This window comes from Paenibacillus sp. JL3B1040, from assembly GCF_057063165.1.
Genome location: NZ_CM169317.1, coordinates 1,555,589 through 1,670,931 on the forward strand (window position 1 = coordinate 1,555,589; position 115,343 = coordinate 1,670,931).

General features: G+C 55.3%; 104 protein-coding genes, 2 tRNA genes and 1 riboswitch (2 of these 107 running past the window's edge). Of the genes, 81 read left to right on the top strand and 25 right to left on the bottom strand.

The window, feature by feature from the left end; genetic code table 11:
- Window positions 1-140, bottom strand: partial view of a GNAT family N-acetyltransferase gene (locus ACZF99_RS06870; RefSeq protein ID WP_483610223.1) — the beginning only. It extends 316 nt beyond the left edge of the window; only the first 140 of its 456 coding nucleotides appear in the window; it begins with the start codon at window positions 138-140; its stop codon lies off the left edge, out of view.
- A gap of 697 nt (window positions 141-837) precedes the next feature.
- Between ACZF99_RS06870 and ilvB the strand changes: the two genes are divergently transcribed.
- From ilvB to ACZF99_RS06905, 7 genes are all read left to right on the top strand, one after another.
- On the top strand, window positions 838-2,583 hold the full coding sequence (gene ilvB, locus ACZF99_RS06875) for a biosynthetic-type acetolactate synthase large subunit (protein ID WP_483610225.1): 1,746 nt from the start codon (window positions 838-840) through the stop codon (window positions 2,581-2,583).
- Window positions 2,580-3,068: an acetolactate synthase small subunit gene (gene ilvN / locus ACZF99_RS06880; protein WP_240271188.1), complete on the top strand. Its 489-nt coding sequence runs from the start codon at window positions 2,580-2,582 to the stop codon at window positions 3,066-3,068. The genes ilvB and ilvN overlap by 4 nt, the downstream gene beginning before the upstream one ends.
- Window positions 3,069-3,286: 218 nt before the next feature.
- The gene (gene ilvC, locus ACZF99_RS06885) at window positions 3,287-4,279 is read left to right on the top strand and encodes a ketol-acid reductoisomerase (protein WP_483610228.1); all 993 of its coding nucleotides are present in this window, start codon (window positions 3,287-3,289) and stop codon (window positions 4,277-4,279) included.
- Window positions 4,280-4,390: 111 nt separating this feature from the next.
- Window positions 4,391-5,923 carry a 2-isopropylmalate synthase gene (locus ACZF99_RS06890; protein WP_483610230.1) on the top strand — a complete coding sequence of 511 codons (1,533 nt, stop codon included), beginning with the start codon at window positions 4,391-4,393 and terminating at the stop codon, window positions 5,921-5,923.
- 164 nt (window positions 5,924-6,087) lie between these two features.
- Window positions 6,088-7,167: a 3-isopropylmalate dehydrogenase gene (gene leuB, locus ACZF99_RS06895; protein WP_483610232.1), complete on the top strand. Its 1,080-nt coding sequence runs from the start codon at window positions 6,088-6,090 to the stop codon at window positions 7,165-7,167.
- A gap of 274 nt (window positions 7,168-7,441) precedes the next feature.
- Window positions 7,442-7,852 carry a hypothetical protein gene (locus ACZF99_RS06900; RefSeq protein WP_483610234.1) on the top strand — a complete coding sequence of 137 codons (411 nt, stop codon included), beginning with the start codon at window positions 7,442-7,444 and terminating at the stop codon, window positions 7,850-7,852.
- 317 nt (window positions 7,853-8,169) lie between these two features.
- The gene (locus ACZF99_RS06905) at window positions 8,170-9,276 is read left to right on the top strand and encodes an ATP-binding protein (RefSeq protein ID WP_483610236.1); all 1,107 of its coding nucleotides are present in this window, start codon (window positions 8,170-8,172) and stop codon (window positions 9,274-9,276) included.
- Between the two features lie 3 nt (window positions 9,277-9,279).
- On the opposite strand, the gene ACZF99_RS06910 is transcribed toward ACZF99_RS06905, so the two are convergent.
- The 3 genes from ACZF99_RS06910 to ACZF99_RS06920 are packed head-to-tail and all read right to left on the bottom strand — an operon-like array spanning window position 9,280 to window position 11,766.
- Window positions 9,280-9,462 carry a FeoB-associated Cys-rich membrane protein gene (locus ACZF99_RS06910; RefSeq protein WP_483610238.1) on the bottom strand — a complete coding sequence of 61 codons (183 nt, stop codon included), beginning with the start codon at window positions 9,460-9,462 and terminating at the stop codon, window positions 9,280-9,282.
- 34 nt (window positions 9,463-9,496) lie between these two features.
- Complete coding sequence (feoB, locus tag ACZF99_RS06915) at window positions 9,497-11,527, bottom strand: ferrous iron transport protein B (protein ID WP_483610240.1); 2,031 nt, start codon at window positions 11,525-11,527, stop codon at window positions 9,497-9,499.
- Complete coding sequence (locus ACZF99_RS06920) at window positions 11,524-11,766, bottom strand: FeoA family protein (RefSeq protein ID WP_483610242.1); 243 nt, start codon at window positions 11,764-11,766, stop codon at window positions 11,524-11,526. Before ACZF99_RS06920 ends, feoB begins: the two co-directional genes overlap by 4 nt.
- Window positions 11,767-12,214: 448 nt before the next feature.
- Between ACZF99_RS06920 and ACZF99_RS06925 the strand changes: the two genes are divergently transcribed.
- From ACZF99_RS06925 to ACZF99_RS06960, 8 genes are all read left to right on the top strand, one after another.
- Window positions 12,215-13,180: an aldolase catalytic domain-containing protein gene (locus ACZF99_RS06925; protein WP_483610244.1), complete on the top strand. Its 966-nt coding sequence runs from the start codon at window positions 12,215-12,217 to the stop codon at window positions 13,178-13,180.
- A 138-nt stretch (window positions 13,181-13,318) separates the two neighbouring features.
- A complete protein-coding gene (locus ACZF99_RS06930) occupies window positions 13,319-15,421 on the top strand; it encodes a putative bifunctional diguanylate cyclase/phosphodiesterase (RefSeq protein ID WP_483610246.1) in 2,103 nt (700 codons plus the stop codon).
- A gap of 93 nt (window positions 15,422-15,514) precedes the next feature.
- Window positions 15,515-15,588, top strand: a tRNA-Pro gene (locus ACZF99_RS06935).
- 32 nt (window positions 15,589-15,620) lie between these two features.
- A tRNA-Gly gene (locus ACZF99_RS06940) sits at window positions 15,621-15,694 on the top strand.
- Between the two features lie 195 nt (window positions 15,695-15,889).
- The gene (locus ACZF99_RS06945; protein ID WP_483610248.1) at window positions 15,890-16,429 is read left to right on the top strand and encodes a DoxX family protein; all 540 of its coding nucleotides are present in this window, start codon (window positions 15,890-15,892) and stop codon (window positions 16,427-16,429) included.
- A gap of 86 nt (window positions 16,430-16,515) precedes the next feature.
- The gene (locus ACZF99_RS06950; protein WP_483610250.1) at window positions 16,516-17,427 is read left to right on the top strand and encodes a helix-turn-helix transcriptional regulator; all 912 of its coding nucleotides are present in this window, start codon (window positions 16,516-16,518) and stop codon (window positions 17,425-17,427) included.
- 71 nt (window positions 17,428-17,498) lie between these two features.
- Window positions 17,499-18,236 carry a zinc ribbon domain-containing protein gene (locus ACZF99_RS06955; RefSeq protein ID WP_483610252.1) on the top strand — a complete coding sequence of 246 codons (738 nt, stop codon included), beginning with the start codon at window positions 17,499-17,501 and terminating at the stop codon, window positions 18,234-18,236.
- A gap of 16 nt (window positions 18,237-18,252) precedes the next feature.
- The gene (locus ACZF99_RS06960; RefSeq protein WP_483610254.1) at window positions 18,253-18,882 is read left to right on the top strand and encodes a GyrI-like domain-containing protein; all 630 of its coding nucleotides are present in this window, start codon (window positions 18,253-18,255) and stop codon (window positions 18,880-18,882) included.
- A gap of 10 nt (window positions 18,883-18,892) precedes the next feature.
- Here ACZF99_RS06960 and ACZF99_RS06965 read toward each other — a convergent pair whose 3' ends face one another.
- A complete protein-coding gene (locus ACZF99_RS06965; protein WP_483610256.1) occupies window positions 18,893-19,099 on the bottom strand; it encodes a YwbE family protein in 207 nt (68 codons plus the stop codon).
- A gap of 483 nt (window positions 19,100-19,582) precedes the next feature.
- Between ACZF99_RS06965 and pheS the strand changes: the two genes are divergently transcribed.
- The 3 genes from pheS (at window position 19,583) to zapA (ending at window position 24,750) form a co-directional block, all read left to right on the top strand.
- Window positions 19,583-20,617 (top strand): phenylalanine--tRNA ligase subunit alpha, encoded by a 1,035-nt coding sequence (gene pheS / locus ACZF99_RS06970; RefSeq protein WP_483610258.1) that lies wholly within the window; start codon window positions 19,583-19,585, stop codon window positions 20,615-20,617.
- Window positions 20,618-20,646: 29 nt separating this feature from the next.
- Window positions 20,647-23,088, top strand: coding sequence for a phenylalanine--tRNA ligase subunit beta (pheT, locus tag ACZF99_RS06975; RefSeq protein ID WP_483610260.1), 2,442 nt, complete (start codon window positions 20,647-20,649; stop codon window positions 23,086-23,088).
- 114 nt (window positions 23,089-23,202) lie between these two features.
- The gene (gene zapA / locus ACZF99_RS06980) at window positions 23,203-24,750 is read left to right on the top strand and encodes a cell division protein ZapA (RefSeq protein WP_483610262.1); all 1,548 of its coding nucleotides are present in this window, start codon (window positions 23,203-23,205) and stop codon (window positions 24,748-24,750) included.
- A 75-nt stretch (window positions 24,751-24,825) separates the two neighbouring features.
- Here the strand turns inward: zapA and ACZF99_RS06985 are convergent, their stop codons facing one another.
- Together ACZF99_RS06985 and ACZF99_RS06990 are read right to left on the bottom strand one after the other, a co-directional pair.
- Window positions 24,826-25,206, bottom strand: coding sequence for a cupredoxin domain-containing protein (locus tag ACZF99_RS06985; RefSeq protein WP_483610264.1), 381 nt, complete (start codon window positions 25,204-25,206; stop codon window positions 24,826-24,828).
- A gap of 240 nt (window positions 25,207-25,446) precedes the next feature.
- Window positions 25,447-25,809 carry a phage holin family protein gene (locus tag ACZF99_RS06990; protein ID WP_483610266.1) on the bottom strand — a complete coding sequence of 121 codons (363 nt, stop codon included), beginning with the start codon at window positions 25,807-25,809 and terminating at the stop codon, window positions 25,447-25,449.
- Window positions 25,810-25,963: 154 nt separating this feature from the next.
- Between ACZF99_RS06990 and ACZF99_RS06995 the strand changes: the two genes are divergently transcribed.
- From ACZF99_RS06995 to ACZF99_RS07060, 14 genes are all read left to right on the top strand, one after another.
- On the top strand, window positions 25,964-28,333 hold the full coding sequence (locus tag ACZF99_RS06995; protein ID WP_483610268.1) for an endonuclease MutS2: 2,370 nt from the start codon (window positions 25,964-25,966) through the stop codon (window positions 28,331-28,333).
- A 37-nt stretch (window positions 28,334-28,370) separates the two neighbouring features.
- Window positions 28,371-28,787 carry a DUF350 domain-containing protein gene (locus ACZF99_RS07000; RefSeq protein WP_483610270.1) on the top strand — a complete coding sequence of 139 codons (417 nt, stop codon included), beginning with the start codon at window positions 28,371-28,373 and terminating at the stop codon, window positions 28,785-28,787.
- 138 nt (window positions 28,788-28,925) lie between these two features.
- Entirely contained in the window at window positions 28,926-29,528 is a 603-nt protein-coding gene (locus ACZF99_RS07005; RefSeq protein WP_483610272.1) for a hypothetical protein, read from the top strand.
- Window positions 29,529-29,880: 352 nt separating this feature from the next.
- Window positions 29,881-31,083 (top strand): MFS transporter, encoded by a 1,203-nt coding sequence (locus tag ACZF99_RS07010; RefSeq protein ID WP_483610274.1) that lies wholly within the window; start codon window positions 29,881-29,883, stop codon window positions 31,081-31,083.
- A 160-nt stretch (window positions 31,084-31,243) separates the two neighbouring features.
- Window positions 31,244-31,477 (top strand): hypothetical protein, encoded by a 234-nt coding sequence (locus ACZF99_RS07015; RefSeq protein ID WP_483610276.1) that lies wholly within the window; start codon window positions 31,244-31,246, stop codon window positions 31,475-31,477.
- Window positions 31,478-31,504: 27 nt separating this feature from the next.
- Window positions 31,505-31,891, top strand: coding sequence for a spore coat protein (locus ACZF99_RS07020; RefSeq protein WP_483610278.1), 387 nt, complete (start codon window positions 31,505-31,507; stop codon window positions 31,889-31,891).
- Between the two features lie 149 nt (window positions 31,892-32,040).
- Complete coding sequence (locus tag ACZF99_RS07025; protein ID WP_483610280.1) at window positions 32,041-32,541, top strand: Lrp/AsnC family transcriptional regulator; 501 nt, start codon at window positions 32,041-32,043, stop codon at window positions 32,539-32,541.
- A gap of 13 nt (window positions 32,542-32,554) precedes the next feature.
- Window positions 32,555-33,763 (top strand): aminotransferase class I/II-fold pyridoxal phosphate-dependent enzyme, encoded by a 1,209-nt coding sequence (locus ACZF99_RS07030; RefSeq protein WP_483610282.1) that lies wholly within the window; start codon window positions 32,555-32,557, stop codon window positions 33,761-33,763.
- A 209-nt stretch (window positions 33,764-33,972) separates the two neighbouring features.
- Window positions 33,973-34,179: an aspartyl-phosphate phosphatase Spo0E family protein gene (locus ACZF99_RS07035; RefSeq protein ID WP_483612588.1), complete on the top strand. Its 207-nt coding sequence runs from the start codon at window positions 33,973-33,975 to the stop codon at window positions 34,177-34,179.
- Window positions 34,180-34,316: 137 nt separating this feature from the next.
- Complete coding sequence (locus ACZF99_RS07040) at window positions 34,317-34,883, top strand: cob(I)yrinic acid a,c-diamide adenosyltransferase (protein ID WP_483610284.1); 567 nt, start codon at window positions 34,317-34,319, stop codon at window positions 34,881-34,883.
- Window positions 34,880-35,848, top strand: coding sequence for an RluA family pseudouridine synthase (locus ACZF99_RS07045; RefSeq protein WP_483610286.1), 969 nt, complete (start codon window positions 34,880-34,882; stop codon window positions 35,846-35,848). Before ACZF99_RS07040 ends, ACZF99_RS07045 begins: the two co-directional genes overlap by 4 nt.
- Window position 35,849: 1 nt before the next feature.
- On the top strand, window positions 35,850-36,008 hold the full coding sequence (locus tag ACZF99_RS07050) for a hypothetical protein (protein ID WP_483610288.1): 159 nt from the start codon (window positions 35,850-35,852) through the stop codon (window positions 36,006-36,008).
- Window positions 36,009-36,056: 48 nt separating this feature from the next.
- Window positions 36,057-36,419: an arsenate reductase family protein gene (locus ACZF99_RS07055; RefSeq protein WP_483610290.1), complete on the top strand. Its 363-nt coding sequence runs from the start codon at window positions 36,057-36,059 to the stop codon at window positions 36,417-36,419.
- A 39-nt stretch (window positions 36,420-36,458) separates the two neighbouring features.
- Window positions 36,459-37,340 carry a 5'-3' exonuclease gene (locus ACZF99_RS07060; RefSeq protein WP_483612590.1) on the top strand — a complete coding sequence of 294 codons (882 nt, stop codon included), beginning with the start codon at window positions 36,459-36,461 and terminating at the stop codon, window positions 37,338-37,340.
- Between the two features lie 131 nt (window positions 37,341-37,471).
- On the opposite strand, the gene ACZF99_RS07065 is transcribed toward ACZF99_RS07060, so the two are convergent.
- Both ACZF99_RS07065 and ACZF99_RS07070 read right to left on the bottom strand, forming a co-directional pair.
- Entirely contained in the window at window positions 37,472-38,248 is a 777-nt protein-coding gene (locus ACZF99_RS07065) for a beta-galactosidase trimerization domain-containing protein (RefSeq protein WP_483610292.1), read from the bottom strand.
- Complete coding sequence (locus ACZF99_RS07070) at window positions 38,223-39,524, bottom strand: beta-galactosidase (protein ID WP_483610294.1); 1,302 nt, start codon at window positions 39,522-39,524, stop codon at window positions 38,223-38,225. Before ACZF99_RS07070 ends, ACZF99_RS07065 begins: the two co-directional genes overlap by 26 nt.
- A gap of 146 nt (window positions 39,525-39,670) precedes the next feature.
- Between ACZF99_RS07070 and ACZF99_RS07075 the strand changes: the two genes are divergently transcribed.
- Window positions 39,671-40,504: a helix-turn-helix transcriptional regulator gene (locus tag ACZF99_RS07075; protein ID WP_178021962.1), complete on the top strand. Its 834-nt coding sequence runs from the start codon at window positions 39,671-39,673 to the stop codon at window positions 40,502-40,504.
- Window positions 40,505-40,526: 22 nt separating this feature from the next.
- Here the strand turns inward: ACZF99_RS07075 and ACZF99_RS07080 are convergent, their stop codons facing one another.
- Window positions 40,527-40,829: a DUF3055 domain-containing protein gene (locus tag ACZF99_RS07080; protein WP_178021963.1), complete on the bottom strand. Its 303-nt coding sequence runs from the start codon at window positions 40,827-40,829 to the stop codon at window positions 40,527-40,529.
- A 237-nt stretch (window positions 40,830-41,066) separates the two neighbouring features.
- On the opposite strand from ACZF99_RS07080, the gene ACZF99_RS07085 reads away from it, so the two are divergent.
- On the top strand, window positions 41,067-42,071 hold the full coding sequence (locus ACZF99_RS07085; RefSeq protein ID WP_483610296.1) for an HRDC domain-containing protein: 1,005 nt from the start codon (window positions 41,067-41,069) through the stop codon (window positions 42,069-42,071).
- A 1,059-nt stretch (window positions 42,072-43,130) separates the two neighbouring features.
- Here ACZF99_RS07085 and corA read toward each other — a convergent pair.
- The gene (gene corA / locus ACZF99_RS07090) at window positions 43,131-44,066 is read right to left on the bottom strand and encodes a magnesium/cobalt transporter CorA (RefSeq protein ID WP_483610297.1); all 936 of its coding nucleotides are present in this window, start codon (window positions 44,064-44,066) and stop codon (window positions 43,131-43,133) included.
- A gap of 486 nt (window positions 44,067-44,552) precedes the next feature.
- Window positions 44,553-44,683, top strand: a riboswitch (SAM riboswitch).
- A 114-nt stretch (window positions 44,684-44,797) separates the two neighbouring features.
- Here corA and metA point away from each other — a divergent pair.
- The 20 genes from metA to glnA all read left to right on the top strand — a co-directional run bounded on the left by metA (window position 44,798) and on the right by glnA (window position 69,427).
- Complete coding sequence (gene metA, locus ACZF99_RS07095; RefSeq protein WP_483610299.1) at window positions 44,798-45,733, top strand: homoserine O-acetyltransferase MetA; 936 nt, start codon at window positions 44,798-44,800, stop codon at window positions 45,731-45,733.
- On the top strand, window positions 45,723-46,940 hold the full coding sequence (locus tag ACZF99_RS07100) for an aminotransferase class I/II-fold pyridoxal phosphate-dependent enzyme (protein WP_483610301.1): 1,218 nt from the start codon (window positions 45,723-45,725) through the stop codon (window positions 46,938-46,940). Before metA ends, ACZF99_RS07100 begins: the two co-directional genes overlap by 11 nt.
- Entirely contained in the window at window positions 46,937-48,100 is a 1,164-nt protein-coding gene (locus ACZF99_RS07105) for a trans-sulfuration enzyme family protein (RefSeq protein ID WP_483610303.1), read from the top strand. Before ACZF99_RS07100 ends, ACZF99_RS07105 begins: the two co-directional genes overlap by 4 nt.
- Window positions 48,101-48,271: 171 nt before the next feature.
- Complete coding sequence (locus tag ACZF99_RS07110) at window positions 48,272-49,018, top strand: DeoR/GlpR family DNA-binding transcription regulator (RefSeq protein WP_483610305.1); 747 nt, start codon at window positions 48,272-48,274, stop codon at window positions 49,016-49,018.
- Between the two features lie 27 nt (window positions 49,019-49,045).
- Window positions 49,046-50,995, top strand: coding sequence for a PTS fructose transporter subunit IIABC (locus ACZF99_RS07115; RefSeq protein WP_483610307.1), 1,950 nt, complete (start codon window positions 49,046-49,048; stop codon window positions 50,993-50,995).
- Window positions 50,996-51,656: 661 nt separating this feature from the next.
- Window positions 51,657-52,793, top strand: coding sequence for a cyclic dehypoxanthinyl futalosine synthase (gene mqnC / locus ACZF99_RS07120; RefSeq protein ID WP_483610309.1), 1,137 nt, complete (start codon window positions 51,657-51,659; stop codon window positions 52,791-52,793).
- A gap of 116 nt (window positions 52,794-52,909) precedes the next feature.
- Window positions 52,910-53,818: a putative sporulation protein YtxC gene (locus tag ACZF99_RS07125; RefSeq protein WP_483610311.1), complete on the top strand. Its 909-nt coding sequence runs from the start codon at window positions 52,910-52,912 to the stop codon at window positions 53,816-53,818.
- A gap of 416 nt (window positions 53,819-54,234) precedes the next feature.
- A complete protein-coding gene (thrS, locus tag ACZF99_RS07130) occupies window positions 54,235-56,172 on the top strand; it encodes a threonine--tRNA ligase (protein ID WP_483610312.1) in 1,938 nt (645 codons plus the stop codon).
- 331 nt (window positions 56,173-56,503) lie between these two features.
- Window positions 56,504-57,196 (top strand): 3D domain-containing protein, encoded by a 693-nt coding sequence (locus tag ACZF99_RS07135; protein ID WP_483610314.1) that lies wholly within the window; start codon window positions 56,504-56,506, stop codon window positions 57,194-57,196.
- Window positions 57,197-57,328: 132 nt separating this feature from the next.
- Window positions 57,329-57,478, top strand: coding sequence for a hypothetical protein (locus ACZF99_RS07140; RefSeq protein WP_198136242.1), 150 nt, complete (start codon window positions 57,329-57,331; stop codon window positions 57,476-57,478).
- A 169-nt stretch (window positions 57,479-57,647) separates the two neighbouring features.
- Window positions 57,648-58,604, top strand: coding sequence for a cell wall-active antibiotics response protein LiaF (liaF, locus tag ACZF99_RS07145; protein ID WP_483610316.1), 957 nt, complete (start codon window positions 57,648-57,650; stop codon window positions 58,602-58,604).
- Window positions 58,605-58,608: 4 nt separating this feature from the next.
- Window positions 58,609-59,685 (top strand): sensor histidine kinase, encoded by a 1,077-nt coding sequence (locus tag ACZF99_RS07150; RefSeq protein WP_483610318.1) that lies wholly within the window; start codon window positions 58,609-58,611, stop codon window positions 59,683-59,685.
- Window positions 59,648-60,304: a response regulator gene (locus ACZF99_RS07155; protein WP_483610320.1), complete on the top strand. Its 657-nt coding sequence runs from the start codon at window positions 59,648-59,650 to the stop codon at window positions 60,302-60,304. The genes ACZF99_RS07150 and ACZF99_RS07155 overlap by 38 nt, the downstream gene beginning before the upstream one ends.
- Before the next feature lie 133 nt (window positions 60,305-60,437).
- Entirely contained in the window at window positions 60,438-62,057 is a 1,620-nt protein-coding gene (locus ACZF99_RS07160; RefSeq protein WP_483610322.1) for a S1C family serine protease, read from the top strand.
- Between the two features lie 151 nt (window positions 62,058-62,208).
- A complete protein-coding gene (locus ACZF99_RS07165) occupies window positions 62,209-62,898 on the top strand; it encodes a response regulator transcription factor (protein ID WP_483610324.1) in 690 nt (229 codons plus the stop codon).
- A 2-nt stretch (window positions 62,899-62,900) separates the two neighbouring features.
- Window positions 62,901-64,358: a sensor histidine kinase gene (locus ACZF99_RS07170; RefSeq protein WP_483610326.1), complete on the top strand. Its 1,458-nt coding sequence runs from the start codon at window positions 62,901-62,903 to the stop codon at window positions 64,356-64,358.
- A gap of 64 nt (window positions 64,359-64,422) precedes the next feature.
- Window positions 64,423-65,382 carry a 4-hydroxy-3-methylbut-2-enyl diphosphate reductase gene (locus ACZF99_RS07175; protein ID WP_483610328.1) on the top strand — a complete coding sequence of 320 codons (960 nt, stop codon included), beginning with the start codon at window positions 64,423-64,425 and terminating at the stop codon, window positions 65,380-65,382.
- Between the two features lie 108 nt (window positions 65,383-65,490).
- Window positions 65,491-66,198, top strand: coding sequence for a CAP domain-containing protein (locus tag ACZF99_RS07180; RefSeq protein WP_483610330.1), 708 nt, complete (start codon window positions 65,491-65,493; stop codon window positions 66,196-66,198).
- Window positions 66,199-66,730: 532 nt separating this feature from the next.
- The gene (aroF, locus tag ACZF99_RS07185; protein ID WP_483610332.1) at window positions 66,731-67,774 is read left to right on the top strand and encodes a 3-deoxy-7-phosphoheptulonate synthase; all 1,044 of its coding nucleotides are present in this window, start codon (window positions 66,731-66,733) and stop codon (window positions 67,772-67,774) included.
- A 228-nt stretch (window positions 67,775-68,002) separates the two neighbouring features.
- Entirely contained in the window at window positions 68,003-69,427 is a 1,425-nt protein-coding gene (gene glnA / locus ACZF99_RS07190; RefSeq protein WP_483610334.1) for a type I glutamate--ammonia ligase, read from the top strand.
- Between the two features lie 63 nt (window positions 69,428-69,490).
- Here the strand turns inward: glnA and ACZF99_RS07195 are convergent, their stop codons facing one another.
- On the bottom strand, window positions 69,491-70,507 hold the full coding sequence (locus ACZF99_RS07195; protein ID WP_483610336.1) for a LacI family DNA-binding transcriptional regulator: 1,017 nt from the start codon (window positions 70,505-70,507) through the stop codon (window positions 69,491-69,493).
- Window positions 70,508-70,753: 246 nt separating this feature from the next.
- Between ACZF99_RS07195 and ACZF99_RS07200 the strand changes: the two genes are divergently transcribed.
- From ACZF99_RS07200 to ACZF99_RS07225, 6 genes are all read left to right on the top strand, one after another.
- Window positions 70,754-73,483 carry a GH36-type glycosyl hydrolase domain-containing protein gene (locus ACZF99_RS07200; protein ID WP_483610338.1) on the top strand — a complete coding sequence of 910 codons (2,730 nt, stop codon included), beginning with the start codon at window positions 70,754-70,756 and terminating at the stop codon, window positions 73,481-73,483.
- A gap of 21 nt (window positions 73,484-73,504) precedes the next feature.
- Entirely contained in the window at window positions 73,505-74,407 is a 903-nt protein-coding gene (locus tag ACZF99_RS07205; RefSeq protein WP_483610340.1) for a hypothetical protein, read from the top strand.
- A 162-nt stretch (window positions 74,408-74,569) separates the two neighbouring features.
- On the top strand, window positions 74,570-75,658 hold the full coding sequence (gene serC / locus ACZF99_RS07210) for a 3-phosphoserine/phosphohydroxythreonine transaminase (RefSeq protein WP_483610342.1): 1,089 nt from the start codon (window positions 74,570-74,572) through the stop codon (window positions 75,656-75,658).
- Between the two features lie 170 nt (window positions 75,659-75,828).
- Window positions 75,829-76,293, top strand: coding sequence for a tRNA (uridine(34)/cytosine(34)/5-carboxymethylaminomethyluridine(34)-2'-O)-methyltransferase TrmL (gene trmL, locus ACZF99_RS07215; RefSeq protein ID WP_483610344.1), 465 nt, complete (start codon window positions 75,829-75,831; stop codon window positions 76,291-76,293).
- Window positions 76,294-76,413: 120 nt separating this feature from the next.
- Complete coding sequence (locus ACZF99_RS07220) at window positions 76,414-76,983, top strand: maltose acetyltransferase domain-containing protein (protein ID WP_483610346.1); 570 nt, start codon at window positions 76,414-76,416, stop codon at window positions 76,981-76,983.
- Window positions 76,984-77,075: 92 nt separating this feature from the next.
- Window positions 77,076-77,321: an AbrB/MazE/SpoVT family DNA-binding domain-containing protein gene (locus ACZF99_RS07225; RefSeq protein ID WP_155607094.1), complete on the top strand. Its 246-nt coding sequence runs from the start codon at window positions 77,076-77,078 to the stop codon at window positions 77,319-77,321.
- A gap of 886 nt (window positions 77,322-78,207) precedes the next feature.
- Here ACZF99_RS07225 and ACZF99_RS07230 read toward each other — a convergent pair.
- Window positions 78,208-79,275 (bottom strand): phosphodiester glycosidase family protein, encoded by a 1,068-nt coding sequence (locus ACZF99_RS07230; protein ID WP_483610348.1) that lies wholly within the window; start codon window positions 79,273-79,275, stop codon window positions 78,208-78,210.
- Window positions 79,272-79,682: a hypothetical protein gene (locus ACZF99_RS07235; RefSeq protein WP_483610350.1), complete on the bottom strand. Its 411-nt coding sequence runs from the start codon at window positions 79,680-79,682 to the stop codon at window positions 79,272-79,274. Before ACZF99_RS07235 ends, ACZF99_RS07230 begins: the two co-directional genes overlap by 4 nt.
- Window positions 79,683-79,899: 217 nt before the next feature.
- On the opposite strand from ACZF99_RS07235, the gene ACZF99_RS07240 reads away from it, so the two are divergent.
- Window positions 79,900-81,237 carry an aminotransferase class I/II-fold pyridoxal phosphate-dependent enzyme gene (locus ACZF99_RS07240; protein ID WP_483612592.1) on the top strand — a complete coding sequence of 446 codons (1,338 nt, stop codon included), beginning with the start codon at window positions 79,900-79,902 and terminating at the stop codon, window positions 81,235-81,237.
- A gap of 186 nt (window positions 81,238-81,423) precedes the next feature.
- Here ACZF99_RS07240 and ACZF99_RS07245 read toward each other — a convergent pair whose 3' ends face one another.
- On the bottom strand, window positions 81,424-82,194 hold the full coding sequence (locus ACZF99_RS07245) for a DUF2161 family putative PD-(D/E)XK-type phosphodiesterase (protein WP_483610352.1): 771 nt from the start codon (window positions 82,192-82,194) through the stop codon (window positions 81,424-81,426).
- Window positions 82,195-82,423: 229 nt separating this feature from the next.
- Here ACZF99_RS07245 and ACZF99_RS07250 point away from each other — a divergent pair, with 229 nt between their 5' ends.
- Together ACZF99_RS07250 and ACZF99_RS07255 are read left to right on the top strand one after the other, a co-directional pair.
- Window positions 82,424-84,319 (top strand): PrkA family serine protein kinase, encoded by a 1,896-nt coding sequence (locus tag ACZF99_RS07250; protein WP_483610353.1) that lies wholly within the window; start codon window positions 82,424-82,426, stop codon window positions 84,317-84,319.
- A gap of 174 nt (window positions 84,320-84,493) precedes the next feature.
- The gene (locus ACZF99_RS07255) at window positions 84,494-84,820 is read left to right on the top strand and encodes a hypothetical protein (protein WP_483610355.1); all 327 of its coding nucleotides are present in this window, start codon (window positions 84,494-84,496) and stop codon (window positions 84,818-84,820) included.
- Between the two features lie 102 nt (window positions 84,821-84,922).
- Here ACZF99_RS07255 and ACZF99_RS07260 read toward each other — a convergent pair whose 3' ends face one another.
- Entirely contained in the window at window positions 84,923-85,816 is an 894-nt protein-coding gene (locus tag ACZF99_RS07260) for a TetR/AcrR family transcriptional regulator (protein ID WP_483610357.1), read from the bottom strand.
- A gap of 238 nt (window positions 85,817-86,054) precedes the next feature.
- On the opposite strand from ACZF99_RS07260, the gene ACZF99_RS07265 reads away from it, so the two are divergent.
- Together ACZF99_RS07265 and ACZF99_RS07270 are read left to right on the top strand one after the other, a co-directional pair.
- Window positions 86,055-87,080: an efflux RND transporter periplasmic adaptor subunit gene (locus ACZF99_RS07265; RefSeq protein ID WP_483610359.1), complete on the top strand. Its 1,026-nt coding sequence runs from the start codon at window positions 86,055-86,057 to the stop codon at window positions 87,078-87,080.
- A 1-nt stretch (window position 87,081) separates the two neighbouring features.
- The gene (locus tag ACZF99_RS07270; RefSeq protein ID WP_483610361.1) at window positions 87,082-90,195 is read left to right on the top strand and encodes an efflux RND transporter permease subunit; all 3,114 of its coding nucleotides are present in this window, start codon (window positions 87,082-87,084) and stop codon (window positions 90,193-90,195) included.
- 52 nt (window positions 90,196-90,247) lie between these two features.
- On the opposite strand, the gene ACZF99_RS07275 is transcribed toward ACZF99_RS07270, so the two are convergent.
- On the bottom strand, window positions 90,248-91,675 hold the full coding sequence (locus ACZF99_RS07275; RefSeq protein ID WP_483612594.1) for a SpoVR family protein: 1,428 nt from the start codon (window positions 91,673-91,675) through the stop codon (window positions 90,248-90,250).
- An 8-nt stretch (window positions 91,676-91,683) separates the two neighbouring features.
- Window positions 91,684-92,853: a sporulation protein YhbH gene (gene yhbH, locus ACZF99_RS07280; RefSeq protein ID WP_483610363.1), complete on the bottom strand. Its 1,170-nt coding sequence runs from the start codon at window positions 92,851-92,853 to the stop codon at window positions 91,684-91,686.
- 186 nt (window positions 92,854-93,039) lie between these two features.
- On the opposite strand from yhbH, the gene ACZF99_RS07285 reads away from it, so the two are divergent.
- The 8 genes from ACZF99_RS07285 to narI all read left to right on the top strand — a co-directional run bounded on the left by ACZF99_RS07285 (window position 93,040) and on the right by narI (window position 101,820).
- Window positions 93,040-94,062 (top strand): DUF7309 domain-containing protein, encoded by a 1,023-nt coding sequence (locus ACZF99_RS07285; protein WP_483610364.1) that lies wholly within the window; start codon window positions 93,040-93,042, stop codon window positions 94,060-94,062.
- 137 nt (window positions 94,063-94,199) lie between these two features.
- Entirely contained in the window at window positions 94,200-94,679 is a 480-nt protein-coding gene (locus tag ACZF99_RS07290) for a hemerythrin domain-containing protein (protein WP_483610366.1), read from the top strand.
- Window positions 94,633-94,950, top strand: a complete 318-nt coding sequence (locus ACZF99_RS07295; protein WP_483610368.1) for a hypothetical protein — start codon at window positions 94,633-94,635, stop codon at window positions 94,948-94,950. The genes ACZF99_RS07290 and ACZF99_RS07295 overlap by 47 nt, the downstream gene beginning before the upstream one ends.
- A gap of 37 nt (window positions 94,951-94,987) precedes the next feature.
- Window positions 94,988-95,269, top strand: a complete 282-nt coding sequence (locus ACZF99_RS07300) for a hypothetical protein (protein ID WP_483610370.1) — start codon at window positions 94,988-94,990, stop codon at window positions 95,267-95,269.
- On the top strand, window positions 95,270-98,953 hold the full coding sequence (locus ACZF99_RS07305; protein ID WP_483610372.1) for a nitrate reductase subunit alpha: 3,684 nt from the start codon (window positions 95,270-95,272) through the stop codon (window positions 98,951-98,953).
- Window positions 98,943-100,442, top strand: a complete 1,500-nt coding sequence (gene narH, locus ACZF99_RS07310; RefSeq protein ID WP_483610374.1) for a nitrate reductase subunit beta — start codon at window positions 98,943-98,945, stop codon at window positions 100,440-100,442. Before ACZF99_RS07305 ends, narH begins: the two co-directional genes overlap by 11 nt.
- 6 nt (window positions 100,443-100,448) lie before the next feature.
- The gene (gene narJ / locus ACZF99_RS07315) at window positions 100,449-101,111 is read left to right on the top strand and encodes a nitrate reductase molybdenum cofactor assembly chaperone (RefSeq protein WP_483610376.1); all 663 of its coding nucleotides are present in this window, start codon (window positions 100,449-100,451) and stop codon (window positions 101,109-101,111) included.
- 19 nt (window positions 101,112-101,130) lie between these two features.
- Window positions 101,131-101,820: a respiratory nitrate reductase subunit gamma gene (narI, locus tag ACZF99_RS07320; RefSeq protein ID WP_483610378.1), complete on the top strand. Its 690-nt coding sequence runs from the start codon at window positions 101,131-101,133 to the stop codon at window positions 101,818-101,820.
- A 79-nt stretch (window positions 101,821-101,899) separates the two neighbouring features.
- Here narI and ACZF99_RS07325 read toward each other — a convergent pair whose 3' ends face one another.
- The 3 genes from ACZF99_RS07325 to ACZF99_RS07335 form a co-directional block, all read right to left on the bottom strand.
- The gene (locus ACZF99_RS07325; RefSeq protein WP_483610380.1) at window positions 101,900-102,754 is read right to left on the bottom strand and encodes a DegV family protein; all 855 of its coding nucleotides are present in this window, start codon (window positions 102,752-102,754) and stop codon (window positions 101,900-101,902) included.
- A gap of 38 nt (window positions 102,755-102,792) precedes the next feature.
- Window positions 102,793-103,653, bottom strand: a complete 861-nt coding sequence (locus ACZF99_RS07330; protein WP_483610382.1) for a DegV family protein — start codon at window positions 103,651-103,653, stop codon at window positions 102,793-102,795.
- 188 nt (window positions 103,654-103,841) lie between these two features.
- Window positions 103,842-104,255 (bottom strand): hypothetical protein, encoded by a 414-nt coding sequence (locus ACZF99_RS07335; protein WP_483610384.1) that lies wholly within the window; start codon window positions 104,253-104,255, stop codon window positions 103,842-103,844.
- A 171-nt stretch (window positions 104,256-104,426) separates the two neighbouring features.
- Here ACZF99_RS07335 and ACZF99_RS07340 point away from each other — a divergent pair, with 171 nt between their 5' ends.
- Window positions 104,427-104,816, top strand: coding sequence for a DUF423 domain-containing protein (locus tag ACZF99_RS07340; RefSeq protein ID WP_483610386.1), 390 nt, complete (start codon window positions 104,427-104,429; stop codon window positions 104,814-104,816).
- Window positions 104,817-104,895: 79 nt separating this feature from the next.
- Here ACZF99_RS07340 and ACZF99_RS07345 read toward each other — a convergent pair whose 3' ends face one another.
- Window positions 104,896-105,438: a hypothetical protein gene (locus ACZF99_RS07345; RefSeq protein WP_483610388.1), complete on the bottom strand. Its 543-nt coding sequence runs from the start codon at window positions 105,436-105,438 to the stop codon at window positions 104,896-104,898.
- Window positions 105,439-105,694: 256 nt separating this feature from the next.
- On the opposite strand from ACZF99_RS07345, the gene ACZF99_RS07350 reads away from it, so the two are divergent.
- From ACZF99_RS07350 to sufB, 6 genes are all read left to right on the top strand, one after another.
- Window positions 105,695-106,168: a Dps family protein gene (locus tag ACZF99_RS07350; RefSeq protein WP_483610390.1), complete on the top strand. Its 474-nt coding sequence runs from the start codon at window positions 105,695-105,697 to the stop codon at window positions 106,166-106,168.
- A gap of 307 nt (window positions 106,169-106,475) precedes the next feature.
- Entirely contained in the window at window positions 106,476-107,258 is a 783-nt protein-coding gene (gene sufC / locus ACZF99_RS07355; RefSeq protein ID WP_483610392.1) for a Fe-S cluster assembly ATPase SufC, read from the top strand.
- A gap of 19 nt (window positions 107,259-107,277) precedes the next feature.
- A complete protein-coding gene (gene sufD / locus ACZF99_RS07360) occupies window positions 107,278-108,579 on the top strand; it encodes a Fe-S cluster assembly protein SufD (RefSeq protein WP_483610394.1) in 1,302 nt (433 codons plus the stop codon).
- Entirely contained in the window at window positions 108,576-109,796 is a 1,221-nt protein-coding gene (locus tag ACZF99_RS07365) for a cysteine desulfurase (protein WP_483610396.1), read from the top strand. Before sufD ends, ACZF99_RS07365 begins: the two co-directional genes overlap by 4 nt.
- Window positions 109,796-110,218 carry a Fe-S cluster assembly sulfur transfer protein SufU gene (sufU, locus tag ACZF99_RS07370; RefSeq protein WP_483612596.1) on the top strand — a complete coding sequence of 141 codons (423 nt, stop codon included), beginning with the start codon at window positions 109,796-109,798 and terminating at the stop codon, window positions 110,216-110,218. The genes ACZF99_RS07365 and sufU overlap by 1 nt, the downstream gene beginning before the upstream one ends.
- A gap of 22 nt (window positions 110,219-110,240) precedes the next feature.
- Window positions 110,241-111,638 carry a Fe-S cluster assembly protein SufB gene (sufB, locus tag ACZF99_RS07375; protein ID WP_483610398.1) on the top strand — a complete coding sequence of 466 codons (1,398 nt, stop codon included), beginning with the start codon at window positions 110,241-110,243 and terminating at the stop codon, window positions 111,636-111,638.
- Between the two features lie 135 nt (window positions 111,639-111,773).
- On the opposite strand, the gene ACZF99_RS07380 is transcribed toward sufB, so the two are convergent.
- The 3 genes from ACZF99_RS07380 to ACZF99_RS07390 form a co-directional block, all read right to left on the bottom strand.
- Window positions 111,774-112,112 (bottom strand): L,D-transpeptidase, encoded by a 339-nt coding sequence (locus tag ACZF99_RS07380; protein WP_483610400.1) that lies wholly within the window; start codon window positions 112,110-112,112, stop codon window positions 111,774-111,776.
- Between the two features lie 69 nt (window positions 112,113-112,181).
- Entirely contained in the window at window positions 112,182-113,213 is a 1,032-nt protein-coding gene (locus tag ACZF99_RS07385; protein ID WP_483610402.1) for an HD-GYP domain-containing protein, read from the bottom strand.
- Window positions 113,214-113,294: 81 nt separating this feature from the next.
- A complete protein-coding gene (locus ACZF99_RS07390) occupies window positions 113,295-114,047 on the bottom strand; it encodes a molybdenum cofactor biosynthesis protein (protein WP_483610404.1) in 753 nt (250 codons plus the stop codon).
- 137 nt (window positions 114,048-114,184) lie between these two features.
- On the opposite strand from ACZF99_RS07390, the gene ACZF99_RS07395 reads away from it, so the two are divergent.
- On the top strand, window positions 114,185-115,343 hold the 5' portion of the coding sequence (locus ACZF99_RS07395; protein ID WP_483610406.1) for a bifunctional metallophosphatase/5'-nucleotidase. The gene runs 275 nt beyond the window's last position; only the first 1,159 of its 1,434 coding nucleotides appear in the window; it begins with the start codon at window positions 114,185-114,187; the stop codon falls past the right edge of the window.

Genomic DNA, 115,343 nt, shown 5'->3' on the forward strand with positions numbered 1-115,343 from the left:
CCGCGCGCCAGCCGCCCCGGGAGATCCTTGAAGACGGCCTCGATGTCCTGAGGAGGCATATGGGAGAAGGGGACAAGCTCCATGCGGACCAGATTGTGTATGACGGGATCGTCCTGTTTCGGCCTTCTGTATCGAATCATGCGCGCATCTCCTCCTAACCGTGCATAATTTTGGGCGATATCTTTTATCATATGAGAGGAGGGAGGGGAAGGGTTCCTGACGGAAACTTTAATTCTTTAGGGTATTGACTCGTGGTGTAAACTAATCATATAATGTTTCTAAACATTTTAAGACATATCTTGCAAACGGCAATGATGAGGACGAAGCTTTAAGGGCTCTTTGCTCAGAGAGTGGATGGATTTGCTGAGACCACCACCAAAATCCCTTAACTGCGAGCTCACCTCGGAGCTGTTTCCCTGAAAAGCTGCAAGCCATCCGCGGTGGCGCTTGCGTCCAAGGCTTAGTAGGGGGAATCGTATGGTCCGCGTTACGGATCACGAGTAAGGCGACTTTCGCTTTTACTCGTCAAGGCTTGGCACTGCGAGGTGCCGGGTAAAAATGGGTGGTACCACGAAGGATCAAACCTTTCGTCCCTCGGAGCAGGAAACTGTTCCGGCGGGCGGAAGGTTTTTTTAGTTTAATAAGAGTTTCAAAAGTCAGCTTTTCAGCACCGAGAAGGTTGGATGAAGTTAGGGAGTGAGTAGCGGAGCGTAGCTGGAAGCTACGTGAGCAACGGAAGGACCGGCTGAATTCAAGATTCGATGCCGAATCCACTTCAAGAGTTACTTCGTGATCAAAAGTTGACTTTTAAACAACCTATGATAAGGAGGATGACTGATGAGTACGCAAATTCCAGAAGTACGCTCTACAGAACAATTACGAGAGAAATGGATGAAACCGGAAGTCATTACGGGTTCCGAAATCCTGCTTCGCAGCTTGCTTTTGGAAGGTGTCGAGTGCGTCTTCGGGTATCCGGGCGGAGCGGTGTTGTACATTTACGACGCGTTGTACGGATTTACCGATTTCCACCACCTGCTGACGAGACATGAGCAGGGCGCCATCCATGCGGCGGACGGGTACGCCCGGGCCACCGGTAAAGTCGGCGTATGCATCGCCACCTCCGGTCCGGGAGCGACCAACACGGTGACGGGAATTGCCACCGCGTTCATGGACTCCGTCCCGCTTGTGGTCATTACGGGGAATGTCGTCTCCAGCCTGATCGGCACGGATGCGTTCCAAGAAGCGGATATTACCGGCATTACGATGCCGATTACGAAACACAGCTATCTCGTCCGGCGCGTCGAGGATTTGCCGCGCGTTATCCACGAAGCGTTCCACATTGCGAACACCGGACGGAAAGGGCCGGTCCTGATCGACATTCCGAAGGACGTGTCGGCGAACAAAGCTTTGTTCGAACCATCCCAGACTATCAACCTGCGCGGTTACAATCCGACGGTGGTACCGAACCGGCTGCAGCTGGACAAATTGGCATCGGCCATTCAGGAAGCCGAGCGTCCGGTCATTATTGCCGGAGGCGGCGTCGTCTACTCCGGCGGGCATGAGCAGCTGTTCGAATTTGTAAACAAGACGCAAATTCCGATTACGACAACGCTGCTCGGCTTGGGCGCTTTTCCAAGCGGTCATGAGCTCTGGATGGGAATGCCGGGAATGCACGGCACGTATACAGCCAATCAGTCGATTCAGCAGTCCGATTTGCTGATCAATATCGGGGCGCGGTTTGACGACCGGGTGACCGGCAAGCTGGACGGATTTGCACCGCAGGCCAAAATCGTGCATATTGATATCGACCCGGCGGAAATCGGCAAAAACGTCCACGCGGACATACCGATCGTCGGCGACGTGAAAACGGTGCTGGAGCTGTTGAATCCGCTCGTATCCCGCGCGGACAAAGCGGATGCGTGGAGAGCGCAGATTCAACGCTCGAAAGTCGAGAAGCCGCTGAAGTACATCGATTCGGATACTGTGTTGAAGCCGCAGTGGGTGATTGAGCTGCTGAATGATACGACGGGCGGCGAAGCGATCGTCACGACCGACGTCGGACAGCATCAAATGTGGGCGGCGCAGTATTATAAATTCAACCAGCCCCGTTCCTGGATTACCTCGGGCGGCCTTGGGACGATGGGCTTCGGATTCCCGTCGGCGATCGGCGCGCAAATGGGGCATCCCGACCGGTTGGTCATCTCGATCAACGGCGACGGCGGCATGCAGATGTGCGCCCAGGAGCTGGCGATCTGCGCGATCAACAACATCCCGGTCAAAGTCGTCGTCATCAACAACCAAGTGCTCGGCATGGTTCGGCAATGGCAGGAATTGATCTATGACAACCGCTACAGCCATATCAATCTCGAAGGCAGCCCGGATTTCGTCAAACTGGCGGAAGCTTACGGCGTGAAAGGCCTGCGGGCGACGAACAAGGATGAAGCCAGACGCGTATGGCAGGAAGCGCTCGACACGCCGGGACCGGTTCTGGTGGAATTCGTGGTCAGCAAAGAGGAAAACGTATATCCGATGGTTACCCAGGGTTCCACCATTGATCAAATGCTGATGGGGGACAATGAATGATGATGAAAAGCCATGCGATTTCCGTTTTAGTGAACGACCAGCCGGGTGTTCTGCAGCGCGTGGCCGGCCTGTTCGGCCGGCGCGGCTACAATATCGAAAGCATTACCGTGGGCCAATCCGAGGAAGAGGGATTGTCCCGGATGATCATCGTCACGCAAGGCGATGACAAAACGCTTGAGCAAATCGAGAAGCAACTGTACAAACTGATCGACGTTATCAAGGTCGTGAATCTCAGTTCCAGACCGATGGTCGCGCGCGAGCTCGCTTTGATCAAGGTCAAATCCGAGCCGGCGGAGCGCCCGGAAATCATGGGTGTGGTGGAAACGTTCCGCGCCGCGGTCGTCGATATCGGGACGAACAGCATGATGGTCCAAGTCGTCGGCGATACCGAAAAGATCGACGCGATGATCGAACTGCTCCGTCCCTACGGTATCCGGGAGCTGTCGCGCACCGGCGTCACCGCCATGATTCGCGGGAACGCCTAAGCTCCCGAACCGAACCGTAATTGCGCCGCTCCCTGCGGCTCCCCCTTCGCCAGGCGCCGGGCGGGTGTTTGAGGGGATCGATGATGCCAAGATGCCGCTTTATCGCTTCAAGGCGTCGGTCCATTGAAACACCCGCTCGTCACAGGCGGAGGGAACTATACTTATTTTAATCAAGGGCACAGCTTGACTGTCCCGCAAATCTTAGGAGGGCATAAGAAATGGCAGTTACTTTGTACTATGAACAAGATGCAGAACTCAGCGTATTGAAAGGAAAAACGATCGCGATCATCGGTTACGGCAGCCAAGGACATGCCCATGCGCAAAACCTGCGCGAAAGCGGACTGAATGTCGTCATCGGCCTGCGCGAAGGCAAATCCTTCAACAAAGCGAAGGAGGACGGTTTTGAGGTATTGTCCGTTGCGGAAGCGACCAAACGCGCAGATGTCGTGCAAATCCTGATGCCGGACGAAACCCAAGCTGCCGTATACAACAGCGAAATCGCACCGAACCTGAAAAAAGGCGCCGCTTTGCTGTTTGCTCACGGTTTTAACGTGCATTTCGGACAAATCGTGCCTTCCCCGGATAACGATGTATTGCTCGTTGCTCCGAAATCGCCGGGCCACATGGTTCGCCGCACGTATGTGGAAGGCTTCGGCGTTCCCGGCTTGATTGCCATCCACCAGGATGCGACCGGCCAAGCCAAAGAAATCGGCCTTGCGTATGCGAAAGGGATTGGCTGTACACGCGCCGGGGTGATCGAAACCTCCTTCCGCGAAGAAACCGAAACCGATTTGTTCGGCGAACAAGCGGTATTGTGCGGCGGCGTAACGGCCCTGATCAAAGCCGGCTTCGAAACGCTGGTGGAAGCGGGTTACGCTCCGGAAATGGCGTACTTCGAGTGCTTGCACGAAATGAAGCTGATCGTCGACTTGATCTATGAAGGCGGCATGGCGACCATGCGCGACTCCATTTCCAACACGGCGGAATACGGGGATTATGTAACAGGCCCTCGCATCGTGACGGAAGAAACGAAGAAAGCGATGAAAGAAGTGCTCTCCGATATCCAGCAAGGCAAATTCGCTCGCGACTTCATTCTCGAGAACCAATCGAACCGCGCGTTCCTTACCGCGACTCGCCGCAACGAAGCGAACCATCCGATCGAAGTGGTCGGCAGAGAGCTTCGCGGCTTGATGCACTGGATCAAGAAATAAACGGAATACCGTTGATATGGCTTAACGTAAGATAATGATGAGCCTGAATACCCAATGCGGCCGCCCCTTTTGCGTGAGCCGCATTGGAGCTTTTCGGAGGAGGTGCATGGCATGCGCAAAATCTACATTTTCGATACGACGCTTCGGGATGGCGAGCAATCTCCCGGAGTGAACCTGAATACTCGCGAAAAGCTGGAGATCGCTTACCAGTTGGAGAAGCTTGGGGTCGACCGAATCGAAGCGGGTTTTCCCGCAGCTTCGCCGGGGGATTTGGCGGCTGTCAACGCCGTGGCGCGAGCGGTCAAGAAATCGACGGTGATCGGTTTGTCGCGGTCGCGCACGCAGGATATCGAGGCGGTTCGCGAAGCGCTGCAAGGGGCGGAGGATCCCTGCATCCATTTGTTCCTGGCGACGAGTCCGATCCACCGGAAATATAAATTAAAGATGGACAAAGACCAGGTGCTGGAAACGGCGCAGGCCGCGCTGCGGTATGCCCGGAAGTATTTTTCGAAGATCGAGTTTTCCGCTGAGGACGCCGGCCGAACCGAGCTGGATTTCCTGTGCGAGATGACGGCGATGGCCATTCGCGAGGGCGCTTCCGTAGTCAATATTCCGGACACGGTCGGATATTTGTATCCCGAGGAATACGGCAACATCTTTCGTACGCTGAAAGAGAAGGTACCCGGTATCGAGAAAATCCAGTTGAGCGCCCATTGCCATGACGATTTGGGACTGGCGACGGCGAATTCGCTGGCCGCGATCTTGGGCGGCGCCGATCAAATCGAAGGGACGATCAACGGGATCGGGGAACGAGCCGGCAATACCGCGCTGGAGGAAGTGGCGCTGGCGCTGGAGACCCGCTATGACTTCTTTGGTGCGAAAACGTCGCTCGAGCTGTCGGAAATCGCCCGTACGAGCCGGCTGGTCAGCCGTTTGACCGGGATGGTCGTGCCGGGGAACAAGGCGATCGTCGGTGCCAATGCGTTTGCCCACGAATCCGGTATCCATCAGGACGGCATGCTGAAGGAGAAAACCACTTACGAAATCATGTCGCCGGAAACGATCGGTCTCAAGGAGAGCAAATTGGTGCTTGGCAAGCATTCCGGGCGTCACGCTTTCCGCGAGAAGCTGGTGGATATGGGATATACGCTGGACGACGAGCGCTTGAACGAAGCTTTCGCCAAATTCAAGGTGCTGGCCGACAAGAAGAAGGAAGTCACCGACGAGGATTTGCTCGCGATTGTCGAAGAGAAGCTGATCGATACGCCGGAGGAATTCCGGCTCGAAACGATTTTTGTCTCATACGGCAACGAGTCGACGCCGGCGGCGAAGGTGCGGCTGGTCACCCTTGGTGGCGACATCATCGAGAAGGAAGCCGAGGGCAACGGTTCGGTTGACGCAATTTACAATGCGATCGACCTGGCTTCCGGCGAAGATGTCAAACTGGCCGACTATTCGATCAAATCGGTCAGCCACGGCAAGGACGCTCAAGGGGAAGTGCACGTCGTTCTGACCCAAAACGGCGTATCCGTGCAGGGCCGGGGCGTCAGCACCGACATTCTGGAAGCGAGCGCCCGCGCGTATGTTGATGCCATTAACCGGTTAATTGAGAAGAGAAAATCCAACTCCGCGATTCGGTCGTAACCGAACGGGGAGATGACTGCAGCGGGGCTGATTTATTCAGCTCCGTTGTTTTTAACGCCTTATAGCTAATACCTATGACCTTAATAGATTCTATATCTTTGTTTATCCTAACCCGGTGTGTTACAACTGAAGTAGAGGATGTTCACGAAAGGGAGCTGGAAACAATGGCAGAAGTCAAGAAAATCGCGGTGATCGCGGGCGACGGCATCGGACCGGAAGTGGTGGCCGAAGCGGAGAAAGTGCTGAAACGGACGGAAGAGCTGTTCGGCTACCGATTTGAAACGGAGCATGCGTTGTTCGGCGGGATCGCCATCGACGAGAAAGGGACGCCGCTGCCGCAGGAGACGCTGGAAGTATGTCAAAAGGCCGATGCCGTCCTGCTCGGGGCCGTAGGCGGTCCGAAATGGGACAACAATCCCAAGGAGCTGCGCCCGGAGACCGGATTGCTGGGCATCCGCAAAGCGCTGGGCCTGTTCTCGAACCTGCGTCCGGCGGTCGTGTTCGACTGTCTCAAGGACGCATCAACGCTCAAACCGGAAGTGCTTGAGGGCACGGATCTGATCGTTGTACGCGAGCTGACCGGCGGCATCTATTTCGGCGAGAAATACCGCCGCGATACGGAGCAAGGACAGGAAGCCGTAGATACGTGCGCCTACAACGTCAGCGAAGTGGAGCGGATCGTTCGCCAAGCGTTTGAAATTGCGCAGAAGCGCCGTAAGAAGCTGGCTTCCGTCGATAAGGCCAACGTGCTGGAGACGTCGCGTTTGTGGCGCGAGGTTGTGAACCGCGTCGCGCCGGAATATCCGGACGTCGAGCTGGAGCATGTGCTTGTCGATAACTGCGCGATGCAACTGCTGCGCCGTCCGGCCAGCTTCGACGTGATCGTGACGGAGAATATGTTCGGCGATATTCTGAGCGATGAAGCGGCCATGCTGACCGGCTCGATCGGCATGTTGTCCTCCGCTTCCCTGGGCGAAGGCAGCTTCGGGCTGTACGAGCCCGTACACGGCTCGGCACCGGACATCGCCGGCCAGAATCTGGCCAACCCGATCGCGACGATCTTGTCCGTAGCGCTGATGTTCCGCATGACTTTCGGTTATGCCGATGCCGCCGACGCGATCGAAGCCGCCGTGGCCGCCGTGCTGAATGCCGGACATCGGACCGGTGACATCGCCGTGGACAAGAGCCAGGCGATCGGCACGAGGGAAATGGGCGATCTGATCGTTGCCGCGATGAAGAAGTAAGCCACAGCGAACACACAGCGAATAAGAAATTGACTTTAAATAGGGCCGATGTTACCATGTGAAAAGATAAGAAGATGGACCCCCAATTTGAGCCCGGCTCAAATCGGGGGTTTTTTGCCCACCGGCTGCATCGGCGGGAGATTGGCCGGAATCCCAGGATTTACAATCCGTTCGCAGGAATTTGAAAGAGGCATCACGAATAAATTAAATGAAATCCCGACTCGGAGGAGCCGGGAGGCGTTAATGAACCGAACGCGGGAAAGGGTGAAGGGGAATGAGTTTTTGCTGCGGAGCCAGCATGCTGGGAACAAAGGGGACTTTGAAGCATTACCGTACGCAGGTACATAATGTGCCCCTGTTATTTTGCCCGGTGTGCCATCGGGTCGAGGTTCATTATAAAGTGGAGAACGAATACGAAATCCTGGCGGAATACGCGCATGGCGACGGAGTCGCGGAGATTGATTTTCAGGATTTCGTCATGGAGGACGATGAGTCCATATTCGGTAATTGCGTGAATCGGGAAGACGAAGATCCCTTGGTGATCGTGCAAAGCCAAATCGATATTTCGCTGGATCTCCTGACCGTCGCCAAACATATTGGCGATGAGAAATGGACCGGGGAACTCAAAAAACGGTTGGCGGTCATGAGCCGACGCAGGGCCCGGCTTCAACACAACAACAGCTGAATCATCGGAAATAGTCTTCCGGAAGGGAGGCTATTTCCATTTTTTTAGGACTATGGTAGCCGTTTTACGCTCATCCAACTTTTTTCGACAGTATCTCTGGTTGACGGTATTTGGAAAACTTGACTATGATTGATACAGGTGGCTTTTGACTTATCTGATTGGATTTTATGGACATGCACCCCTCGCCTTTGTACGAAAAATGACATAGATAGCAGAGAAAAGTTGAGTTAAGTACGCCGAGTCAGGGTAAGTTCTTCTAGGTAGTGATCGTTGTCTTGTTAGGCAAGTGGATCATTTGAGTAAAGGGGGAACCAAACTTGTTGAGTGAATTTCAAGAGACACTGCTCCAGTCCGTCAAAGCATACCAATCGACCCAACTCGTCAAAAACAAGTATGAAAACGTACTCCAACACCTGGACAGCGGGATTATGCTGTTCGACAGCGATGGGGTTCTGACCTTTATCAATGTGCAGATGGCCAAGCTGCTCGAAATGCCGCGCCAATCCCTGATCGGCTGCAATTTGCTGCAGATGCTCAGGCATCCGCATATCAACCAATTTAAGAAGCGCAAGATTTTGCGTATTTACCGGGAGACGATCTTTCACCGAAAAAAATACCACGAACTCATCGACGAATACGGCAGACATTGGCTAATTACGGTTACATACGGGGATCAGATGGACGGGGATTTTCTGCTTAGCGTCAAGGACGTCTCCGATTTCAAACGGATCGAACAGACGGCTTACCAGAACGACAAGCTGGCGATGCTCGGGAAAATCTCGGCGGCCATCGCGCACGAAATTCGGAATCCGCTTACCGCGATTCGCGGCTTTATCCAATTGCTGCGGCCGCATTTGCTGCAACTGGGCAAAGATGAGTATGCCAGGATTATTTTGACGGAAATCGACCGGGCCAACGACATTATTCATGAGTTTCTCAATTCTTCGAAGCCCTCGGCCCCGCAGAAGTCGACGGTCAGCGTTTCTTCGCTGCTGAAGGAAGTCGTCCTGCTCACGGAAAGCGAAGCGGTGATGAAGGGATGTCAAATGATCCTGCACGCGCCGAAGGAGGAACTGTTCGTCTCCATCGACGTCAAGCAGATCAAGCAGGTGCTGCTGAACATTATTAAGAATGCCATGGACGCGATCGCCGAGGTTGGCGGTGACCATCAAGGAGTCATCGATATCCGGGCGGAGATGGAAGGAAAAACGGTGAACATCTCGGTTCAGGATAACGGCGGGGGGATGGATAAAGGCATGCTCTCACGCTTGTTCGATCCCTTTTTTACGACAAAGGAAAAAGGAACCGGATTGGGGTTGTCGGTGAGTTACCGGATCATCCGGAACCATCGGGGGAATATTTCCGTGGACAGCCTAAAAGGAGCGGGAACGATTTTTGTCATCTCGCTCCCGCTTGCCATATAGCTTTTATTCTTTTGGGCTCTTGGCCGAAGAATTCGAAGAGGACGCCGCGTAACTTCCGCAAGCCGCAGAACAGGATTTCTGCTGCGAGCAGGAGGCGCAGGCGCCTTTTTTGCTTTTCTTGAAACCGCGGTACAATGCAAAGGCGGCGTAACCGAAAATCACGGCAACGATGACGATATCGATCATAACGAAATGCTCCTTTCGTTTTCGGGTCCTTTTCTTAAGCCAGGCCCAGGCCTAATCGCAATCCGACCTGATAAATCAAGAGGGAGACGACATAAGCAAGTGTCAGCGAATAAGCGATCGAGAAGAACGTCCATTTCCAAGAGGCCGTTTCCTTGCGGAGGACGCCCACCGTTGCGAGGCACGGCGTGTACAGCAGGACGAAGGCCATGAAGCTGTAGGCCTGCAGCCCCGTGAAAGACGAGGCAATTTGCCCCTGCAGGCCGGCCATATCAGGTACATGGTAGATGATGTTCATGGTCGACACCACGACCTCCTTGGCCATAAAGCCGGTGATCAGGGCGGCCCCGGATTGCCAGGTGCCGAAACCCAGCGGTTGCAGGACGGAGGAGAACAAGCCGCCGATCGCGGCCAGGAAGCTGTCGTCCATGTTGTCCGCCACGCCGCCCGGACCGAGGTAGGTGAGCAGCCAGATCAGCACCGAACCGCCGAGGATGAAGGTGCCGGCTTTGCGCAGGAAGCCTTTGCCTTTCTCCCATGTGCTGCGGAACAAGGTGACGCCTTGCGGCATCCGGTAAGGCGGCAACTCAACCATAAAGAAGGAACGTTCGTTTTTGAACAGGAACAGCGAAAAGACTTTGGCCAGGACAAGCGCCAGCACGATCCCCAGCATATACAGCGAAAAGACGATCAGGCCCTGCGACCGGGCGAAAAAGATGCCGGCGAACAAAGCGTAAACCGGCAGCCGCGCGGAGCAGGACATCAGCGGAATCAGCAGCATGGTCAGCATTCGCTCCTTCGGCTGCTCGATGCTGCGGGAGGCCATGACGGCCGGTACGTTGCAGCCGAACCCAAGGATAAACGGGATTAACGCTTTGCCGTTTAACCCGACGATTTCCATCAATTTGTCCATCATGACGGTGATCCGGGCCATGTAACCGGAATCCTCGATGAAGGAGATGATCAGGAACATGATGAAAATCTGCGGGATAAACACCAGAACGCCGCCGACGCCGCCGATGATGCCGTCTATGATCAACGCATGCGTGAAGCTTGATGCACCCAAACCCGTCAGCAGATTCTCCACGCCGCCGGTCAGCGGTCCGGTGATGAACCCGTCGAGCAGATCCGAGAGCGGATTGCCAAGCCAGTCAAATGTTAGCTGGAAAGTAAGAAACATGAAGGCCATAAACAGCGGGATGCCGAGTACCGGATGGGTGACGATGCGGTCGATGCGGTCCGTCATCGTATGCGGTTTCTTCCGGGAGGCGTCAACCGCCTCGCCGCAGATCTCCCGAATCCGCCCGATACGGACGGTGCGGATATGCTCTTCCGCCGATGAGGCGATGCCGGCCGCGGCCAGCCGTTTCTCCGCTTCGGCACGGATGTGCTGCAGCTTGTTCAGGTCGGTTCGGGGCGGGAGCGCGGCGATGACCGCCGGATTATCTTCCAGCACCTGCAGGGCGATCCAGCGCAAACTCGGCCGCCCTTCCTCCCAGCCTGCGGCAAGCTCCCGGGAAATGTCGCGGATGGCCTGCTCCAAGACTTCGCCATAGTTGATGACGAATTGCGGCGCGGCCGCCTTCGCCGGTTCCAACTGCTCGATTGCCCGCAGCAGCTCTTTGCTGCCTTTACCGGTCCGGGCGATCAGCGGGATGACCGTCGTTCCCAACCGGGCCGCCAAGCTGCCCGCATCGATTTGAAGCCCGCTCGCTCGGGCGACATCAATCATGTTAAGCCCGACGATCACCGGCTTTCCGTATTCGAGCAGTTGCAGCGTCAGATACAAGTTGCGCTCCAGGTTGGAGGCATCAACGATGTTCACCAGGACCGAAGGGGACTCGGTAGCCAGGTATTCCGCCGCAATTCCCTCGTCCCGGGAGAGGGGATGCAGGGTGTAGATCCCGGGCAGGTCGGTCAGTTGTCCGGTTTTGCCTCGCAACTGCCCGACCTTTTTCTCCACCGTTACGCCGGCCCAGTTGCCTACATATTCATAAGAGCGGGTTAACGAATTAAATAGCGAGGTCTTTCCGGTGTTCGGGTTCCCAATCAGTGCGGCGTTGTTCATGAGACCGCCACCTCGATATGGGCGGCTTCTTTCTGGCGGATGCCCAGCAGTTGACCGGCGCATTCCAGCGTGACCGGACCGCCCCACAGGCAGTATCGCTTCACGACGACGCGAGTCCCCTCATGAATGCCGAGATCGGCGAGGCGCCGTTTGAGGATAGGGTCCATATTTCCGATTTGCATGATCGCGCATGAGGTTCCGGGCTTTAGCCCGAGCAAGCAGCGACGGCAGGATGTCATGGGAGCATCTCTCCTTTGTCCGATAAAATCGAAATTCTTATTTAAAAATGTATGGCACGGCCGCCAAAAGCGGCTTATCGTTCTAAGCTGTTCAAATGGTATTGAGAATCAATCTCAATTGAATTTATCTGTAATATATCACGCACGGCCAACCTATACTGTGACTATCTTCATATAGAAATCGAAATCCTTCGTGATCCAAAGATGACTTTTCGAACAACCGCATCATAAAGGTTCGAAAAGTCAGGTTTGAAGCACCAAGAAGGTTGGATGAAGCTAGGGATTGAGTAGCGGAGCGTAGGCAGATCTACGTGAGCAACGGAAAGCCCGGCTGAATTCAAGATTCGATGCCGGTTAAACTTCTTGAAATCCTTCGTGATCCAAAGATGACTTTTCGAACAACCTTTAGTAAGATGGATAGTAAAACGATGGAGAGGAATATGCGGGTATGAAAGCCAACCAATGCAAAATCGTCGATTGCACCATACGTGACGGAGGACTGGTCAACAACTGGGACTTCAGCGTAGAATTTGTCCAAAAATTGTACGCGGGCTTAAACGAGGCGAGCGTGGACTATATGGAAATCGGCTACAAGAATTCGCCCAAGCTGCTCAAAGGTGCCGATGAGGCCGGACCCTGGCGGTTTCTGGACGACGATTTCCTGCGCAAGGTGATTCCTCAAAAAGGAACGACGAAATTGTCCGCGCTGGTCGACATCGGTCGGGTGGATGAGAACGATATTTTGCCGCGCAGCGAAAGCCTGCTCGATTTGATCCGTGTCGCTTGCTACATTAAAGATGTTGACAAAGCGCTGCAGTTGGTTCAGTTGTTCCATGACCGCGGTTACGAAACAACGCTGAACATCATGGCGCTATCCAACGTGATGGAGAACGAATTGCTGGAAGCGTTCGAGATGATCAAGGAGAGCGTCGTCGACGTTGTTTACATCGTCGATTCGTACGGAAGTCTCGACTATAAAGACATGGAGTATCTGGTCAACAAGTTCAAAACTCACCTGCCGGGGAAACGGCTGGGCGTCCATACCCACAACAACATGCAGCTGGCTTTCTCCAATACGCTGGTGGCTGCCGATCTTGGCGTCGAACTGCTGGACGCTTCGGTATACGGCATGGGACGTGCGGCAGGCAACTGTCCAACCGAGCTGCTCGTGACCCATCTGAAAAACACGAATTACAAGCTGCGCCCCGTTCTGGAAGTGTTGGAACAACTGTTGATCCCGCTTCGCGAGAAAGAAGAATGGGGGTATTTAATCCCCTACATGATCACGGGGACGCTTGACGAGCATCCGCGTTCCGCGATGGCGCTGCGGGCGTCGGACGACAAGGATAAAGCCGTCGATTTTTACGATAAGCTGACGACGCCGGAGATAACGGTCCATCGTCCAAAAAAATAGCGAATTTAAGCCCGGAGCCTGCTCCGGGCTTCTTTTTTTCCTCGGCAATATTTGAGGAAAAGGCAGGAAATAAGCGGAATATGTTGAATAGTAGTTTCATGACAGAACACAGAACTTACCTCCGGAGGTTGATGGGCATTGAGGATTAGGGCAGAGGAACACACGACAATCATCCAAGGGGTAATCGGGTTGGCGGCGATGGTCGGGGTGGTCCGGCTGTCGGCTTGGAACGGCTTTCCGCCGGGAACGGCCGAGGTCATTCAAACCTTGCATCTCCTGGCCGGTCTGATGTGCCTGGCAGTTTCGTTTGCCATATTTGCGCAGGGATGGATTCTGTTTATCGATAAACTTTCCAAACAGCGGCTATATACAGCCGTTTTATTTGCATTGATCGGCATCCTGGATATTCTGTACGTCGCTTCATCCGGCAATATTGCGCTGCTCGGCTTCCAGCCGGGCGGAAATCTGGGGACCTGGTTTTTGGCGATCTCGCATTTGCTGGGGGCGCTCGGCATGCTGCGGATCTTCGCCGTGGCGGATCAACAGGTGTCAGGATACCAGAAGATCGCCATATTTGCCGGTGTCGGCTTGTTCACGCTGGCCGGCCTGCTCGTTTTAAACCGGTACCAAGGCGGCCTGCCGCCGCTGTTCGAGCTGGTGCCGGGGCAACTGCTCCTGCGAGTCGGCATACCGTTGTTGTATATCGCCGCCGCTCTGGCGATCTTATATCGGCATCGCGCGGGGCGTCCGCCGGCCATCATGACGGTGACCCGGGCCCTGTTGTTTATGGCGATGGGGCACGTCCTGCTGACCTATCCGCCGGAGCCTGCTTTGGGTTTGGCGCAGGCGGCGGGCCAATGGTACATGGGGATTTCTTATTACATCGTATTAAAAGGCGTTTACCGGCTGACGATCGAGGAGCCGATGCGCGGCAAGCAGCTGGCTGAAGCTCAAATGAAGCATATGGCTTATCACGATGATTTGACGGGCTTGCCGAATTTGCGGCAAATGAAAGAGCAGTTGGGCGAGCTGCTGGTGTTTTCGCAGGCTTGCACCGGCGTCGCGGTGATTAATATCGACCGGTTTAAGGCGATCAACGACTCCCTGGGCTACAGCGCGGGAGACAAGCTGCTGACCGAACTGGGCGGCCGCCTGACCGAGCTGGGCGGACCGCAGCAGCGGGTGTATCGGATGGGGGAAGACGAGTTTGCCGTGATCTTTCCGGAACTGTCGGATGGTGCGGCCGCCGAGGAGCGGGCCAAGCTGCTGCTGGCTTCCGTGGATCCGGCGGTGCTGATTGACGATACCGAATACCATATTTCATTAAGCATGGGGTTGTCCGTGTTTCCGGATGACGGGGATTCGGTAAATCAGATGATCCAATATGCGGATATGGCGGTTCATCATGCCAAGGAGCATGGCATTGACTTTATGCGCTATAATGCGGCGATGAAGCAGCGCACCCAATCCAGGGTAGAATTGGAGAACGATATGCGCAAGGCGCTGGAGCGGGAGGAATTTTTTCTGGAATTTCAGCCGCAGATCAGTTTGGATACGGGCAAAATGGCCGGGATGGAGGCGCTTGTCCGCTGGAACCATCCGAAGCGGGGGCTGTTGCCGCCAAGCGAATTCATCCCGTTGGCCGAAGAGAGCGGACTCATCGTTCCGCTGGGCGAATGGGTGTTGAAGTCCGCCTGCCTGCACAATAAAAAGTGGCAATTGGACGGCTTCGAACCGGTCTGCGTGTCCGTTAATTTATCGATGCGCCAATTCCGTCAGTATAATCTCGCCGAGCGGGTGGACGCGATTCTCCGCGAGGTCGGATTGGATCCGCGTTATCTGGAGCTCGAAGTGACGGAGAGCATGACCTATGACATTGAAACCGCGCTGGATCAGCTCCATCGCCTGAAGCGTTTAGGAATACATATCAGCATCGATGATTTCGGCACGGGCTACAGCTCGCTTTACTATTTAAAAAGCTTGCCGATCGACCGTTTAAAAATCGATCGCGCCTTCGTGAAAGAGGTCATGTATGACGGGAACGATGCGGCGATCGTCTCCACCATTACGACCATGGCCCATCACTTAAAGCTGAAAGTGACGGCCGAAGGCGTGGAGAACGAGGAACAGTTGGAGTTTCTGAAGCTCCAGCGATGCCACGAAGGACAAGGGTATCTGTTCAGCAAGCCGGTGCCTGCCGGCGTGCTGGAAAGCCAGTTCCTTAGCCGGTTAGCCGGCTAAGGATTTTTGGACCCCGTGCGATTCCCGCTTGCGCCGGTCCCCGAAACGTGATATAGTAACATTTGTCTTCCCAAAAGGGGCCTGCATTTACTTCGGGACGTAGCTCAGCTTGGTAGAGCACCTGGTTTGGGACCAGGGGGTCGCATGTTCGAATCGTGTCGTCCCGATCATCCATGTTTTGGTCTTTTGCGGGTAATGTGCGGGTGTAGTTCAATGGTAGAACTCCAGCCTTCCAAGCTGGTAGCGTGGGTTCGATTCCCATCACCCGCTCCATAATGAAGAAGCCAAAATCCTTACAGCGGTAAGGATTTTTTTGTTTTTCGGCCCTAAATTATTAAAAATTTAAATGCACAAATTTTATTATTTGTGATTTAAATCACACAATAAGTGAAAAATATCACATATAATAAAGACATCAAAGATGATCATCCGAAAAAAAGACAACCGAAAATCAAAGGAGTGGGAATCATGTTTAACAATTTCCTTAGAACAAACAAAGCGGCGATGTGGCTCTTGACCATCATCCGCGTGTACCTCGGCTATCAATGGATCGAAGCCGGCTTCCATAAAATCACCGGCGGCTTCGACGCCGCGGGCTTCCTGACCGGAGCGATCGCGAACAGCACCGGCGACCATCCGGCCGTGCAAGGCTGGTGGGCGACCTTCCTGCAGCACGTCGCCCTGCCGAACGTTGACCTCTTTAACATCCTGGTGCCTTACGGCGAATTCCTGGTCGGCGTCGGGCTGATCCTCGGCACCTTCACCACCTTCGCCGCGCTGATGGGCCTTGTGATGAACGCCGCGTTCCTCTTCTCGGGTACGGTAAGCACCAACGCGCAAATGCTGATCCTTGAAGTGCTGGTGATCGTTGCCGCCGCCAACGCCGGCAAAATCGGCCTCGACTACTATGTGCTTCCTTACCTCCGCAAGCTGTTCCATAAGAAAGACTATGCCGGAACACCAACCCCGGCGCCCAAACAACCGCTCAACGTTGAACGCACGGCTTAACGAACGAAAACCGAACAGAAGGGCTCTCGTCGAGGGCTCTTCTTTTTTTGTATACTGGATTTCAGAAGGAGTGGGGACCCGTGCAAATGAACCGGCTGTTTCAAATCGTATATCTGTTGCTGGAGCGCAAAACGATGACCGCCGCCGAGCTGGCGCAGCGGTTCGAGGTGTCTACCCGTACGATCTACCGCGACATCGATACGCTAAGCGGCGCGGGAATTCCCGTGTACGCCAGCAAGGGAAAAGGCGGCGGCATCGGCCTGCTGCCGAATTTCGTGCTGAATAAATCGCTGTTGAGCGAGGAGGAACAGAACGAAATCCTGTTTGGACTGCAAAGCCTGGAGGCGACGAATGCCCTGCAAACGAGTCGGGTGTTGTCCAAGCTGAGCGCCCTTTTTCGCAAAGCTGAGTCCAATTGGATCGATGTCGATTTCTCCGGCTGGAGCAGCGGGGAAGCGGAACGGAACAAATTCGGACAACTGAAGACGGCCATCCTGGAACAGAGAGTCGTGAAGTTCGTTTACTACGGCTCGCACGGGAAGAGAACCGAGCGTCAAGCCGAGCCGCTGAAGCTGCAGTTTAAGAACCGCTCCTGGTATTTGCAGTGTTTTTGCCTGCAGAGCCGGGAGCTGCGCACCTTTAAAATCAGCCGGATCGAAGAGCTGGAGGTCACCGGGACGATGTTCGAACGCAGGGAAATCGCGGTGCCGGCGCTGGACGCCGCCAGGCCGGAAGAGCGCTTCGTCCATGTCCACCTGGAACTGGAATTTCCGCCTCATATGGCGTATCGGATCTTCGATGAGTTCGATCGGGCCCGCATCCACAAGCAGGAAGACGGCAGTTTCAGGGTTAGAGCCAGTTACCCGGAAGACGGCTGGGTGTATGGATACTTGCTGTCCTTTGGCGAGGACGTCAAAGTCATTTCTCCCCCTCATATTCAAGAAATCTTGCGGAACAAAGCGAAAAAAATCGCCGATATGTATTCGAACGCTCTTTAAAATATGACATATAGCCGTCATATTATGGCTGCTACAATGGTGCCATCCATGTGAAAAAGGAGTGTTGTGCGATGGCGAAGGTAGGGTTGAAGTACGTCGAGGATTTTACGGTGGCGGGCCGGCTCGGCCAGGGCGGCGCGGAGGAGGGGCCGCAGTGGATCATGCCGCTCTGGGACAAGGCGAACGCTTCGTATGCGATGATCGAGAGCATCGCGCTTAAGGATGAGTATGGAGCGCCAAAGGGGACTTGGGGATTAATGGGGCACCCTGAGAAGTATTTGGGTCGATGGGACGACCGAGGGCTATATTTGGCCGGCTGCGAAATCGAAGCGGACAGCGACGTTCCGGAGGGGTGGACGAAGTGGACGGTTCCGGCCCATACGTATCTGGTGGCGGATTGCCGCGAGACGGCGTACGGCGAGGTATTCAACGAGGTGATCGGAACTTATTTGCCGGAACACGGCCTGAAGCTGACCGGAGCGGTACATGAGCATTATCCGGAACCGGGGAATCCGGCCCATGTCGAGTTGTATTTTCCGATCGCGCAAGACCGGTTGTTCTGCCAAAGCTGCGGCATGCCGCTGTCGAATCACGGGGAGCTCGGCACGGAACAAGGCGGCGAGTTCAATTACGAGTATTGCGTTTATTGCTACAAAGACGGTGCGTTTACCGCCGATGTTTCCATGGAGGAAATGATCGAACAATGCCTTGTCTATGGCGGCGATTCCGGGATGTTCGCGGATCAAACCAAGGCGAGGGAGACCCTGTTGGCCTGGTTCCCGACGCTGAAGCGCTGGAAATCGAGTTAATCCGGAGGGGACAAACATGGAGGATAAGCTGGATTTCAAGAAGAAGTATAAGGATCTGTATATGCCGGGGCCGGACCCTGTTCTGATCGAGGTGCCGCCGATCCTGTACCTGATGGTGGACGGCAAAGGCGACCCCGACGGGGAGGACTACCAGCTTGCCGTTCAGAAGCTGTATACCTTGACCTACGGGATCAAAATGAGCAAAATGGGCGGGAACAAGCCGGACATGTATTTCGAATATGTCGTTCCTCCGCTCGAGGGCCTCTGGGATTCCGAGGGCGTCGGGTTCGACCCGGACCGGAACCGGTGGGTGTGGACGTCGATGATCCGGCAGCCCGAATTCGTCACGGAGGAACTGTTGAACGAGGTCAAAGAGCGAACCGCGCGGAAGAAACCGGAGCTCGATTTAAGCGATGTCAGATTAGCCGTCTTCGAGGAAGGGCTAAGCGTACAAATGATGCATATCGGCCCCTTTAAAACCGAACCGGAATCGGTGGCCCGGATGGCGGCGTTTATCGAGGCGAACGGTTTAACCGAGAATTTCGACGACCTTCGCAAGCACCACGAAATCTATCTGTCGGACCCGCGCAAAACCGCGCCGGAGAAAATGAAAACCGTGCTGCGGCATCCGGTAAAGCGAAGTTGAGCGTTTCCGCCTAGTCGGCCGGGGCCGGATGAATGGCCTTTACCCGACCCACCTGACCGTCCCTTAGCCGGACCTTGATCCCGTGCGGATGAGTGGCGGAGTTGGTCAGGATATCCTTGACCACGCCGCGGGTCAGCTTGCCGGTGGGCTGGTCTTTTTTCAATACGATGTCCACGGTAAGGCCGGGCGCGATGTTCTTGCGTTCGTTGCCGTTCATGGCGTATTCCTCCTTTTGCGAGATGGGTAGGTCGATCCGAATAACCTCTCTAAGATACCATAATTGAACGGCAGCTTGCCAACGGCAGTTGGTTTAGCATATAATAGCAGGTAATTATGACATGAAATGCGTTGATGGAGAAGAGTAAGCAGGGAACCGACCAACAGGGAAGGGGCGCCGGAGATTGAGAGCGCCGCTAGGGAAACGGGACTGCCGAAGTTCGCTCCGGAGCAGTTCCTTGAACTGCCGCTGCATGGTAACGACGCCGCAAGGCGTATAGCTGCAGCCCGGCACATTAGGGGATACCGGTTACGAGCCGTTATTTCGTTCAAGTGAGAGCAGTACGCAATCTGCAGGCCCTGAGCTGGCGAAGGCGATGCGGCGCTCTAACAAGGGTGGTACCACGGTCTTTTCGTCCCTTACGGGAGAGAAGGCCTTTTTATTTTGTCTTAAGAGGTTAAACCTGACTAGGAGGAGCTATTCATGAAAGAACGTCTTGAAGCATTAAAAGCGGAGGCGCTCAAAGAGCTGGCGGGAACGGTCGATGCCGGGCATTTGAACGAGCTGCGGGTCAAGTATTTGGGCAAAAAGGGCGCGTTGACCGAAATTCTGCGCGGAATGGGAGCTTTAAGCGCGGAGGAGCGGCCGGTGATCGGCCAGGTCGGCAACGAGGTCAGAGCCGCCATCGAAGCGGTGATCGAAGAGAAGCAAGCGAACTTCCAGCGCCAGGAAACGGAAGCGCGGCTAGCCGCCGAGAAAGTGGACGTGACGTTGCCCGGCCGCCCGCTTAAGCAGGGGAGCATTCATCCGCTCAATCAGGTAATCCAGGAGATCGAGGATATTTTCATCGGCATGGGCTATCGGATTGCGGAAGGTCCCGAGGTCGAAACCGATTACCACAATTTCGAAGCATTGAATCTGCCGAAGGACCATCCGGCCCGCGACATGCAGGACTCTTTTTACCTGACGGAGGACCTGCTCATGCGTACGCAAACGTCGCCGGTGCAGGTAAGGACGATGGAAGCGATGCAAGGCGAGGTGCCGGTCAAAATTATTTGCCCGGGGCGTGTATTCCGGCGGGATGACGACGATGCGACCCACTCGTTCCAGTTCCATCAAATCGAAGGGCTGGTTGTCGGGAAAAGAATCCGCATGAGCGACCTGAAAGGCACCCTGCTGGAGTTTACGCGCAAAATGTTCGGACCGAACACGCAAATCCGCTTGCGTCCGAGCTTCTTCCCGTTCACCGAACCCAGCGTCGAGGTCGACGTGACGTGCATGAAATGCGGCGGCGACGGCTGCCGGGTGTGCAAGCAGTCCGGCTGGCTGGAGATTCTCGGCAGCGGAATGGTGCACCCGCGCGTGCTCGAGATGAGCGGCTACGACCCCGAGGAGTACAGCGGCTTTGCGTTCGGGATGGGCGTGGAACGGATCGCCATGCTGAAATATGGCGTTGACGACATCCGCTACTTCTATAACAACGATCTGCGTTTCCTGCAGCAGTTTGCCAGAGTCTAATTAATCGTAAAGAGGGAAGGGAACAGACAATGAAAGTATCAACCGAATGGTTGTCCGACTATATTTCCCTGGACGGGGTGAACGTGGAGGAGCTGGCGGAGCAAATCACCCGTTCCGGGATCGAAATCGATTCGATCGAAAACCGCAATCAAGGCGTCACGAACGTCGTGGTTGGGTTTGTCAAGAGCAAGGAGAAGCATCCGGATGCCGACAAGCTGAACATCTGCCTCGTCGACGCCGGGCAGGGGGAAGAGCTGCAAATCGTTTGCGGCGCCAAAAATGTGGCTGCAGGCCAGAAGGTGCCGGTCGCGCTGGTTGGCGCCAAGCTGCCGGGCGGGCTGGAGATCAAGAAGGCCAAGTTGCGCGGCGTCCTGTCTCAAGGGATGATCTGTTCGGCCAAGGAGCTTGGCATGAACGACAAACTGCTGCCGAAGGAACAACAGGAGGGCATTCTCGTGCTGCCCGAGGATGCGAAGATCGGCACGCCGGTTACGGGGCTGCTGGGCCTGGACGACAAGGTACTCGACTTCGACCTCACGCCGAACCGTTCCGATTGCTTGAGCATGATCGGGGCCGCTTATGAAGTTGGCGCGATTTTGGGCCGCGGCGTGAAGCTGCCGCAGTCCGAGCTTGCCGATTCGGGCGCGACTGCCAAGGAGCGGATTCAAGTGAAGATCGAGGCGCCCGAGCTGTGCAGCCGTTATGCGGTACGCTACATTGAAGGCGTGAAGATCGGCCCCTCGCCGCTGTGGATGCAAAACCGGCTGATGGCGGCGGGGATTCGTCCGATCAGCAATATCGTTGATATCACGAACTACGTGATGCTCGAGTATGGGCAGCCGCTGCACGCGTTTGACGCCGACAAGATCGCCGGCGGCATGCTGGGCGTGCGCCAGGCGAAGGCCGGCGAGAAGCTGGTGACGCTGGACGGCCAGGAACGCGAGCTGGAAGCCGGCACCCTCTTGATCGTGGACGGCGAGGATCGGCCGGTCGCATTGGCCGGCGTGATGGGCGGACTGGATACGGAGGTCACGGATCAAACGGTCAATATCGTGCTGGAGTCGGCGAAATTCGCCGGCGGGAGCGTCCGCAGAACGTCGCGGACGCTGGGACTTCGCTCGGAGGCTTCCCAGCGGTTCGAGAAAGAGGTCGATCCGGCGGCCGTCATCCCGGCTCTGGACCGCGCGGCCGCGCTGATGGCTGCCCATGCCGGAGGCCGCGTGGGCCAAGGGATCGTAGAAGTCGTTCTCCGCGAGCCGGAAGAGAAGGTGATCGCCTTGTCGCTTCCGAAGCTGAACGATTATCTGGGCACGGATATCTCCTCGCTGGAGGCCAAAGCGATTCTGGAGCGGCTCCGCTTCGAGTGCGCGGGCGCCGAGGAGGTCATCGAGGTCCGCGTGCCGACGCGGCGCGGGGACATTACGCGCGACGTTGATTTGATCGAAGAAGTGGCTCGGCTCTACGGCTACGACCATATTCCGACGACGATGATCGAAGGGGTCACCACGACCGGCGGCTACACGAAACCCCAGGCGCTGCGCCGCACGATCCGCAGTCTGCTCGGGCACGGCGGATGGCAGGAAGTGATGGGTTACTCCTTCATCCGTGAAGGCGCGAGCGGAAGCTTCCCGCAGCTCGGCGAAGGAGATCGGGAAATCCGCTTGGCCATGCCGATGAGCGAGGACCGCAGCGTGCTGCGCGCCAGCCTGCTGCCGGGGATGATCGACATCGCTGCCTACAACCGCAACCGCAAGCAGGATAATCTGGCGTTGTTCGAAATCGGCGGCGTCTTCCGCACGGAGGAAGCCAAGCTGACGCGGCAGCCGAACGAGCTGCAAACGCTGGGGTTGCTGCTGACGGGCGATCGGGTGGAGAAACGCTGGAACGCGCCGGCCGAGAAGGTCGATTTCTTCGATCTGAAGGGTGCGCTGGAGAGCTTGTTCCAATACTTGGGGCTCGGCGAGCGGATTTCGTACGAAGCGGACCGCCCGCAAGGCTTCCATCCCGGCCGTTCGGCTTCGCTCTTCTTGAACGGTACCTCCGGCAAGGAGCGGATCGGTACGCTGGGCCAGCTCCATCCGGAGCTGCAGCGGGAGATGGATTTGGACGACACGTATGCGGCCGAACTGCTGCTTGAACCGCTGTACCGTTACGCCGGCGAAGCTTATGTGTACCAAGAGCTGCCGCGTTATCCGGCCATGCAGCGCGACATCGCCGTCGTTGTCGACTCCGAAGTGGAAGCGGGATCGCTGATCGGCGCGATCCGCGAAACGGCGGGCGAATTGCTGGAATCGGTGGAGGTGTTCGACGTATATACCGGCGCCAAATTGGGCGAAGGGAAGAAGAGCGTGGCTTTATCGCTCGTGTATCGTCACATGGAACGGACGCTGACGGACGAAGAGGTGGCTGCGGTTCACGACCGGGTGGTCGCCGGACTGTCGCAAACTTTTGCGGCCGAGCTTAGAAAATAGCAGGAATTGGACGAAGTCACATCGAATCATTGTAAGACGACCGATTCGATGTGACTTTCGTGCAATTATCAGCATCCAGGAGACGACATACAGGACCGAAGGAGGCACATAGCGTTGAGTAACCAAGGCCGAATTAGCGTAAACGTGGAAATTTACGGAACTTCTTATAAAATCGTCGGCAGCAGCGCGGAGTACATGAAGCAAGTGGCGCGCCGCGTGGATGAACATATGCGCAGCATCTCCCAGGCCTATCCTCATTTGGACACGCCGCGACTGGCCGTCCTGGCGGCCGTGCGCATGGCCGAGGAAGCGATTCGGGTGGAGCAGCTCCAGAACGAACTGCAGAATGCCAAACAGGAAAAAACGGTGCTGCTCCAGGAAAATTCCGTCCTTCAGGACTTACACGCCAAGCAGGAGAACATGTACAAGGCGCTGCAGGAAGAACAGCAGCAGATAAAGGACGAGAAGCGCCTGCTTGCCGGACAAGCCGAGAAGCTGGAAGCCGCCCTGCTGGGGCAGGAGGAGGAAGCCCGCAAGCTTCGCAGCCGGATGCAGGAGCTGGAACGGCAGTTGTCCGAACAGCGCGGCAGTAACACGCAGCTCCAGGCCAAGTTGCGCCAAGCCGAGCAGCAGGCGGCGAAGGAGAAAGAGGAAGCCGCCAAGCTGCAGAAGCAGGCGGCCGAGCTGCAGCGTCGCGAGCAGGACGCCAAAGCGGCCGAGCAGCGGGCGCTGCAGCAAAGCGGGAAGCAGCAGGAGCAGACGAAGCAACTCCAGGGTGCGCTCCAGGCCGCGCAAGCGGAGGCGAAGCAACTGCAGCAGCGGCTGCACGAAGCCAAAGAGCGAGAGGACAAGCTCCGGACTGAGGTATCGGCGGCGCAGCAGAACGAGAAGTCGTGGCAGAAGCTGGCCGAGAAGCGCAGCGAGGAGTTAAGCCGCCTGGAAATCGGCTTGCTCGAGGCGGCCGACAAGAGCGAACGGCTGACCGAGCAGTTGGCCGCCGAAGCGAGTCGGCTGGAGGAAGCAAGAGGCGAGCTTCAGGCGGAGCGGGATAAGGCCGGCGCGCTGTCCGCCGAGGTGGATTCGTTGCGCTCACGGTTGGAACGGGCGGCTGAAGAGCGCGAACAGGCTCTGCTTGCGGCGCAGACGGCCGGAGAAGAGAAACGGCGCCTGGGACAAGAGATAGACGAATTGAACCTGCGGTTGCGGGAGCTCGAAGACAGCCGCACTGCGCTCGCCGCGGTGGAGTCCGAGCTGGAGAGCTACCGCGAGGCGGCTGAGGAGCGGGAACAAGCGTGGCGGAAACAGTGGGCTTCGGCGGAACGCGAGTTGAACTCCTGGCGGGAGAAGGAAGCCGATTTGCAGCGGCAGTTGGAGGAGTGGCAGCAGGAAAGCGCTGCGGGCAGCGAACGCGCATTGACGATGGCCGGGGATTTCGAGGCGCTGGAGGAAGAGAAGCGTCGTCTGGCAGGACAACTGCAGGAAGTCACGGACAGTTACGAAGTCATTTCTCATCAGTTTCGGCTTCTGCAGCTTGAGCGGGAGAAGGAACAGGAGCAGCAGGCCGAGCGGGAAGAGGAATATCGGCGCCTGAAGGACGACTACGCCAAACTGCAAACGGAATTTAACGAATGGATCGAATTGATTGAGCAGGATCAGACTTAGCCGGCGATGAAGGTCGCCTTATGCACAAGAGCCCCCGGCAGTGCGCCGCGGGCTCTTGTTGCGTAAGCTGATTCTTTATTCGACGATAATTTTGGAGATCATGCTACTGTGGCCGGAGCCGCACATCACCGAGCAGGACATTTCGAATTCGCCGGCTTCGGTCGGTACGATCACGGCGGAGTCGTTCTTTCGGTCAAGCTGCAGCTTCAGGCCGGGAACGAGGATGCCATGATTGCCGGAGGCGTTCTTGAAGATGATTTTGACCGGGACGTCTTTCTTTAAACGGTATTCGGCTTGATCGAATTGGTAGTTGCTCGCTTCAATGACCAGTTCGGCTTCCGGTTTGATCTTGTTTTCGGCGGCAGATCCGCCGGTCTCTACCGCTTTACCGCCGCTGCAAGCGGTAACAAGTAGCAATAACACCGAGCTTGCGACGATGGCTATGCTTTTCTTCACAATTATCCCTCACGATACAGTATATTTGTGACATTTTTAAGAATATCATACCGTATTTCGCCGGGGAAGGAATTCATAAGGTTTGAAGAATTGTTGAACTTCTGCATGAATTTTCCGTCGCAAGCGCCGGCCCTCAAGCCCCTATTTGCTGCGATCTCGGCCGTAAAGGAGAAAGAAGCCGCCCCTGCCGCAGCTTTACATGCCTGCGGCAGGGAGGCCTCTTAGCCTGAAGCATCGCCATCAACGGCCCGCTTTGTCTTTACCTGCGTCAAAGGGAGTTGCTACCGGGATGAACAGGTCGATGATCCCGATCACCAATGCGGCAAGCAAAGCGCCGATCACGGAGACGGATACGCCGGAAATAATGAACTGGGCAAGCCAGATCACGAGCGCACTCGTAAGAAAACCGACGATTCCGCGCCCGAACGGGGTAACCCTCGTTCCGAAAATGCCTTCAATGGCCCAACCTAACAGGGCGATGACCAAGGCCAGCAGCAAGGCGCTGCCGAATCCGCCGATACTGAATTGCGGTACAAGCCAACCCACAACCAGCAGAACCAAGGCGGAGACGATGAATCGCACGACGTGTCCCAGAAAATGCATGGTACATAGCCTCCTTTTAGAAGTAAGTACGTTTGGCTATACGCATTTATCATGTTCCGCAATTCGCTTTCTTATGTGTGAGATGGGGCAAATGGCGAAAAATGAACGGTTTCGTTATAATGAGAACATAGCCCGAGGGGAGTTGTGAACGTACTTGGACGAGAAAATTATCAAAACCATGGAATATCGGAAAATTATAGATCGGCTATCCTCTTATTCCCAAACGGCGCTCGGCAAAAGAACGGCGGAAGCGCTGCAGCCGGCGACCGATTTGGAAGAGGTCAAGCGGCTGCTGCAAGCCACTGACGAAGCGTTTAAGGTCGACCGCCTGAAAGGCGCGCCCGGATTCGGAGGGATTGTGGACATCACCCCGGCCGTCAAGCGGGCCCGGATCGGCGGGACGCTGAATCCGCACGAACTGCTTGGTATTGCGACTACGTTGGAAGGCGCGCGCCGGATCAAACGTTATATCGCATCGATGCATGAAGAGACCGAAGTCCCGCTGCTGTTTAACTTAAGCGACGCCTTAAGCGAGCAGAAGCCTTTGGAGGATGCGATCAAACGCTGCATCGACGAAAGCGCGGAGGTGCTGGATTCGGCCAGTCCCGAATTGGCTAGCATTCGCCGCGAGCTGCGGGGCGGGGAGGTGCGGATCCGGGAGAAGCTTGACGCGATGATTCGTTCGTCCACGGTGGCGAAGATGCTGCAGGATCAACTGATCACGATCCGCGGCGACCGCTTCGTGATCCCGGTCAAAGCGGAATACCGCGCCCATTTCGGCGGCATCGTACATGACCAGTCCGGCTCCGGAGCCACGTTGTTCATCGAACCGGAATCGATCGTGGCGATGAACAACAAGCTGCGCGAGACGCGGTTGCGCGAGGAGCGGGAAATCGAGGTTATCTTGCAGAAGCTCACCGCTCAGGTAGGCGAGCAGACCGAACTGCTGCTGTACGACGGGGACGTACTGGGCCAATTGGACTTCATCTTCGCCAAAGCCCGGCTGGCTCGGGAATTGAAGGGGACGCTGCCGCGCATGAACGACCGCGGTTTCCTGAAGCTGAAGAAGGGACGTCATCCGTTGATCCCGGCCGATCAAGTCGTGCCGATCGACGTCGAGCTGGGAAACCAGTACACGACGATTATCGTCACCGGTCCGAACACCGGAGGGAAAACCGTCACGCTGAAGACGATCGGCTTGCTCAGCCTGATGGCGATGTCCGGACTGTTTGTACCGGCCGAAGACGGCAGCCAGCTATGCGTATTCGACGCGATTTACGCCGATATCGGGGACGAGCAGAGCATCGAGCAGAGCTTAAGTACATTTTCCAGCCATATGACGAACATTATTTCGATTCTGCGCCAAATGACACCGAAGAGCCTTGTCTTGCTGGACGAACTTGGCGCCGGTACCGATCCGGCCGAAGGTTCGGCGCTCGCCATTGCGATTCTGGAGCACATCCATTCGCTCGGCTGCCGGATGGTGGCGACGACGCATTTCAGTGAGCTGAAAGCTTACGCTTATGAACGGAAAGGCGTCATCAACGCCAGCATGGAGTTTGACGTAAGTACGTTAAGCCCGACCTATCGCCTGCTGGTAGGCGTACCGGGACGAAGCAACGCATTCGCCATCGCCGAGCGGCTGGGCTTGCCGGAGCGGATTCTGGAGTATGCCCGCGGCGAAGTCACCGAAGAAGACATGCGCGTCGAGAATATGATCGCCTCGCTGGAACAGAACCGCCTCGGCGCGGAGCAGGAGCGGGAATCGGCCGAGCAACTGCGGCGGCAGATGGAAGAACTTCGCAGGCGGCATGCGGCCGAGCTGGAGAAGCTGGAGCAGCAGCGCGATAAACACCTGGAGAAGGCCCAGGAAGAAGCGTCGGCGATCATCGCCAAGGCGCGGCAGGAAGCCGAGCGGATTATCGGGGACCTGCGTCGCCTGGCGCTGGAGGAAGGCGCGGCGGTCAAGGAGCACAAGCTGATCGCCGCCCGCAAGGAGCTGGACGAGGCCGAACCGCAGCGCCGCAAGAAGAACGGGGCGGCGACTCGTAAGGCAGCGACACCGCCGCGGCGGATCGAACCGGGCGACGAAGTCATGGTCTACAGCCTGAACCAGAAAGGCCATGTCGTCGAACTGTCCGGAAGCAAGGAAGCGGTCGTGCAGCTCGGCATCATGAAGATGAAGGTGAGCCTCGACGACATGGAGCTGATCGCTGCTGCCCCGGCCAGCAAGCCGGTTCAACGGACGGCGCCAAACGTCAAGCGAACGCGGGACGAGAACGTCCGCAGCGAGCTGGATTTGCGCGGCGCTAACCTGGAGGAGGCGCTGATCGAGGTCGACCGCTTCATCGACGAAGCCTATTTAAGCAACTTAGGCCAGATTTATATCATTCATGGCAAAGGAACGGGGATATTGCGGACGGGGATTTCCGAATATCTTCGCAAGCATAAGCATATCAAGAGCTATCGCCTGGGGAATTACGGGGAAGGCGGAACCGGCGTTACGGTAGCCGAACTGAAGTAAGAACGAATCGCCTCATGGCATAAGAGGAGAGGACGTTATGAAGGAAAGCATTGATCCGCTCTTGGAGCAACCGCTGGGGCTGATGATCGGATATTTTTCCGTAGCGGTGTTGGAATTGATCGTGTTTCTTTCCTGCTTCGAACTGTTTGCAAGGTACCGGTGCTGGCAGGAGATCCGGCGCGGCAACACCGCCGCGTCGCTGGCCACCAGCGGAAAAATATTCGGGCTGGCCAATATTATCCGTTATGCGGCGGGGCATCCGTCCATCTATGACTTTATGATCTGGTCCTCGGTCGGGGCCTTGCTGCTGTTCGCCGCCTATTTGCTGTTCGAGTTCTTGACGCCGGTGTTCCGCATCGACGAAGAAATCGCGGCGGGAAACGTAAGCGTCGGCATCATCGCGATGGCCGTGTCGGTGTCGGTGTCTTTTTTGATCGGCGCTTGTATAGGTTAGGCATCAAGTTAGTTAGAGGGGTTGAAACGCTGTGAAAAACCTGGTCAGGGTGTTACTTATCGCCTCTATTCTATTTTTGGCCGCGGGCATTATTTATTTGTGGAATGCTTAATTTGGTAACGAAAGGACGAGCAGGGTATGGAAACGACGATTTGCCCATGGTGTCAGACGGAAATCGTTTGGGATGAAGAGCTGGGGCCGGAGGAGGAATGCCCGTACTGCCACAACGAATTGAAGGGCTACCGGACGCTCAACATCACGCTTGGCCGGGACGAGGAGTTCGAGGATGAGGAGAACGACCACCCCTTTCATGATCGGAAGCATCGCCACGATGACGATGACGAGGATACGGAGGAGGAGCCGTACTGGGAGGAAGAAGAGAATGACGCGCACTTGGGCGCCGTTCGCCGCATCGAGGCGTTTACGGCTTCGGGCGGTGATTTGCTGAAATACGAAACCGGCGTGGAGAAGCTGCTTGACGAACAGGACGAGGTGCCGGAATGTCCGCATTGCCGGGAATACATGGTCTACGCCGGGAAGCAGAAGCTGGTTTCGCAGGGCGGCGGATTTGAGGCGGCTGCCATCTCGGCCGGCGGGAAACGCCCGCTCTTTACGGAGGATACCGAGCTGAACGTCTTCGTCTGCTCCGCTTGCTTCCACGTCAGCCGGTTTTTGGGGGAAACGGCCCGGATCGCCATGATCCGCACCATTTCCGGAGAAGAAGACAACGAGCAAGCCTAAAAAATTTGGAAGCGATACGGCCCTGTCCTGTACGGACGGGGCTTTTTGGCGTTCAATGCGCCCGCCGCTTCCCGATAAAGCCTCATGCTTCGGCCATTTTTGGGTATCTTACAGTTGCAAGTTCAAACAGTCAGGTTTTCAGGACCGAGAAGATTGGATGAAGTTAGGGAGTGAGTAGCGGAGCGTACGTTTTGGGTACGTGAGCAACGGAGGGAACGGCTGAATTCAAGATTCGACGTCGAATCCACTTCACAAGCTCGGCTTCGTTATGGAAAGATGACTTTTTGAACAACCTTACAGTTGCACAACCTCTTACAGGGGGAAACTCGAAGTTTGGCGGGGGAGCGAATTCATGAAAAAACACCTGAACAGCCAATCCATCCTTCTGCTTGCCGTGAACGGCCTGTTCGTGCTCGCCGGGGCCTTGTCGGGCACGTTCCTGAACGTCTACATTTGGAAAGTCAAACCGGATTTTAACCTGATCGCCTGGTTTACGTTCAGCCAGCAGCTGGCGCTGGGGCTTGTCTTCTGGATTGCCGGGAAATGGGTGAAAGAACGCGATAAAATGATCTTCTTGCGGCTCGGGATCATCGTATCGGGCATCTTCTATTTGCTGGTGCTTTGGACGGACAAACATACGGTGGACTACATATGGCCGCTCGGTTTGTTGTTCGGAACGGGTTCGGGGTTGTTTTGGCTGGCCTTCAACGTCGTGTATTTCGAGGTAACCGATATCGAGACGCGCGACAGGTTTAACGGCTGGGTGGGAATTCTGGGTTCGGTGATCGGTATTTTCGGCCCGTGGATTTCCGGTTGGCTCATCTCTGTGAAACACGGGGAAGCCGGTTACCGCTTGATCTTTACCCTCTCGTTGATCGTATACGGGATCGGGATTTTGCTGAGCTTTTGGCTGAAAAAAAGAAAAACGGGCAAGCCATACAGCTGGCGGACCCCGGTACGCATGCTGAAAAAGGGCAGTCCTTGGCGGCAGGCCGCTCCGGCATCGGCCGCCCATGGCTTGCGGGAGGGCGTATTTTCATTCCTGATCAATCTGCTTATCTTTATCAGCACTTCGGCGGAATGGCGGATCGGGCAATTTTCACTAATCACGTCCTTGGTTTCTCTGGTCAGCTTCTGGGCGGTGGGAAAATGGCTAAAGATCCGCTCGCGTTACTACGGTATGCTGGTCGGGGCCATCCTCATCGCCGTCGTCATCACCCCGTTGCTCTGGAAGGTCAATTATGCCACTTTGATGGTCATGGGGATCGGCACGTCCTTGTTTTTGCCGCTGTATCTGATTCCGGTCATCTCTTCGGTGTTCGATTTGATCGGCAACAGTCCTGAAAGCGTCGAGGAGCGGGTCGAGCTGGTCGTTCTGCGCGAGCTGTGCATCACCGTCGGCCGTTTGGGCGGCACGCTGCTGTTCATCGCCGTATATTCCATGGTTCCGCGAATGCCGACGATCACCTGGCTGATGTTCGCCTTGGGGGCAACGCCGGTGCTAAGCTGGCTGGCGCTGCGCCGGCTGTTGAAGCAGGCCGCCGAGGCTGCCTGAACCGTATACCGCCGCTGCGACGGTGTGGGTTTGGGCTTTGCGCCAGCGAAAACAAGACCCGTCCGCCGGTTAAATACGGCAAATCCCCGCCCGATAACATATCCGCACGGCGGCGGGGCATAATACCGTAAGAAGGATCATTTACCAGGAGGGAAACTCGATGATGTACGCTCAGATGCAGCCGTTATCCATGAAAGAACTGGACTATATCGCCGACTCGATCTCCAACGAGGAGATGCTAGGCAAGCTGTGCGCGGCGGCGGCAGTTGTATCGCAAAACTTTGAAATCGAGCAGGCGATGCTGGAGCATATCCGCGTGCATGAGCACCACTTGAACCTGTTGACGGATTCGTTGCGCCAGCATCAAATGATGGCTCCGAAGCCAAATCAATAACCTACTCGCTATAGGAGGAACAGCCGAATGAATCAGACGGACAATCAAGAGCTCTTGCCCCAGGACGATTTGCTGAAATCCATTTTGGCCGATCTGCGGCGCACGGTTCGGGAATACACGACGGCAACGACGGAGTCGTCCTGCCCGGCCGTTCGGCAGTTGTTTACGGAGTTGACGAACAGCACTTTAAGATTGCAGGGAACGCTCTATGAACTGATGAAACATCAAGGCATTTACACAACCCCGCCCCCGGCGCCGCGCCAACTATTGGACAAAAAGCTGCAGGCGGCGGAAAAAACGCAGCAGGAGCTGCGCCAGTTTACCGAACGGCGGGCATCCCGCTGGACGGCTCATGCCCACCAAGCGAATGTTGAAGCACATCGGGCCAATGTGCAGCCGCCTTATTATATTTAAAGGTCCTAACCGTCCATTCCGATAGCTCACCTGGAGTGGACGGTTTTTCTATGCAGACGCTCGAAATTCATGTAATATAAGTATTAAATTTGTTCTGCAGGCCGCTCGTGTCAAGGGAGGCATGCGGAAGCATCGCTGGAGGATGAGGGATGAAACAACTAAGCGAATTGAAGCTCAAACTGCTGGACCTCCTCAAAGAGGACGCCCGCCGGGATGCGAACTTGCTGGCGACGCTCTTGGGTGTTTCTGCGGAGGAAGTGGCGGAAGCGATCCGGGAATTGGAAGAAGACCATGTGATTGTCAAATACGCGACCGTGGTGAATTCCGGCAAGCTGGACGACGAGAAGGTTACCGCGTTAATCGAAGTGCAAATCACACCCGAACGGGGACGTGGCTTCGATACGATCGCGGAACGGGTTTACCTGTTTCCCCAAGTCAAATCGGTATTCCTGATGTCCGGCGCGTACGATCTGCTGGTGGAAGTGGAAGGCCGCAACCTGAAGGAAGTGGCGGGCTTCGTATCCGACAAATTGTCCACCTTGGAATCGGTATTGTCGACGAAAACGCATTTTATTTTGAAAAAATACAAGCAGGACGGCATCATTTTCGAGGATCCCGAGGAAGATCGCCGTTTGTTGATATCTCCGTAAAGGAAGTTATGTTATGAGTATTCAATCACAGCGCGCTGAACAATCGGACAAAACAATGACATCGTATTTAGCCCCCCGGGTGCGGGAAATTCAACCCTCCGGCATTCGCCGCTTCTTCGACCTGGCCAGCGGGAGCAAGGATATTATCACACTAGGCGTGGGCGAGCCGGATTTTATTACGCCATGGCATGTGCGGGAAGCCTGCGTGTATTCGCTGGAACGCGGATATACGAGCTATACGTCAAACGCGGGAACGCCCGAACTGCGGGAAGCGATCGCGGAATATTTGTATACGAGTTATGACGTCAAGTACAATCCCAAGGATGAAATTCTGGTCACGGTCGGCGGCAGCGAGGCGATCGATCTTGCGCTGCGGGCGCTGATCGAACCGGGCGACGAAATTCTCGTTCCGGTGCCTTGTTACATTTCCTATTCGCCGATCGCATCGATCGGGGGAGGAGTGCCGGTCGAAATCGAGACGTTCGCCCGCCATGAATTCAAACTGCAGGCCGAAGACCTGAAAGCGAAAATTACGCCCCGATCGAAGGTTCTTATTTTAAATTATCCGAGCAATCCGACAGGCGGAATCATGACGTACGAGGACTGGCTGCCGATCGCCAAGATCGTCGAGGAACATGATCTGATCGTCATTTCGGACGAGATTTATTCGGAACTCACCTACGGGCAGAAGCATGTCAGCTTTGCGTCGATTCCGGGGATGAGAGACCGGACGATTCTCGTCAACGGGTTCTCCAAGGCGTTTGCCATGACCGGTTGGCGGATGGGATACGCCTGCGGACATCCCGACCTCATCTATGCCATGCTGAAAATTCATCAATATACGGTGATGTGCGCCCCCGTCATGGGGCAAGTCGCCGCGTTGGAGGCGCTGAAGAACGGGCTGGCGGAGAAAGACCAGATGGTTGAATCCTATAACCAGCGTCGCCGGTTGATCGTCCAGGGCTTGCGCGATATCGGGCTGGATTGCCACGAGCCGCAGGGGGCGTTCTACGCTTTTCCCAGCATCGCCTCGACGGGACTGGGCTCGGAGGAATTCGCCCAACGGTTGCTGCTGGAGGCAAAGGTTGCGGCGGTACCCGGCAACGTCTTCGGTGCCGGCGGAGAAGGGTTCCTTCGTTGCTCCTATGCGACGGGAGTTAATCAGTTGAATGAGGCGCTTAACCGCATCGAGCAATTCGTACGCAAGTTAAAACAAGGCTGATCGACAAAGAAGATTGCCGAGCATCCCGATGAGATGGAGTTAATTAACAATTCTTTCATTTTCTAATTGATTTAAGTTTTAGGGACATGGTATAATTTGATTTTGGAAGAGGGTTTTAGTATCTCAGGGAGGGATTTCTTTTGCGCGGTGAATACAACCTGCCATACGATAATGCTCTAATCGCTGAAGGCCATGAAATACATCCATGGATGGATGATCCGCATCGGCCGAATTCACCGCAAGCCGTAACGTTGGAGGACGAAATACACTTGCTGCGCAGCAAGATGGAGCGGCTTTTCATGCAGGAAAAATCCTTTACATCGGATATAGTGATTGAAATCAGCAGCTTATTGGATCTGAAAATCAATGAGTTCATGAAGACGATGAAAACCCATCCAAAATCCAATCGGCGTTAACAACGATAACCATGTCTTGCATTTTGAAGGGGATCCGCTTGCGGGTCTCCTTTTTGCGGTTCCAGCAGTTCCATGACCAGCCGGTCTTCGATTTATGGTAAGATGGTACGAGAGTATGTCACGGGGAGGATTTCAAAATGTCGATTTATACGCGCTCCGGCGATCAGGGTCAAACCTCGGTCATCGGCGGTAGAGTGAATAAGGATGATGTGCAGGTTGAAGCTTACGGTTCGATCGATGAACTGAACAGTTTCGTGGGACAAGCGGCCAGCTTATCGGACGAGGAAACGTTTGGCGATCTTCGCGCGCAACTGTTGCAAATTCAGCAGGAATTATTCGATTGCGGTTCCGATCTCGCTTACGTCAAGCTGTCGGAAAGCCGTTACAAAGTGACGCCGGAACTGGCGGAGCGCTTAGAGGAATGGATCGACCGGCATGTGTCGGAGCATCCGCCGCTGGAGAAGTTCATTTTACCGGGGGGAACGCCGCTGGCTGCCGCGCTGCACGTTTGCCGGACCGTATGCCGACGGGCCGAACGCCGGGTGGTCACCCTGAGCATGGGCAAGGAGATCAACGCCGAGGCGCTGAAATATTTGAACCGCTTGTCGGATTATTTCTTTGCCGCGGCCCGTACCGCCAATCATCGCCGGCAGGTTGCGGATGTCGAATACGTGCGGAGCAGGAAGGTGTTTGGCAACAAGTGAATCCCGAGTATTATGATCCGATCGAATATCAAGTGTCCGCCGGCGAAGACGGCTGGACGGTCAAAAGCGTGCTGCAGCGCCGCTTGGGCGTATCCCGCAAGCTGTTGTCGCGCATCAAGCTGACGGAGCGCGGGGTGATGCTGAACGGGGAGCGGGTATTCATCAGCGTTCCGGTTAAAGCCGGGGATACGGTGAGCGTATCGCTGGAAAAGGAAACCTCAACCGACATTCTGCCGGAACCGATCCCGTTCACCGTCGTTTACGAGGATGAAGCCCTGTTGATCGTCGACAAGGCGGCGGGGATGATCGTGCATCCGACGCACGGGCATTATACGGGCACGTTAGCGAACGGCGTCGTGCATTATTGGCAGGAGAAGGGGGAGCGGTTCCGCTTTCGTCCGGTGCACCGGCTGGACCAAGAGACGAGCGGCTTGATCGCCATCGCCAAAAATGCGTACGTGCACCAGCATATTTCCGAGCAGTTGATCGCCGGCGAGGTGCTGAAGAAATATAAGGCGCTGGTACACGGTTGCCCGGCGCAGTCGGAAGGAACGATCGACGGTCCGATCGACCGCGATCCCGCCGAGCCCCATCGCCGCATCGTAACCCCGTCGGGGTATCCTGCCCTGACCTATTACAAGGTGGAGGAACCGTTCGCGGATGGGGCCCGGGTCGAGCTGCGCCTCGGCACGGGGCGGACGCATCAAATCCGCGTGCATATGACCTCGATCGGCCATCCGCTCATCGGCGACAAGTTCTACGGGCTGCCGGGGGTTGAAAGGCTGACGGAGCCGGAACGCGAGCGAATTGCGCGGTTGGACGGAGCGATCGGGCGGCAGGCGCTGCACGCTTCGGAGCTCGGCTTCCGTCATCCGCTGACCGGAGCGGCGCTGACTTTTACGTCGGAGCCGCCGGCGGATATGCGGGAGCTGGAGGAGCTGCTCCGGCAGAGATTCTCCACATAATATGATGAAAGATAAACCTGTTGAAGGCAGCGTAGATTTTTTGCATACACTTTCTCGAAACTATTCTGTCATTTATATAGGCGCACGTTCACCAAAGCATTTGGAAATCACAAAGCAATGGATGTTGAGGAATACAACGGTGACTGGAATTCCGTATTAAAATATATCAGCAGGTTATGAACATCAATCGCTTAGGAGGTTTTTCAACGTGAGCAAGCTGGTGGTTTACCAATATCCGCAATGCGGCACTTGTCGCAAAGCGATTCAGTCGCTGCAGGCCAAAGGGCATGAGCTGGAGCTGCATCCTATTAAGGAAACGCCGCCGAGCGCCACTGAGCTGGACGAGCTGGTAAGGCTCAGCGGACTGGAATTGAAAAAGTTTTTTAACACCAGCGGCGAGGTCTATAAGGAATTGGGGTTAAAGGATAAGCTGGCCGGGATGACGCGGGAAGAGCAGCTTGCGCTGCTGGCGTCGAACGGGATGCTGATCAAACGCCCGATCGTGACGGATGGAAAGAGCGTGACCGTCGGATACAAGGAAGAGACCTACGAACAAGTATGGGGCAAATAAATATTTTGAAGAGAAAGGTGGCTTGGGTGAACCGTGAATTTGGTGCAAAGCAGTAAAGATACGATTCTGCTGGTGGACGGAATGGCGCTGATGTTCCGCGCTTTCTATGCTTCGGCTGCCACGGGGTATATCCGGCGTACGAAGGCGGGCGTTCCGACCAATGCGGTGTACGGATTTATGCGTTATTTTTGGGACGCGGTGCAGAAGTTCGGTCCGACGCATGTCGCCTGCTGCTGGGATTTGGGCAGCAAAACGTTCAGGACGGAGCAGTTCTCCGATTACAAAGGCAATCGGTCGGATGCGCCGGACGAGCTGATCCCGCAGTTTTCGATGATCCGCGAGGTGATGGACAGTTTGGGCATCCCCAACGTCAGCTCGCCGGGATACGAGGCCGACGATTGCATCGGTACACTGGCATCCCGCTTCGGCCGGGAGATGGACGTGCTGGTGCTGACGGGCGATCACGACATGCTGCAGCTGGTCAGCGAGCGGACGAGCGTGATCATCATGAAGAAAGGCCACGGCAACTACATGGTGTATACGCCGGAGGTCTTGATGGAAGAGAAGCGTTTAACGCCCGGGCAAATCGTCGACTTAAAAGGCTTGATGGGCGATACGAGCGACAATTATCCGGGCGTGCGCGGCATCGGCGAGAAAACGGCCTTGAAGCTGGTGCAGGAGCACGGCTCGGTCGAAGGCATCCTGGCCAATCTGGACCAACTATCCAAATCGGTCCGCGCCAAAATCGAAGCCGATCTCGACATGCTACACCTCTCCCGGCAGCTGGCCACGATTCGCTGTGACATCGAGCTGGAATGCGCTGTGGAGACTTGCCGGCTTGAACTGAATCCGGCACAGGTAGTTTCCAAGTTCGAGGAGCTGGAGATGGCCAGCGTCAGCACTTGGATGGGCGTCGTTTAATCATTTACGGCGCCGAGATCGGGGGAGGGACCGGACCGATTTGTCAATCGGTAAATTAAGGCTCTCCGAAGACCCGATACAAAAACTCGGCGCCCATCTTTACGCCTGCACCCGAGGGGCTATACTATCTTTTATTTCAACACCAGTACACCGAATCCATCCATTGTGAAAGTTCCGGAGATCGTAGCCCCTGTTAGTAAATCTGTTTTTTGATCTTTTAATTTAATCATAGCCGGCTCTTCGCTGTAATTAAGCAGGAAGGTCAGACTAGTCGATTTCCCCTCACGAATTTGCAACTCCACTTCACGGGGGAGTTCCAGCCAATCCGCAGCAGGGGATCTTAGTTTCAGCAAATTGCTTAATTTGAGGGCAGCCTCTTCATTGAACACTGCGCCGTAATACCACACTTCTCCTTTGCCGCGGACATTTCTCGTGATTGCTGGCTTGCCTGCGTAGTAGTCGGAGGCATAGGTTGCAATAACCTCGGCGCTTTCATCCTCGATATGAAGAATTTCATTAAAAGAATCGGCTTCGGTTAGATCTTGGGGATCTTGTCCCCAATTCATAAAGGTAGTTGCACGGGTACCCTTGATCCTTGTAAATTCTTCTATCGTAATTCCACAAAGTTCTCTCGCTGCTCCAGGAAAGGGGCGAATATAGCAGTGTCCACGTTTGTCTTTGTACCCTGTACGGCAGCCAAATACAAGCTTCCCGCCTTGCTGCACATACATATCCAAAAGTCTTGCGGTTTCATCCGACAAAATAGCCGGGTGCGGGTAGATCAGCACCTCGTAACGCGACAGCTCGGATAGGGTTGTATGATCCCGGAGGTAAAAGACGTCATTCGGGATGTGCTGATGAGTTAGCGCCTTGAACCATTCCTTATTGCTCTGCCATGAACGGACCATGCCATACATCATATTCTCCGTCCCATTCGTTATCATAATCGCGCAGGATGGCTACGGTTGCCTGGGGGCGTGTTCCGATTATCTCTTTGCCTGACGAGGCTAACTCTTGTCCGATCTGTATGGCTTCTCTAACCCGCCGGTTCGGCTGGTTATGGTAATCATTGATTCCATGCCAGTAGATCTCATGGCCCATTGTTGCTGTTCGCCAACGGAAGTAGAGGATCATGTCCGCGCCGTGAGCTACCGATTGGTAAGTCCATAACCGCATCTGCCCGGGCTTTGGTGAAGGCATATCCATACGATTCACCCAACCTCCGGGACCGGATTGTTGCTCCATGATACAGAAGTTAGGGCTGATGGAACGTACCGTAGAGAGTGACAGACTCCAGCCTCGGTCACCTATCGGATTTTTTTCAGATGGGTTGGTTGATAGGCTGGAAAATTGCGGATAAGAATCATAGCTGTAGAAATCCAACAGCTTGTCAGTCATCTCATGATTGTCTAAATGACCGAACAAACCGTTTGTTGTTATCCACTGCTTCGGCGCTTTATTCCGAATGATATCCGCTTGGACCTTGGCAAAGGAGATCGTATTGTCGGAGATAAATCTAATTTCATCCAGAGCCTGATGCGGATTGGGCTGTTTGGGTACAGGGGTTGGGCGCGGCAAATGGAGCTGGGACCAGCTATTGTAGGTTTGATTCCAGAAAACAGTCCCCCAAGCCTCATTCAGCTTCTCAAGTGTGCCGTATTTGTGTTGCAGCCATTCGCGGAAAGCCTGGTGGTCACTTTCGGAATAAAATACATTCGTCTCACAGTTCAGCTCGTTGTCAATCTGCCAGCCGACCACTCCATGGTAATTGGCATAATGCTCGGTAAGGCGAGTGACAATTCGGGCGCACAACTCAAGGTATTTGGGGCTGCTGTAATTATAATGACGGCGCATTCCGTGCTGAAGCGTGACGCCATCGTAACTTACATTCAGCACTTCAGGATAACGCTCCGTTAGCCAGGCAGGGGGCGTAGCCGTTGGTGTTCCAAGGACCACCTTAAGTCCATGACTGTACGCCAGATCAATCGCGCGGTCAAATAGACCAAACTGATAGTCTCCTTCTTCCGGCTCGAATATGGACCAGGCAAATTCCCCCATACGAACAATTGTGAAGCCCGTCTCCGCCATACGTCGGAAATCTTCATCCCACATTTTCTCCGGCCATTGCTCCGGGTAATAACATACGCCGAGTTCGAACCGATCTACTGCAACTGGTGTTTTCATAGTAACCTCCAAGTGTAAAAATATGCTTTATCCAAACCGCAAATCTATTGTATGATCAGCTACACATGGATTCATATAACATAATCTTGCTATAATGTGACTATATTGCGTGGTTGATTTCGCTAGCGAAAGGAAGGACAATCTGATTGAAGAAGCAATGGGTATTGCCGTCGCCTGCCTTTGCTCATTACGTATGCTATCCGGAATTTCTGGGTCATTACAGCCAGTTTCCGGAGCATGCCGAGCGTAGAAGCGAGGGGGTGCTTAACAGCTATAATCTTCATTTGGTGTTTCATGGCGAAGGGTATGTTTTCCATGAAGGGGAACGTATTCCGATGGGCCCGGGGAGGGGGTTTCTTTTTCCCAGAGGAGCTTATCAGCAATATGGTTGCGATCCCTCCCATCCTTGGGATGTGCGCTGGATACACTTTGACACCGCCATTTCATTACCACTGCTGGAGGAAGCGGATCAGTCGCGTGGTTATTTCTTTACCTTTGACCCGGGTACTGGGCTCGAAACGGTATTCAATGAACTGTTCATGCTCAGTGAGGCTTTTGAGACGCGAAACGAGCCCCGAGTTTCCGCATTATTGTATGAAATCCTAATTACATTGCTGCAAAATTCCGAACCGCTACATGGCTCGGTGCCGCTCGAAACCAGGCATTCCATCCGCAGCGCGGCGGATATCATTCATAACGAGTGTCAGCGTCCATGGACATTAGAGAGCATGTCAAGGCTTGCCGGCTACAGCAATTACCATTTTTTACGATTGTTCCGAAAAATAATGGGAAAGACACCGAATCGCTACTTGAGCGAATGCCGCTTGGCCAGGGCAAAATTGTTGCTGGTTTCATCCGATTTAACCGTGGCTCAAATCGCTTCGCACAGTGGATTTCAACAATCCAGCTACTTTATTAAAGTATTCAAACAAATGGAAGGCATGCCGCCAAACCAGTATCGACGGATGTTTAGATCGTAAAACATCAGGTTGTTCAGCCGCGCTAATCCGTAAAGTAAGGCTCGCCTAAGACCTGGTATAGGAAGGTGCGCAGCTCGATCCCTTCTTCCTCGCTCAGGTTGAAAATATGCTCAAGGTAACCTTCCTCCTCCAGGTCGTCGGTGCCAAGTATGGCCGTACGGCCGTTTTGCATATCGGTGACCAGCTTTTTGCCGTAAAAACGGTTGGTGGTCGTGACCGCCAGGTCAAATCGCTTCAGCGAACCGCCGATAAAGGTAACGAATCGGGTCGAGGTGCTTTCGGTGCTGTCGGACAGAAAATCAAGTTCTTGATGGTGATCGCTCATTCGGTATGCCTCCTTAGATGAGAATATCTTTAGCTATTATACCGGAAAACGGGAAGCGATGGGACAATGAAAAAAACCGCATTGACAGCATGATTAAACATGGTATTATTAGGGATAACAGGTTACGTTTGGGGGAAGCACCTCTTTTGCGAATGTTCGCGAAAGAGGTGCTTTTTGCGTGTGCGCTTCATTTGCGAAACTCCTTCGTAGCTGAAATTTTAAGGAGGCGAATGGTTGATGCGGATCGTATTCTTGAACAGTCTGGAGAAGAAGGACAGCGGCACCATGATACGGGGAGCCCAGGTATGGATCGGGGAGGAGGAAGGCGTATGGCGGATGGGCTGGAACGAGCTGACCGCCGACGGCCAGCGGGAGGATCTGTGGTACGAAGGGGCCTCATGGTCGGAGATGCTACATATCTACCGTCATCGATTGGCGGCCAAGCTGGGCGAGGGGTTTCGCCCCGTGATGGAAGGCATTTGGGATGAGAAGGAAGCGTTAACCGGGCGCGGCATGGCCGCGCAGAAGCTGTTTTGCTACAGTGAATTAAACGGTAACGAGCCGGTGTACAACGAATTGACGGCATGGCGCCGGAAGAAAGCGTCAGCGGAGCGCAAGGCGCCGTACTTGATCGCCAGCAATCGGCTGCTGCGGATGATCAGCGTATTTTTGCCGCAATCGGCGGACGAGTTGCTGCAGTTGCCTGGCGTCGGGGAGAATAAAGCCGGCGAATACGGCGCCGAACTGCTGGAAATCACGAAGGTCGCGGAACGGAGAAGGGGGTTCCCGCTGGATTGGGTCGAGCAGGAAATCGACGACGAGGTGTTCCGCTCCTGGCTGTACAAGCAGAAGGAGGTCAAATACCGGGCGGAGATGGAGAAATTCAGCGTCCGCCGGGCCGTGCTGGAGGCGCTGGCCGAAGGGCTCAAGGTGGAGGATATTTGCTCGCGGACGGGCATTGAGCGGCGGGATGCGGTCGAGCTGCTGGAGAACCTGGAGAAGGAAGGCTACAACACCGACGACTTGGTGAGCGCGGAACTGGAGGCCATGCCCGAAGCCGAGCAGCAGGCCGTTTGGCAGGCTTACGAGGAGCTGGGGGACGCGCTCCTGAAGCCGATCCTGCACAAGGTGTACGGGACCGAAGCCGCCGAAGGCGGCAGCCTCGATACGCTGTACGAGCGGCTGCGCCTGATCCGCATCCGGTACCGACGCCAGCGCGAGAGTGCCCGGCACGCGGGATAAGCCCGGCGGCCACTGCAACTGCCAACAACGGGGGCAACTGCAGTGGCAGGGACGGCAGTGGTAGCGATGGCAACAGCAGAAACGGTAGTGACGGCATCTGCAACAGTGGCTGTAGCTGCAGCTGTGGTAGCGATAGCGGGAATAGCAACTGTAAGCAACAACGGCAAAGGTCGCAACATTAGAAACTGTGGGTAGCAATATCAGTAACTGCAGTAGCAATATCAGAAACTGCAGGTCGCAATATCAGTAACTGCAGTAGTAATATCAGCAACTGCAGGTAGTAATATCAGTAACTGCAGTAGCAATATCAGCAACTTGGGGTAGCAATGACAGTAACTGCAGTAGCAACATCAGCAACGGCTAGCAAAGGCCCACAACATCAGCGATGGCCGCAATTGCGATTGCAGCAACATTGTGACCGCAACGCCAACAACTGCGTGAGGTACTACAGGAGGCGTGAATCCTCCGACGGTCGAATGAACTGCAAAAGTGCAGCTCATTCGACCCGATAAGGCCGCAAAAATGCAAATGAACTGCAAAAGTGCAGTTCATTTGGGGGCGATTTTGGGAAAACTCCAAATTTGGCCGAAATTAACTGCATTTTTGCAGCTGATGGCCACGATTTGAGAATTTTACGGCAAAATAACTGCACTTTTGCAGTTCACACACTTTTATCTATCTGCACAAGGCCAACGCGGATGCTTAACAGCCCGCGCTGGCCTAACAATTTAGGTGCGGCGAGAAGGGGCCCCGCGTTCCGGCGGCATCTGAGGCATCCGCGCGGCATCCCCGCATCCGTCGTCTGCAGGGCATCCCGTCACCCGCAGTATCTGCAACCTTCGGGGCATCCCGTCACCCGCAGTATCTGCAACCTTCGGGCATCCTGTCACCCGAAGTATCTGCAACCTTCGGGCATCCCGTCACACGCAGTATCTGTAGCCTCCGTGACATCCCGTCACCGCAGTATCTGCGGCATCCGGGACGTCACGTCACCCGCAACATCTTCGGCATCCGCGGGGCATCCACGTCATCCCGTTATCGCGCCACACGCCGCTTTCTTTATATCCAATCTCTCTTCCGGAAGATGAAATACATGCCGAGACCCAGCACGCCCATGATGCCAAGGACGATAAAGTAGCCGTACCGCGAGTGCAGCTCCGGCATATTATCAAAGTTCATCCCGTAGATGCCGGTGATCAACGTCAGCGGGATGAAAATCGTCGTAATCGCGGTGAACACGCGCATGATTTCGTTGGCGCGATTGGCGATGGCGGCCTGGTAGGCCTCGCGCAAGTTGCCGACGAGCTCGCGGAACGTGTCGAAGTTCTCGGAGATCTTCACGGCGTTTTCGTAAATATCGCTGAAGTATTTTTGCAGCTGATCGTCGATCAGGCGGAGGTCTTTTTTGTTCAGGATGTTGATGACTTCCTTCTGCGGCCCGAGCACCTTCTTCAGCCACAGGATTTCGCTTCGCAGCCCGATGATTTCGTTCAGGTGCGAACGTTTCGTATGCATCAGGATATCTTCTTCCAGCTTCTCGATCTTCACTTCGATCCGGTCGCCGACGGTGAAATAGTTATCGACCACCAAGTCGACCAACAGGTACAGGAACCGGTCGGGTTCGCTGACCTCCTGCTCCCACAGGATCGGTTTCACGGCGCGCAGCTCGTTGATTTTCTGTTTAGTAACCGTAATGATATAATGCCGTCCCAAAAAAATGTTCAAAGCGCGTAGAAAAATTTCCTCATCATCATAGCGAATGCTGTTAACGACGATAAAGTAATGATTGTCGTAGGTTTCGATCTTCGGGCGCTGCTCCTCTTCGCTCAAGCAGTCCTCTACGGCCAAATCATGCAGCGAAAACAAGGGCTGCAGCAGGGCGAGGTCATCGACGTCGGCATCGATCCAATAGAAGCCTTCTTCCGGAGCGGTGGTTGTCAGTTCCACGTCCTCTACGGGGGTAAATACGCCGGCTTGGACATGACGGATTTTCATAAGTTTTCACTCCCTTTCCCCAAGCCTTCCGGCCTGGGATGCTCTTGGTTGAAGCATAGGAAAGGGACCAACCGTCGGCTCGCCCGGAACGTTCAAAAAGGCGTTTATGCAAACACCGGGAAACGAAAGTGCCCTAAGCGTTCCGCAGGCACCCAGCGGGTCGGTTTCCTATGCAATTGGTTTTCCTGGGTGGTCCTCTGCGGACTCGGGTCGCCTTCCATTCTCGGTTTCACCTCGCTATTTTTAGGTTGCATGAACATTCGTTTAACCTAAGGCCCGTCTTGGCCCAAAGGCACTTGTCTAGTATAACGCCAGCGAATGAAATGTTTCAACCCAAAAGTATTCTATGTGAGCCGGTGCGAAGCGGTCATGAACGCTGTGTGATTTTTCTCGCAGGTTCTTGACGGAAGGCCGCCCGATCCTTTAAAGTGAATGTCAGGGAGCAGGCGCGATGCCCAGGCCCTCAACATAACTAAATATAGCGAAATCTTATCAAGAGCAGGTGGAGGGACTAGCCCGATGATACCCGGCAACCGGCGATTCTTCGTAATCGCAGCGGTGCTAATTCTTGCAGAACCGTCAGCTTCGAACGCGGGGCGGCTTCTGAGAGATGAGAGAGGCGCATACCGGATACGTAATGACCTTTCTCCCCGTGAGAGAGGTCATTCTGCATAAATGGCCCCTCGAACGGATGATTTGATGATGAAGCTAAATAAAAGGAGTGAAACCCCATGCCGATTAAAGTACCGGATCATTTGCCGGCCAAGGATGTCCTGACTAGCGAGAATATCTTTGTCATGGACGAAAGCCGGGCGTACCACCAGGACATCCGCCCACTTCGGATCGCGATTCTCAACCTGATGCCCACGAAGGAAACCACGGAATCGCAAATTTTGCGATTGCTTGGGAATACGCCGCTCCAGGTGGAGATCGTCCTGCTTCATCCCAGCACCCACACCTCGAAAAATACGTCCGCAGAGCATCTGGAGATGTTCTACAAAACGTTCGACGAGATCCGTAACCGCCGCTTTGACGGCATGATCGTCACCGGAGCGCCGGTGGAACAGCTGGAATTCGAAGAAGTGAATTACTGGGAGGAGCTGCAGGAAATCTTCGAGTGGTCCACAACCCATGTCACTTCGACCATGCATATCTGTTGGGCCTCGCAGGCCGGCTTGTATTACCACTACGGCGTTCGCAAAATTCCGCTCGCAAAAAAATGCTTCGGCGTCTTCTCCCACACGGTAAACGATCCGAAGGTGAAGCTGCTGCGGGGGTTCGACGAAGTGTTCCAGGTGCCGCATTCCAGGCATACCGACGTGGAGCGCTCGGACATCGAGCAGGTGCCGGAGCTGCAAATCCTGGCGGAATCGGACGAAGCCGGAATCTATCTGGTTGCCACCCGCGACGGCAAACAGATTTTCGTGAGCGGGCATTCGGAGTACGATCCGGAATCGCTCAAATGGGAATATGACCGCGACGTCGCCAAAGGCATGGAGATCGAACTGCCGGTGAACTATTATCCGAATGACGATCCGACCCAAGCCCCGCGTTCTTCATGGCGTGCCCATGCTAACTTATTATTTTCCAATTGGCTAAACTACTATGTGTATCAAGAAACGCCGTACGATATCGATCAAACGGCCGATTTTGTATATGAGATCTAACGTGGAGGGATTGCAGGTGGGGGAGCAGAACAAGGAATGGCGCATTGAGAGCAGGCTGGCGCAAATCGGCTCGATGGAGGAGCCGGTCACGGGTGCAGTGAATTACCCGATATATCAAGCAACAGCGTTTCGTCACCCGCGCCTGGGGCAGAGCACGGGGTTTGACTACGCCCGCACGAAGAGCCCGACCCGCAAAGTGCTGGAAGACGCGGCAGCCGCTCTGGAGTCCGGGGATGCCGGGTTTGCCTGTAGCTCCGGAATGGCTGCGCTGCAGACGGTGTTCACGTTGTTTTCGCAAGGGGATCATCTGATCGTGTCTTTGGATTTATACGGGGGAACTTACCGTTTGCTGGAGCGGATCATGTCCAAGTATGGCGTAACCGCTTCTTATGTGGATACCAACGACCTGGACGCTCTGGAGCAAACACGCCGGTCCAACACGAAAGCCGTCATCATTGAAACGCCGACCAATCCGCTGATGATGATCACCGACCTTGAGGCGGTATCGGCTTGGGCGCATGCCCATGGGCTGCTGACGATCGTCGACAATACGCTGATGACGCCGTATTTCCAGCGGCCGATCGAGCTTGGCGCGGATATCGTCGTGCACAGCGCGACGAAATACTTGGGCGGCCATAACGATGTCTTGGCCGGACTGATCGTCACCAAAGGCGAGGAGTTGTCGCAGGAAATGGGCATCCTGCACAACTCGATTGGTGCGGTGCTTAGCCCGTCCGATTCCTACCAGTTGATGCGCGGGATGAAGACGTTGGCACTGCGGATGGAGCGACACGAGAGCAATGCGCTGGCCATCGCCAGATTCCTGCAGTCGCATCCGCAGGTGGCGGAAGTGTTTCACCCGGGATTGGAGGATCACCCGGGGTACGCCACGCAGCGGAAGCAGTCGAGCGGCAACACGGGGATCTTCTCCTTTAAAGTTACGGATGCCCGTTACGTGGAGCCGGTGCTGCGCCATCTGAACCTGATCGCGTTCGCCGAAAGCCTCGGCGGGGTAGAGTCGCTGATGACGTATCCGGCGGTGCAGACGCATGCGGACATTCCCGAGGAGATTCGCAATGCGGTGGGGGTGGATGACCGCTTGCTGCGGTTCTCCGTCGGTATCGAGCATGTCGATGATTTGATTGCCGACTTGGGCGGAGCGCTGGAAGCGGCACGGCAGGAAGTCGAAGGGGGACAAGGCGCATGAGCGGACAGGAGAAACGGGAAAACAAATTCGAAACAAAGCTGATCCATTTCGGCAGTGAGGTGGACAAAGCGACGGGCGCATCCAGTGTACCGATTTATCAGGCGTCGACGTTCCACCACCACGATATTTACAACCCGCCGCAGCATGATTACAGCCGTTCCGGGAACCCCACACGGCAGGCGCTTGAGAATTACATTGCCGTGTTGGAAGGCGGGGTGCAAGGATTTGCGTACGCCAGCGGGATGGCGGCGATCTCGAGCACCTTGATGCTGCTCTCGGCCGGCGACCACCTCATTGTGACCGAAGACGTGTACGGCGGTACATACCGGCTGCTGTCGACGATTTTGAGCCGGATGAACATCGACACAACGTTCGTGGACATGACGCAGCCGGAGCAGGTCAAGGCGGCTCTGAAGGCCAACACGAAAGCGGTATATATGGAGACGCCGTCCAATCCTACGCTCAAAATTACCGACATCGCGGACATTTCCGCCTGGGCGCGGGAGAAGGGGCTGCTCAGCATCGTGGACAATACGTTCATGACGCCGTACTACCAGCGTCCGATCGAGCTTGGGACGGATATCGTCCTGCATAGCGCGACCAAATTCCTCGGCGGGCATAGCGACGTACTCGCCGGCTTGGCAGTAGCCCGAACGGACGAATTGGTCCGTCAGTTGAAATACGTGCAGAACGGGTTGGGCACCGTCCTGGGCGCGCAGGATTCGTGGCTCTTGATGCGCGGCATGAAAACGCTGGGCGCCCGGATGGCGCACAGCGAAGTGAGCGCCCGCAAGCTGGCCGATTGGCTGAGCCGCCGCGGCGATATCGACGCCGTCTACTATCCCGGCCTGCCGGATCACCCCGGCCGCGAGGTACAGGAGAAGCAGTCGACCGGCTACGGCGCGGTCGTCTCCTTTGACGTCGGCTCGGGCGAGCGGGCCAAGCGCCTGCTGAACCGGGTGAAGCTGCCGCTGGTGGCGGTCAGCCTGGGCGCCGTCGAGAGCATTCTCTCCTACCCGGCGATGATGTCGCATGCTTCGATGCCGCCGGAGGTCCGCGCCGAGCGGGGCATTACCGACGGACTGCTGCGTTTCTCCGTCGGGCTTGAGGATATCGACGATTTGCTCGCCGACTTGGATGAGGCGTTACGGAACAGTTAATCATCGGAATCGGGATAATTTGGAGGGTGTCCCATACGTCATCTACGTTGACGTATGGGACACCCTTAACTATGCTTACCAATGGATGATGAATATTTCTGAACATTTTTGAATGAAATTGATTGATTTTAGTGAAATATGTGTTATGATAAAAACGGTTGGAGGTATTATATGCTGACGGAAGAACGTTACAATTTGATATTACAGCGCTTACATGAGCGAGGAATCGTGAAGCTGCAGGAACTTGTAGATCTAATAGGAGCTTCTGAATCCACGATTCGCCGAGACTTGGTGGATTTGGAGAGCAGGCATTTGCTCAAACGGATTCACGGCGGAGCCAGCTTGCCCGGTGAGAGAAGCAAAGAGCTGGGCATGGAGGAGAAAACGTTCAAAAACGTTCAGGAAAAGGAGGTTATTGCCCGTTTGGCTGCGGCGCAGCTGCGGGAAGGGGAATGTATTTACCTGGATGCGGGGACGACCACTTTGGCAATGATCTTCTATATTGAAGCTAAAGACATCACCGTCGTGACGAACGGTTTGTCACACGTAGAAGCGCTGGTAAGCAAACAGATTCGCAGTTACTTAATCGGCGGAATGATGAAAACGCATACGAAAGCGGTCATCGGCAGCATCGCGCTCCAGAACCTGGACAACTTCCGGTTTGACAAATGTTTTCTGGGAGCCAATGGAGTGGACCCGGCCATGGGTTACACGACGCCGGATCCTGAAGAGGCCCTGATTAAACGGAGGGCCCACGAATTGTCCGGTCAATCTTTTGTGCTTGCCGATACCAGCAAACTCGGGGAAGTGACCTTTGCCAAGCTTTTTGATCTGGAACAAGCCGTGCTGATCACCGACAGAATGCCGGAACGATGGCGTACCTCCATCACGCAGAAAACGAAAGTAATTGCGGAGTAACTATGATATAAAGCTGGGGGATAAGTTATGAAAATTACGGACCTGATGATTAAAGAAACGATGATTATGGATTTGAAGGCAGCTACTAAAGAAGCGGCGATCGACGAACTGATTGGCAGTCTGGTCGCCAACGGACGGATTAACGATCGGGTCTTGTTCAAAGAAAAGATTCTGAAGCGGGAAGCGGAAGCAAGCACCGGAATCGGCGGAGGCATTGCGATGCCCCACGCCAAAACGAAGGCGGTTAACGAGGCGACGATTGTTTTTGCCAAAAGTGCCAAAGGCGTCGATTACGATACGCTGGATGGAGAGCCGGCCACCCTCTTCTTCATGATTGCGGTTCCCGAGGGAACGGGCAATGTTCATCTGCAAACTCTGGCTTCTCTTTCCAAGCTGCTGCTTGACGAAGGTTTCATGGAACGGTTGCAGACGGCTTCAATGCCCGAAGAGGTTGTTGCTTTATTTGATGAGAAACAGCAGGAGGAGAACAAGGCAAAGGAAGCGCAACAGCCAGATCTGAAGGCAACCGATGGGCCAAACCAACAACCCGGAGCGGAGCGGACCGTTGCCCAATCCGGGGACTTTGTAGTCGCGGTTACAGCTTGCCCGACAGGCATCGCCCATACCTATATGGCCGAAGACGCGCTGAAGAAAAAAGCAGCCGAGTTGGGCGTTGAAATACGCATCGAAACCAATGGTTCAGAAGGAGCCAAAAATGTGCTTACCGCGGATGAAATCCGCCGCGCCAAAGGCGTCATTCTTGCCGCCGACAAGCAGGTGGAGATGAGCCGCTTCGACGGCAAGCCGCTGCTGCAAAGACCGGTAAGCGACGGTATTCGCAAACCTCAGGAGCTGATTGAGAAAGCGGTCCGGGGAGACGCTCCGGTTTATCGAGCCTCTGGTGTCAAAGCGGAGGCTGGCAGCTTTTCAGAAGGAGGAAAGACCAAAATCGGTAGCAAAATCTACAAGGATTTGATGAATGGTATTTCCCATATGCTTCCATTTGTTGTTGGAGGCGGCATCCTGATCGCCATCTCCTTCCTATTTGAACAGGTAGGCGGAGCAGATAACCCGATTTACAAGCTGCTGATGACGATTGGCGGCGACGGGGCGTTCCATTTCCTGATTCCGATTTTGGCTGGTTTCATCGCGATGAGCATCGGCGACCGTCCGGCATTAATGCCTGGGATGGTTGGCGGTCTGATGGCCGTAAATTCCAATTCCGGTTTTCTCGGCGGTTTGGCAGCCGGTTTCCTGGCCGGTTATATCGTTATTGGCCTGCGAAAATGTTTTGCCGGTCTGCCCAAAACGTTTGACGGTTTGAAGCCGATTTTGCTGTATCCGGTCGCAGGACTTCTGATTACGGGCGTTATCATGTATTACCTCTTTGATCCTGTCTTCAGCACGATCAATGACTGGGTGGTTTCGGGACTAAACAATCTGGGCACAGGCAATGCGATGCTGCTGGGGCTGGTCCTTGGGGGTATGATGTCCATCGACATGGGAGGTCCTTTCAACAAAGCGGCTTATACCTTTGCCATCGGCGTGTTTGCTTCAAGCGGCAACACTAACGGTACCCTGATGGCCGCCGTTATGGCCGGCGGGATGGTTCCTCCGCTTGCGATTGCTCTTGCCACAACGCTATTTAAACGGAAATTTACCGAAGATGAACGGAAATCCGGCATTACGAACTATGTGCTTGGGTTATCCTTTATTACGGAGGGGGCGATTCCGTTCGCGGCCGCAGACCCGCTGCGCGTGCTTACCTCTTGTATCTTGGGCTCGGCGGTAGCTGGCGGTTTGACCCAACTCTGGCATATCAACATCCCGGCTCCGCACGGCGGCATATTTGTAGCGGCATTGGCGAATCACGCCTTGCTGTTCCTCCTCGCGGTAGTGATAGGGGCGGTATTATCGGGTCTTGTTTTGGGACTCTGGAAGAAAACGCTTGAACCTAAGCGGAACGGGGCTTTGTAAGTGAAGGCAGCGAAATAGGCAATAACCAATGAGAGGGTGCCAAGCAAAGGGAAAGAGCACTGCCGATGATCCGGTAGTGCTTTTTGTTTTAGCAATAAGTGTGGAGGTGCAGTTAAATTAGCAGAATCCGCCATTTTTCAGGGATTAGTTGTCTGTATGCAGTTATTTTCGTCGATAATCGCGGAATACAGCGGATTGAGCGAATTTAGATGCATTTTTGCAACTAATGAGTCTGATTTGCCGGAATCGTGTGAAATAACTGCATAGGTGCAACTATTTCAATAACTTCTCCAAGAGATGAAGGGTCACCAGATTTTGGCCAGCGGGTAACGATTCCGCGCAATCCGGTCCAGACAGAACATGCTTCTTCATTGTTCTTTGGACGGTCGCGCAGATTTGACGGGCCGTAATTTGTGCGGGATCCGCCGCACTCGTTTCCTGCATCCTGATCGTCGCAAGGATCAGCCTCTCTTTAGTATCGTCGATACTCTTCGTTCCCCGCCGCTTTGTCAATCCGCGAAAGGCTGAAGCGGCAATCGCATTCCGAACAGGCTCCGAACAGGGTGCTGTTTTTCTGAACGTATTGTGTTACGATTAAATTATCATTTTAAATTTTCAGCAATCCCAGGTTTCCATTTATAGGTTTAAGGAGGCAGTGATCATGACTGCAATCGACGATATATTAAACAAGGCGCTGCAAGGCGGACGCCTGGATCTGGAAGACACGGTTCGGCTGTTCGAATCCGACGAGGTCGAGAAGATCGGCCATACCGCCAACATCCTGATGGAACGCAAGCATCCCGAACCCATCACGACGTTCGTGATCGGACGGAACATCAACTATACGAACGTATGTGACGTCTATTGCCGGTTTTGCGCATTTTACCGACGGCCGGGTTCCGAGGAAGGATATGTGCTTGCGGACGAGTTGATTTTTCAGAAAATCCAGGAAACGATTGATGTTGGCGGCACGGAGATCCTGATGCAAGGCGGCACCAACCCCAATTTGCCATTCAGCTATTATACGGACTTACTTAAAGCGATCAAGCAGCGGTTTCCGGACATCACGATGCACTCCTTCTCCCCTGCGGAAATTATGAAAATGAAAGAAGTTTCGGACGGCCTTTCGCTGGAGGAAGTGGTACGCGCCATTCACGAGGCGGGCCTTGATTCGCTGCCGGGCGGCGGAGCCGAGATCCTGGACGACCGGACACGCCGGAAAATCAGCCGGCTGAAGGGCTCCTGGAGAGACTGGATGGACGTCATGCAAACCGCGCATAAAATCGGCATGAACACGACGGCTACGATGGTCATCGGGTTCGGCGAGTCGATGGAGGAACGGGCGCTGCATTTGCTGCGCGTCCGCGAAGCACAGGATGAATGCATTCAAAACGGCTATCCGTCGGAAGGATTCCTGGCTTTCATTCCATGGACGTTCCAGCCGGATAACACGAATCTGAAAGCGGAACGCCAAACGCCGGAATCTTATTTGAAAACGGTAGCGATCAGTCGGATCGTATTGGATAACATCAAGAACCTGCAATCCTCCTGGGTGACGATGGGACCGGAAGTCGGCAGGTTGTCTTTGCAATTCGGCTGCAACGACTTCGGCAGCACCATGATCGAGGAGAACGTCGTATCGTCCGCCGGCGCGACGCATAAAGTCAATATCGAGTCGATCTTGTCGATCATCCGCTCGGCAGGGAAAATCCCGGCCCAGCGCAATACGAAATACGAAATTTTGCGTGTCTTCGACGAAGAAACGACGGTCGAACGCGATTTTGTTATGCAGAACTAACGCTTTCCTGCTGGAAATTTACTGACAGATCTGCCTTTCATTCCATGAACCGTTCCCGTATATCCGTTTCCTTCCCGCCATATACTTGGAGAAGGAAGCGGAAGGGGGCCAGGTTCATGGATTTTTTTACCGTACGCGTCAATTGCGGTTCCGCCGAATCGGAGGAACGGTTCAGAAGCATGATGCAGGATGCCTTAAGCAGCTTACATAACCGTGGGGTTCAGCTTAGGGTTCAAGCGGCCGACGGCGGTGTGCTGGAGGCTGTGGTAAGCGGCCGGACGGAGACGGACGGCGGGCAAGACAACCCGGAACGACTGATCGACCTTTTATCGCTGGGAATTGCGGAATATATCGTAAGTGTAAAAGAAGAAGAGCTCGCCGGACGAGTTATGAAACGGGACTACAGCTTCGAATCCCGAGATGAAGCGCTGCAAGTCAAACAAATGGTCGACCGCATGCTCACGGAAGGCACCGAAGCCGGCGGCTCGCGCGAAGAGCGCAAATCGTTGGTTCAAGAAGCGCTGCGCGAGTATTTGCAGGCATCCTCCGAGCTGCATTTGGATGGCTTCGCCACGTTTCGCCTAAAGGCATACGAGGACAAGCTGCGGGATATCGTGGATTTTGCCGTGGATGAGTTTTTGCTTGACAAGCAGTATGAGGAGTTTATCGGGCTGCTGCAGTATTTCGTATATTTTCAGGAGCCCTTGACGCCGCTGGTTCATTTGATGCATAAGCACGGCCACGAATTCGCTATCTTGAACGAGCAGTTTACGCCGGTTCACGTCCCGGCTTCCGGCGGGGTCGTGGCCCGGATTGCCGATCAGGAAATGCAGATGGAGGACGTGATCGTCAGCACGCTGATTTCCTTGTCCCCGGATCGGATCCTGATTCATACGCAGGACCCGGATGCGCAGGTCATTGAGACCCTCTCGCGCATTTTCGGAGATCGCGTGGAACTGTGTTTGCTGTGTCCGCATTGCAAGCCGTTCCATCAGGAGTTTCGCCGCCTTGATCAAGGCAGATAAGCTTTAGGGTTTAAGTTTAAGGGTTTCTTGACGAGCCGAAAAGTTAGCATTATAATAACTTGCAAGTTTATTTTATTAAATCGAAGTTCAATAGCGTTGACAAAGACATGAGCCAGAAGTCTTGAACAGTACAGAGAGAGGGAACTTGGCTGGAATTCCCTTCGGTTTCGCTTTTGGTTTACCCCTTTGTAGCTGTATTCCCGAACCCGCGATAAAGTAAGGAATACCGGTTCATTGCCGTTATCGAATGCCGAATTGAGGGCCGTATCCGCTATACGCACCAGTATTGCGTTTGAATGGCCGAATGAGGGTGGAACCACGGGTAACTAACGCTCGTCCCTTTCCGGGGACGGGCGTTTTTTGATTTGTCCGCTCCGGTAAATTCAACAATCATTTATTGCAGGGAGGAAAACAAGGTGGCAGTATCGGTTATTTTGCCGGACGGTTCGGTTCGGGAGTATGCGGAAGGCAGCAGTTTGGAGGATGTGGCCGCTTCGATCAGCAGCGGCTTGCGCAAAAATGCGCTGGCCGGGAAGATCAACGGCGTGGCAGTTGATTTGAACGCGAAGCTGGTGGACGGCGCCAAGGTGGAGATCATTACGGGGGATTCCCGGGACGGCCTGGATATCATGCGTCACAGCAGCGCGCATTTGATGGCCCAGGCGGTGAAACGCCTGTTCGGCAACAAGGAAGTGAAGCTGGGGATCGGTCCGGTGATCGAAGACGGCTTCTACTACGATATGGATTTGGAGCATCCGCTCAATCCGGAGGATTTGCAAAAAATCGAAAAAGAAATGGAGCGCATCATCGGCGAAAACCTGCCGATTACCCGCCGGGAAGTGAGCCGCGAGGAAGCGGTGGCGATCTTTACGGAACTGGGCGATCCGTATAAACTGGAGCTGATTCGCGATCTGCCGGAGGGCAGCGTCATTTCGATTTACGATCAAGGCGAATTTTTCGATCTGTGCCGCGGGCCGCATGTGCCTTCCACCGGCAAGATCAAAGTATTCAAGCTGCTGAGCGTGGCCGGCGCGTACTGGCGCGGCAACAGCGACAACAAAATGCTGCAGCGCATTTACGGCACCGCTTTTATGAAAAAAGCGGACCTCGACGAGCATCTGCGCCTGTTGGAGGAAGCGAAGAAGCGCGACCACCGCAAGCTGGGCAAAGAATTGAATATTTTTACGTTCAATAATTTGGTAGGGCAAGGCCTGCCGATCTGGCTGCCGAAAGGGGCGACGGTCCGCCGCACGCTGGAGCGCTATATCGTCGATATCGAGGAGCGCCTCGGTTATCAGCACGTGTATACGCCGGTGCTCGGAAACGTCGATCTCTACAAAACTTCGGGACACTGGGATCACTACCAGGACGATATTTTCCCGAAAATGGCCATCGATACCGAAGAATTTATTCTTCGCCCGATGAATTGCCCGCACCATATGATGGTGTACAAGAGCGATATGCGCAGCTATCGGGATTTGCCGATCCGGATCGCGGAGCTCGGGATGCAGCATCGTTACGAGATGTCCGGCGCGCTTACCGGCTTGCACCGGGTTCGCTCGATGACGCTGAATGACGCGCATATTTTCTGCCGTCTGGATCAAATCAAGGATGAGTTCTCGCGGGTGCTCGATCTGATCAAACAGGTGTATAACGATTTTGGGATCCATGAATACCGTTTCCGGTTGTCCTATCGCGATCCGCAGGATACGGAGAAATACTTCCAGGATGATGAAATGTGGAACACGGCGCAGCGCATGCTCCGCGAGGTGGTAGAGGAAGCGGGTCTGCCGTTCTTCGAAGCGGAAGGCGAAGCGGCGTTCTACGGTCCGAAGCTCGACGTGCAGATCAAAACCGCGCTGGGCAAAGAAGAAACGCTGTCGACCGTGCAAATCGACTTCCTGCTGCCGGAACGCTTCGAGCTGGAATACGTCGGCGACGACGGCGCCAAACACCGTCCGGTCGTGCTGCACCGCGGGATCCTCGGCACGATGGAACGGTTCACCGCCTTCCTGCTCGAAAACTTTGCAGGGAACTTGCCGCTGTGGCTGGCGCCGGTTCAGGCGAAGGTGATTCCGGTCTCCGGCAACTTCGATGCTTATGCGCGTCAGGTGGAAGACAAGCTGCGCGCCGCCGGCATTCGCGCCGAATGCGATCTGCGCAACGAGAAGCTTGGCTATAAAATTCGCGAGGCTCAACTGGAGAAGCTGCCGTACATGTTCGTCGTCGGCGAAAGCGAGCAAAGCGCAGGCACCGTCTCCGTCCGCAAGCGCGGCGAAGGCGACCTTGGCGCCAAACCGGTAGATGAAGTGGTCGCTCAACTGCAGGAAGAGATTCGCAACCACGTGATTTAGTCCGCGGGAGGTTGCCGCCGAATCGGGACTCGCATCGGACGGTATGGGGAAATGTTGTAGTTCGTGCAATATTTTGCACGTGGGCGAGGGAATTGAGGCTGGAATGTTGCATTTCGTGCAGCATTTTAGCCTCTTTTGGCGTAAGGTCCCCAAGAATGTTGCACTTTTTGCAGCATTTGGGGCTTGGGCGGGAGAAGCCCCCTGAAATGATGTATTTTTTACAACAATCACGCGCGGAGAAGTAACTCGACGTTATATGAGCGGAAGCGGGCCAGGATGTATAGAATTGGACGGATGTGGAAAACCTTTCGGATAAGGGGGAGGTTTTAACATGCGCCAATTTATTTTCTGGCAAAAGATAGGCAGACGCGGTTTGCTTGCGGCACTGCTCGTATTTACGATGGCGGCGGACCTGCCGTCCAGCGGCATTCATCCGCAGCACTTGAACGCAAACCGGCAATACCGGAATTTCGCGGAATGGCTGGAGCTGAAGCAAACGCAACAACTGCAGGCGGAAAGAGCGGCCTGGCAAATCCACGATCAGCGGGTCATCAGGATGAACCCGGAACATAAACAGGCCCAGCCTGAACGCAAGAAAAAAACGGTGGAAACGGTCAAGGTGCTGGCGACGGGCTATACGGCCGGCTACGAATCCACCGGGAAGAAGCCGAACCATCCGCAATACGGCATTACGTATTCGGGCGTGAAGGTGCGGCGCGACAAAGACACCGTCTCAACGATCGCGGCCGATTTGAAGATTTTTCCGCTCGGCACGATCCTCTACATTCCGGGCTACGGTTACGGGGTTGTCGCCGATAAAGGCTCGGCCATCCGCGGCCATAAAATCGACCTTTATTTCGATACGATCAAGCAGGTATATAAGGAATGGGGGAAGAAAGAGGTCGAGGTCCAGGTCGTCCGCAAAGGAGACGGCAAGCTGACCGAAGCGATGCTGAAGGAGCTTGGCAAAGTGATGGAAGCGAGCAAGGAAATCCCCGAAAATCTGTGGGATAAAGCGATTTGAACGAACTTCGTCCTTGCTTTTCGCATAAATCGTCTTCCCGGTTCGCATAATAAGCTACGTGGTCAACATAAGAGGGCCACGTAAAACGCCGGCGATTCACGATCAGGCGTATGCGAGAGGGAGGTGAAATTCATGGCAAATCAAAAGAAAGCCGCTTCTCCGGGTTATAAAACACCTAACGAGAAGTTTAACGAGGAATTTGCTGAGGAAAGCACGGCAACCGTTGCTCAAAAAGCGAAAGCTTCCCGCAATGCAACGACTTCTGTGAACAAACAACAATAATGATAGCGTGAAAAGCAAAGGGCGTCCCTCGGAGGGCGCTCTTTTTACATAAATCCCCAGACGCCTCGGTCCCGGGACGGAGCTCACTTTCCATCCCGCGGCGCTGTTCACCGGCTCCGGCTTCAGGTAAACTGACATTAGTAAGAGGCAGTTCACTGGAGGTAGCGAGATGAGAAACGGCTTATTTGGAAGATTTATCGGCGGGATGATGCTGATCGGAATCGGGGGAATCTTTCTTCTGAACCAGCTTGGGGTGACCAATTTCAGCATCGGCGAGATGTTCTCGATGTACTGGCCCGTGTTTTTAATTTTGGGGGGATTGGTGAACCTGAGCAACGGCGGCTGGCGGGGAGGAAACTTTGTCGGCAGTGCCATATTGATTTTGATCGGCGGCTATTTTCTGGGCCGCAATCTGGATTTGATCTTTTTGAGTCCCAGCGAATTTTTCCAGTTCTTCTTTCCGATGATGCTAATTATCGGCGGGGTGTATGTATTGTTCAAGCCGCGTGATCGGCATCGGCGCAAGCGGCATGGGGATTTCCCGCCGCCGCCACCGATGCCGCCAATGGATCCGCCGCCCCCTCCACCGACGTTCCATCCGGAGATGGAGTCGCCGCTCGATTCGATTTTCGGTTCGATGGAGAAGGAACAGGAGAAGGAACAAGGGCCAAAACAGGAAAAATCGCGTTTTGAGCATCCCAAATTCGGGCATTTCCATGGGGGAAGCGTTCCGGGGGATCACGGAACGGTGATTCAGAAATCCGGGTTTATCGGTGATGTGCATTTGGGCCAGGATTATTTTCAACTGAAACCGATGAATATTTCGCATTTTATCGGCGATACGATCATTGACCTGACCAAGGCGCAGATTCCTTACGGGGAAACGAAAATCAACGTATCGTCGTTTATCGGCGACGTCAAGGTGTTCGTACCCGACGATATGGATATCGGCATCGTGGCCACCTCGAGCGCTTTCATCGGCGACTTGAAAGTGCTGACGCAGAAGCAGGGCGGATTCATGACCAGCGTCACGGCCGAATCTCCGTATTACGGGGAAGCAAGCAAACGCGTGAAGCTGATCGTCAGCGTGTTTGTGGGCGACGTCAAGGTCAACATGGTAGGTTGACACCATGATCGTGCAGCGGATATTGAAAAATACGAAGTGGGAGCTGTTGTGTTACTTTTTGCTCACCGGCAGCTTATCGGCGATTGCCTTCTATATCGGAACCACGACCGGCGTGATCGTTGTCAGCGATCCGTGGATGTGGATTTACGATATCGCGGGCGTCGTCGTTTTGGCGCTGATTATCGGCTATATCGCCGGTCGGCGCATTCAGGGAAAGATCGATCATTTGCACCTGAACATGCTGCAGGTCGCCAAAGGCAATTTATCGGTACGGATGCCGGAAACGGCGGATCAGATGTTTAACGGGTTGTACCAGGAATTCAACAACATGATCGATGCGATGGAGAAAAAAATGCAGCTGTTGCAGCAGCTCGGCGAGCAGGAAGTCGTCGAGAAGGAGCAGGCGGCGGAGAGAGCGGTGCTGGAGGAGCGCAGGCGGCTGGCCCGCGATTTGCACGACACCGTCAGCCAGCAGCTGTTCGCCATCCATATGGCGGCTTCCTCCTTGCCGAAGGTGCTGGAGATCAATGCGGCCCAGGCGGAGACAGTGCTGAATCAACTGATCCAGATGTCGAATACGGCGCAAAAACAGATGCGGGCGCTGATCGCGCAGTTGCGCCCGATGGAGCTGGTCGGCAAATCCTTGGCGGAGGCGCTGGACCAATGGTTTCCCGATTATTGCCGGCAAAACGGGCTGAAGGGAATCAAGGATATGGATATCCAGGGGGATATGTCTGAAGCCAAGGAGCATCAGCTGTTTCTGATCATCCAGGAAGCGATGGCGAATATCGTGAAGCATGCCGGCGCCGGCATGGTCAGCCTGTCGCTGCGGGAAGGCCCGCGCCAGGTTGTGCTCAGCATCAGCGATGACGGACAAGGCTTCAGCAGTACGTATCAGAAGCAGGGCTCCTACGGTTTGACGACGATGAAGGAGCGGGCCGAGAAGCTGGGCGGCAACGTGGAAATCATCAGCAAACCGGGCGCGGGAACGACGATTCGGGTGCATATTCCGAAGTTCGAGGAAAGTAAAGGGGAGGCCGCGAATGAGCAAAATCAAGGTGATGATCGTCGACGACCATGACATGGTGCGAATGGGATTAAAGACGTATTTGATGCTGGATCCGGGGTTCGAGGTAATCGCCGAGGCCGGGGACGGACTCGAGGCGGTGAAGGCATTGGAACGGGGGGTTCCGGAGGGGCCGCCCGATATCATTCTAATGGATTTGATGATGCCGAACATGAATGGGGCCGAAGCGACCAAGGAGGTATTGAGCCGGTTCCCCGCAGTGAAAATCGTGATTTTAACCAGCTTTTTGGAGGATGATCTCGTGGTTCAGGCGATTGAGGCCGGTGCAGTCAGCTACGTACTCAAGACGGTCTCCGCCGAAGAGCTGATTTACGCGCTTCAAGGCGCGTTTCGCGGCATGCCGGTCATGACGGGCGATGTGGCTCAGGCGCTTACGCGCGGCCTCCGTCAGCGGACCCTACAAGGCGACGATTCGGGGATGACCGAGCGAGAGAAGGAAGTGCTGCTCTTGATCGCGGAAGGCAAAAGCAACAAGGACATCGCCGAGGAACTGCATATCAGCATTAAGACGGTCAAAACGCATGTCAGCAATCTGCTGATGAAATGCGAGCTGGAGGACCGCACGCAGTTGGCGATCTATGCCCACCGGCAAGGCTGGGTGGCCCGTTCGTAGGCGGAACTAAGGAACTCTAGCTTTTATCTCCTTTTTAATTGTTTTTAATGTACGTTTAAGGTTTCTGGTACAGAATAAAAACAAGAAAACAAGTTACCCCTGAATCATGCAGGGGAAGGAGGTCATTCATCCCATGGACGATCAGAAAAATAAACCGGGCCAACCTTTTGAAGACGACGCGAACGAACCCAAACATCAAGAATCTTCGGAATCGGGCTCTTCCTATTATTACTCTTACGGACCTTTTCAATCCTATGGAAAAACAAACGAGGGACTGGGTCAAAGCGCGGACTACGAACGCAGCCAGCCCGAAGATGTGGAAGTGACGAGACCGCAGCCGCTGAAGCCGTTCCCTTCAAATTACGACTCGGTGCGCAGCATGACCGAACCTTCCGGCGGTTCCAACGGAGATGGGCACGGCAGCTTGCCGGCAGCCAAAAGCGGCAATTGGCAGTACAACAGCAAACCGCCGAGAAAATCCTCGGTCCGTTCGGTCATCGCCGGTGTATTGGCCGGGATGCTGATCATGGCCGGAGCGATGGTCTTTGCGGACCGCACCAACCTGTTTACGTCGGATCAAGCGGCTTCCGCTTCGTTGCCGGCATCGGGAAGCGCATCCGGCAGCAACGGCACGGAATCGACCGGCAACGCGACAAACGTATTGTACCCGGTAACGGATGCGGGCGACGTAACCAAGGTCGTCAACCAAGCCGGACCGGCCGTCGTAAAAATCGAAACGCTGACGGATGCCAGCAAGCAAAGAAGCAGCAACCCGTACAGCAGCGATCCGTTTTACCGCTACTTCTTCGGCGATGACGCGTTTGGCTTCGGGGATGGTGGCGGCAGCAGCAACGGCGGTTCTTCTTCCGGTTCCAACCAACTGGTGCCGACGGGCATCGGCTCCGGGTTTGTTTTTGATAAAGCCGGCTATATTTTAACGAACGAACACGTGGTTCACAATGCCGACGTGGTGCAGGTCACGGTGCAGGGGACGGAGAAGCCCTTTGAAGCGAAGGTGCTGGGCAAGAGCTACGAGCTTGACCTGGCCGTCCTGAAAATCGATGGCGACGGCAACTTCCCGTCGATCCCGTTGGGCGATTCCGACAAGGCTCAAGTTGGCGAATGGCTTGTAGCGATCGGCAACCCGAAGGGCTTTGACCATACGGTCACGGCCGGGGTGCTGAGTGCAAAGGAACGCGGAGGCATTACGATTCCCGGGGAAAACGGAGAAAAAGACCGGGAGTACGAGCATCTGCTGCAAACTGACGCTTCGATCAACCCGGGGAATTCCGGCGGTCCATTGTTGAATCTAAAAGGCGAAGTGATCGGGATTAACGTGGCCGTAAGCTCCGATTCGCAAGGCATCGGGTTTGCGATCCCGACCAGCACGATTACCGAAGTGCTCGATAAACTGAAAAACAATGAGAAAATCCCGCAAAAACCGGTACCGTTCATCGGTGCTACACTAATGACGATGACCGCTGAAGTCGCGAAACAGATGGATACCGATGTGACGGACGGTTCACTGGTTACCAATATCCAATTTAAATCACCTGCTTATGCGGCCGACCTTCGTCCTTACGATATTATCACCGGAGCGAACGGCACCAAATTCTCCACCAAGGAGAAATTGATCGAATTCATTCAGAAGCAGCAGGTTGGTACGAAAGTGACGCTGAATGTCGTACGTAACGGCAAAAACATCGATCTTGAAGTCACGATCGGCGACAAAAACGAATACAACGTGGAATAATCCGCACTGTGCAGACCGGAAACAACGGGCGACAAAGGCGGCAGGAAGAGCCTGCCGCCTTTTTGACATCGGATGCGGGGAAGCCGTCCGTTTTGGTACAATGGAGACAGTGGAGCTTGCCTAAGCAAGCAGGGCAAAGGAGAGATTGTTCGTGAGATCGGCAATTTTGGTCATAGATGATGATGAGAAAATCACGTCGATGCTGCGGCGCGGCCTGGCGTTCGAGGGGTACGACGTTTTTACGGCCCAGAACGGGGCGGAAGGACTGTCAATGATGATGAGCGCCGACCCGGATCTGATCATTTTGGACGTGATGATGCCAAAAGTAGACGGGTTTGAGGTGTGCCGTCGATTGCGCGAAGGCGGAAGCACCGTGCCGGTGCTGATGCTGACCGCCAAGGACGAGGTCGAGAACCGGGTGAAGGGTCTGGATCTGGGCGCGGACGATTACCTGGTCAAACCGTTTGCTCTCGAGGAGCTGCTGGCTCGGGTGCGGGCGTTGCTTCGGCGCAAGGATGCCGCGGGGGACGCGGGCAGCCAACGCCTCTTGTTCGAAGACATCGTCATGGATCTCGATTCCCGCGAGGTCACGCGGTCCGGGCAGCGGTTGGAGCTGACGGCCAAGGAATTCGAACTGCTCCACCTGTTCATGCAAAATCCAAAACGGCTGCTCACCCGCGATTTGATCATGGACAAAATTTGGGGTTACGACTACAGCGGGGAATCGAACGTGCTGGAGGTTTATATTGCCATGCTCCGACAAAAGACGGAGGAGCACGGCGGCAAGCGCGTCATTCAAACGATACGCGGGGCCGGTTATATCCTGAGAGGAGAGGCTTAAGCATGTCGATCCGGCTGCGGCTGACTGCTTGGTACACCGGGATTCTGGCCGTGACGCTGATCCTGTTCAGCGCTTCGATCTATGGGCTTGTCAGTTACAACACGTATATGGAAGTGAGAAATCGGTTGGAGGATCAGGCCAACCGGATCAAAAACTCCCAAAGTTACAGTATCACACAAGGATTGGATTTTTATCTGGATCCGAAGCAGGCGAACCGTCTGGAAGACGCCCAGTTGTTCGTGCAGATCCATAATTATACGGACGGCCACACGCGTTATTCGCAAAATTTGCTGAATTGGAATATGAAGTTTCCGATTCCCAACGGCGATTCGGTTAGCAAGATCGCGGGGTTCAAGAGGGTTCAGCTCTATAATCAATCGTTTTTGCTGTACCAGCTCCCGATCACGCTGGACAACAATTTGATCGGCTTGATCCAGCTTGCGGCCTATACCGGTGCCGAAGACAAGTTGATGAAGCGGATGAGCACGGTCTTAATGTTTGGCTCGACCATCACCATTTTAGCGGCCAGTTCGCTGGGCCTCTTTCTTGCTCGCAAATCGATGGCCCCGATCGGCAAGGTGATCGAAGCGACAAACGGAATCCAGACCAGCAACGACCTAAGCGTGCGGATCGACTACGAGGGGCCAAACGATGAAATCGGCCAATTGATCGGTACCGTCAACAACATGCTGGCCCGAACCGAAGGATTCTATAAAGAGCTGGAAGAAGCTTATTCCGCCCAGCGCCGTTTTGTTTCGGACGCCTCCCACGAACTGCGAACGCCGCTCACGACGATACGGGGCAACGTAGATTTGTTGAAGCGCATGTGGACCCAGGACGAAGCGCGGCGCAATGCCGGCGAGGAGGAGCAGGTGCGCAGATTCTCGCTGGAGGCGGTAAGCGATATTGCCGCAGAGTCCGAACGCATGAGCCGGCTCGTGAACGATATGCTGTCGCTGGCCCGGGCCGATGCCGGGCAGACATTGACGAAAGAGCCGCTTCCGCTGGCGCCGGTTGTGGAGGAAGTAGTTCGCCGGGCGCAATTTCTCCCGCGCAATGCGGAGTGGGTCCAGGGAGATTTGCAGGCGCTCAACGGGGTGACTGTCAACGGAAGCAGGGATTATCTGCAGCAAATGTTGTTTATTTTCATAGAAAATGCGTTCAAATATACCGAGCGGGGCAGCGTTACGATCGATGCTATTCAATCCGGAGGGCAGATCGGTATCCGTATCGCCGATACGGGGATCGGGATGGACCGCAGCGAGGTCCCGCATATTTTCGAGCGTTTCTATCGGGCCGATCCATCGCGCGGGGTCATTCAAGGGACCGGGCTGGGGTTATCCATCGCCAAGTGGATTATCGACGAGCATGAGGGTTCCGTGGAGGTGTTAACCAAGCTTGGGGAAGGGACGACTTTTATCATCTGGCTGCCCGCTGTCTTTATCGCCCTTCCGGAATAGTTTATAATAGAGAGGCTCCCCTCCGTCAGGAAATCCGGGGGACAAGAAAGCAGGGATACGACTCATGGAAGTCATTAAAATTTCACCGCGCGGTTACTGCTACGGCGTTGTGGACGCGATGGTTCTGGCCCGGCAAGCGGCTCAGAACCTCGATTTGCCGCGGCCGATTTATATACTCGGCATGATTGTGCACAACAGTCATGTCACGAATTCGTTCGAGGACGAAGGGATTATCACGCTGGATGGCCCGAACCGTCTTGAGATCTTGAGCAAGGTGGAGAGCGGCACGGTCATTTTCACGGCCCACGGCGTATCGCCGGAGGTCCGCAAGCTGGCCCGCGACAAAGGGCTGACGACGGTGGATGCCACTTGCCCGGACGTGACCAAAACCCATGTGCTGATCGAAGAGAAGGTCGCCGAAGGATACGAGGTGATCTACATCGGGAAGAAAGGGCATCCCGAGCCGGAAGGCGCGGTGGGCGTCGCTCCGGGCAAGGTGCATTTGATCGAGAAGGAAGAAGAGATCGAACAGCTGAGTCTCACGGCGGGCCAAATCGTCATTACCAACCAAACGACGATGAGCCAGTGGGATATCAAGCATATTATGAAAAAACTGCTGGAGAAATATCCGGGGGCCGAGGTGCACAACGAGATTTGCCTGGCGACCCAATTGCGCCAGCAGGCGGTTGCGGAACAAGCCGGCCAGGCGGACCTCGTGATCGTCGTCGGCGATCCCCGGAGCAACAACTCCAACCGGCTGGCCCAGGTGTCGGAGGAGATTGCCGGAGTGAAGGCATTCCGGATCGCGGATGTTACGGAACTGAAGCGCGAATGGCTGGATGGCGTCCGTAAAGTAGCGGTGACATCGGGCGCATCGACGCCGACGCCGATCACGAAGGAGGTTATTCAATACCTCGAGCAATACGACCCGGAAGATCCGGCAACCTGGGAAATCGTACGAACGGTCAATCCGGCGAAGCTGCTGCCTCCGGTCAAAGTCGGAGCCAAAAGTAAAGGGGATTAAATTTCCAACATTTGCGGGGTCCCAGAGGAAACGATTCATGTTATACTCGTTGTAGAAAGGTTACAAAAATGTAACCATGTTAACCACTACAACTAAGGAGATGACATGATGAAATCGAATCGAATGAAGCGATGGATAACGGGCGGATTAACCGCAATGTTGGTTGCGGCGGTCATGGTGCCGGCTTCGGCTTCGGCAGCCTCGAATAAGGCAAATTATAAAACTTATACGACCTATAAGACTTATACAATTAACGGCACGAACACTTGGACGAACTACTTTACGATTCCGTGGTATCAATACTATCAACCGCAGCAACCGGTACAAAGCGGCAGCCAAGGCACGACGGGCGGCCAGACGCAGACCGGAACGACGCAGGGAACAAAGCAAGGAACGACGCAGGGAACCACGCAGACCGGCAATACGCAAAATGCAACGACCGACAAGTCGCAGTTTGCGACCCAGGTCATTACGCTGGTGAACCAAGAGCGTGCGAAGCAAGGTCTCAAGCCGCTTACCGGTGACGCAGCGCTGAACAACATGGCTTTGGCCAAAGCGCAGGATATGAGCCAGAACAACTACTTCAGCCACACGTCCCCAACGTACGGTTCGCCGTTCGACATGATGACGAAGTTCGGCATCAAGTACAGTTACGCGGGCGAGAACATCGCCATGGGGCAAAAAACGCCAGCGGAGGTCGTCACCGCCTGGATGAACAGCGAAGGCCACCGCGCCAACATTTTGAACGCGAACTACAACCTGATCGGCGTCGGTTACTATAACGGCTATTGGGCGCAAGAGTTCGTTGGAAGATAAGCGGTTAAACGTAAGGCCGGAGAGCACTCGTCTCCGGTCTTTTTACATGTTCGCCGCGAAACAACGGGGCTTGTGAACGCCTCAGGCTCCTTTTCACGATGATCCCTTTTAGTCAGGAAGCGATGGGAGGCGTGCACAGGATAACGGATTGCACCCGCCATGCTACCACAACTTGTCTCTTTGCCCTAAGTCCGTCTCACACGTCCTTCCGAACCTCGCCGTACTTTCAGCAATTAACGCCGAGCTTGCTCATTCTTTTGCTGTCTGACTAAACGGGATAATCGTGACAAGCGTAACAAGCCTTTGACCAAGGCGGGTTGACTCGAGCGTTGCGTTCATTCCGCGCTCGCCTAGATCTAATGGGGACACCAGATCTATTAGGGTTGACGGAAGAGGCAAAATCAGCTATAGTTGCTTTAATGGATAAAAGCTTAAAAGCACACAAGCGTTCAAGCGAAATAGTGCATGTACATTCGAATATTGGTTTTTAGCCCGTAGACGAATCGTTTTATGAAGAAAGGATGGAATCGGAATGATCGTTATTACGTCTAATCAAACGCCCGAGGAGCGCGTTCAGGAAATTATCGCCGTGATTGAAAAGGAAGGCTTGCAGACCCATGTTTCCCGCGGGAAGGACCGGACTGTCATCGGATTGATCGGCTCGATCGAACCGAAACTCGCCGAACATCTTCGCCAAATGAAGGACGTCGAGAATGTGATTAAAATTTCCAAGTCCTACAAATTGGCCAGCCGGGATTTTCATCCGGAAGATACGGTGATTACGATCGGCGACGTTACGATCGGCGGCGGCGAGCTGGTCGTTATGGGCGGCCCCTGCGCGGTGGAATCGCCGGAGCAAATCGACGAGATCGCCCGTTTGGTGAAGGCGGCCGGCGGCCAGGTGTTGCGCGGCGGCGCGTTTAAGCCCCGTACGGGCCCGTACAGCTTCCAGGGGATCGGCGTGGAGGGTCTTATCATGATGGCGGAGGCGGGCAAGAAGCACGGGCTGCTGACCATTACGGAGGTCATGACGCCGGAGTACGTGGATGTGTGCGCCGAATACGCCGACATCCTACAGGTCGGAACACGCAACATGCAGAACTTTGATTTGCTGCGCAAGCTGGGTACCTGCAACAAGCCGGTGCTGCTGAAACGCGGCTTTAGCGCCACCTACGACGAGTTCTTGAACGCGGCTGAATATATCCTCGCGGGAGGCAATCCGAACGTGATGCTGTGCGAGCGGGGGATTCGCACGTTCGAGACATACACGCGCAATACGCTGGATCTGTCGGCGATTCCGGTACTGCAGGGCTTGAGCCACCTGCCGGTCATCTCCGACCCGAGCCATGGCACGGGCCGCCGCGAGCTCGTGGAGCCGATGACGAAAGCGTCCGTGGCCGCCGGTGCGGACGGACTGATCATCGAAATGCACACCGATCCGGACAACTCGATGACCGGCGATGGCGTGCAATCTTTGTTCCCTGACCAATTCGCCGCTTTGCTGCAAGATTTGGAGAAATTGGCGCCGCTTGTCGGCAAACGCTTCGATACCCCGAAAGCCGCACTTCACGTGTGAGATAAGCAGACCCAAAGCCCATTCGCTATACGGCGAGTGGGCTTTTATACTATTTGTCGATTAATTTGTACTATGCGTAATAATACCTTATATCCGATGTAAAAATACCTTACATAAGTATTGACGACTTCGCCTCCATAGTCCTATAATGACGACATAATCATACTAAAGGATGAACGTTAAACGCAAAAAAGAGATTTAATGTTCGTGATTTGGGGAGGAAAGAGTATGTCAGCAGAGATCGTTTTAAAAACAATCAAGGAAAAACAAATCGAATGGGTGGATTTTCGCTTTGTGGATCTATCCGGGCGGGCACATCATATTACGCTTCCGGCTAAAGAAGTGAATGAGGAAACTTTCGTGAACGGCGTTGCTTTCGACGGATCTTCGATCCCCGGGTTCCGCGGCATCGAAGAATCCGACATGGTCATGATGCCGGACCATGGTTCCGTATTCGTCGATCCGTTTACCGCACATCCGACGTTAAACGTGTTTTGCGATATTTATACGCCGGACGGCGACCGTTATGAGCGCGATCCGCGCAGCGTGGCGGTGCGTGCGGAAGAATACCTGAAGCAAAGCGGCGTAGGCACGGCGGCATTTTTTGCGCCGGAGTCCGAATTCTTTATTTTCGATGACGTCCGTTACGAGAACGGGATGAACAAAACGTTCTACTCGGTTGATTCCGAGGAAGCCATCTGGAACACGGGACGTGCGGAGGAAGGCGGCAACCTGGGTTACAAAGTGCCGGTTAAAGGCGGCTATGTACCGGTTGCGCCAACCGACAAGCAGCAGGACATCCGCAGCGAAATGTGCCGCTTGCTTGAAGAAGCCGGCATTCGCGTGGAACGTCACCACCATGAGGTAGCCACCTCCGGTCAAGCGGAGATCAACTTCCGTTTCGACACACTGCTGAAAACCGCCGATAATCTGATGGTCTACAAATACATCGTGCATAACACGGCCGCTCAATTTGGCAAAACGGCCACATTTATGCCGAAACCGCTGTTTGGCGACAACGGCAGCGGGATGCACGTGCACCAATCAATCTTCAATGGCGACACTCCGCTGTTCTATGAAAAAGGCGCTTATGCGAACCTGAGCGAAACGGCCTTGAACTATATCGGCGGCATCCTGTACCATGCTCCGGCGATCATCGCGTTTACGAATCCGAGCACGAACTCGTTTAAACGTCTGGTTCCCGGCTTCGAGGCTCCGGTTAACCTGGTCTATTCGAAAGGGAACCGCTCGGCGGCGGTCCGGATCCCGTTAGCTGCCGTAACGCCGAAGGGCTGCCGTATCGAATTCCGGACACCGGACTCTACGGCCAACCCGTATCTGGCCTTCTCCGCGATGCTGATGGCCGGCCTTGACGGCATCAAGAACAAGATCGATCCGGTGAAACTGGGCTACGGTCCGTTCGACAAGAACATCTATGAGCTGTCCGACGAAGAGAAAGCGACAATCCGCAGCGTTCCGGGTTCCCTGGACGAAGCGCTGAACGCTTTGGAAAGCGACTATGAATTCCTGACCCAAGGCGGCGTATTCACGAAGGCGTTTATCGACAACTTCGTGGAAATGAAGCGCGCCGAAGCCAGAGCCGTTGCGGTTCGAGTGCATCCTTACGAATTTGGCCTTTATTACGATCTGTAAGCCGAATAAGCCATCCTACGACAGCTCCCCATCCGACGGATAGGGAGCTTTTTTTGCGCTTATTTATACGTCTCTGCTGCCGCACGATGCTCGTACGACCAGCTCCGGCTCGACGACCACGGAACTGGCTTGCGACTGGTTATGGATCAGGTCAAAGAGCAGAGAGGCGGCCAGACGCCCGAGCTTTTCTTTATTTTGGCGGATGGTCGTGAGTGCCGGGCTGACGTATCTGCAGGCCTCGATATCATCGCAGCCGATCAGGGCAACCTCTTCGGGAACGCGCCGCCCGTGTTCCCGAAGCGCCCGCATGGCCCCGATGGCAAGCAAATCGGAGGCGGCAAAGATCGCCCGAGGCAAGGAGCCGGCGCGGATCATCCGGGTCATGGCCTCGTAACCGCTGGCCTCGTAGAAGCTATCGCCGCCGGTGAACCATTCTTCCCGAATGGGGATTCCGTAGCTTTCCAAGGCTTTCCGGTACCCTCGTTCCCGCTGACTGGAGATGTCCGATTCCATCGCGCTGCCGATATAACCAAGCTCCCGATAACCCAGCAGGTAGAAGTGCTCTACCGCTTTGGCCGACATGCTGGCATGATCCGACATGAGGTAGCCGGAGCTCCGGCCGCGCAGCGGAATATCAATGCCGATACAAGGAATCTCGCTCTGATCCAGCGCTTGGACCTCCGTTCCCACCTCCTGTCCGTTTACGATAAAGCATCCGGCCGTCAGGTGCTGGCGGCAACGGGATAAGTAATCGGCGTCCCCGCCGCGCTCCTGTTCCGGGTTTAGAAACAGCAAATCGTAACCGAACAGCCCCACCTGTTTCTGAAATGCGTTGAGCACTTCCGCAAAAAAAGGATGGGCAAAATCCGCATGCCGTTTGCCGGCAAAGACGATTCCGATGACCGGGGTTTGCTTCTTGGCCAGGGCCTTTGCCGTATGGGCGGGAATATATCCGGTTTGCCGCATGACCTCAAGCACCTTGGTACGGGTTTCCTCCGAGATATCGCTATAATTATGGACGATTTTGGATACGGTGGCTACGGATACGCCGGCTAATTCGGCGATACGCTTCATATTCATGGTTTTCGCCTTCCTCCTCTCATAACGAAAATATTTTCGTAAATCAGCATAGTCAAATTTCACGGCATCGTCAAGAACGAACGAACAAGATGAGCCGTAATCCTTTACAAACCAAGAGATAGGAAGGATAATAAGTATGTCGAAACCGGTTTCGAATCACTGTCCGAAATAGGTTCTGATTTTAATGGGTTCAGATTTCCGAAAATTTTCGGGATATATTAATGCGATGGAAAGGAAGTGGGTATTATGGCGACAAGCGGTTGGAGATTTCATGGGAAGGAGGGCGTGTTTCGGCTCGAACAGCCCGAGTTGAGCAGTTATTTGTATTTTCCTTTGGTGAACGAAGCCGGAATGATGTCCTCGGTGTCTCCAAACCTGCACGGGCAAGCGACCACGGGGCATAATTCGTTTCTGCTGGAGCCGATCTCGGTGGAGAGTCTGCACAATTCCAAAGCGGCGCGGAATTTTTGGGTCTGCCTCGACGGGTACGGGGCCTGGTCCGCAACCGGAAATTCGGCACGGCAGAACGCAGCGTTATTTTCGGAGGAGAAAGAGAAAACTTCGCTGGAAGCGGGTTTTTTATGGCATAAGACGACCCGGGAGAACCGCCGCCTGAACCTGCGGGCGGAAACGACCAGCTTTGTCCCCGTTACGAACGATCAAATCGAACTGATGAAAGTTCGGCTGACCAATATCGGGAACACGGAATTGACCTTCACGCCGACGGCCGCGATTCCGCTGTATGCGCGTTCGGCTGACGACCTGCGGGATCACCGGCATGTCACGTCCTTGCTCCACCGGATTTATACCTCCGTTCACGGTGTAGAGGTTCAACCGTCGCTGTCGTTCGACGAGCGGGGGCATCGCGTCAATCAAACGGCGTATGGCGTATTTGGCGCCGCGCAGGATGGGAAGGCCCCGATCGGCTTCTTCCCGGTGACCGAGGATTTCATCGGAGAGGGCGGAGCCTTGGACTGGCCGCAGGCCGTCGTCGCGAATCGCGGGCCGGACGCGTATGCAGGGGCCGAAGCCGAGGGGTACGAAGCGGTGGGGGCGCTGCGGTTCGATACGGTCCGGTTAGCCCCGGCGGCTTCGGTGTCTTACGTCGTCGCCATGATGATCGCGGATGACCGGATCGATACTTCGCGTGTCGCCGCCGCCTACTTGTCGGAACAACGATTTGACGAACTGCTGGAGCAAAACCGCGCTTACTGGTCGAGCAAGCTGGATGCACTCTCCTTTCATACCGGAGATGAGCAGCAGGACCTCTGGATGAAATGGGTCACGCTGCAGCCGATTTTGCGGCGGATGTACGGCAATTCATTTCTTCCGTATCACGACTACGGGCGCGGCGGACGGGGCTGGCGTGATCTATGGCAAGATTGCCTGGCGCTGCTGGTTATGGAGCCGGACGAGGTTGGTCATCTGTTGTACAACAACTACGCCGGCGTACGCATCGACGGGAGCAACGCGACGATTATCGGGTCGAAGCCGGGCGAATTTATCGCCGACCGCAACAATATCCCGCGGGTATGGATGGACCATGGGGCCTGGCCGCTGCTGACGACGTTATTGTATATCCATCAAAGCGGTGATCTTGGATTTTTGCTGAAGCCGCAGACGTATTTCCGCGACATTTTCACCAAACGATGCCGGGAACGCGATCATTCCTGGACGCCGGAACAGGGGAACAAGCTGTTGTCGGACGACGGCCGCATTTACGAAGGGACGATCCTGGAGCATATATTGCTGCAAAATATCGTGCCGTTCTTTAACGTAGGGGAAAACGGCAATATCAAATTGGAAGGCGCGGACTGGAACGACGGCCTGGATCTGGCTCCGGCACGCGGGGAGAGCGTGGCATTTACGGCGTTTTATGCCAGCAATTTGCTGGAGCTCTCCGAGCTGATCGCCCGATTGGAGCAAGCGCCGGGCGGAACGGACACCATCGAGCTCGCCGAAGAGATCGCCGTGCTGCTCGATAGTCTAAGCGCCCCGGTGAACTATGACAGCATCCCGGCCAAACAGGAGCTGCTTACCCGTTATTTCGATTCCGTCGTCCCGGCCGTCAGCGGGCGGAAGCGCAAGCTAAGCGTTCGGCAGGTGTCCGAGGATCTTCGGCGGAAGGCCGATTGGGCGTTTGCCCATTTGCGGAAGCAGGAGTGGATTCGCAGCGCGGAAGGGTTCGAGTGGTTTAATGGATATTACAACAACGATGCCAAGCGAGTCGAAGGGGATTATCCGAACGGGGTGCGTATGACGTTGACCGGGCAAGTGTTTACGATTATGGGCGGTATTGCCACCGAGGAGCAGGTCGGCAAAATCACGGCCGCGGTGGACCGGTATCTGAAGGATGAGCAAATCGGTTACCGCCTGAATTCGCGGTTCGGCGAAATTCAACAGAACCTGGGGCGGGCGTTCGGATTTGCCTTCGGCCATAAAGAAAACGGAGCGATGTTCAGCCACATGACGGTAATGTACGCCAACGCCCTGTACAAACGCGGATTCGTCCAAGCCGGAAAGCAAGTACTGGATTCCGTCTACCGGCTGTCCGCCGATTTCGAACGCAGCCGGATGTATCCGGGCATTCCGGAATATATTAACGAACGGGGCCGCGGCATGTATACTTATTTAACGGGATCGGCCAGTTGGCTGCTGCTGACGCTGCTGACGGAGGTATACGGGGTGAAAGGCGATTACGGCGATCTGCGCCTGGAACCGAAGCTGACCTTGGATCAGTTCGATCGCGAGGGCGAAGCGTCCGTGATCACCGGCTTTGCCGGACGCCAGTTGCAGATCGTGTATCGAAACTTGCAGCAAGCGGACTACGGAGCGTATCGGATCGAACAAGTCACCCTGAACGGGGGCTCGCTTGATTGCAATCTTGTTCGCGAGGGTTGCCTCATCCCGCGTCAGGCGATCGAGACGCTGCCGACAGGAACCGTACACCGCATAGAAATCACGCTGAAAGCGTGACGGATGGGAAGGGAATCATCGATGGCTTATCAATTAAGAAACGACCGTTTGATCATTGAAATTGCCGAGCTCGGCGAAGCGTATCAAGGTACCCGGTTCGATGAAGCCGGCTTCATCACCGGGATCGAGCTGGACGGCAGACACCAGTTCTGCGTGCCGGAGAGCTTGACGCCCGGCGCCGGTACGGGCGGGATCGGGTTATGCAGCGAATTTGGCATCAAGGAAGCCATCGGGTATGAGGAGACCCGGATCGGCGAGTTTTTTCCCAAGCTGGGCGTAGGGTTGTTGATCCGGCCGGATGAAGCGGATTACCGGTTCTACCGGGAATATGCATGCGAGCGCTTCGGGACGCAGGTGAAACAAGAAGGGGACTCGCGGATTGGCTTTACGACCCTGCCTAACGAATGCCGGGGATACGCTGCTCGCGTACAAAAAAACATTGAAATCTCCGGCAATCGGCTGTCTATCGAATATACGGTGGAGAATACCGGAAGCCGGACGATCTCGACCGAAGAATACAGCCATAACTTTCTCGGGTTCGATGGATATTCAGTTGGGCCGGATTATGTGCTGAGGCTGCCGTTTGCTGCGAAAATCTGGAGCGATGATCCGTCCACGTTGGACGGATTGGTGTTCGAAGGGGAGAACGTAACATGGGAACGCCGTCCGGAAAAGGACTTCTATTTCCGGATGAACCCCATCGACGGGCGTGATTATCCGTGGCTATGGGAACTGCGGCATCGTCCCAGCGGCTTGGCCGCACGCGAGCGGAGCCAGCTTCCGTTAAGCTCGGCCGCCGTTTGGGGGCATGGGCACGTCATTTCCCCGGAAATGTTCGTGGCGGTCCAGGTGGCACCGGGAGAACGGCAAAGCTGGACGCGGATCTATGAATTTAGTGGATCTAACGAATTTGGCGCCGAATAAACCTATTATCTCTTTCCCTTGATGAAGCGTTAATGTGTCATTTCTGCAAAATAGTGAATTTTTGCGAAATAACGGCTTGCTGGGAGATCGAATAGTTGCTATGATAATCGTTAATTATATTCGAAACCAGACATGGATTGTAAAGGGAAGGGATGGGGAGAAATGAGTAACAGAGCTTATAATTTTAACGCGGGTCCGGCCGCGCTGCCGTTGGAGGTCCTGGAACGGGCACAGGCGGAATTCGTCGATTTTCGCGGGACAGGCATGTCGATCATGGAGATGTCCCACCGGGGCGCCGTTTATGAATCGGTCCACAACGAAGCGGCCGAGCGTCTGTTGAAGCTGTTCGGCAATCCGTCCGGTTACCGGGTGCTGTTCCTGCAGGGCGGAGCGTCCACCCAATTCGCTATGTTGCCGATGAACCTGCTTACGGAAGGGAAGACGGCCGGTTACGTGAAGTCGGGCAGTTGGGCTGCAAAAGCGTTAAAAGAAGCCAAGCTCATCGGCGAAACCTTTGTCGCCGCTTCCTCGGAGGAAGACAAATATATGTCGCTTCCGGACGTCAGCCGCTTGAACTTGCCGGAAAACACCGCCTATCTGCATCTGACTTCGAACGAAACGATCGAAGGCACGCAGTTCCGCGAGTTCCCGGACACCGGCAGCGTTCCGCTGATCGCGGACATGTCCAGCGATATTTTGTGCCGTCCGTTCGATTTGGCTCAATTCGGGATGGTTTATGCCGGCGCGCAGAAGAATCTGGGGCCGGCCGGCGTAACCGTGGTCATCGTCCGCGAGGAGCTGCTGCGCGAATCGCCGAAGCATCTGCCGACGATGTTCCGGTACGATACGCATGCCGAGAACAACTCGCTGTACAATACACCGCCATCCTTCTCGATTTACATGGTGAATGAAGTGCTGAAATGGATCGAAGAGCAAGGCGCGCTTGAAGGCATCGAGAAGAAGAACCGGGATAAAGCCGATTTGCTTTATCAAGCGATCGACGCCAGCGGCGGTTTCTACCGTGGATGCGTCCGTCCGGAAAGCCGGTCGACGATGAACGTCACTTTCCGTTTGGCCAGCGAGGAGCTGGAGAAGCTGTTCGTGAAGGAATCGGAGAAGGAAGGGTTCGTCGGACTCAAAGGCCATCGCAGCGTCGGCGGCCTGCGCGCTTCGATTTACAACGCGGTTCCGAAAGCCAACATTCAGGCTCTTGTCGATTTTATGGCCCAGTTCCAAAAAACGCACGGATAAAGTTTTTTGCAGCTGGGCTTCCTTGGGAAAGCCCCGTACGGAGCAACCTCCAAACCCGCCTGTTCCCAGGCGGGGGTTGGAGGTTTTTTGCGGACAAAATTTGATATAATGGATCAAGTACGGTCTCAGACGGGCCGATTTTATTTATTAGGACGAGGAGTTCGATCATCATGGCCTTACATATTGTGCTGGTGGAGCCGGAAATTCCGGCCAATACGGGAAATATCGCCAGAACCTGCGCCGCGACGGGCATCCATCTGCACCTGGTGCGTCCGCTTGGTTTTCGGACGGATGACGCGACGCTGAAGCGGGCCGGCTTGGATTATTGGTATGCGGTGCATATCGAATATCACGATTCCTTTCAGGAAGTGAAGGAGAAGTATGCGGGAAGCCGGTTTTTCTTTGCCACCACCAAAGCCAAGAAACGGTACACGGATTTCGCCTTCCAGGATGAGGATTTCTTCGTATTCGGCAAAGAGACGAAAGGCTTGCCGCCGGAAATTTTGGCCGCCCATCCGGATACGGTAATGCGCATGCCGATGACGGATAAGGTCCGGTCGCTCAATTTGTCGAACTCGGCGGCCATTATCGTGTACGAGGCGCTGCGGCAGCTTGATTTTCCTGGGATGGAGTAGGTATTAGCGCAAGTCAAAAAGTCGGGTTTTCGACGTCGAACCTACTTCACAAGCTCTGCTTCGTCATGGAAAGATGACTTATTGAACAACCTGTTTAAGGGCAGAAAGTGAGATGACCTCATGAATTCGGGACAAACGGAAAAAGAAAAGATGCTCGCCGGAGAATGGTATAACGCCGGTGACGCGGAGCTGGTGGCCGCACGGCTTCACGCCCGCAGGCTGACGCGGGAATATAATGCGACCCGGGAGGATGAGCGGGAGCACAGGGCGACCCTTCTCCACGAGTTGCTTGGCGGCTGCGGCGAAGATATCTATATTGAACCGACCTTCCGCTGCGATTACGGATCGAATATTTATGTCGGCAATCATTTTTACGCCAACTTCGACTGTGTGATCTTGGACGTCTGCGAGGTGCGGATCGGGGAATATTGCTTTATGGCGCCGGGGGTACATATTTATACGGCCACCCATCCGCTCGATCCGGCCGCGCGCAACTCCGGAGCAGAATATGGCAAACCGGTGAACATCGGCAACAACGTGTGGATCGGGGGGCGGGCGGTGATCGTACCCGGGGTCACTATCGGCGATAACGCGGTGATTGCGGCCGGTGCGGTCGTAACGAAAGACGTGCCGAATGGAGCCGTGGTTGGTGGCAATCCCGCGAAAATAATTAAAAACGTGGAAAAGTAGCAGGAATCCTGAAAAAAATAGCGAAATACAATAGATTAGGTATTTGGTTCTATTTTTACATAACTTTTTTTTCAGGAGAGGTGTACAATTTTATGAAACCTGCTGGTGTGGTCCGTAAAGTGGATCAACTCGGGAGAATCGTGTTACCCAAGTCGCTGCGCAAGAGATATCAGATGAACGAAGGAGACCCCGTCGAGATTTTGGTGCAAGGGGATCACATCATTTTGGAGCGGTACCGCCCCAAGTGTGTCTTCTGCGGATCGATGGAAGGCGTGAGCGATTTCAAAGAGCGCTCGATATGCAATCAATGCCTGGTCGAAATGAGCCAACTGTCCTAGGTTCAAGCCCGGACATTCGATAGGTTTAAAAGCACCAGAGCACGCACAACAACAATAAACAAGCTTCCCGCGAGGGAAGCTTGTTTATTTGTGGTCGTTTTGTGGCAGGCCTCGCGGCCGAATGCAGCAGAGCCGCAGTCGAAGTATTCGCCAATCCACAGTCGAACCTAACGGACCGTAGCGACCCTATTTGCTGATTTCCCGGCTATTTCCCGCTGTAACGGACTCCAGAGACCTTATTGGCTCATTTGAGCGGCGTTTGGGCCCTCCTGCTCCGAAATAAGGTCTACTGGGTCCGTTAAATTCGGTAAGTCCGTTAATGGGACTGATAGCGCCTCTGGAGTCCGTTAGCGGGATGTTTGCGGAGCGTAAGCATGAGGCTACGAACGCAACGGAAGGCCCGGCTGAATGCAAGATTCAACGCCGAGCCTTCTTCATTGATTTGCTTCGTGATGGAAAGATGCCTTTTGGAGTGACCGGTTCAATCAAGGATCAAAAAGGCAGGTTTTCAGCACCGAGAAGGTTGGATGAAGCGTAGGGCATGAGTAGCGGAGCGTAGCATGAGGCTACGAGAGCAACGGAAGGCCCGGCTGAATGCAAGATTCGACGCCGAGCCTTCTTCATTGATTTGCTTCGTGATGGAAAGATGCCTTTTGGAGTGACCTCTCAAAGGCCTTTGGTTTTATCGTCGTTAAAGGCTGCCGTCAAAATCCCGCACAAAAACATAGCCAAAACGAGGGCAATAATCCAGAACGTTAAAGAGAATGACAAAGCCGAACACCTCCACGTTGTACTCCTTTCCTTAATTATACCCGGCCACGGCCTAAAAATAAATCAAAATGTGAAATATTTCATAGACAAATACGAGACGATGAGGATGTGTTGCTTATTTAAAGAACAAGAAATGGGTCGGCACCGGACGAAGCTTGCCGTCGGACGGTTTATTGACGACCCGGCCATTGACGACCAGGGAAGAGGAACCCCCGCCGTCCAGATTATAGGCATCTTGGACCCCCATTTTCGACAGCTTGTTTTGCAATTCCTCCAACGTAGCTCCGGAACGGCCCTTTTCGTTATCGCCGTCAACGACCAGCACCAGCAGCTGATCATCCTTGTAATTACCGATCACCGTACGCGGGGCGCGCAGAGGAGACGTCTTCCATTTTTGCGGGATCGGGAGCTTGACGCCGTTTTGCAGCAGGATGGGCACAAAGGAGGCGCCAAACTTCGGCTGAAGCTTGTCCAGGCTCTCTTTGTTCTGAAACCTGCCGCCGATCAGTTGGCCCGATTGGTTCATTCCGACGAAAAACAAATCCTTATACGTAGGCTCGAAGCCGTTAACGTATTTCCCGTTCAGGACCGTGGTGCTCAAAGGGTAACGTTCCCCGCGGGAATCGGCAAATCCGCCGGCGTTGATCCCGGCGACCGCACCGTGGCGTTGCACCGCTTGCTTGGTCGTCTCCGCTCCCCCCAGCTGATCCTTGCCCAGCGTCATTTGCATGGCGTCCGGCGACTTGAGTCGAATCTTCATGGCGTACCCCCGATAAGTCCCGGGATTGATCTTGTACAATTCGATGCGAATCCGGTCGCTTTCAATCGTCTCAAAGGGGACGCCCAGCTTGGAGGTAATCCGCCGGTTGTAAATCGATTCGGGCCGGGCGGCTGCGGTTTTTGCCGTCTTGACGATCGAACTCATCGTTTGGGTCGTCTTCTGGTAAAGCTCGGCCGTTTGCCGGATGGAGGAAATCGTCGTTTTGGCGTCTTTCTCCGCCTTGGTTAATCCATCCGAGATGGAAGCGGTGGTCTGGAACACTTCGGCTTCCGACGTGATGGGGTGGGGGGGCCGATTCCATTCGATGGCGGCCCCTCCGATGAAGAGAGCGATCAGCAACCCGATTAACGGACCGGTGACCAGCAAGAAAAAACGGTTGATTTGTTTAACCGGCGTGATCATTTCAGCAGGTCCATCTTTTTCTGGAGCGCGGCCAACTGCTGCTTGACCTCGCTCAATTGCGAATACAATTTGTTGCTGTTATCCGTTTTTTCGCTGCTGTTGTCCTTCGTGAATTCGAGCAATTCGTTGAACGTTTCCACCTTGCTTTGCAAATTCTTGACCTCGCCGGACAAAGCGGTTAGCTGCGCCGTATAATCCGCCTTCATTTGCTCGGCTTCGCTTTGCCATTTGGCGTCCAGTTGGTCGATCATCGATTGCTTCAAATGATTGCTATACATGTAGGCCGCAGTGGCTCCGGCGCCGATCAATAGAATCCAAATCAACAAAATCAAGGCTACGGAAGGCCGCCGTGTCTTCCTGCTGCGACTCGTTTCAGTGACGGTTGCAGGTTCCGTAGAGTAAGGCATGGTAAATCACCTCAAAAATTAATAAAAGTGGTTATGATGCAGTTCTCATTCTATCATGTCGACACTAGGTTCGCAAAAATGATAGATTTGGCAAAACTTCGACAGCTTCAAGCAGAATGCGCGGTTTGGCCCCCGTTGCCTGGAAAATTTGTCCTAGGGTACAATCGCATATACAGGCAAATGGAAACGGGGTGTACGTGTGGATACGGGTTTGGAAATGCTGAAGCGCCGGCTACCGCCGGCTTTTGCCCGGGAGATCGAAGACGGGCTGCGGGAAGGCAACCTGATCTCGTTGGCGGGGCCGCAGGGGATGGGGAGCGGTATGCGCCTGGATCGGGAATCCGGCGCGGACGGCAAGGGACAAGACGGGGAGCCGGCGGGGAGCAACGGGGCTAGCGCGCTGCTGGATTGGCTGGCTTCGGCATACGAAGAAGCCGAAGGCATCCGCACGGACCCGCAGCAGTGGATGCTGGCCGAAAGCGCCGATGGGGCGCTTGACCTGCTGCTGCGGGCGCTCGTTCCCGGCGGCGGCACGGTGCTCGTCGAGACGCCGGCCGCGCCGGAGGCGCTGGAGCTGCTGCGTCGCCGCGGAATCCGGGCCGTCCCGGTAGCCTGCGACCGCGACGGCATGCTGCCGGACGATCTGCGGCGGAAAGTCGAGGCGGCCGGGGGACGGCCCGCTTTGGCATACGTGACGCCGCATTATTCGAACCCGTCCGGCCGGGTATGGAGCCGGCAGCGCAAGCTGGCGCTGCTTGAGTTCAGCGAGCGGCTCGGGCTGCCGGTCGTGGTTGATGATACGGCGAGCCTGGTGCCGTTCGCCGAAGGAATCCCTGCCGCCGGAAGGGAGGAGCCGGGGGAGCCTGCGGTGCCTGCCGCCGATGGGAGCGAGCCGGAGGAAAAGGACATATCGAAGAACCGGAAAGAGAGCGAGGTAGAGTACAGGGGGGAGGGGGGAGCCGAAGCGGATACGACATCGCTATATGTGCTGCGCCAACAAGCGAGCCTTGGGGGAGCGGAGATCCTCGGCCTCGGCTCCCTGGAACGGACGCTGACGCCGCAGCTGCCGCTGGCCTGGCTGCGCGGCGAAGCAAAAACGATGGAACGGCTGCGCCGCGTTCCATCGCCGGGCAGCTCCAGCGCCGCGGGGGCGGCCGTGGCCGAGCGAGCCGGGCGGCTCCGCGCCTGGCTCGCCCAGCCGCCGGGGCGCGGGCGAGCCGCCGCCGAGGCTGCGGCGGCGTATGCCGCGCGGCGCGCGCTCGCGCTGGAGCTGCTGCAGGCGCCCGCCTGGCGCGGCGCCTGCGCGGAGGACCCCGGCGGTGGGCTGTTCCTCTGGCTGCGCCTGCCCGCCGGGGTCTCCAGCGAAGCGCTGCTGCGCGCTTCGCTGCTGGAAGGCACCGCGTTCCTGCCGGGGACGCTGTGCTACGCCAAAGAGCCGGATGATCGTTACATCCGGCTCACCGTCGCCGCGCACGAACCGGCGCGGCTGCGCGAAGGGCTGGCGCGCCTCACCGCCGCCCTCGCCGAGTTCACGGGGCGTTTCGCGGACGAGTAGATTTCTGTGATTTTGAGAAATCCGGACTTTTCCTTGGGAATAACTGCATACTTGCAGCTATTCCCCCCACCGGCCCCAACGCCCGCGTTTTCTCTGAAGATTGCCGTAATAGCGCCATTTTCTTCTACTATTAGGTTCACTTAAGATTTTCAACCGCTCGCTTTAGCTCCTAGAGGCTAGAGGCAGTCAGTCCGCCTCCCCTTCGCCCTCTTCTTCCCGCTCTGTGGCCGCCGCCGCCCGACGCCACCCGTCGACGACGTGGGCGTACGCTCGCAAGCCTTCCGCTCCGGCCGGTGTCAACGTGTAGCGCCCGCGGACGACGCGGCGAAACCAGCCGTAGTAGTCGCGCTGCAGGATCGCGGCAGCGCTGCCGACGCCGCTGCGGTCGCGCGCGTCCTTCGGCGACGTCTCGCCCCCGGCCTCCTCGATGGCGAGCGCCACGCGTAACGCCCGTTCGCGGTAGGCCGTCACCAGCTTGGTGCCGGTGCTGCCGCCGATGTTGTAGTCGCCGCTGCGTTCGTGGAACTCGTGCAGCAGCTTGTCCGCCCGGCGTTTCACCACCTTCGGCCCCGGCGTATACAAGGCTTCGTTCCCCGGCGAGCACAGGATTTCCACGAACGCGGGTTTCGTTTTATACCGGGTTACCGCAATCAGGCCCAATCCCAGCCGGCGGCAGAGCAGCGTAATTTCGCTCCATCGCTGGTTATGCGCCCCTTTTTTGGCGCGGTTGCGCTCTACGGCCAGGTACACCTCCGAACTCAGTCGCTGGCGTTCCATTCCCTGCAGCAGCAGGGGAAGATTAAACGTCTTTTTCATCTCCACAATCAGCGGATCGCCGCCGCCGGGCCGAACGCCAACCAGGTCGCAATGCCGCACCTCGCCTTTGATTTCATACCCCCGCGCCTCAAAAAAAGCCTTCAGCGGAGCGTACAATTCCGTCTCATGCTGTACCGCCATGACGATCCCCTTTTCATTCCCATGATCATGTCCAAATTATATCACAAAGCTCAATTCCTACTTTTTCCATCCGAATATTTTCATCGGAAAAAAGGTCAACTTCTCCCGTCCCGGCGCATAGGAATGTAATACACTTTTTATCGTGGAAGCTCCATATTCTGATCAGGCAACATCTAAAGATCGGGGACGCGGGAGAACCCCCAAAGCGGGAGTACAGGAGGTACCTAACATGGACATTTTTGAGCGTATAGCGGCTTACCGGGCGGAGAGCGACTCCTTGTCGTGGAGCGGCACATTTAAAGATTATGTCGAACTGTTGGCCAAAGACCCTTCGCCGGCGATGACCGCCCATGCCCGGGTTTACGAAATGATCAAGTCGTATGGCATAGAAGAAGAGGACGGCAGGAAAAGGTATAAATTTTTTGAGCAGGAAATCTTCGGGCTCGATCGGGCCATCGAAAAGCTGGTCGAGGAATATTTTCACTCCGCCGCCCGCCGGCTCGACGTGCGCAAGCGGATCCTGCTTCTGATGGGGCCCGTCAGCGGAGGCAAATCCACGCTCGTGACGCTGCTGAAGCGCGGGCTCGAGAAGTTTTCCCGGACCGATAAAGGGGCCGTGTACGCCATCGCCGGGTGCCCGATGCATGAGGACCCGCTTCACCTCGTTCCGCATGAACTCCGTCCGGACGTAGAGAAGACGCTGGGTGTCCGGATCGAAGGCAATCTATGCCCCGTATGCCAAATGAGGCTGAAGACGGAATACGGCGGCGACATCGAGAACGTCAAGGTCGAGCGGGTGCTCTTGTCCGAAGACGACCGCATCGGGATCGGCACGTTCAGCCCGTCGGACCCGAAGTCGCAGGACATCGCCGATCTGACCGGCAGCATCGATTTTTCCACGATTACCGAATACGGATCGGAATCCGATCCGCGAGCGTACCGCTTTGACGGCGAACTGAACAAGGCCAACCGCGGCTTGATGGAATTCCAGGAGATGCTGAAATGCGACGAGAAGTTTCTGTGGAACCTGCTGTCCCTGACGCAGGAGGGGAACTTCAAAGCGGGGCGGTTCGCGTTGATTTCGGCCGACGAGCTGATTATCGCGCACACCAACGAAGCGGAGTACAAATCGTTTATCGCCAATAAGAAAAACGAGGCGCTGCAGTCGCGGATGATCGTCATGCCGATCCCCTACAACCTCAAGGTGTCGCAGGAGGAGAAAATTTACGCCAAGCTGATCGGTCAAAGCGATATGAGCCACATTCATATTGCCCCGCATGCCCTAAGGTCCGCGGCGATCTTCTCCATCTTGACCCGGTTGAAGGAAACGAAGAAGCAAGGCGTCGATCTGGTGAAAAAAATGCGCCTCTACGACGGCGAAGAAGTCGAGGGCTACAAGGACGCCGATTTGAAGGAGCTGCAAAACGAGTACCTGGAAGAGGGCATGTCCGGCGTCGATCCGCGTTACGTCATCAATCGGATTTCCAGCGCGCTGATCAAGCAGGATTTGCATTGCATGGGCGCCCTGGATATTTTGCGGGCGATCAAGGACGGTCTGGACCAGCATGCTTCGATCACGAGGGAAGAACGCGAACGCTACCTGAATTTTATCAGCATTGCCCGCAAGGAATACGACGAACTGGCCAAAAAAGAAGTGCAAAAAGCGTTCGTTTACTCATTCGAGGAATCGGCGCGAACCTTGTTCGAGAACTACCTCGACAATATCGAGGCGTTCTGCAACTGGACGAAAATCCGCGATCCGCTCACCGACGAGGAGATGGATCCCGACGAGCGGCTGATGCGCTCGATCGAAGAGCAAATCGGCATCTCGGAAAACGCCAAAAAGGCGTTCAGAGAGGAAATTCTGATCCGCATCTCCGCGTATTCGCGCAAAGGGCGGAAATTCGAATATAACCACCACGACCGGCTGCGGGAAGCGATCGAGAAGAAGCTGTTCGCCGACCTCAAGGACATTGTCAAAATCACGACCTCGACCAAAACGCCGGACGAAAACCAGCTCAAACGCATCAACGAGGTCAGCAAACGGCTGATCGACGAGCACGGCTATTGCCCGGTATGCGCCAATGAATTGCTGCGATATGTGGGGAGTTTGCTGAACCGGTAGCGTAGCGTTTAGGGGGAACATAAAATGGATAGAGATTTCGGGAATCCATTCTATTTATGGTTAAACAAGCAAGAAGAATAAGGGGATTTGTCGAGTTGTGCAAGGCCTCACCGCCCCCTGGGTATTCGCATACGATAATTTGAACTTGAAAGAAACCTTGGAGGCGAAGAACGAATGAGTGTTCAACCGTGGGGGTATCCTCAGCAGCGCATCGTTTATCAGGCGGACCCGCAATCCGCCCCGCATTTGCGGTCGATCCGCGATCGGGTGCAAGGCATCTGCCGGCAGCATGTTAACCAGAGAGTTCGCATCGAAACGATGGACGGTCATGTGCATGTCGGCCGAATCGTCAGTTGCCAGGGCGGGATGATTCATTTGGCCGTACCGCGGTACGGGGGACAGCGTGCTTTTGGGGTTCCTTTTTGGGGTCCGAGTCCAAGCGATGAGACGATTTTGACGCTGGTGCTCTACGAGCTGTTGGTCATCGCCTTGCTGTCCTGACGAGTTCCGCAGGCACAACAAAAGCCGCCGAAGCTAGGCTCCGGGCGGCTCTTTTTTCGTTTTGAAACCAACAAGATGCAAAACCATCGGATGCTCTAAACGTTAGGACTCCGATGGTTTGCTTTCATTAAACAATCGTTCCAAAGCGTTGAGTGGGCCTTGTACTGATTTTATTCCAAATCCCCGGAGTGTCGCGATCAAAGAAAGAATGACGGTAGGGACGGGTTGGGTTTTGTTCAGCTCATGATCGAGCACAAGCAAATAGGAATCCCATTCGTCCCGACGCGGCTTATCCAGTTCCATCTGCTCAATCAACTTATGGATTTGATCAAGGTACGCTCTCCACATGGGGCAAGCTTCACCTTTTCCGTGGATCTCGAAAAATCGTTTGATCGATGCTTCATCTATTACAGGGGGCTTTTGTTTGCTCATCATTCCACTCATGCAATCATCCAGCCGTTCCATGACGAAGGGAAGGATTTGGCCGGTGGCGATTCCCATGGGATTCATCAATACCGCATAGTGTTGTGTGATTCCCAATAAAAGTGTAGCGCAATCCCAGACATACGGTTCGCTGGATTTGCCATAAATATCGTACAGACTATTTGACAGCCAAGTTAGCATGTCGTCTCGGAACCCCCAGAGGAGCGGCGTTACCTCACTATTGATCAGAGCCGTCGATTCATGGACAAGGATCCAAAACACGTCATGATATTCGCTGCTTAACTCTAGTTGAATCTGGATCAGCTTCTCTACCTTCGCTTGTGCGGGCAAGCGGCTGTCGGACACGACAGTTCGGCATTGTTCACTGACTCTGTCCAGGACGAGCTGCAGGGCTGAAACAAACAGATCCTCTTTCGATTTGAAATATACGTATAAGGAGCCCTTGGCAATGCCGATTTGATCGACGATATCCTGAATAGAAGTGGCACTAAACCCTTTTTGTGCGAACAACCTCAGGGCGGTATCCAGAATGAGTTGTTTTTTATCGTGCACGTTGACACTTCCCTCATTAATATGCTCCTGTGTACGCCGGCCGACCGGTCGGTGCAGATCAAAGGCGGATCGTTAATGACCGGGCGTTCGGTTTAGCTTGAAATGGAGCTCTATTAAATTGATTTTACGCTGTCCTACCGGTATAATCAAGGATGAAACTGACCGTTCATTCATAGCTTTATTACGTATTATCGAATTTTTATACAAAGATTTGGGGAGCAGGGGAGTGTAAAGAAACATGCAAAAGTTGATGAAAATAGCGCTTTTGTCCATGGCGCTAGCGGTGGTGGCGGCCGGCTGCGGAGCGGGCCAACCTTTAGCCGGACAAACGGAAAACAAACAAACACCGGTACAGGTGATTCCCGTCGAAACGGGATCTTTGTACCTCCAGAGCGACATGATCGGAACGACCCAGCCTTCGGCGGAGAGCAGCGTTACGCCCAAGATGGGCGGCGAACTGGTGGAATTGAACGTCGAAAAAAACAAAACCGTCAAAAAAGGGGCCGTGCTGGGGCGGATTGACAGCGTCGATTTAAATTTGCAGTTGGAATTGGCCCAGATTAACCTGGAACAAGCCCAGCTCCAGTATAAAACTTTGAATATGACGAACGGCGACGACGTTCAGCTTGAACAAGCCCGTTCCAATGTCGAACAAGCCCAGATCCGCGTGAAGCAGGCGGAAATGGCTTTGGATAACGCGAACATTATAGCCCCGATCTCCGGCACGGTCGTTGAAGTGAACGCGAAGGTAGGGGAAATGGTCGCTGCCGGCAATCCGTTAGTTAAAATCGTCAACCTTCATCCGATTCAAATTAAGGCGAGCATCGGGGCTACCGATATGCTGAAACTGCAAAATAAAAAAGAAATGAACCTCTCATTGCCGGATATCGGCAAAACATTGACCGCTCAAATCACCCACATTTCTCCGGTAGCGCAAAACGGCTTCTATACGGCGGAATTTGAAGCGGACAACGCGGATGGAACCATTAAATCCGGTATGACGGCGATCCTCTCGACGGAAGAAGCGCTTGTTACCGATGCGCTGCTTGTGCCTACCCGGTCGATCGTAGACAGGGGGAGCGAAAGCTTCATCTTCGTTGTCCGCGAAGGCATTGCCGCCGAAGTGCCGGTCGAAGTGGTGGAATCCCAGTCCGAGAAGTCGGCGGTTAAGGGGGACGTGAAGGAAGGCGAACAGGTCGTTGTCAAAGGGCAACTGACGTTATCCGACGGGGATCAAGTCAAGGTCATCAAGGAGGCGCAGTGATTTGAAACTAATAGAAGTATCCGTCAAGCGCCCGATCGGTGTGTTGATGATCGTGATTGCCGTCGTATCCTTAGGTTTGTTTAGCTTAAGAAGCCTGGCGGTGGACCTGTTTCCGAAGATCGACCTGCCGATCGCCGTAGTTGCCACCTCCTACTCGGGGGCCGCACCGGAGGAGGTCGAAAAGCTCGTGAGCAGCCCGCTGGAGGGAGCGATGGGCTCGATCCAGGGAATTGACACCATTCAATCCCAGTCGCAGGTCGGCGCTTCGATGATCATCATGCAGTTTAAAACCGGGACCAATCTGGATAACGCTTTGTTGGAGGTTCGCGAAAAAGTCGATCAGGTCAAAGGAATGCTGCCGGAGGATGCCAACGATCCTTCCGTTTTGAGGTTCGACCCGCAGCAGATGCCGATCCTCACGCTCAGCTTGTCCGGCCAAGATGCGGCTATTTTGCAGAATATTGCCGAAGATACGGTCGTGCCGTTCTTGGAGAGGCAAAAAGGGGTTGCATCCGTCAGCGTTCAAGGGGGAAAAACCCGGGAAATTCGCGTGGAGCTTGACCAGGCCAAAATGCAGCAATACGGTATCGGTGCAAGTCAGGTCATCCAGGCGATCGGCGCGGAGAACCGCTCGGCCTCTGTCGGTTCGGTACAAAAGGGCGCCGAGGAACAGCAAATTCGCGTTCTGGGGGAGTACGCTTCCCTGGCGGATTTGGAGAATACAATCATTCATTTGCAAACCGGCGCTACGATTAAGGTTGGCGATGTCGCGGTCATTCGGGACACCTTCGCCGAGCAAACCTCACTTTCTTACGTGAACGGGGAGCCGGCGTTGCTTCTGTCCGTACAAAAGCAGTCGGACGCCAACACGGTGGAAGCCGCGGAGGCCGTTACGGCGGCGCTTGAGAAGCTGAGAGCGGATCTTCCCCAAAGCACCAAATTGAACGTCACGATGGATACCTCGGAGATCATTAACCAGTCAATCAATAGCGTCATCAATAATATGTTGACCGGCGCCGTGTTGTCCGTCGTTGTTTTGCTCCTGTTCTTGCGGAACATACGCTCTACGTTGGTCATTTCGCTGTCGATCCCGATTGCGGTCATCGCCACGTTTACGTTGATGTATTTTTCCGGACAAACGTTGAATATCATCTCGATGGGCGGTTTGGCGCTTGGTGTCGGGATGATGGTCGACAGTTCGATCGTTATTCTGGAAAATATATTCTCTTACCGGCAGCGCGGGTACTCCGTAAAGGATGCAGCCGTCAAAGGGGCGTCCGAGCTCGGCTCGGCGGTGATTGCTTCAACGTTGACGACGCTGGTCGTGTTTTTGCCGATGACGTTCGTCCAGGGGCTTGCCGCAGACATCTTTATGCCCATGGCCTTGTCGGTTACGTTTTCGCTCATCGCATCGCTGGTGGTCGCGATTACGCTTGTTCCCACGTTATCCTCCAAGATGCTGGCTCGGGTCAAGCTTCAATCGGAGAAAAAGGAAAATGGGTTGGACCGGTTCGGCGGGCGTATCCTAGCCGCCTATAAAAAGGCGCTTCGCTGGGTGCTCTCGCACCGCAAAACCACCGTTAGCGTGACGCTTGTGCTGCTTATCGGTTCATTTGCGTTAACTCCTTTTATCGGCGCGGAGTTTATGCCCGCTGCCGACCAGGGACAATTCCAGATAACGGTGGAAACGCCAAACGGCACCTCGCTTGAGGAAACGAAAAAAGCTACGGATGAAATCACCGAATTATTGACGCCTTACGAAGCGATTTTGGAGAGCGTCAACGTTTCGGTCGGCGGCAGCAATGACGGATTAGGCGGGAGCGCGAATACGGCAACCGTCTCGGTGGAACTCGTCCCCTCCGGAGAACGGGAGATCAGCACGACGGAGGTAGTGCAGGCGATCAATGCCGGCACCGACAACATTGCCGGGGCGGAGATTACGGTCAGCGAAATGCAGACCGGATTGGGCGGAGGGGCCGCCATCCAGATCGGCATCTCCGGGCAAGATTACGATGTGCTTAAGGAGCTTGGCGATCAAGTCGTTTGGTCGTTGGCCGAAATCAAAGGCATCTATAACCCGACCTCCTCAGCGTCCAGCGGTGGTTCGGAGCTGAATATCGTGGTCAACCGCGACATTGCGGCACATTACGGGCTTACTTACCAGCAGGTCATGAGCGAAATCAGCGTGGCCATGAAAGGCCAGGTCGCGACGCGATATCGCGAGGGCGGAGATGAAATCGACGTCAAGGTGACGTTGCCGGAGGACACTTATGCCGATCTGTCGGCGTTAAACCGGCTGACCTTGCGAACGCCTGGCGGGGAGCTTATCCCGCTGGCGGTCCTGGCCGATTTTGAACAAGTTGAAGGCCCGGTCATGATCCAGCGGGAGAATCAGCAGCGGCAGATTAATATTACCAGCGATGTCGTCGGCCGCGATTTGGGGAGCGTGTCCGGTGAAGTGACTCGATTGCTCGCCGGCATGAATTTCCCGGACGGCTATTCCTATTCGTTTGGCGGGCAGTCCCAAGATATGATGGAGTCGTTCGCCGATCTCGGAGCGGCGCTGCTGTTTGCCATCGTGTTAGTTTATATCGTGATGGCGGTACAGTTCGAATCGCTGCTGTATCCGTTCGTTATTATGTTCTCGTTGCCCACAACGGTAATCGGGGTCATCCTAGGGTTGTTTGTCACCCGCACACCGCTTAGTATCACGGTTCTGATCGGATTGATCATGCTGGCGGGGATTGTCGTCAATAACGCGATTATCCTTGTCGATTACGTCAATACGCTGCGGGGCCGAGGACTTGAACGAGAAGCGGCCATTTTGGAAGGTGCGCCGTCACGGGTTCGTCCGATCTTTATGACCACGGCAACCACCGTGCTAGGATTGTTGCCGCTCGCCTTCGGGATTGGGGAAGGCGCGGAAATGCAGGCGCCCATGGCCATTACGGTTATTTTCGGACTGTCGTTTTCCACGCTGCTTACCTTGTTTTTCGTACCGGTCATGTACACGATTGCCGATAACATGAGCAACTGGTTTGGTCGCGTTGTTCTGCGCAGAAAACCCGAAACCGACGTGCCGGTAACTCCGGGCGGCGGCAACACGGCAATGTAGTTTGTCATACCGCCCGATCAATAGATCCGGGCGGTTCTTCTTTACGATGCGTTCAAATCATCTTCCTTACATGCTTCTGCCCGTCATAGGAGAACATCGCCCGCTTCTCCTCCACCACCGTCTCGAGATGCACGGGGCGGCCCCACAGCTTGTAGACATGGGGGAGCGTATGCTCCAGATATTTCAGGTCGAGCTCAAGCCCCTCGTACTGATGCTTCAGCAGCAGCTCGCCGGAGCGCAGGTAGTCGCCGTCCTGGACAACGATATACGGAGATCCGCCGTTTACGCGGGAGGCGACCAACTGGTCGCGGATATTCTCCCATGTTTTGTCGGTGATTCTCCACTCCGGCCCGTGCTTCTCGAAAATGTACAAGTCCAAGTCGCGGACGAGCTCCTTGGTCAGATAACTGCGAAGGAACGAAATGTCGGAGTCGAGCTCACGCACCTCGAAGATTTTCTCGCGGCCTTGCCCGGGCTCGCGGCCCAAGCGGCGGCGCTCCTCCTCGGTCGGGTGATCCCAGCGGCGCTCGATGTCCTCGAAAATCTTGAGCCCGAGGTAATACGGGTTCAGGCTTTGCCGCGACGGCTGGACGACCGAGGCGTTCAGCTTGGCGAATTCGACCGTTTCGTCGCTGGTCAGGTCGAGCTCGCGGATAATGCGCTGATGCCAGTAGGAAGCCCATCCCTCGTTCATGATTTTCGTCTCCATCTGCGGCCAGAAATACAGCATTTCTTCGCGCAGCATGCTCATGATGTCCCGTTGCCAATCCTCCAGCGCTTCCGAATATTCCTGAATGAACCAGACGATATCCTTCTCCGGCTCGGGCGGAAAGGGAACGGCGCTCTCTTTGGCTTCCCCGGTGCGCCCGCCCGGCTTCTCGTCCAGCGACCACAGGTCGTCGTATTCGCCCGCTTTAACCGGTTCGCGCCGCCCGCTCTTGGCCCGGCGCAGCTTCTCTTCCATTTGTCTGCGTTTATCGTACCGCATCGGCTTGATCAATTGCGGGTCGACATGCTCCTGGATCGCGAGCACGGCATCGATGAAGCTTTCCACCGTTTCCGCACCGTAAGCCAGTTCATAGCGACTGATCCGCTCGGCGGTGGCGGACATGCTCTCCACCATATCCCGGTTGGTGGCGGAGAAGCGGACGTTATTTTTGAAGAAATCGCAATGCGCCAGCACGTGGGCGACGATCAGCTTGTTCTGGATCAGCGAATTGCCCTCCAGCAAAAAGGCGTAACACGGGTTCGAGTTGATGACGAGCTCGTAGATTTTGCTGAGTCCGAAATCGTATTGCATCTTCATCTTGTTAAACGTTTTGCCGAAGCTCCAGTGCGAGAAGCGGGTCGGCATCCCGTAAGCGCCAAACGTATAGATGATATCGGCAGGGCATATTTCGTAGCGCATCGGATAATAGTCGAGCCCGAAGGAGTCGGCGATTTCCATGATTTCCGCGATGGCGTATTCGAGCTGCTCCATTTCGCTGTTCAACTCGCCGCACCTCCTTCGCGCTTTTGAAAAAAACGCTTCAATGCGTTGTACACTTCGCCTTTTTCCTTAATGACGTAATACATGAATTTCTCCTGCTTAATCGTCCGGTAGGCGGACATCAGCGTACTGCCGCGGTTATATTGATTAACCTCCCCGTAGCCGAACAGGTTGCTGCGTTTCATCAGCTCGCCGATCAGCTTGACGCAGCGCTCGTTGTCGGAAGTCAGGTTGTCGCCGTCGGAGAAGTGGAACGGATAGATGTTGTAGCTGGACGGCGGGTAACGGGAGTCGATGATCTCCAGCGCTTTTTGATACACCGAAGAACAGATGGTACCCCCGCTTTCCCCGCGGGTGAAAAATTCCTCCTCGCTGACCTCCTTGGCCTCCGTATGGTGGGCCAGAAATACGATCTCCACCTTTTCGTACTGCCGCCGCAAAAACCGGGTCATCCAGAAGAAGAAGCTGCGCGCGCAATATTTCTCGAACGCGCCCATCGAACCCGACGTATCCATCATCGCCAGGATCACCGCATTGGAATGAGGAACCACGATCTCCTCCCACGTTTTATAGCGAAGATCGTCCGGCGAAATGCCGTGGATGCCGGGGATGCCGGCGGTGGCGTTACGGCGCAGGTTCTCCAGAATGGTCCGCTTCTTGTCGATGTTGGACATCAGGCCTTTCTTGCGGATATCGTTAAAACGAATCGATTCGGTTTCCATTTGTTCCTTATCTTTCTCCTGGATGTAGGGCAGCTCCATCTCGTCGAACAGCATATCCTCCAGCTCTTCGATGCTGATCTCGGCCTCCACGTAATCGTAGCCCGGCTGATCGCCGGCCTTTCCGCCCTTTCCGCCTTTTCCGCTTTCCTTGGGACTGTCCTGGCCAAGCACATCCCCGACCTCGCTGCTTCCGTCGCCTTGGCCGACATGCTTATGTTTTTGGTAGTTATGGATGAAGCGGTACTCTTCCAAATTGCGGAGGGGAACCTTAATGATCTGTTTGCCGTCCGACATAATGATATTTTCTTCGGTGACGAGATCGGGCAAATTTTGCCGGATGACCTCCCGCACTTTCTCCTGGTGGCGCTGTTGGTCCTGATACCCCTTGCGATGCAGCGACCAGTCCTCTTTGGAGACGACAAAGTTGTATCGATCGGGCGTTGGCATGGATGAACACCTCCATATCGGGATTTCCCGGAACGCTATATTTGTGGATGTAAATAAAGTATATTCACGGAGAGGGGCGATATGTGAGGGAGCTTGCGCCGGTTTGGCAACAATAACGCTGGAAACGGGCGGAGATTCCCGTTATGCTTATTGAAGCAGGGTTAAAGTTGCGAAGGAGGAAACGAGTTGGAACCAAAGAATGCCGATTGGTTGAAACTATATGAGGCGGCGGATCAATTCAAAAAACTGAAGCCATGGGAATGGCTTTCGAACGTCCATTTGTTTGGCGTCCGAAGCCCCCGGGACGGGCGCACCGGATATTGCTGCGTGATGGGGAGCGGTGGAGAAATGTACGGCATGGCCGTCTATTTGGGGACCGGGGGACTGCAAACGGTGCTCGACATGCTGAACGGAGAATTTGTAGGCGACCCGCTTTTTGCGCAGCATTGCTTCATGTTGTCCTTTGACAGCCGGGACGATTTGTATCCGAAGGAATACAAGCAAATCAAGGAGCTGGGTTTATCTTATCGGGGCAAAAACAGCTGGCCCACCTTCCGGCTTTACGAGCCGGGTTACGTGCCTTGGCCGCTTATGGACCGGGACGATCTCCTGTTCTTGACGGAGGTCATCGGACAAGCGGTCGAAGTGAGCCGTGCCTACCGGCAGGATCCCGATGCTTTGCTGGAAGGCAACGGAGAACGGTTTCTTGTGCGGATTCCGGTGGCCGGGGAAGAGGGTGGCACGACCGAATGGATCAGCGAATGGCGGAAGCCGGATCCGGCGGATCGGCCGCTTGAGCCGACCGGGCGGTTGGCCGCAGCCGACGAGCTGCGCATGGCTAAAGCCAAACGCGCGGTGCAAACCAGCGTTGGCGTTTGGGAGGTGGACAGCTTTTTCGTTCCGATGCCGATCGAAGAGGAAGGGCGTCCGTTCTATCCGACGATGAATGTGATCGCGGATCAGGAATCCGGGCAGTTGCTGCACTACGGGATGACGAAGGAGATCGAAGCGCATGACAACCTCGCCGAAGGTTTATTGAAACTGATAGAAACGCACCGGGTCGTCCCGTCCCTGCTTGTCGCCGCGGAACCTAAGGTGCTGGACAAGCTGGCGCCCGTGCTCACGGGTCTTCGTCTGGAATGCCTGCTAGTGCCGGAATTGCCGGCGATCGAGGAGTTCCAGCATTCGATGAGGGGACAGCTGCTGTAAATAATGAGATGAAACGCCGATATGGCCGGGAGTTCCGCGAGAGCGGAGCTGTCCCGGTTTTTTTCTGCCCGGATTGGGTATAAATCGGAAATTCAACGCGAACCCTAGTAAAAATAACCATAAAAGGATGAGAGTGCATGAAATCAGGGCCCTCCTTAAGAAACGCGGATAGCCATGCGTTGATTCATGAGGCTGTTTTGGAAGAGGCGAAGGAACTTACGGAGCTGCTCGCGCGCTGCCTGCGCCGGGGCGAACGCGACAAGGCGCTGGAGATCGCCTGGATCGCCGTGGAGCATTGGGAATCGCGCACCTTGCAGCACGCGCAAAGCGAGGAAGAAGGGCTGTACGTCGAGGCGCTGGAACTCAAGCCGGAGCTAAGGGACGTGATTATCGCTTTGACCCGGGACCATCAGTTGCTGCGCGAACTGTTGGCGGAAATCAAAGACCGCTTGGAACGAGGCGAGGTCGGGGACGAAGTGGTCCATCGCTTCCAGGCGTTGATCCTGGTCGACCAACTGCATAACCGGGATGAAGAAGACATGGTGGAAAAAGAAATGGAGGCGGGACGTCATGACACAGCTTCCGGCACCGAAACTGACGGATTTGCTGCCGGATAAGCCGCTTCGTGCGGCCGAGCCGCGGCTTTATGCCCGGTTGACGAACGAACTTGCCCGCTTGGGTTTGCATTCTTATGACGTCAAAGCGGGAGCGCAGCTACATGAACGCGGCGTTGCCGTCCGCGTGCGCTATGGCGAGCGGTTTGAGCGGCTGGAAAGCGGCGTGATCCCTTGGGATTGGATCGAACGTGACGACGAACGCATCGGGGAATTTCTGCGGGCAGCTGCCGAACGGGTCAAACAGGCGTTAATCGCCGACTACTATAAATAAGAGTTCAGAACAACCTCTAAAAAGGAGTTGAGGGAAAGTGGAAGCACGCGAGCTCGAGCTGTTCGCCAGACAGGACCGGGAGGACCTGCTAGCCGTGCTGCAGATGCGTTTCGGGGAACCGGACGACGAGGTGAAGGCGAAGATCGCTTCGATCCGTCAGCCGGCCGAGCTGCAGCGCCTGATCCTGGCCGCCTGCAACGCCGCTGCCTGGAGTGTGTTCGCCGAGGAGCTGCGGGCCGGAGAGGGCGCGTTCAAGCTGACCGGCGAACGATTTAATCCCGTTTCGCGAGCGGAAATTGAGCAGAAGGGAGCGCTATAGATGGGCGATAAGCAGAACAAGCTGTTCGAATCGCTGAAATATTTGCGGCGCGGGGAACGCATCAACGACGGCTGGACCGAGGAAAGCCCTCGCGGCCGGGATTGGGAGAGTCTGTATCGGGGTCGCTGGCAGCACGACAAGGTCGTCCGCTCCACGCATGGTGTCAATTGTACGGGCTCCTGCAGTTGGAACGTGTTCGTGAAGGACGGCATCATTACATGGGAGACGCAGCAGACCGATTATCCGACGACCGGCGCGGATTTTCCGGAATACGAGCCTAGGGGGTGTCCGCGCGGGGCCAGCTTCTCTTGGTATACCTACAGCCCGCTGCGGGTGAAGTACCCTTATATCCGCGGGGAGCTGTACGAGCTGTGGCTTGAGGAGATGGCGGCCGTCAAGGATCCGGTTCTCGCCTGGCAGAACATCGCGGACGATCCGAAGAAGCGCGCCCGCTACGTCAAAGCACGGGGCAAAGGCGGATTCGTCCGCGCCGACTGGGACGCGGCCTGCCAAATAATCGCGGCGGCGACGATCCATACGATCCGCCAGTATGGACCCGATCGCGTCGTTGGCTTCAGCCCGATTCCGGCGATGTCGATGGTCAGCTATGCGGCGGGGACGAGATTTCTTTCGCTGATCGGCGGAACGATCCTCAGCTTCTATGACTGGTACGCCGACCTTCCGCCGGCTTCGCCGCAGGTGTGGGGGGAGCAGACCGACGTGCCGGAGAGCGGAGATTGGTACAATACGAAGTATTTTATCATTTGGGGCACCAACATCCCGCAGACCCGCTCCCCCGATGCCCATTTCATGGTGGAAGCCCGCTATAACGGGACCAAAGTCGTCGGCGTGAGCCCGGATTACTCGGAATACGAGAAGTTCGCCGACATTTGGCTGCCGGCCCGGGTCGGCACGGACGCGGCGTTGGCCATGGCCATGACGCATGTCATTCTGAAGGAATTTTACGTTGATCAAGAAACCCCTTACTTTACGGATTATGTGAAGAAATTCACCGATCTCCCGTTCCTCGTCATGCTGAAGGAGGAGAACGGGAGCTTCCGCTCGGACCGGTTTCTTCGCGCGGCTGATCTCGGCGACGAGCAGGAGCTGGCCGAATGGAAAACGGTGCTCTGGGACGCCGCCGCAGGAGGGCCGGAGGTGCCGAACGGCAGTCAAGGTTTCCGCTGGGATCAAGGAAGCCGCTGGAATCTGGACCTGGATAAGCCGGACGGCACGCGCATCGAACCGCAACTGAGCTTTCTCGGGAGCGCCGACGAGGTGGCTCTGGTCGATTTTCCTTATTTTGCGGAACAAGAAGGCCAAACCGTCCGGCGCGGCGTGCCGGTCAAACATCTGCAAACCCCGTCCGGAGAGACGCTGAAGGTGACGACCGTATACGACCTGATGATGGCTCACGTCGGCGTACCGCGCGGGCTGCCCGGCGACTATCCGGCCGATTACGACGAGAAGAAGCCGTATACGCCGGCCTGGCAGGAGGCGATTACGGGGGTCAAGAAGTCGCATTGCATCCAGGTCGCCCGCGAGTTCGCCGACAATGCCGCCAAGACGGGCGGACGTTCGATGATCGCCATGGGCGGCGGGACCAACCACTGGTACCACAGCGACCAAATCTACCGCGCGATCCTGAACCTGGTGCTGTTAACCGGCTCCCAGGGCGTAAACGGCGGCGGCTGGGCCCATTACGTCGGACAGGAGAAGGTGCGGCCGCTGGAAGGCTGGCAGCAAATCGCCTTTGCCGGTGACTGGATTCGCCCGCCGCGGCTGCAGAACGGCACGTCGTATTTCTACTTCGCCACCGAGCAGTTCCGGTATGAAGCTCCCGTGAACGAGGAGCAGGTCACGCCTTGGGGCGGCCGCTACAGCAAGCTGCATCCGGCCGACGTCAACGCCATGGCGGTGAGACTCGGCTGGCTGCCGTCGTTCCCGCAGTTCAGCCAAAACTCGCTGGACGTAGCGAAGGAGTTGCGCGGGAAAGGCCTGACGGACGACAAGGAGGCCGTGCAGGAGGTCGCCCGGATGGTCAAGGACGGGGAGTTGGATTTCGCCATCGAGCATCCGAACGATCCGCGCAATTTCCCGCGCGTGTTCTTCAATTGGCGGTCCAATCTGCTTGGCGACAGCGGCAAGGGACATGAGTATTTCGCCAAGCATTTGATCGGCGCCGACAACCAGGTCCTCACCGACCCATCCCAATCCTGGCGCCCGAAGGACGTGCATACCGACGATATGCCGCCGGAGGGCAAAACGGATCTGTTCGTCAGCATGGACTTCCGCATGACCAGCTCCGGGTTGTTTTCGGACATCGTGCTGCCGGCGGCGACCTGGTACGAGAAGCATGATCTGAGCAGCACGGACATGCATCCGTTTATCCACCCGTTTAATCCGGCGATCTCTCCCCCTTGGCAGAGCAAAAGCGACTGGGACTCGTTCCGGGAAATCGCCAAGACGTTCTCGGAGCTGGCCGAGCGGCATCTTCCGGCATGCGAGGACGTGATGATGACCCCGCTCGGGCACGACAGCCCGGACGAGGTGGCCCAGGTGCACGGGAAAATCAAGGACTGGCGCAAAGGGGAAGTTGAAGCTGTTCCCGGCAAAAGCATGCCGCATTTTCGGATCGTGAAGCGCGACTACCCGAACGTATACGGAAAGATGATCACGCTGGGCCCCAACGTCGAGAAGGGGTATAGCTCCAAAGCGGTGAACATCCCGGGCGAACGGGTGTACAAGCAGTTGAAGGAACGGCTAGGCATCTCCAAGCGCGAGGGCATCGGCAAAGGCCAGCCGGATTTGTACGATGACCGCCAAGCGATCGAAGCGATTCTGTTAATGTCGGGAGCGACGAACGGGGAACGTGCGGTCGAAGGCTGGCACGACATGGAGAAGAAGACCGGAAAGCAGCTCGCGGACATCGCCAAACCGCGCGAAGAGGAAGCTTTTACGTTGTTCGATATCACCGCCCAGCCGCGTCAGGCTATTTCCGCGCCCGTCTGGAGCGGGCTGGAGAAGGACAACCGCCGGTATTCGCCGTTTACGCTGAACACCGAATACAGCATTCCATGGCGGACGCTGACCGGGCGGCAAAGCTTCTATCTCGATCATGAAATGATCCTCGATTTCGGGGAGGCCTTGCCAATCTATTTGCCGCCGCTTGCGCATGTCCCTTTCCTCGAAGGGGAACGGGAAGTGCCAAACAACGGGAAATCGTTGACAATCCGTTATCTGACCCCGCACCAGAAGTGGGGGATCCATACGATGTTCACCGATACGAACCAGATGTCGACGTTGTTCCGCGGTTGGCAGGTCGTGTGGCTGAATGAGAAGGACGGAGCGTCGATCGGCATCAAGGATAACGACTGGATCGAGGTGTACAACCGCAACGGCGTCGTGGCGGCCCGGGCGGTGCTGACGTACCGGATTCCCGAAGGGATCGCCTATATGTACCATGCCCAAGACCGCACGCTTGGCGTGCCCGGCACTTCGATCAACAAGCAGCGGGGCGGTACGCATAACAGCGTGACCCGCATTACGCTCAAGCCGACGCATATGATCGGCGGGTACGCACAGCTCAGCTACGGCTTCAATTATTACGGTCCGACGGGGAATCAACGGGATACGATGACGATCATCCGCCCGCTGAAGGAGGTAGATTGGCTTGAGGATTAAAACGCAGGTCGCGATGGTGATGAACCTCGACAAATGCATCGGCTGCCACACCTGCTCGGTCACCTGCAAGAACACCTGGACGAACCGCCCCGGCACGGAATACATGTGGTACAACAACGTGGAGACCCGCCCGGGACCCGGATATCCGAAGGAATGGGAGGACGCGCGCAAGTACAAGGGCGGCTGGGTGTTGCGCGGCGGCAAGCTGTCGCTGCGGGCCGGCGGGCCGATCGCCAAGCTGGCGAACATTTTCTACAATCCGGACATGGCCGATTTGGACAGCTTCTACGAGCCGTGGACGTACGATTACGATAGCCTCCTCCACAGCCCGAAGCGCAAGAACCTGCCTGTTGGCCGGCCGGTGTCGATGATTACGGGGGAATACATGGACAAGCCGACCTGGGGCCCCAACTGGGACGACGATTTGGCCGGGGGCAGCGAGATCGTGCCGATGGATCCGAACGTCAAGAAGCTGCAGGAGCACATCGCCATGGAATACGAAAAGACGTTTATGATGTATCTGCCGCGGATCTGCGAACATTGTCTCAATCCGTCTTGCGTCGCCTCCTGCCCGTCCGGCGCCTTGTACAAACGCGATGAGGACGGCATCGTGCTGGTCGACCAGGAGGCCTGCCGCGGCTGGCGGTTCTGCATGAACGGCTGCCCTTACCACAAGGTGTATTACAACTGGAACACGCATAAGGCGGAAAAATGCAACTTCTGTTACCCGCGCACCGAAGCCGGGCTCTCGACCATCTGTTCCGAGACCTGCGTCGGGCGGATCCGTTACATCGGCGTCGTGATGTACGACGCGGACCGGATCAAAGCCGCCGCGGCGGTTGAGGATCCGCAGGAGCTGTACGAAGCGCAGTTGGGCGTGTTCCTCGATCCGCATGATCCCGAGGTTATCAAGGAAGCGAGAAGAACGGGGATTACGGATGCGTGGATCGACGCGGCCCAGCGTTCGCCGATTTACAAAATGGCGATGAAATGGAAGGTCGCGCTGCCGCTGCACCCCGAATACCGCACGCTGCCGATGGTTTGGTACGTGCCGCCGCTCAGCCCGATCATGAATCACATCGAGGAAGACGAGCTGCAGACGGACATGTATATCCCGGCGGTGGATCAAATGCGGATTCCGATGGAATATTTGGCTTCCCTGCTGACGGCGGGGGATACGAAGGTAGTCCGGAAGGTCCTGCTCAAAATGACGGCGATGCGCGTGCTGATGCGTGACCGCGCCGTGGGCGGGCTGGACGGGTTGAGACGCAGCCGACTGCTGGAGGAAGCGGGAACAACCGTGGAGGAGATCGAGGAGATGACTCGCCTGTTCGCCGTTGCCAAGCATAACGAACGGTTCGTTATTCCGACCGCGCGGCGGGAAATGATCGGGGAAGCCGGTCTGCATTATCGTCAAGGCGCCTGCAGCCTGGAGGGAATCACGCCGGAGGACGGTTTTATGTCGCAGCTTTTTGCCAAGGAGGAATAGTTCGATATGGTGGAAGCCATGGAAGCGAAACGCATCGGTTTGGCCGTCGCCGCCCGGTTGCTCGGCTACCCCGACGACGTTTATGCGGAGGTGCTGGGCGAGACGTTGGAGGCCTTGGCGGAGCTGGAGGATCTTACACTGAAGAGCCGTCTGGAAGCGGTAATTCATCCTTTGAAGTCCCTCCCGCTCCGGGAGCTGCGGGAGCAGTACGTGTGGACCTTCGATTGGAAGGAGAAGACCGGACTTTACTTGACTGCGCATGAGCTGGGAGACAGCCGGGAGCGCGGAGCCGCATTGATCCTGTTGCAGCACATTATCGGCGATGCCGGATTTGCCGCGGCGGTCGGCGAACTGGCCGACTATATGCCGCTGCTGTACGAGCTGCTGGCCATGCGACCGGACCATGTCCACGTCCGGGCGCTCGAGCTGCGGCTGGCCGTGGCGACGAGACGCGTCGCCGATCATCTGCCGGAGGACAGCCCTTATCGCGAGTTGTTCGCCTACCTGATGGAGGACGTCTTCGGCGAACCGTCGGACGAGGAGATCCGGCGGCTGGAGGCGAAACGCGAACAAGCGGACCTGGACGAGCTTCCCTACCCGATCCTCTACGGTATGGACGGGACCGCCCGCACGGGGACGGATCCGCGGCAATTCAAAAGGTGCAACTGAACGAATGGAGGAGAGCGGTATGACCGGTTTGTTTTGGTGGGTAGTATATCCGTACATCGCCTTGACGGTGATGATTCTCGGCTTGCTGTACCGGTTTGCCTTCCGGCAGGCGAGTTGGGCGGCCCCTTCGACGGAGATTTTTGAGAGAAAGTGGCTGCGGATCGGGTCGACGGTGTTTCATTACGGCATCATCTTCGCCTTCATCGGCCATGTGATGGGCGTGCTGATCCCGCGAAGCGTCTACCATGCGATGGGGGTCAGCGACGAAACGTACCACGTCTTCGCCATCGTCGGCGGGGGGCTGGCGGGGATCATGGTGGTGCTGGGGTTGGTCGTGCTGCTGATTCGCAAATTGATGAACCGGCGCGTCCGGGCCCACGCGGGCTTCGCCGATTATTTCGCCGTGATCCTGCTGTTGATCGTCGCCGCCAACGGGACGTACATGACAATCGTTTACAATACGACCGTAGTGGCTTATGAATACCGGACGACGATCGGTCCGTGGTTTCGCAGCCTGCTTGCGTTTCGGCCCGATTATCATCTGATGGATACGGTGCCGTTGTTGTTCCAAATGCACGTGATTACGGCCTTCCTGCTGTTCGCTTCGATTCCGTTCACGAAGCTGGTGCACATGTTCTCGCTGCCGGTGCGCTATCCGGCACGCGCCCCGCAGCAGTATCGCTCGCGGGTGAGCTATAAGCGGCGGTAACGGGAGCAGCCGTCCGCGGACAGACGAAAAAGGAAAGGCGAGGGGATGTCCCTGGCCTTCCCTGTTGGCTCCAAGTCCGCTATGCGAGCTTCTTCGTATACAAAATGCCGATTGTTTTGGCGCCGCAATGGCTGGAGATGACGCAGCCGGCATTGGACACCGCAACAAGGCGGGCGTTCGTCTTGGACTCCAGCGCTTCCTTCAGCACTTTCGCGTCCTCGTCCGCCAAAGAATGAGTGATGAAGATCAGGTCGTTATCCATGTCGGACAGCCGGCCGAGCGCGTTATTCAGGAGCTGTTCGAGCGCTTTTTCGCGGCTTCCGCGAATTTTATAAGCCGGGGTCATTTTTCCATCCTCGACTTTAATGACCGGCCGGATTTTCAGCAGGCTACCGACGAGATTTTGCATGCCGGAACAACGCCCGCCTTTGTACAGGTAATCAAGCGAATCGATGACAAATTCGGTCTCGACCTGCGGCCGAACGGCGGTCAGCAGTGCGACGATCTCGTCCACGCTTTTTCCATCCGCGGCGGCATTGACGGCTTTCATCACCTGGAGACCGATGCCGGTCGACAGGTTCAACGAATCAAACACGGTGACCTTGCCTTCGCCCAATTCCTCCGCGGCGATCAGCGCGTTCTGGTAGGTCGAGGACAACTCCGACGACAGGCTGATGTACAGGATCTGCCGGCCCTCCCGGACATAAGGCGAGAAGGCTTGAATGAAATCCGCCGGCGAAGGTGCCGCCGTTTTGGGCAGCTTGCCTGTCTCGTCGACCTTCCGGTACAGCTCGGGCACCGTCAAATCGACGCCATCCTTGTAAGTCTGTTCCGAAAACGTGACGTACAGCGGCACGATGCCGATGTCGTACCGCGTGATCCATTCGGCGGGGAGATCGCAAGTGCTGTCCGCAAAAATTTTGATTGTACCCATATGAATCCTCCTAAAAGTTCATTGGTTATCTATGGGACTTAAGAAGCCGGTTGTTTTCTTGCATACATGATCGCGACGGTATGTGGCCCACAGTGGCTGGAAATGACGCAGCCAGCCTCGGATACGGCGACTTCGCGGGCACCGGTCTGCTCCCGCAGGATGGCGGCCAGCCGCAGCGCCTCTTCCTCCGCAAGCGTATGGGCGACCAGGATCAGGTCCTGATCCATGTTGTCCTTGTCGGCCAAGGCGTTGTCGAGCATCTGCTGTACGGCTTTCTCCTTGCGGCCCCGCACCTTGTAGGCCGGGATGATGTTTCCGTCCACCAGCTTAAGCACCGGCCGAATTTGCAGCAGGCTGCCGATGAAATGTTGCATGCCGGAACAACGTCCGCCTTTATACAAATATTCCAGCGTATCAATGACGAACTGCGTCTCCACATGCGGGCGTATCGCGGTGACTTGTTCGGCGATTTCCGCGGCCCCCAGTCCTTTTTTGGCAAGCTGTACCGCCTTCATGACGAGCAGCCCGATGCCGCTGCACAGGGTCAGGGAATCCACGACGCGAACCCGGCCCTCGGGAAATTCCGCCGCAGCGATTCGCGCGTTCTGATAAGTCGACGACAGCTTGGAGGACAAGCTGATATACACGATGTCCCGGCCTTGAGCGATATAAGGGCCAAAGGCATCCATAAAGTCTTTCGGGGACGGGGCCGTTGTCTTGGGTAAATTTCCTTCGGCTTCCACCCGGCGGTAGATGTCGAGCGGGGTAATGTCGATGCCGTCCCGGAACGTTTCAGCGCCGAACACGACGTAAAGAGGAACCAGACCGATTTCGTGCCGCTCGATCCAGTCGGCTGGAAGATCCGAGGTACTATCCGCGAAAATTTTCACTTTAGACATAAGCAGTCTCCTTGGTTGGTTATCCAAATCCCTTTATTTTAAAAAAGCAACTTCTCATTATTTTATCAAAAAGAACGAGACAAGGAAAAGCCCCAGGTCCGCGCTGCCGATACCCGTGGGGCTTGGGGCTTTTGACGACGGCCCGCAAGCCGCCGTTTGCGGTGGGAAGAATCCGCGAGGCGCCGCCATTACGGAGCGGCGAGGCTGCCCAATACGAATAACATAACGAGCATCAGCAAGGACAACGCAGAAAAAATCGTGCCCAGAATCGCAAATACTTTGCGCCGGTTTTTGACCGCCAGGCCGACAATGCCCAAAATGAGTGCGATCAGGTCCAACAAGCCGGACAAGAGGAACAGCAAAATGCCGAGCAAAGCGCCGGTCCGCTGAAGCAGGTCTTCGGCGATGATGTCCGCAGGTTGGTCCATGATGTCCAGCACCGTGGTCGTAATCAGCGTCAGCGAAACGGCATAACCGATCACGGCCAGCAGGCTGAGGACGAACGAAGCGATGCCGGGCCCGGAGAATTTCGTCCGGGATGCATGCCCGTAAGGCGCAGCGTAAGGTGAAGCGGAATCGTGTTCCGTTTGGTGATGATCCATTTCAATCTCCTTTATTACGGTAATCTAAACCTATTCAAGATAATCTTTAAATATCCTTCCGAAAAATGCAAGGATATTTTTTGCCCGATCTGCGGGTGGAAATGTGGCAAAGCCCTGCGGTATGATGGACGTGAAACCTGCGGACAAAACCAGAAAGGGGCGAACTTCGGAATGCAGCGAAAATATGCGGGAATCGGGGCTATCGTGATGCTTCTGGCCGTGGCGCTCGGCGCATTCGGCGCTCACATCCTGAAGGAGCGGATCGGCGAGTCGGCCATAGGGACCTTTGAGACCGGGGTTCATTACCAGATGATCCATGGCCTCGCGTTGCTGCTGGCCGCGTTATTTGCCGGAAAGTGGGGGGAATCCCGGCGTCTGTTGTGGAGCGCACGGTTGTTCCTGAGCGGCGTAATTTTATTTTCGGGCAGCCTTTACGGACTAGCCGCATTGGACTGGCGCTGGCTCGGTCCGGTAACGCCGCTGGGAGGCATAGCTTTTCTGGGAGGCTGGCTGCTGCTTGCGCTTGAGGCTTGGAGAAGCGCTGCCCGCCCAGGGGCCTAAGGAGACGGCAAGCCGAAAGGGCTGGCGAATTCTGCCTAGCAGGAAACGTCAGCCCTTTTTTGCATGATCCGTTATTCGATTAAGCATCCAAAAAGTCGATGACTTCACTCAACTTTAGTGTATATACTTGTTTCTCGTCGACGTGATACACGTTAAGAGCGTAGGTCTCCGGAAGGAAGTTCAGAATCCGACACGGGATGCTTGTCCGCTTGCCGTTTCGGTTAATGTACAGTCGGACCAGCTTGTTCTCCGTGATGTAGCTTTGGATCCAGGTCTGGAATTCGTCGCTTGCCGCGAGCTCCTTGAAATTGCCTGAAGCCGGCTCGCTTTTTTTCTTCTCGGCCGAAGCCGGCGGTTTGGACGTCTCCTTGGCGCTGTTCTTGGCTGTCACGGATCTGGCATGATCGATGCGGGACTGCTTGCGGGAAACCAAGGTCGATTCAATGATCCGACCCAATTCAATTCCGGAATTGATGCGGTAATCTATGACGTCAGGGCCATCGTTCAGCAGCTTGAGCAACGCTTGCAATGCCAACGGGTTTGACTTGCCCTTGATCAATATTTCGACGTTGAACAAATAGCCGGAATCTTCATCATGATGTTGACCAGTATGATTGTCCATAATTCCCCCAAATATGACGTGTTGAGCAGAGAAGGCGGTTCCTTTTCTGAGAAAATACCCAGATAATCATAGCACCACTGCCAGAACAATCATAGTCCAAATTTAAGGAAAAAAACGGAGTTTTGCTGGAAATCGAAAAAACCGTTCCGAAAGAACCAAAGGCAGGAGGCAGGGCGACGAGTTCCTCCATCTTGTTTCACGTCGCCCGAATTAGGGTAAGATAATGGCATCCTAATTATAGAAAGCGGGGATTTGGATGGCCAATTCGGAAGCGAAATCCGCAGGGAAAACGAAGAAATCGAATCTGGAGCAGCTGTTGAACGAACAGGTCGCCAACTTGAACGTGCTTTACGTGAAGCTGCACAATTATCATTGGTACGTGCAAGGAAGCAATTTCTTCAGGCTGCACGCCAAATTCGAGGAATTATATAATGAAGTTACTGAACAGATGGATGCCATCGCCGAACGGATGCTGGCCTTGAAGTGGAATCCGGCGGCATCGCTTAAGGAGTACCTGGAGCTTGCAACCATTCAAGAGGCAGGCGGCAAGGAAGAGCCGCAGGCCATGGTGCAGCATGTGCTCGAAGATTTGGCGACCCTGACCGAAGCATATAACGAAGGGATTTCGTTAGCCGACAAGGCGGAGGATCGTGCCACCAGCGATCTGCTGACCGGCTACCTCGGCAGTCTGGAGAAACAAATGTGGATGCTCCGCGCGTATTTGAATTAACCGCACGTGTTCGTTGGTAAGATAAGCATGGCGTTCCCGAAGGGCTTGGCCGCAAGCAAGGGCTGGGCCCTTTTGCGTTGGGCGATATTGGGAATTTCGACTTGTCTGTGACAAAGGGTATAGCACATCGTTTATATCCGCCGGCATACGTTGCTTATGCCAATAAAGTAGGTTAGAATGAAATGAGAATCAATGAGAATCACTTAGAATCATTATAATGTGATAATTGTTATGATATAATGGCAAGAACAAGGGCGGCGTCCCTGGGCAAATAACGTTAATATTCGCGGATGGAAGGAGCAGTCACATGGCAACGCATTTTGTAGTTGAAGAACTTAAAGCGACAATCGAGGAGAAGGAGATCCTGAAAGGGATCAATCTTGAGATAAAAGGCGGGGAAATTCACGCGATCATGGGACCGAACGGGACCGGGAAAAGTACGCTGGCTTCCGCGCTGATGGGCCATCCGAAGTATGAAGTAACGGACGGTAAAGTTACGCTGAACGGCGAAGACGTGCTGGAGATGGCCGTCGACGAACGTGCCCGCGCCGGAATGTTCCTGGCGATGCAATACCCCAGCGAAATCGCCGGGGTGACGAATTCGGACTTCCTGCGCAGCGCCATCAACGCCCGCCGCGGCGAAGGTAACGAGATTTCCCTCATTAAATTCATTCGTCAAATGGAAGAGCAAATGAAGGTGCTGGAAATGAATCCGGAGTTTGCGCACCGTTACCTGAACGAAGGCTTCTCCGGGGGCGAGAAGAAGCGGAACGAAATCCTGCAGATGCTGCTGCTGGATCCGAAGATCGTGATCCTGGACGAAATCGACTCCGGTCTCGACATTGACGCTTTGCGGATCGTGGCCAACGGCGTGAACTCCATGCGCAGCGAAGACCGCGGCTTCCTGATCATTACCCACTACCAACGCCTGTTGAATTATATTAAACCGGATTTCGTGCACGTCATGATGCAAGGACGCATCGTGAAATCCGGCGGTCCTGAGCTGGCCGAACGCCTGGAGGCCGAAGGTTACGATTGGGTCAAAGACGAGCTCGGCATCGTGGATGAAACGGTCGGTCAAGAAGCCTAATCGGAAGGAGGAGTAGAGAATGACGACACAAACCGTACTTCCGGTAGAAGCGGAACAACTGAAACAACTTTCCGCGAAGCGCGGCGAACCGGCCTGGCTGACGGATAGTCGGACAAAGGCGCTGCAGTTGGCGGCGGAACTGGAACTGCCTAAATTGGAAAAAACGCGACTGGATCGCTGGGATATAAACAACTACGGAACGCTAGGCGAAACTCGCGGCGACAAGCTGCAGCAGCTTCCCGAGAGCATTCAATCGCTGGTGGATTTGACGGAGCAGAGCAATTTGCTCGTTCAGCGCAATGCCGATACGGTATATACCCGGCTGGCGCCGGAACTGGCGAGCCAAGGCGTGATCTTCACCGATTTGGAAACGGCGGTGCGGGAGCATGGCGATCTCGTGAAGGCGCATCTTCACAGCGTCGTGAATCCTGACGAAAACCGGCTGTCCGCTTTGCATGCGGCTTTGTGGAACGGTGGGGTGTTCCTGTACGTTCCCAAGAACGTCGTGATCGATACGCCGCTGCAGACCATCTTCCTGTTGGACGATGCAGGCTCCGTGTTTGCTCCGCACGTCTTGATCGTGGCCGATACGAACAGTCAAGTGACTTACGTGGATAACTATATTTCCGTTAACCTGAACGGAAATATCGTGCATAACGGCGCGGCCGAAGTGATCGTCAAACCGGGCGCCAAGGTTCGGTTTGCCACGGTACACCACTTGGGCGAGCAAGCGACGGATATGACGTACCGCCGCGCCGTGGTCGAAAACGACGGCAGCATCGAATGGATCATCGGGGAAATGAACGGCGGCGATTCGGCAAGCGAAACGTTGTCGATTTTGAAGGGGAACGGCTCCAGCTCCGACGCCAAAGTCATTGCTGTCGGGTCCGGAAAGCAACGCTTGAACTATACGACGAAGGCCGTCCACTACGGCAAGAGCTCGGCCAGCCAAATGATTACCCGTGCGGTGATGCGTGAAGAGGCGACCGCCATCATTAACGGCATTACGAAGATTGAGAAAGGCGCCACCAAAGCGGACGGCCAGCAAACCGAGAAAGTGCTGATGCTGAGCCCGAAAGCCCGCGGAGACGCGAACCCGATTTTGCTGATTGACGAGGACGACGTTACGGCAGGACACGCGGCCTCCGTAGGGCAAGTGAATCCGGAACAAATCTACTATCTGATGTCTCGGGGGATTACCCGCGCGGACGCCGAGCGTTTGGTCATCTACGGCTTCCTGGCGCCCGTCGTATCGGATATCCCGTTGGAGCCGCTGCAGAAGCAACTGCAAGGCCTGGTGGAAAGGAAGTTGGGACAATGAGCATCCATGCCGAAGAGCTCAAGAAACAATTCCCGATTTTGCAGCAGGAAGTCAACGGGCATCCGCTCGTTTACCTCGACAGCGCGGCTTCCTCGCAGAAGCCGACCGTCGTAATCGAAGCGTTGAAGCATTATTACGAATGGGATAACGCCAATGTGCATCGAGGTGTGCACACGCTGGGCAGCCGGGCAACCGATGCTTACGAGAATGCCCGCGAGAAGGTGGCCCGTTTCATCGGCGCGGCACGGCAGGAGGAGATTATTTTCACTCGAGGCACCACCACGGCGCTCAATGTGGTCGCTTCCTCATATGGGGGAGCGGCCGTCGGAGAAGGGGACGAAATCGTCATTACTCCGATGGAGCACCACAGCAATCTGATTCCTTGGCAGCAATTGGCCTTGAAGAAGAAAGCCGTGCTCAAATACATCCCGCTGCAGCCGGACGGACATATCGATCTGGCGGATGCGGAGAAGACGATTACCGCCAAGACGAAGATCGTGGCGACCGCCTACGTCTCCAACGTGCTTGGCGTCGTGAATCCCGTCAAGGAGCTGGCGGCTATCGCTCATCGCAACGGGGCCGTCATGGTCGTTGACGGCGCGCAAAGCACCCCGCACATGAAGGTGAACGTACAGGAGCTGGACGCGGATTTTTATGCCTTTTCCGGCCACAAGATGTGCGCGCCAACCGGAATTGGGGTACTATATGGGAAGAAGCAATTGCTGGAATCCATGGAGCCGATCGAATACGGCGGGGAAATGATCGACGATGTCGGGCTGTATGAATCGAGCTGGAAAGAGCTTCCTTGGAAATTCGAAGGCGGGACGCCGATCATTGCCGGAGCGGTTGGTCTGGCGGCGGCTATCGATTTCCTGGAGGGCATCGGGCTTGAGGAGATTCACAGCCATGAGACCAAACTCGCCGCTTATGCGATACATCGCCTGTCGGAAATCGAAGGGCTGACCTTATACGGACCGCGCGAGCGCGAAGTGGGCCTGCTCACCTTCAATCTGCAGGACATTCATCCGCATGACGTTGCGACCGTGCTTGATGCTTCCGGCATCGCCATCCGGGCGGGCCATCACTGCTGTCAGCCGCTCATGCGCTGGCTTGAAGCGAGCGCAACGGCCAGAGCCAGCCTGTATTTGTACAATACGGAACAGGATATCGACCGACTGGCGGAAGCTTTAATCCAAACAAAGGAGTATTTTGGGTGATGCAACTGGACGATCTGTACCGCCGAGTCATTATGGATCACTATAAAAACCCGCGGAACCGCGGGAAGTTTGAAGAAGGCGCGCTGACGGTCGATTTGAACAATCCGACCTGCGGCGACCGCATTTCCTTGCAACTGATTGTGGAAGGAAATGTCGTTAAGGACGCCCGGTTTACCGGGGAAGGCTGCTCCATCAGCATGTCTTCGGCTTCGATGATGACGGAGGCCGTCAAAGGCCGGACCTTCGATGAAGCGATGGATCTGGCCGGACGGTTCTCCCGGCTGATGATGGGGGAGTCGGTGGATTTTGACGATTATGAAGATCTTGAGGCCTTATCCGGCGTTAATAAATTTCCCGCCCGCATCAAATGCGCCACGCTTGCTTGGAACGCGCTGAAAAAAGGAATCCAAGCGGATATCTAATCCCCTAAGGAGGTAACCGAACATGGCCAAAAAAGCACCGGAATTGGAAGAGTACAAATACGGCTTCCGGGATGAACACAAGGCGATCTTTCAATCGGGTAAAGGCTTGACCCGTGAAATCGTGACGGAGATCTCCCGCATCAAAGACGAGCCGGAATGGATGCTTAATTTCCGCCTGAAATCGCTCGAACAGTTCGAGAAAATGGCGATGCCGCGCTGGGGCGGCGACTTGAGCGAGCTTGATTTTGACGACATTCAATATTATGTGAGACCTTCCGAAAAGCAAGGCAAGACGTGGGAAGAAGTCCCGGCGGAAATCAAAGAAACGTTCGATAAGCTGGGGATTCCGGAGGCGGAGCAGAAGTTCCTGGCCGGCGTCTCCGCGCAGTACGAATCGGAGGTCGTGTACCACAGCATTCAGAAGGATCTTGAGGATCAAGGCGTTATCTTCATGGATACGGACTCCGCTTTGCGGGAATATCCGGAATTGTTCAAGGAGTATTTCGGAACGGTCGTTCCTGCGGCCGACAACAAGTTTGCGGCCTTGAACAGCGCCGTATGGTCCGGGGGCAGCTTCATTTACGTGCCGAAGGGCGTGAAATGCGAAGTGCCGCTGCAGGCATACTTCCGGATCAACTCGGAGAACATGGGGCAGTTCGAACGGACGCTGATTATCGCCGACGAAGGCAGCTTCGTGCACTATACCGAGGGCTGCACGGCGCCGATCTACAGCACGAACTCGCTGCATAGCGCGGTCGTGGAAATCATCGTGAAGAAGGACGCGCGCGTGCGTTATACGACGATCCAGAACTGGGCGCCCAATATTTATAACCTCGTTACGAAACGTGCGGTGGCCGAAGAGAACGCCAATATGGAATGGGTTGACGGCAACATCGGTTCCAAGCTGACGATGAAATACCCGGCCGTCATCCTGAAAGGCCGCGGCGCGAAAGGCAGCGTGCTGTCCATCGCCGTCGCCGGCAAGGGCCAGCTTCAGGATGCCGGGGCGAAAATGATCCACCTGGCGCCGGATACGACGTCGACGATCGTGTCGAAGTCGATTTCCAAGCATGGCGGCAAGGTCACGTACCGTGGTCTCGCTTCCTTCGGGCGTCAGGCGGAAGGCGCGAAATCGAACATCAAATGCGATACGCTGATTCTCGATAACGAGTCGACGTCCGATACGATCCCGTACAACGAGATCATGAACGACAACATCACATTGGAGCATGAAGCGACCGTATCGAAGGTATCCGAGGAGCAGCTCTTCTATCTGATGAGCCGCGGCTTGACCGAAGAGGAAGCGACACAAATGATCGTGATGGGCTTCATCGAGCCGTTCACGAAAGAGCTGCCGATGGAATACGCGGTAGAGATGAACCGGCTGATCAAGTTTGAGATGGAGGGCTCGATCGGGTAAGAACCGGGCCAAACGAAAGGAGAAGACCGCTGCAGGGTCTTCTCCTTTTTGTGTTTTGGCCGGGCAGGTCGAAATTCAGTAACGACAAGGCGTCCGGCGGCCTGGCTGCCTTGATGTGAGGAGGGCGGCACTAAGTTACTTCCTGATCGTGACGCTCGTCCCGATCGGCACGAGGCGGGCCAGCTCGACGACATCCGGGTTGTACATGCGGATGCAGCCTTGGGAAACCTCTTTCCCGATAGAGGAAGGATCGTTGGTTCCATGGATCCCGTAGTGGGGTTTGGACAGGCCCAGCCAATAGGCGCCGAACGGTCCGCCGGGGTTCGGGGCTTTGTTGACGATCGTAAACGTTCCTTCGGGGGTTTGCGTAAGCATTTTTCCGATTCCGACCGGAAATCCGCGCACGACGACGTTGTTATCCAGCAAATACAGCATTCGATCCGATAAATCCACGATGATGCGGTAATTAGGCATGATCTGCACCGGCCTTCCTTTTTTGCTAGTGTATGACGAATAGGCACGGGAGGGCTGGGCAAGAGCGGATTATAGATATACCTCTTCGATCGAAGTTTCGCGTTCTTTGGACAGGTCGACAAAGCGGGAATCGGTTTTGACGAGCGGTCGGAAGAAGTCCGTCTGGTTGGTCATCACGATGGACCCCATCTCGCCGGAGCTCAGCATCACTTTCTTGCCGATGAAGTTCGGCAGCAAGTGGCGGATCAGCGCTTGCGTCGGTTCCGGGCTTAACTTGCCGAAGCTGAGGCTGTTGAGCTCGCGCAGCACCGATAGAAGCTCCTGCTTCGAGCGGTACGCCCGATTGGAGGTCATTGCCGAGTAGACGTCCGCAACGGCGGCGATTTTGGCGAACGGATGAATATCCTTATCCCGAAGGCCCTGCGGATAACCGCTTCCGTCTTCCCGTTCGTGATGCTGAAGCGCCACCAGGGCGGAAAGCTCGTCCCCGGTCGAACTCAAAATGATCTCATGGCCGTATTCGGTGTGGAGCTTCACCTCTTCGAACTCCTCCGGCGTGAGCTTGCCGGGTTTGGTCAGAATGGCTTGCGGAACCTTGCTTTTGCCGATATCGATCAAATAACCGGCTTTTCCGGCCTTATAAGCTTCTTCTTTGGTATACCCCATCCAGGAAGCGATATAATAGCAGAGCATGCCGACTTGCATGGAATGATGGTAGGTGTAGTTGTCATCGTCGCCAATCATCAGCAATAAGGAGACGACGTCCTTCTGGGTGTCCAATTCCGAGATCATCGGTTCCAGAAGCTGATCCACTTTCGCTTCATCGATCGTACCTTTAGATAGCGCTTCCAAAAAGAGCTGTTCAAATCCGTCTACGGCTTCGTCCAAGTAGGGTTTAACCCGGAATGTAGGATCCGTAGGTAACTCGGCGTTTAGGGTTTGCGGCTCGATATCGATGTAGTCGATGCCGTGCTGCATCAATTTGACAATGGCATCGCTGGTCAAGATGCAGCCCTTCTGCAAAACAAAAACGCCGAAATGATTAAATACATCACGTTGGAGACGGTCGCCTGGACTGAGTTCCATAATATGTACTTTCAAGGACGATGACACCTCATAATCTTCCAATTTTCCTTCATCATATCAGGAAATAATTGGGTTGACAATGAATTTTGCTCGGTGTCAATCACCCGAAAGAAGGTGTTCTCCCGGAACGCGCGGGTCCCAAGGCCCAAGCCCGTGGCCCTTCCATTCGGAGCCGTCCTCCCAAATTTCTTTCTTCCAGATCGGTACGATTTGCTTGAGACGTTCGATTGCGTAGCGGCTGGCCTCGTAGCATCCGGCGCGGTGAGGCGCCGATACGGCGATGACTACGCTGATCTCCGCGATATCGACGCGACCGATCCGGTGGCTGATGGCACAGCGCGTACCCGGCCAGCGTTCGGCGATCTCGGTGCCGATTTGGCGCAGCTTGGCTAAGGCCATCGGGACGTAAGCCTCGTATTCGAGCTCGACGGTCCGCTGGCCCTGTGTCCATTCCCGGGTCGTTCCGGTGAACGTCAACGCCGCTCCGTGGTCGGGAGCGATCACTTTGGCCGTAATTTCCTCCACGGATAAGGGTTCCTCCGTAATGCGGAACAGGTCCGCATCCGTCCCGTCCGACGCGGGACCGGAAATCGATTCCCCGCCGGATACCGGCGGAATAAGCGCAATTTCGTCCCCTGCGGTAATCGGTGTATCGCCTGAGGCGTACTCCTGATTGACGGCAACGAAGGAAGCGGCGATCAGATTGGCCGCCGACGGATAGGCTTCCGCCAGCGCTTCTTTTAATGAAGCAGCCGTGATTTGCCGCTCCGGATAGGGGGAGGCAAAGTTAAGGCTGGACGTGCCGATTCGGTCCGCCAACCCGGCAAAAAGGGCGATTTGAATGATCATAAGAGTCTCCTCGGAATGGTTTGTAAGTAATATATATTATAACAAGACAACGATCAAATTTAAGGTATATAATACACAATGAACTCTAAAATTTAGAATAGGCCGAATAGATTGAGAGGGCAAGGGGGCAGTTCTTGATGCCGGAGACGAACCAGGAAACGTTAACGATCCTATATACCAACGATATCCACAGCCATTTCGAAACGATGGGGCGCATCGCGGCTATGATTGAGGAATTGCGAGCCGAGGCGCCGGCTTCCACGCTCCTTCTCGATATCGGCGACCATATGGACCGGGCGGCAATTGAGACCGAAGGGACCTTGGGGCAGGCGAATGTGGACGTGCTTAATCTGACGGGGTACGATGCCGTGACGATCGGCAATAATGAAGGTCTGACCTTTACGCCGGATTTGCTGGGCCAGGCTTACGCCGGTCTGCACGGCAGCGTGATTTGCGGCAACATCGTGGAGATGCGAACCGGGCGGCCTCCGGCCTGGATGCGAAGCCGGCTGGTGGTGCAAAAGGATGGCTTCAAGATTGGCTTGGTGGCGGCGACGGCCGCTTTCGCCGAGTTTTATGAGCTGCTTGGCCTGGAATCCTTAAACCCGCTGGATACGATTGCACGGGATGTTGACGGGTTGCGGGACGAGGTGGATCTTGTCATCGTCATGTCCCATTTGGGGCTGCCGCTGGATCGGCAGTTGGCCGAGACGGTACCGGGCATCGACTTGATTATCGGCGGCCACACGCATCATTTGCTGGAGGAACCGCTGCGAATCGGTTCGACGATGGTCACGGCGGCGGGGAAATTCGGCAACTACTTGGGGAAGGTCGTCGTCCGTCGCGAATCCGATACCGGACGATTTACGATGGACGGGGGATGCCTGCCCGTCGCGGAGGGGCCGAAGCAGGCGCAGGTGGAGACGGCCATCGCCTCGCAGCGGGATGCCGCCAAGCTTCGGTTGAACCGCACGGTCGCCGTGACGGATCGGGAGCTGCCGCTGTCGTACGAAGCCGAATCGCCGTTTGGCAATCTGCTGGCCCAAGCGGTTCGCCGTCATACCGGCAGTTCCTTCTCCTTGATCAACAGCGGACAGCTGCTGGCGGGCCTGCCGGCTGGGGAAATCAGCGAGGGAATGCTGCATGAGCGCTGTCCTTCACCGATCAATCCCTGCACGATGAGGGTGTCCGGCGGGGATATTTTGACCAGTCTGGAGGAATCGCTGCTTGAGGAGAAGACGGGCAAGGCCATTATGGGATTCGGCTTTCGGGGCAAGGTTCTCGGCAGCATATGCG

Coding starts and splice junctions, on each gene's coding strand:
- ilvB (WP_483610225.1), top strand. CDS start 838: ATGAGTACGCAAATTCCAGAAGTACGCTCTACAGAACAATTACGAGAG.
- ilvN (WP_240271188.1), top strand. CDS start 2,580: ATGATGATGAAAAGCCATGCGATTTCCGTTTTAGTGAACGACCAGCCG.
- ilvC (WP_483610228.1), top strand. CDS start 3,287: ATGGCAGTTACTTTGTACTATGAACAAGATGCAGAACTCAGCGTATTG.
- ACZF99_RS06890 (WP_483610230.1), top strand. CDS start 4,391: ATGCGCAAAATCTACATTTTCGATACGACGCTTCGGGATGGCGAGCAA.
- leuB (WP_483610232.1), top strand. CDS start 6,088: ATGGCAGAAGTCAAGAAAATCGCGGTGATCGCGGGCGACGGCATCGGA.
- ACZF99_RS06900 (WP_483610234.1), top strand. CDS start 7,442: ATGAGTTTTTGCTGCGGAGCCAGCATGCTGGGAACAAAGGGGACTTTG.
- ACZF99_RS06910 (WP_483610238.1), bottom strand. CDS start 9,462: ATGATCGATATCGTCATCGTTGCCGTGATTTTCGGTTACGCCGCCTTT.
- feoB (WP_483610240.1), bottom strand. CDS start 11,527: ATGAACAACGCCGCACTGATTGGGAACCCGAACACCGGAAAGACCTCG.
- ACZF99_RS06920 (WP_483610242.1), bottom strand. CDS start 11,766: ATGACATCCTGCCGTCGCTGCTTGCTCGGGCTAAAGCCCGGAACCTCA.
- ACZF99_RS06925 (WP_483610244.1), top strand. CDS start 12,215: ATGAAAGCCAACCAATGCAAAATCGTCGATTGCACCATACGTGACGGA.
- ACZF99_RS06945 (WP_483610248.1), top strand. CDS start 15,890: ATGTTTAACAATTTCCTTAGAACAAACAAAGCGGCGATGTGGCTCTTG.
- ACZF99_RS06950 (WP_483610250.1), top strand. CDS start 16,516: ATGAACCGGCTGTTTCAAATCGTATATCTGTTGCTGGAGCGCAAAACG.
- ACZF99_RS06955 (WP_483610252.1), top strand. CDS start 17,499: ATGGCGAAGGTAGGGTTGAAGTACGTCGAGGATTTTACGGTGGCGGGC.
- ACZF99_RS06960 (WP_483610254.1), top strand. CDS start 18,253: ATGGAGGATAAGCTGGATTTCAAGAAGAAGTATAAGGATCTGTATATG.
- ACZF99_RS06965 (WP_483610256.1), bottom strand. CDS start 19,099: ATGAACGGCAACGAACGCAAGAACATCGCGCCCGGCCTTACCGTGGAC.
- pheS (WP_483610258.1), top strand. CDS start 19,583: ATGAAAGAACGTCTTGAAGCATTAAAAGCGGAGGCGCTCAAAGAGCTG.
- pheT (WP_483610260.1), top strand. CDS start 20,647: ATGAAAGTATCAACCGAATGGTTGTCCGACTATATTTCCCTGGACGGG.
- ACZF99_RS06990 (WP_483610266.1), bottom strand. CDS start 25,809: ATGCATTTTCTGGGACACGTCGTGCGATTCATCGTCTCCGCCTTGGTT.
- ACZF99_RS07000 (WP_483610270.1), top strand. CDS start 28,371: ATGAAGGAAAGCATTGATCCGCTCTTGGAGCAACCGCTGGGGCTGATG.
- ACZF99_RS07005 (WP_483610272.1), top strand. CDS start 28,926: ATGGAAACGACGATTTGCCCATGGTGTCAGACGGAAATCGTTTGGGAT.
- ACZF99_RS07010 (WP_483610274.1), top strand. CDS start 29,881: ATGAAAAAACACCTGAACAGCCAATCCATCCTTCTGCTTGCCGTGAAC.
- ACZF99_RS07015 (WP_483610276.1), top strand. CDS start 31,244: ATGATGTACGCTCAGATGCAGCCGTTATCCATGAAAGAACTGGACTAT.
- ACZF99_RS07020 (WP_483610278.1), top strand. CDS start 31,505: ATGAATCAGACGGACAATCAAGAGCTCTTGCCCCAGGACGATTTGCTG.
- ACZF99_RS07025 (WP_483610280.1), top strand. CDS start 32,041: ATGAAACAACTAAGCGAATTGAAGCTCAAACTGCTGGACCTCCTCAAA.
- ACZF99_RS07030 (WP_483610282.1), top strand. CDS start 32,555: ATGAGTATTCAATCACAGCGCGCTGAACAATCGGACAAAACAATGACA.
- ACZF99_RS07035 (WP_483612588.1), top strand. CDS start 33,973: ATGGATGATCCGCATCGGCCGAATTCACCGCAAGCCGTAACGTTGGAG.
- ACZF99_RS07040 (WP_483610284.1), top strand. CDS start 34,317: ATGTCGATTTATACGCGCTCCGGCGATCAGGGTCAAACCTCGGTCATC.
- ACZF99_RS07050 (WP_483610288.1), top strand. CDS start 35,850: ATGATGAAAGATAAACCTGTTGAAGGCAGCGTAGATTTTTTGCATACA.
- ACZF99_RS07065 (WP_483610292.1), bottom strand. CDS start 38,248: ATGGTCCGTTCATGGCAGAGCAATAAGGAATGGTTCAAGGCGCTAACT.
- ACZF99_RS07070 (WP_483610294.1), bottom strand. CDS start 39,524: ATGAAAACACCAGTTGCAGTAGATCGGTTCGAACTCGGCGTATGTTAT.
- ACZF99_RS07080 (WP_178021963.1), bottom strand. CDS start 40,829: ATGAGCGATCACCATCAAGAACTTGATTTTCTGTCCGACAGCACCGAA.
- ACZF99_RS07085 (WP_483610296.1), top strand. CDS start 41,067: ATGCGGATCGTATTCTTGAACAGTCTGGAGAAGAAGGACAGCGGCACC.
- corA (WP_483610297.1), bottom strand. CDS start 44,066: ATGAAAATCCGTCATGTCCAAGCCGGCGTATTTACCCCCGTAGAGGAC.
- metA (WP_483610299.1), top strand. CDS start 44,798: ATGCCGATTAAAGTACCGGATCATTTGCCGGCCAAGGATGTCCTGACT.
- ACZF99_RS07100 (WP_483610301.1), top strand. CDS start 45,723: ATGAGATCTAACGTGGAGGGATTGCAGGTGGGGGAGCAGAACAAGGAA.
- ACZF99_RS07105 (WP_483610303.1), top strand. CDS start 46,937: ATGAGCGGACAGGAGAAACGGGAAAACAAATTCGAAACAAAGCTGATC.
- ACZF99_RS07110 (WP_483610305.1), top strand. CDS start 48,272: ATGCTGACGGAAGAACGTTACAATTTGATATTACAGCGCTTACATGAG.
- ACZF99_RS07115 (WP_483610307.1), top strand. CDS start 49,046: ATGAAAATTACGGACCTGATGATTAAAGAAACGATGATTATGGATTTG.
- mqnC (WP_483610309.1), top strand. CDS start 51,657: ATGACTGCAATCGACGATATATTAAACAAGGCGCTGCAAGGCGGACGC.
- ACZF99_RS07125 (WP_483610311.1), top strand. CDS start 52,910: ATGGATTTTTTTACCGTACGCGTCAATTGCGGTTCCGCCGAATCGGAG.
- ACZF99_RS07135 (WP_483610314.1), top strand. CDS start 56,504: ATGCGCCAATTTATTTTCTGGCAAAAGATAGGCAGACGCGGTTTGCTT.
- ACZF99_RS07140 (WP_198136242.1), top strand. CDS start 57,329: ATGGCAAATCAAAAGAAAGCCGCTTCTCCGGGTTATAAAACACCTAAC.
- liaF (WP_483610316.1), top strand. CDS start 57,648: ATGAGAAACGGCTTATTTGGAAGATTTATCGGCGGGATGATGCTGATC.
- ACZF99_RS07150 (WP_483610318.1), top strand. CDS start 58,609: ATGATCGTGCAGCGGATATTGAAAAATACGAAGTGGGAGCTGTTGTGT.
- ACZF99_RS07155 (WP_483610320.1), top strand. CDS start 59,648: ATGAGCAAAATCAAGGTGATGATCGTCGACGACCATGACATGGTGCGA.
- ACZF99_RS07160 (WP_483610322.1), top strand. CDS start 60,438: ATGGACGATCAGAAAAATAAACCGGGCCAACCTTTTGAAGACGACGCG.
- ACZF99_RS07170 (WP_483610326.1), top strand. CDS start 62,901: ATGTCGATCCGGCTGCGGCTGACTGCTTGGTACACCGGGATTCTGGCC.
- ACZF99_RS07175 (WP_483610328.1), top strand. CDS start 64,423: ATGGAAGTCATTAAAATTTCACCGCGCGGTTACTGCTACGGCGTTGTG.
- ACZF99_RS07180 (WP_483610330.1), top strand. CDS start 65,491: ATGAAATCGAATCGAATGAAGCGATGGATAACGGGCGGATTAACCGCA.
- aroF (WP_483610332.1), top strand. CDS start 66,731: ATGATCGTTATTACGTCTAATCAAACGCCCGAGGAGCGCGTTCAGGAA.
- glnA (WP_483610334.1), top strand. CDS start 68,003: ATGTCAGCAGAGATCGTTTTAAAAACAATCAAGGAAAAACAAATCGAA.
- ACZF99_RS07195 (WP_483610336.1), bottom strand. CDS start 70,507: ATGAATATGAAGCGTATCGCCGAATTAGCCGGCGTATCCGTAGCCACC.
- ACZF99_RS07200 (WP_483610338.1), top strand. CDS start 70,754: ATGGCGACAAGCGGTTGGAGATTTCATGGGAAGGAGGGCGTGTTTCGG.
- ACZF99_RS07205 (WP_483610340.1), top strand. CDS start 73,505: ATGGCTTATCAATTAAGAAACGACCGTTTGATCATTGAAATTGCCGAG.
- serC (WP_483610342.1), top strand. CDS start 74,570: ATGAGTAACAGAGCTTATAATTTTAACGCGGGTCCGGCCGCGCTGCCG.
- trmL (WP_483610344.1), top strand. CDS start 75,829: ATGGCCTTACATATTGTGCTGGTGGAGCCGGAAATTCCGGCCAATACG.
- ACZF99_RS07220 (WP_483610346.1), top strand. CDS start 76,414: ATGAATTCGGGACAAACGGAAAAAGAAAAGATGCTCGCCGGAGAATGG.
- ACZF99_RS07225 (WP_155607094.1), top strand. CDS start 77,076: ATGAAACCTGCTGGTGTGGTCCGTAAAGTGGATCAACTCGGGAGAATC.
- ACZF99_RS07230 (WP_483610348.1), bottom strand. CDS start 79,275: ATGATCACGCCGGTTAAACAAATCAACCGTTTTTTCTTGCTGGTCACC.
- ACZF99_RS07235 (WP_483610350.1), bottom strand. CDS start 79,682: ATGCCTTACTCTACGGAACCTGCAACCGTCACTGAAACGAGTCGCAGC.
- ACZF99_RS07240 (WP_483612592.1), top strand. CDS start 79,900: ATGCTGAAGCGCCGGCTACCGCCGGCTTTTGCCCGGGAGATCGAAGAC.
- ACZF99_RS07245 (WP_483610352.1), bottom strand. CDS start 82,194: ATGGCGGTACAGCATGAGACGGAATTGTACGCTCCGCTGAAGGCTTTT.
- ACZF99_RS07250 (WP_483610353.1), top strand. CDS start 82,424: ATGGACATTTTTGAGCGTATAGCGGCTTACCGGGCGGAGAGCGACTCC.
- ACZF99_RS07255 (WP_483610355.1), top strand. CDS start 84,494: ATGAGTGTTCAACCGTGGGGGTATCCTCAGCAGCGCATCGTTTATCAG.
- ACZF99_RS07265 (WP_483610359.1), top strand. CDS start 86,055: ATGCAAAAGTTGATGAAAATAGCGCTTTTGTCCATGGCGCTAGCGGTG.
- ACZF99_RS07275 (WP_483612594.1), bottom strand. CDS start 91,675: ATGGAGCAGCTCGAATACGCCATCGCGGAAATCATGGAAATCGCCGAC.
- yhbH (WP_483610363.1), bottom strand. CDS start 92,853: ATGCCAACGCCCGATCGATACAACTTTGTCGTCTCCAAAGAGGACTGG.
- ACZF99_RS07290 (WP_483610366.1), top strand. CDS start 94,200: ATGAAATCAGGGCCCTCCTTAAGAAACGCGGATAGCCATGCGTTGATT.
- ACZF99_RS07295 (WP_483610368.1), top strand. CDS start 94,633: ATGACACAGCTTCCGGCACCGAAACTGACGGATTTGCTGCCGGATAAG.
- ACZF99_RS07305 (WP_483610372.1), top strand. CDS start 95,270: ATGGGCGATAAGCAGAACAAGCTGTTCGAATCGCTGAAATATTTGCGG.
- narJ (WP_483610376.1), top strand. CDS start 100,449: ATGGTGGAAGCCATGGAAGCGAAACGCATCGGTTTGGCCGTCGCCGCC.
- narI (WP_483610378.1), top strand. CDS start 101,131: ATGACCGGTTTGTTTTGGTGGGTAGTATATCCGTACATCGCCTTGACG.
- ACZF99_RS07325 (WP_483610380.1), bottom strand. CDS start 102,754: ATGGGTACAATCAAAATTTTTGCGGACAGCACTTGCGATCTCCCCGCC.
- ACZF99_RS07330 (WP_483610382.1), bottom strand. CDS start 103,653: ATGTCTAAAGTGAAAATTTTCGCGGATAGTACCTCGGATCTTCCAGCC.
- ACZF99_RS07335 (WP_483610384.1), bottom strand. CDS start 104,255: ATGGATCATCACCAAACGGAACACGATTCCGCTTCACCTTACGCTGCG.
- ACZF99_RS07340 (WP_483610386.1), top strand. CDS start 104,427: ATGCAGCGAAAATATGCGGGAATCGGGGCTATCGTGATGCTTCTGGCC.
- ACZF99_RS07345 (WP_483610388.1), bottom strand. CDS start 105,438: ATGGACAATCATACTGGTCAACATCATGATGAAGATTCCGGCTATTTG.
- ACZF99_RS07350 (WP_483610390.1), top strand. CDS start 105,695: ATGGCCAATTCGGAAGCGAAATCCGCAGGGAAAACGAAGAAATCGAAT.
- sufC (WP_483610392.1), top strand. CDS start 106,476: ATGGCAACGCATTTTGTAGTTGAAGAACTTAAAGCGACAATCGAGGAG.
- sufD (WP_483610394.1), top strand. CDS start 107,278: ATGACGACACAAACCGTACTTCCGGTAGAAGCGGAACAACTGAAACAA.
- ACZF99_RS07365 (WP_483610396.1), top strand. CDS start 108,576: ATGAGCATCCATGCCGAAGAGCTCAAGAAACAATTCCCGATTTTGCAG.
- sufU (WP_483612596.1), top strand. CDS start 109,796: ATGCAACTGGACGATCTGTACCGCCGAGTCATTATGGATCACTATAAA.
- sufB (WP_483610398.1), top strand. CDS start 110,241: ATGGCCAAAAAAGCACCGGAATTGGAAGAGTACAAATACGGCTTCCGG.
- ACZF99_RS07380 (WP_483610400.1), bottom strand. CDS start 112,112: ATGCCTAATTACCGCATCATCGTGGATTTATCGGATCGAATGCTGTAT.
- ACZF99_RS07390 (WP_483610404.1), bottom strand. CDS start 114,047: ATGATCATTCAAATCGCCCTTTTTGCCGGGTTGGCGGACCGAATCGGC.